Origin of the sequence: Ralstonia mojiangensis (assembly GCF_023955645.1) — a bacterium.
Classification (GTDB): Bacteria; Pseudomonadota; Gammaproteobacteria; order Burkholderiales; family Burkholderiaceae; genus Ralstonia; species Ralstonia mojiangensis.
The window spans coordinates 170,652-285,994 of sequence record NZ_JAMXHU010000004.1; the positions used below are offsets into that span (position 1 = coordinate 170,652).

Consider the following 115,343-nt stretch of genomic DNA (forward strand, 5'->3'; position numbering starts at 1 on the left):
CTGCACCGAACCCTCGAACTCAGCGCGATCGCCCGCTGAAGACCCTATACGGAGACCCAATGACTTACGAAAATGCCCGCTTCTGGCATCCGATGATGCATCCCGCTGCCATGAAACAGCGCAAGCCGCTGCGTATTGTTCGCGGCGACGGATGCTATGTCTACGACGATGCTGGTAACAAGTTCGTTGACGGCGTAGGTGGTCTGTGGAACGTGAACGTCGGCCACAATCGTCCCGAAGTCAAAGCCGCTATCGTGAAGCAGCTGGACGAACTGGAGTACTTCCAACTGTTTGATGGCGTCTCCAACCCGCCAGCAGAGCAACTCTCCGCGCGACTGGTTGACTTGCTTGAACCGGAAGGGATGAAGCGCGTCGTCTTCAGCTCCAACGGTTCCGACGCGACGGAAACTGCGCTCAAGCTCGCGCGCCAGTACTGGAAATTGCTTGGGCAGAAAGACCGCACGAAGTTCATCTCTCTCAAGGAGGGCTATCACGGCAGCCATTTCCTGAGTGCCTCGGTGAATGGCAACACCGTCTTCCGCCGCAACTATGAGCCGCTGATGCCGGGTTGCTTCCAGGTACAGAACCCCTGGGTCTATCGCAACCCCTATACCCACGACCCGGAAGCACTATCGGATCTGTGTGCCGGCATGCTCGAGCGCGAGATCGAATTCCAGGGCCCGGACACGGTGGCTGCATTCATTGCTGAGCCCGTGCAAGGCGCTGGCGGCGTCATCGTCCCTCCCGCGAGTTTCTGGCCGAAGGTACGCGCGATTTGCGACAAGTACGGCGTGCTGCTGATCGCCGATGAGGTGGTCACCGGATTCGGCCGTACAGGAAGTCTGTTTGGCGCACGTGCGTGGGGCGTCAAGCCGGACTTCATGTGCTTTGCCAAGGGCCTTTCGTCTGGCTACGTACCGCTCGGTGCCACGGCATTCAACGGCCGTGTGGCAGATGCGTTTGAATCCAACCAGGACTTCACCGGCCAATTGATGCACGGCTACACCTATGCAGGCCACCCTGTCGGCTGCGCTGCCGCACTCGCAAGCCTCGACATTGTGGTGGGTGAAGATCTTCCGGGTAATGCCGGCAAGCAAGGAGCGCATCTGCTTGAAGCGCTGCAGCCTTTCGTTGATCGCTTCGAGTCGATTGGTGAAGTTCGCGGCAAAGGCCTGATGCTGGCGATCGACTTGGTCAACGACAAGGCAACCCGCGAGCCGATCAGCCCGATGTCTGGCTACGCCTATAGCGTCGCGGAAGCCGCGCGCCGCAATGGAGCCATCGTGCGGCCGGTGGGTACCAAGATCATTCTGTCGCCGCCTCTCGTGATTCAACGCCCGGAAGTCGATCGAATCGTTGCTGCACTGGATGCAGCTTTCAAGGAAGTGCCTTTCGTTCGATAAACCCGACGCACGCCTCTCATCTTTCGAACAACGACATGAGCCACTACCTGAAGCATTTCATTGATGGCGCAGAGGCGGAGGCTGCCGACGGCGGCCGTATGCCCCTCTTGAACCCGGTCGACGAGCGCGAATATGCAACGGCCGCTCGCGGCACAGCGGAAGACATCGACCGTGCCGTGGCCGCCGCGCATGTACAGCTCACCACGGGCGAATGGAGCAAGCTCAGCGGGGCGCAACGGGCACGCCTGCTGAGCCAATTGGCAGACTTCGTGGAGCGCGATACCGATCTGCTGGCCGACATGGACGCCAACGCTATCGGACGCTCTCCCATGGAGCCTCGCATGATGGATGTGCCCAACGCCGTTGCAAACTTGCGTGCGGCGGCCGGCTGGGCGAATCAGCTCGAAGGTCGCACCATCCCGACCTCCGGGTACATGGGCGTTCCCACGCTCTCGTATACGGTGCGCGAGCCGATCGGGGTGGTCGGAGCCATCGTGCCTTGGAACTCGCCTCTGATGATCACCTGCTGGAAGCTTGCCGCGCTGCTTGCCGCAGGTTGCACCGTTGTCGTCAAGCCCGCGGAGGAAACGCCGCAGTCAGCACTGCATCTCGCGGCGCTTTGCAAGGAAGCGGGCTTTCCGGACGGTGTTGTCAATGTGGTCACGGGCTATGGCGAAACCGTGGGCCGCGCCTTATGCGAACACCCCGACGTCGCCAAGATCAGCTTTACCGGCAGCCCGGAGGCTGGACGTGCGATTCAACGCAGTGCAGGCCCTCTATTCAAGCGCGTGGCGCTGGAACTGGGGGGCAAGAGCCCGCAGATCGTGTTCGACGACGCATCCTTCGAAGAAGCGTTGCGTGGCTGTGCGCTTGGCCTGTTCGTCAATCAGGGCCAGGTCTGCGCGGCAGGCTCGCGCATCCTTGTTCAGCGTGGAATCGCGCAGCGCTTCGCATCGGCGTTGGCGGAAGCAGCTTCCATGGTCAACGTCGGCAATCCGCGCCAGCCGGGCGTGCAGATGGGCCCTGTCGCCAAGAAGCAGCAGTTCGAGCGCGTCAACCGGTACATCCAGCGCGGCCTTGAAGAAGGCGCCGAACTTCTGGCGGGTGGCGTCTCGTCACCGGATCAAGGGTGGTTCGTCAAACCCACGATTTTTGCCAACGCAACCAACTCCATGGCCATCGCCCGCGAAGAAATTTTCGGGCCAGTCGGCACGGTCATCCCGTTTGACACGGAAGAGGAAGCGATTGCGCTGGCCAACGATTCGGAATATGGCCTGGCCGCAACCATCTGGACACAAGACCTCACACGGGCCCATCGGGTCGCAGCCAAAGTCAAAGTGGGTGCCGTTGGCGTGAATTGCTGGAGCCCACTGGACGCAAACCTGCCATGGGGCGGCCTGAAGTCAAGCGGAATTGGGCGTGAAGGCGGCCTTGCTGGCGCCCAGGCCTACACCGAAGAGAAGGTCGTCACCGTTCTTCTCCCCTCCTGACTTGAACAACGCGGAGCAACTAGGCACGCGTTGGAGGAATACGCTTGAATAGGTACGGCAGGCGCCAAATGCGCTTGTGGTTGCCTGCCAGCCCCCCTACAGCAACACGTGAATACGGATAGCCATGGCGGCGCTTCGGCGCGGTGATGGCTACCATCCGCCCCATCAGCGCTTCGTCCTCATTTCAGTTGTGTCACTCGTACCGAAACAGCAGGCGCGAATCCCTGCCAGCCAGCAAGCCGCCGTGCCCCATGTTTGGAGCTGCACTGGTGCCGCGCAAATCAACACGAATTGGCCCGTCGAGCAACAAGGCAAGACCTTCGCGTTGCAGGCCGAAGAGTCACGAATCTCACATTTGGAGAGAAAGGCACAAATCCCTTATTTAGGGATTTGCCAGGCTATAAAAGGCCACCCTATTGCACCAATAAATTTATTCAATCCCATATTGCAGGAATTTAGGTACTAACACCTACGGTGCAGAACAGTGGGCGCCGCTTAGAATTCTTCACAGGATCAGGCCTGCACGACGGCGAACAGCCAAGAGGTCGAATCTTCTTCCATACAACAGCCTCCGCCATGCCGCGACCGCGTACATGGCGGGATGGCCAGGGCTCCTACAACCACTTAGTCACCCCTCTTCGCCATGAGTAGAACTTCAGACGGCCTCAGCATCGCGCGCGGATGCGCTGCCACCCAGGGCTTGAGCTCTTCAGCAGTGCTTGAAAGGACGCGACTACCGGATGACGAATACGACGTAGTCGTTGTCGGTGCTGGATTTGCAGGTCTCACCGCGGCTCGCGAGTTGGGGGCAAGAGGATTGCGGGTGGCAATCGTCGAAGCGAGGGATCGCATCGGCGGCCGTACCTTCGTCACGGAGCAAAACGGTCAGAAATACGAAATCGGCGGGACGTGGGTGCATTGGGGACAGCCGTACATTTGGAATGAACTCCATCGATACGGCCTAGCCATCACCGAATCGCTGAGCGGCACGGCTGACACCATGAGCGTACTGGGCGAAGGTGGCCTGACCACGGATACCTCGGAAGCGATCGGCAAGGAACTCGAAGAAGTCCTGACCGCCTACTGCGACATCGATGGGGCACAGTGCCGAGTGGCTTTCGCAAACCCACATGCGGCGTCGCCCGAGCTTCTCGCAAACTCCGATGAACTCAGCCTGGCAGATCGTTTTGCGTCCATCCCTTCTGAGGGCCGTCAGCGCGATCTTCTGCTGTCGTTCTTGACCATGAACGCAGCCACAGATCCTGCCAAAGGCGGGTTCCATGACCAGCTGCGTTGGTGGGCACTCGGTGAGTATTCAGCCGATTCTTTGTTGAAGCGGTTGGGCCGTTACAAGATCGCGGAAGGCACCTCCGCACTGGCCATGGCAATGCTCGAAGATTCGAATGCAGACCTGGCACTGGGCCAGCCTGTCTCCCAAATCCGTGTGATCGATGGCACGGTGCACGTCCAAACAAGGACGCTGGATGTCAAATGCAAATGCGTTGTTGTCGCCGTGCCCCTGAACGTGCTCAGTGATATTGATTTTGGGACTCAATTGTCTGAGGCCCGTTCCGCCGCACATGAGGAGCGGCATGTCTGTGCCGGCACAAAATTCATTGCTCGCGTGGACCGCAGTGTCGGAGCTTGGGTAGGCTTCGCCCCATTTCCGAATCCGTTGACGATGGTGGTGGCGGATCGCGAAGTGGACGGCAAGTCGGTGCTCGTGGGTTTTGGTCCGGACGATAGCATCAAGCTCGATGACATCGAACTGATCGAGGCCGAACTGCGAAAGTTTCTACCGGGGATCAGCGTCGAGGAAGTATTTGCCCACGACTGGACCCGCGATCCATACGCCAAGGGAGGATGGACGTGGTTCTCCCCTGGCCAGACCTCCAAGGTGCTCCCCACGCTGCAAACGCCGGCGCCCCCTCTCTTCTTTGCAAATACTGACTGGGCAAGCGGCTGGCGCGGATTTATCGACGGCGCGATTGAAGAAGGGATTCGAGCGGGGCGCAACGTCCTCTCGTTTTTGCGCTCGACCAAATGAAGGTTTGATCGAGCCAGCTCATCGTGGCCGCCTCCGCGCCGCATCCAACTCTCACATAAAGGAATAGCAATGAATCTGAACGAAGCCATCGAGAAAATGCAGGCCTTGTGCCGAAGTGGAGACGCACAGGCTTTTTACCGCGAGATGTTTGCGGATGATGCAGCTGTCTCAGGAGAGGGAGCGCCGGGCATTACAACAGGCTCGGAATTGCTGCCCGCGCTGACGGAAATGCTGAAAACCACACCACACCTATCGATCCGTGCAGTGCGGACAACCGACCTCGGTGATGGAGCGGCCATTACATGGCTGGAGTGGACGTCGCCGACCGCGGACGGCACGCCCGGGGAAACGATCGCATTCCGGTCACTAACGGTTTGGCGCAAGCGCGGCGCGAGTTGGGTCATCGCGGCAGACATGTACGGGTCCGGCGCATTCGCCGCCTCCTGAGCGGACAGTCGCTCAGGACGGAAAGCAGAGGAAGAGCCCATGCCGGAATCATCTACCCAACCAAACGAGCACACGAGTCTCAAGCGAGACACGATCGGCTGGTTCACCATCTTCTTGATGGTCATCACGACCAATGGTCCCTTGACGTCTATGGGAGGGGGTGTCCCGGCCAGCATTACGTTTGGCAACGGCATCGGATTGCCCGGCTCATATCTCATAGTCTGTGCCGCCTATCTGCTCTTTGCAGTCGGCTTTTGTGCGATGAGCCCCTATGTGAAGAACGGCGGCGCGTTCTACGCGTACATCACCAAGGGCCTCGGTACGATTCCAGGCGTAGGGGGAGCGTGCATTGCAGTCTTGTCGTACGTCACCATGCTCCTGGCGTGTTACGCGATGCTTGGGCACTTTATGAGCGTGGCGCTTTCCTCTTTTGGAATCTCGATACCGTGGTGGGGCTGCGCCGGCGCCGCTGCCATCGCAGCCCATCTGTTGTGTGTGCGCGGTATCGAGTTCACCGGCCGACTATTGCTCCTCCTTATGCTCTCCGAGGTGGGCTCGATTCTCCTGGCTGACCTGCTCGAACTATTGCGAGCCGCGCGTGACCATCACCCCTTGTCGCTTCTACCGTTCGCACCGCAGTCCATCTTCACACAGGGATTTGGACCGTCATTGATCTTCGTGGTCGCATCGTTCATGGGCTTCGAGACGGCAGCAATCTATTCTCAAGAAGCTCGCGAAGCACAGCGCTCAGTGCCACGCGCCATGTATTTCTCCATCGTCTTTATTGGCGCCCTCTACGCGGCGTCGATTTGGCTCATGCTGAACCACTTCGGTATGGCGGACGCGGTTGCCGTGGCATCCAACGATCCTGGAGGCATGTGGCTCTCGATGTTTTCGGTGCTCGCCGGACATACCGCAGCCCAGATCGGCTCCCTGTTGGTGATGACCAGTCTGTTCGCGGCCGTTCTGAGCTTCACGAATGTAGTGGCACGGTACTGGCACGCTTTGGCGACTCGCGGTCTTGTCTGGCACGCTTTGTCGCGCACCCATCTGCGGCATCAATCTCCACACATCGCTTCAGCGGTAACGATGTGCATATCGGTGAGCTTGATCTTGCTGTGCGCAAAGGCAGGGCTGAATCCGATGCTTCAGGTATTGCCTTGGGCCAGCGTTCCTTCAGCCGTTGGTGTACTCGCCTGCCAAACACTGGCCGCGGTCGCTGTGGTGGCGTTTTTCCGGCGCAATCGGACAGATGTCTCACCTTGGCGTTCGCTGGTTGCTCCAGCCGTCAGTGCGGCCGTTCTGCTGTTTCTCCTCTGGGAAATGATCGCCCATGTCGAGCTCCTCTCTGGGTTGTCGGCTGTACTGAGTTACGGCATGGCGATGAGCGTGTTACTGGCGGGCGTCATCGCATCGTTCTATGCGGCCGACCTTCGCCGCCGCTCGCCAAAGCGGTACGCCGAGCTGTCTGAATTGGTACATCTGCCCTGACTTTGCGGATGCGGTTGGCGCGCGTTACGCATCAGACGCAACCTTCAAGAATTGTGTTTCGTCCACCAAGGCCCCTGTATTCCCTCATCTGTGAATGACGACAATGACGAACCCCCTGAAGGACTTCATCGAAAGCGATCGCACAGAAGCTCGGGCCGGTGGCCGCATGACCTAAACGTAAGAGAAGGTCGTCGTCGTTCTACTTCCAACCTCAATTGAATAACTTGGAGCACCTAGGCATGCGTTGGCGGAATACGCTTGAACGGTACGGCAGTGTTTCGATGCTGTTCCACTGGATCACGGCGGCGGCGTTCATCACCGCCTACGTGGTGGTCTACTACGTCATCTGGTTCGTCGACCCACAGACAAGCATCAAGCCACCGCTGTTTGGAACCATGCCCAACGCAGACCGCGTCGTTCCGATTCTCAACATCCATTGGGTGTTGGGTTTCACGATCGGCTTCCTGACGCTGCCGCGGCTCTTGTGGCGGCTCAGTGGTGGTGTTCCCGGACATGTTTCCCAATCGCACCTCGAGAACCGCGCCGCCGACGTTGCGCACTGGGCACTGTATGCCCTGCTCCTGCTCATGCCCATCTCGGGCTACATGACGACTTATGACGCGACAGACTTCGGTGTTTTTGTGATCCCTGCCTGCCGGAACACCGCATTCGCCGCATGGATACGTGGAGTCTTTGACCTCTCGGTCACTGGACTGGAAGACGTTATGTGGGCCGTCCACAGCTTTCTCGGAAAGTGGGTGGCGTGGGTGCTCGTGGTCCTGCATATCGGAGCCGCGCTGGTGCACCACTTCGTGCGCAAGGACGGCGTACTGCGCCGGATGCTGCCCTCCCAGCACGTGCCTCCGCAACCTAATCCGGATCGCTCCTAACTCACGCCCGCACAGCAATTCGACGAGATCTCAACGGATGCCGATCTCGGATACCGCCTCCGAATTGACTGGCCTAGATTGAGACAACACCGCTTCTCTCCTGCATATCCCAAAGTTCGCGACCGGGGGGCCAATGCAGCCTCCCGTGTCTCCAAGGCAAACCACAAACCCAGCGTCACTGGAGAAGACATGACCAAGAAGGAAATGCGTCAGACGCCCCTCGCCCGAGCAGCCATCACCGTCACCCTGGCCGCGGCCCTCATCACGGGAGGGCCCCAGGCTCTCGCTGCAGATCTGGCGCAGCTCGACAAGCTCACGCCATCAGGAGCTGAGAAGCAAGGCAACAAAGAGGGGACCATCCCTGCGTGGCAAGGCGCCGAGCCGCCGCTGCCAGGATGGGAGTGGGGGAAATTCCGGGGTGCTTACTGGAAGCACAAGGACGACAAGCCCGTGCTGACGATCGATGCATCAAACGTCGACAAGTACGCTGACAAACTCTCCGCCGGCCAGGTGGCGATGATCAAGCAGCACAAGGACTATCGCATGGATGTCTACCCGTCGCACCGCACCTGCGGCGTGCCGGACTTCGTGGCCAGCAACACGCGAAAGAACGTCGGCACCGCTAAACTCAATGACGACGGCTGGAGTCTCAAAGAGGCTACCGTTCCAGGTTACCCCTTCCCGATTCCCGCCACGGGCGTCGAAGCCATGTGGAACGCCAAGATGCGCTACCGCGGCGTGGGGCTCGACTACAAGGGCACCATCACCGCTGTCTCACCGCGCCGGGGCAGTAACGAGTGGATCAAGGCGGAGTCCGAGCAGACTCTATTCATTCCTTGGGGCGCGAAGGGTTCGCATGCACTGTCTTCCTACCCTCCAGTCGAGTTCTACGTCTACTTCGCCTATGTTTCTCCGACGGCATTGGCGGGGCAAGCGCTGGCCATTACCCAGTATTTGAATCAGGCCGAGAACGAGACGTTCTACTACTTTCCCGGTCAGCGCCGCGTGCGCCGCATGCCCACGTACTCGCACGATTCGCCTCAGATCGGCATGGAGAATCAGTACACGCTGGACGAACCCAACGTCTTCAACGGCGCACTGGACCGATTCGACTGGAAGCTGATCGGCAAGAAGGAGATCTACGTTCCGTACAACGCATTCGGCGCGTTTGACTTCGAAGCCAAGTTCGAAGATGTGGCCCGCAACGACTTCATTGCGCAAAACCACCGCCACTACGAGCTCCATCGCGTTTGGGTGATCGAAGCGACGGTCAAGGCCGGCATGCGGCATACCGCGCCGCGCCGCGTCATCTACCTGGACGAAGACAGCTGGGCGCCGGTGCTGATGGATGACTTCGACGGCCAAAACAAGCTGGCAAAGATGCGCGAAGGCTTCCTGATCCCGGTTTATGAGACCGGTACGTGCGACGTCATGGCGATGGTGCAGAACAATCTCACCGAAGGCCGCTACGTTTTCGACACCCACACCGTTGGCGTTGGCAAGGACATCCGCTGGTTCACAGAGCCGACCGGCCCGCGCATGCGTTCGAGCTTCTACACCGCAGACAACCTGCGCGCCATCAGCGAACGCTGATCCGGTGACACAAAACTAGAACGAGCCTGAGGAGGAAAAAACGATGTCCGGTGCCCACGTATTCAGAATGCGTTCCATCGCTGCGGCAACCTGCGGGTTGCTTGCCATGGGGAGCGCACAAGCAGAGAAGTTCGAATTTAGCGGCGGGAGCGGCAGCTTCGACTCCACAATCACAGTGGGCACCGGCATTCGTGCGAAGAGCCCGGCATGCAACCTGATCTCTGCCGGCGCGACCGGCGCCGGCGCGCCCACCGGATGTCTTTCGCCAACATCGAGTCTAGGCGATCAGGGCGACCTGAACTACGCCAAGGGCGATCCATTCACGACGTACATCAAGGGCAGTCACGAGCTTCTGTTGAAGTTCCCGAGCGACATCACGTTCCTTGGCCGCGTCAACTGGATCAGAGACTTCACCGCAACCAACACCACCGGCTACCTGGCGACAAACGCCCCCACCGGCTTGACGAACGGGCTCGCACCTGATGCCAGCTCGGACCTCCGCTTCAAGGCGCGGTTGCTGGACTTGTGGGTTAGCAAGTCATTTCAGATCGGCGATGAAACAGCTCGCGTGCGTGTAGGTAATCAGGTGATCAGTTGGGGGGAAAGCCTGTTCTTACCAGGTGGTATCAACAGCACCAACGCCATTGACGTCATGCGGTTGTCCCAGCCTGGAACACAACTCAAGGAAGTGTTTCTTCCCGCGCCTATCGCAAGCTTTGCTACTGGCCTCGGGCATGGCTTTAATCTGGAAACCTATGTCCAGAGCAACTGGAACGGCAGCTACATGCCGCCATCGGGCAGCTATTGGTCGAACGCTAACGGCATGGGCCGGGGGCATGACACCTACGGCCTGATTGAAGCCAAACCGAAGAACAGCGGACAGTGGGGCACCGCCCTTCGTTGGCAGCCGGAGGGCACCCAGCTCAATCTCGGGGCGTATGTCATGAACTACAACGACAAGAACCCGAACTTCAGCACCAATGCCGGCGGCTCGGGACGCTCCGGCTGGGCGTACCCCGAAAATCGACGCCTGTACGGGCTTAGCGCCAACATGCCGGTGGGCGACTGGGCGGTCGGCACCGAACTATCGTTCCGACCCAGGGACGCCGTCGCACTCAACCCGGCGGTCGATGGCTGCGCATCGCAGAACGGCAACTGCTGGGCTGACGAGCAAAAATACCAGTGGCACCTGACGGGCATCTATAGTCTGACGCCCAGCAACTCAGGCGCCATCCTGAAAGCGTTGGGGGCTGACACGGCCACCCTCATGCTGGAATCGGTCGTCGTTCGTTACCCGCATCTGAAGCAGTTCTACGGTGGCAGCCCGGTTGCCGCGGGGGCTTGGGGATGGGGGCAGGAATTCAACCCCAACGGCACACCCACACCGATGGGAAGCAAAACATCTTGGGGTTTCAACCTGGACTTCAGCTGGGTCTACGACGGCACGCTGATCCCGGGTTGGCAGGTGATCCCGGAAATCTACTACTTCCAGGCTGTTAGTGGGCGCACGCCCAACGGCTCGGGCCAGCTCATGGCCGGTGCAAAGTCCGCCAACCTCATCATCACGTTCGTGCAAAACCCGGCGAAGTGGCAAGCGGCAATCAATTACGCCGCCTTCTGGGGCGGGAAAACGGTGTTCGATCAACCGTATCGCGACCGCAACTTCATCGGTCTCACGTTGTCGCGCAACTTCTAATGTAGTCGCAGCGCGAGTGCATACGGCTCGCGCACTCAGTGCATTACCTCACGCCGCCAACAGGATCACGTTGGTGGCGTTGGCTCTCACCACTTAGCGCTTCGCCATGTCAGACTCTTCTGCCGCTGTATCGGGCATCCCGCGCATCGTCCGGTACTTTGAAGGCTTTGCCTTTTCCAACCGTCGGGCCATTCTTGCGGTCCTCGCCCTCTTCACGTGCGTCATGGCGTGGTTTGCCATGCAGCTCCAGATGGATGCCGGTTTCGACAAGCAGATGCCGGTCGGCCATGAGTACATCCAGACCTTCCAGACGTACCGTGAGGATGTCCTGGGCGCCAATCGGCTGAACATCGTCGTCAAGGCTCGCCACGGCAGCATCTGGAACGCCGCAGCGCTCAAGCGTCTTTACGATGTCACGCAGGCTGTTGTCTTCCTGCCGAACATAGAGCGCCTGGGTGTTCAATCGCTCTGGACGCCCAACAGCTTCGTCAACGAAATCACGGAAGAGGGATTTCGCGCAGACCCGCTCATCGACAGCACCATCACACCGGACCAGCTCGACGCGCAAACCATCGCAAACATCCGCCGCGCCACCTCGCAAGGCGGATTCGTTGGGACGCTGGTCTCGCGCGATGAATCCAGCGCAATGATCACCGCCGAGTTGATCGAGTACGACGCTCAGGGCGCCAAGCTGAACTACGTCGACTACAACCACCTTCTCGAACAGCGCATCCGGTCGAAATTTGAAGACGCGGACTTCGAGATTCAGATCATCGGCTTTGCAAAGCAAATCGGCGACATTGCCGACGGTGCGCAATCGGTGCTGAAATTCTGTGCCATCGCCCTGCTGCTCACGGCGGCGGCCGTGTATTGGTACTGCCGCTCGGTGCGCTTCACGCTGCTGCCGGTCGTCTGCTCACTGACTTCCCTCGTCTGGCAGTTCGGCACATTGCGCCTGCTCGGCTTCGGCTTGGATCCACTTGCCGTACTCGTCCCATTCTTGGTATTCGCGATCGGCGTTTCGCACGGGGTGCAACAGATCAATTACATCGTGCGCAGAATCTCGCACGGGCACTCCACGTACGATGCCTGCCGCGACAGCTTCACCGGACTGCTCATCCCCGGCACGCTGGCGTTGGTCACCGCCTTCGTCTCGTTCATTACGTTGCTGTTGATCCCGATTCCGATGGTGCGCGAGCTGGCCATCGCAGCTTCGCTCGGTGTGGCCTACAAGATCATCACGAACCTGGTCATGCTGCCGGTTGCAGCTTCATTCTTTCATGTCGGCAAGGCTTACGCAGACCGCGCTCTGGTACAGCGTGAAAAGCGCTCCGGCTGGTTGCGCACGCTGGCGAAGGTTGCCGAGCCTCGTAACGCGCTGGTTGTGCTGGCGCTGACCGCAGCAGTCTTCGGCACCGCCGTCTGGCAGAGCCGCGACCGCGTGGTCGGCACGTTGCAGCCGGGCGCACCGGAACTGCGAGCCGATGCGCGCTTCAATCGAGACGCTGTTGCCATCTCGAAGAACTTTGACACCGGCCTTGACTGGCTGACCGTCATCTTTGAAGCACCGCCTGAGAGTTGCGGAAACGTCAACATCGGTCTCTATCAGGATCGCTTCACATGGGCCATGCAGCCGGTCCCAGGCATTCTGTCGGTGTCGTCCTACTCCGGCCAATTACGGCTGTACAACGAGGGCTACAACGAAGGCAACCCAAAGATGGCCGTCGTTCCGATCGACCCGGCCAACTACGCCGCGCTGTCGACCGAAATCGCGCGCGTGCGCGGCACAATGCGCAAAGACTGCAGCATGACGGCGGTCAACCTGTTCCTGACCGACCACAAGGCCACGACGATCCAAGGCGTCATCAGCGCCGTCAAAGCGTTCCGAAGTCAGAACCCGGTGCCCGGCATCAATATCCGTCTCGCAGCTGGCAATGCTGGTGTGCTTGCCGCAATCGACGACGAGGTGGAGCGCAGCGAGCTGCCGATGATGCTGTACGTCTACGCGGCCATCGTGATCCTGGTGTTCCTTGTCTACCGTGACCTGCGCGCCGTGATTGCGTGCTGCCTGCCGCTGACGGTCGGCACGTTCATCGGTTATTGGTTCATGAAAGAGCTCCAGATTGGGTTGACGGTTGCGACGTTGCCGGTGATGGTGCTGGCGGTTGGTATCGGCGTTGACTACGCCTTCTACATCTACAACCGGTTGCTGCTGCACACGGCCGACGGACAACCAATCGTCAAGGCCATCGAACACGCCATCCTGGAAGTCGGCACCGCCACCATCTTCACGGCGATCACCCTTGCTATCGGTGTGGCGACCTGGTCGTTCTCCCAGCTCAAGTTCCAGGCCGACATGGGCAAGCTGCTCGCCTTCATGTTCATGGTGAACATGGTCATGGCCATGACCGCACTTCCTGCCATCGTCGTCTGGCTTGAAAAGCTCTTTCCGCGCCGCCGGCCTGTGCGAGCGACCGGACTCCAACATCATTAAGCCCGAACATGAAAACTCAACGAATCGTTCTGGCCTCAGCGATGCAGCTCCTGCTATGCATCTCCGCCGCGTCCCACGCAGCATCCAACACGGGCGACGCAGAGCCGAAACCAATTGCTGCAGCAGCAGTTCTTGCGCAACACGCAACGCAGGCGACGATGCTGTCGAGCACGCGCGCCGGCAAGCGCATCGTTGCGGTAGGAGACCACGGCGTCATCCTGCTCTCCGACGATGACGGGAAGACACATCGTCAGGCAAGGCAAGTGCCGATGGATGTCACGTTGACATCGGTGTCCTTCGCCGACGAACAGCACGGATGGGCCGTCGGGCACTGGGGCGTCGTACTGCAGACCAGCGATGGTGGTGAAACGTGGCACGTCCAGCGTACTGACACACACGTCGATCGTCCCCTGTTCGCCGTGCATTTCTTCGATAAGGACAATGGTGTCGCAGTCGGCTTGTGGTCGCTCGTACTGGTGACTGCGGATGGTGGTGACCATTGGAAAACAGTCGATCTGCCTCCGCCGGAAGGAAGTCAGCGTGCTGACCTGAATCTGCTTGGTCTCTTCGCAGACGGTCGCGGCCGCGTCTTTGCCGCTGCGGAGCGAGGAATGGTGATGCGATCCGATGACCGCGGCGTGCACTGGAGCTACCTCCATACTGAGTACAAAGGCTCTTTCTGGACGGGATCAGCGGCGCCCGATGGCACGCTGCTAGTGGCGGGCCTGCGCGGCTCACTGTATCGGAGCGTCGACGATGGGCTTTCCTGGCAACGCATCGACACGCACAGCCAGTCGTCCGTCACAGCGGTGGGGGTGTCTGGAACCGAAGTCTTTGCTGTTGGATTGGATGGTCTGACCCTTAGAAGCTCGGATACTGGTGCGTCATTCAAGGCAGAAATTCGTGCCGATCACCTGCCTTTGACTGCCATGGTGCTCAATTCGGCGAAGCAAACCATCTTGTACTCCAAGCAAGGCGTCGTCGCATCGGACACCGCACCGACACCCGGAAAATGAGGCAATGGGCATGGGAGGCACGCAGCCAGCGGCGAGACTTCTGATCGATCTGGACGCCATCATCGCGAACTGGCGCCACCTGTCCGAGATCGCTTCGCCCGCGCGATGTGGCGCCGTCGTCAAGGCCGACGCATATGGTCTGGGTGCCACGCACGTCGTTCGCGCCCTGCTACGCGCCGGTTGTCGCGAGTTTTTTGTGGCCTTGGTCGACGAAGGCGTCCAACTCTGGGATGCGCTGAAAAGTGAGTGGCCGGCCAATGCTCGTATTCATGTGCTCCACGGTCCGCTCCCGGGTGCCGAGGCAACGTGTCTTTCCCACGGCCTGACGCCGGTACTCAATAGTCTGGACCAAATAGAACGTTGGACGCGGTTGGCTGCGTACCATCAACGCCGGCTTTCTGCAGCCATCCAAGTCGATACCGGCATGGCCCGATTAGGGTTGTCTCCCGCGGATCTCGACCGCCTTCAAGCACGCCCCTCGAGGCTGGACGGCATAACCACGACCTTTCTGATGACTCACTTGGCGAGCGCGGAGGAAGCCGACAACCCGATGAATGTCCTGCAGCTGGAACGATTCAACGCAGCGCGCAAGCGGTTCTCGCAAGCACTCGCGTGCTTGGCAAACTCTTCAGGCATCTTCCTGGGGTCCGCGTTCCATTTCGATGTGGTACGCCCCGGCGCCGCGCTTTATGGGGTCGCACCGACTGTCGGACAGGCGAATCCCATGCGGCCTGTCGTTCGGATCAAGGCAAGCCTGATCCAATGCCGCGATGTCGCACGGGGCGAGGGCGTGGGCTACAACCACACGTGGTCCGCGCCCTGCCCTTCACGCATCGCGACCGTATCGGTCGGTTACGCCGACGGCTATCTGCGCAGCGCAAGCAACAGAGCGAAGCTTCGGCTGAATGGTGAAGATGTTCCCGTCGTGGGTCGTGTCTCAATGGACACCGTGACTGTCGACGTATCGGCAATCAATCCGGAGTACCTTGTGCCAGGCGCATTGTTTGACGTCATCGATGACGTGCAAGACATCAACGCCCTGGCGCTGCAGGCAGAAACCAATGCCTATGAAATCCTGACCAGTCTGGGTTCGCGCTACCGGCGAGAGTACGTTGGCGGCCAGAGGATCTATCCATAGCAAGCGATGGCTGTTCCGGGCAACCAACGTCCGAACACACACCGCTTGCCCTGGTGGTGTCTCGATCAGGCTTCGAAACGGAAGGTGCCCTCGGCAACGAGTTGAGCCAACGGCAGACGTCCGTTGGGTGCTTCCAGCGATTGCAACTCTGCAGGCAATACCGATTTGTCCGCACGCTTGCCGATGGCAACGACAGCCTCAATTGCGTACCCCTCCGGCACCTGCACGGCCTGGCGCAGTTGGTCGGCGTCGAAGCCCGCCATACCGTGCGCAGCCCAACCCAGAAGCGTTGCCTGAAAAGCGAGGCTTGCCCACGCAGCGCCCGCATCGAAGGAGTGCCACGGATTCAGTTCGGATTCCGTGCTGCCTGGAAACACCGCCTCCTTGGCAGACATAATCACCACCAACGCGGCGGCACGCTGCGCCCAGCTTTGGTTGAATTCCACCAGCGTGTCGAAGACGGGTTTCCAGCCTGGCGTTTCTCGGCGTACATAGACGAAGCGCCATGGTTGGGCGTTGTAGGAAGACGGGGCCCACCGTGCTGCCTCCAGCAGCGTCATGAGCACGTCTTCGGCAATGCTCTCCCCCGTGAATGCGCGTGGAGACCAGCGCTCGGTAAACAACGGATCGATTGGATATTCAGATTGGCGCATATCGGTCATGACGATAACTGTTGAATGGGTCGCTAAATGGATCAAACGGGGAATCATGGTACGGCGATCAAATACGCATCGTTATCCCGAATCGGCATCGGCTCGTCTTCCAGGCGATATGCGGGCGTTGCCCAGTGTCTGGATGGGCCAGCTGCAGAACGTTCGCTTGCATTCTTGCCGTTGCCGGGCAAAATACCGGCCAGACAGTCCTGTTCGCTTCCTGATCACCTGACAACGCTAGAGATTCCATGTCGAGCCTGACAAAAATGCTCTCCATTCTTGATGTCTTCTCGTCGTCGGAAATGTCGATGACTGCAGAGGCCATCGCCGAACACATGGGCTTCTCGCGCACGACGTGTTATCGGTATGTTCGCGAACTGGCCACCGTCGGGCTGCTGGTGAGCCACAACGGGGTCTATTCGCTCGGGCCACGGATCATCCATCTCGACTACAACATGCGGCAGTCGGACCCGATGCTCAAAGCTGCGGTGCCGATCGTGCAGAAGCTCGTGGAAGTGACCGGAGGCAATGGGGTGATCTCAACGCTCTACGACGAGCAGATCATCAATGTGCTGCACGAAACCGGTGTCGAAGACCTGCACCTGGGTTTCAGCCGGGGGCGCATCATGCCGCTGTTCCAAGGCGCCTCTTCAAAGGTGATCGTGGCCGCCATGTCGCGTGCCCGACTCAAACGGTTGCACGAACGGCACCAGGCTTCACTGGGCGACTTTGCCGACTGGACGGCCTTCTGGCGCCACTGCCAACTCATCGTCGAAACCGGCTACTGGATTTCACGCGGCGAACTGGATGCCGGTTTCGTCGGCATTGCCGCCCCGATCCGTGGCGAGACCGGCGGCGAGATCAACAGCAGCATCTCACTGATCTTCCGCGAAGAGCACTTCGCGCTGTTCGATCAGACTGCGGTCGGCCGGATTCTGGTCGAGGCGGCCAACCGGATCAGCGTGGCCATCTAACGCTGTTGAACGTGCCTTGGATCAAAGCCCGCCCATGCACAGATATTTGGTGTGCACGTAGTCTTCAATGCCATATCGCGACCCCTCCCTGCCCATGCCGGACTGTTTGACGCCGCCAAACGGCGCAACGGCAGTGCTGAGGATGCCGGTATTGATGCCCACCATGCCATACGCCATCCGCTCGGCCACGTGCCATACGCGGCGCAGGTCGTTGGCATAGAAATAGGCGGCCAGCCCATACTCGGTGTCGTTGGCTAGCGCGACCGCCTCCGCTTCGGTTTCGAAGCGAAACAGCGACGCCACGGGGCCAAAAATCTCCTCGCGCGCGATGGCCATGGACGGCGTTACGTCACGCAATACGGTGGGCTCGTAGAACGTACCGCCCAGAGCGTGACGTCGCCCGCCGGTGACGAGCCCTGCCCCCCGTTCGAGCGCATCGGCAACGAGCTCCTCGACCTTGTCGAGCGCGGGGCGATCAATGAGTGGGCCCTGATGCACGTCGGGCTCCAGTCCTTGACCGACGCGCAGCTCCGCCACTGCCGCCGCCAGCTTCTCCGCAAACGCATCGTAGACGCCACTTTGCACCAGGAAGCGATTCGTACAAACACAGGTCTGCCCGGTATTGCGGAACTTTGAGGCGATGGCGCCCTGCACGGCCGCATCGATATCCGCGTCATCGAAAACGATGAACGGTGCATTGCCACCGAGTTCCATTGACAACTTCTTGAGCGTGGGGGCGCATTGCGCAGCAAGCGTGCGGCCCACTTCCGTCGAGCCGGTAAACGACAACTTGCGCACGGCGGGGTCGGCGGTCAGCTCGCCCCCGATCTGCGCGGCGCTGCCGGTCACTACATTGATCACCCCCGGGGGAATGCCGGCGCGCTCCGCCAGTTCTGCCAAAGCAAGCGCAGACAGCGGGGTCTGGGAAGCGGGCTTGACGATCACCGTGCAGCCCGCCGCCAACGCTGGCGCTACCTTGCGGGTGATCATGGCCGACGGAAAGTTCCAGGGCGTAATCGCAGCGCACACCCCGACGGGCTCTTTCAGAACCACAATGCGCTTGTCGCTCCACGGCGAAGGCACCACGTCGCCGTACAGGCGTTTTCCTTCCTCCGCAAACCACTCGATATACGACGCGGCATAGGCAATTTCTCCACGCGCCTCCGCCAGCGGCTTGCCCTGCTCCATCGTCATGATGACGGCCAGGTCCTCCTGATGCGCCAGCAGAAGCTCAAACCAACGGCGCAGATAGCGGCTACGAACTTCGGCGGTCTGTTCTCGCCAGACCTCGAAGGCGGCTTGCGCAGCGCGAATGGCGCGGCGCGTCTCTGCTGTTCCAGCGCGTGGCACGGTGGCAAGCAGGCGGCCATCCGCCGGGTTCGTTACATCAATCGTGGCTGCGTCGTCCGCGTCCAGCCATTGGCCGCCGATGTAGCACTGCGCACGCAGCAGCCCTTTATCTGTCAGGTTCATCGTCTTGCTTCAGTTCAGTTGCGTGATGAGCTTGGTCACGAGATAGCCATCGAACGTTTCCGTTCCGCCCTCGCTGCCGAAGCCGCTGTCTTTGATTCCGCCGAACGGAATCTCCGCCGGCGCCATGCCAAAGTGGTTGATGTTCACCATACCGGCTTCCAGTTCCCGGCTGATGCGATGCGCATTGCGAGTCGACGTGGTGAATGCGTACGAAGCCAGACCAAAGGGCAACCGGTTGGCCTCCGCGAGCGCCGCATCCAGGTCGTCAAACGGAAGAATGCCGACGAGCGGGCCAAAAGGCTCTTCATTCATGAGGCGTGCTTCTGACGTGGGTGCCAGCACGATGGTCGGTTCGAAGTAGCAGCCATCGCCCGACAAGGCGCGGCCGCCAACTGCGATCTCCGCACCATTGGCCGCGGCGTCTTGGACGAGCGCATCGATCGTGGCGACTCGGCGCTCATTTGCCAGAGGCCCCATCATCGTGCCGGCATCGAGCCCGTAGCCGACACGAATGCCTTTGACCGCCGCCACAAAGCGATCGACGAACTGCACATAGGCGCCCCGCTGGACGAAGAACCGCGTGGGAGAGACGCAAACCTGGCCGGCATTCCGAAATTTGTAGGCAGCCAGCATGGCGGCAGCACGATCGATGTCGGCATCGTCGCAGACGATCACCGGTGCATGGCCACCCAGCTCCATGGTCATGCGCTTCATCTGCGCTGCGGCAAGCGATGCAAGGTGTTTCCCCACCGGGACGGAACCGGTGAATGAAACCTTGCGCACCAGCGGTGACGCGATCAACTGCGCGGAGACTTCACTCGGTACGCCCCAGACAATGTTGAGGCACCCCGGTGGCAACCCTGCATCGTGGAATGCCTGCGCAAGTGCCACGATGGCACTCGGGGACTCTTCGGGTCCCTTCAGCACCAGCGTGCAGCCGCTGGCCAACGCGGCGGCCACCTTGTGTAGGGCCTGGCTGAACGGAAAATTCCACGGTGAGAACGCGGCGCAAACGCCGATCGGCTCACGCAACACCGTCTGCTGCACGTCCGGTGATCGAGCAGGAACCACACGTCCATAAATACGCCGCCCCTCCTCCGCGTGCCACTCCAGGTATTCGGCCGACGAGACGACCTCGCCAACTGCTTCGTGCAGCGGCTTCCCCTGATCGATCGTGATGTTGCGGCCGATCTCGCTCGCGCGCGCGCGGATCAATCCCGCCGCCCTGCGCAAGATATCGGAGCGCACCAGCGGCGATTCCCGCCGCCACACCAGAAAGGCGCGATGAGCGGCCGCAATCGCTTGATCGATTTCGCCTGGTCCTGCCAGCGGCAACGCACCAACAACACGTCCTGTGCCCGGATCATGTACCTCGCGGCTGGCCAGGGTTCCAGTACCGAGAAACTCGCCGTCGATATACAAGAAAAGCGGTGGATAGGGTTGCCCCTGGGGCGTCGCAGCCGAATCTGCTAAGGCTTGAGAGTTCAAAACAATGGCTCCAGTGTGGCGATGCTGCGGCACCCGCTTGCGGGGAAGGCCGTCCTTGGAGAACGCAGGTAAATGTTGAAGCTACTGGTCCTCATGCGGTGCGTAACCGATCTCTTGCTTGAAGATCTGGTTCTGCTGCTGCACAAGAAGGTGACGGACTTTGCCACGAAAGACCTTGAACGCCTCATCGGCCATCAGTGCCGCGCGGCGTTCGGTGCGCTGCGCCAACGATTCGAAGGGCCACAAGTAGATCAGTTGGTTCAATGGGCCGATCTCAGTGGTGTAGCAACCCAGCATCCGCCCAAGAATCCGCTCCTGGGGGGCGCGGCCAAATTCTGCGTACAGACGCAGATACTCTGCGGTGCCACCTGGCACCAGCGTGTAGATACGCTGCTCAACAAACATTGGCTGGCTCCTCAACCGCAATCGGTTCGGTTGTCTTCGGTGCGAACTCCTGAAAGCGGCTCGCCATCTGTTCCAACCCGAGTACATCCGTCTGGCCGGCGACGTACCGGTCTGGGCGCACTAGGACAATGGGCGCCGGGTACCGCTCAAACCAATCGGCCAACGCGTTGTCAACGTCTTCGACGCTGTCGGTGTCATAAACGCTTTTCAGGCGTGCCTGACGCGAGTGCCCGCTGCGGGACCGGTTCACCTGCACGAATCGCACACCCAGGTCTGCCCAGTACGCGCGGTCTTCGCGGCTCATGAATGCTTGGGGGTCACAACGCCATCCAATGATGCAGAACCCCGTTCCCAACACATCGTCAAGCTTGCGCCGGACGCCATCCATCGTCTCGACATCGGGCTGCACGATCATCTTTCCGACGGCGGTCGACGGCTCCGGCATCACCACGCCCTGCGTATAGCTGGGCATCGGTTTGAAGCGCATCTGCAACACATAGTTGCGCAGCCCTGGAGCGAACCGCGCAAGGCTGAAGAAACTGTCGCGCAACAAAGCGACCGAACGGCGTGTCGGCATCAGCATGGCGCCAAACAAGTCCGCTAGATCAATCATGGCCTTCGCGTGCGCGCGCCGCTCGGTGTCGTAGCTGTCGAGCACACGCGGATGCAGCTTGCCCTTCATCACACCCGCAAGCTTCCAGGCAAGATTGCCGACATCGCGAAAACCTGCGTTGAGCCCCTGCCCGATCCAGGGCGGTGTCAGATGCGCCGCGTCACCAATAAGCGCGACACGACCCACAGTGAACCGGTCCGCCACACGCGAGTGGTGCGTATACGTGCGCGCACGCACAATCTCCACATCGTCCGCGTTACTGACGTATGGGGCGATCAGGCGCCGGATCGATTCCGGACGGATAATCTCGTCTTCATTCTCGTGCGGGTAGACCAGGAACTCCCAGCGGCGATAGTTGAACGGCAGATAGACACATACGTTCGGCCGACGCGGATCACAATTCAGTGCCGTACAAGGTTGCTCCAGATTCGCGTTCTTCACATCGACAACGAGCCACTTCATAGGGTGCGTCGAACCCTGAAGCTTCACACCGAGCATCTCGCGAACCGCGCTGCGGCCGCCGTCTGCGGCAACGACATATTCGGCGTCAAGGACATAGCTGCTGCCGTCTCCACGGCGGATATCCAGCTCCACACCGTCCGAATACTGACGCAGTGACACTGCTTCTTCGGAAGTACGCAGCGAGACGTGCGGATATCGCATCAGCCCATCGCGCAGCGTTTTTTCCGCCAGCTGCTGCATGAAGATGTTGCGACGCCACCAGCCAAATTCGCGCACCGACGGACGGATATCTGCGAAGCACTTTCCGTTGGCCTTGAACATGCGCAGCGGCACGTTTTGGATCATGTCGCGACACAACTCATTCGCCAGACCCATTGTCTGGAAAAGCCGAAGAGCTTCGTCGTCCATACCAACGGCGCGTGGAAACTCAACGATGTGGGGCGCCTTCTCCACGACTACCGTCTGAATACCATACAGGCCGAGCATGTTGGCCATCGCAACGCCGTTCGGTCCTCCACCGACGATGGCCACGGACGTTCGCTCTATGGACAGCTTATTCATGATTCAAACACCATTACGCCAAGCCGCGTCATCAAGGCGGTCAAGCCACGTTCGTAGCGCACCGTTGAAAGCGTCCAACTGATCATCGTGCACGTAGTGGCTCGCCCCTGGGATGTTCATGGCACAGATATTGGGATTCACCAATGCCATCTCGCCAGCCACCTCTTCCGACAGGAAATCCGAGTTACCGCCACGAAGCAGCAACGTAGGCACCTCCAACGTGGTCACATAAGGCCAAAGGTCGACTAGCTGCTTTGGTGTCGCGGAAAGCCTTGCGTTGGCAATGCCGGCGGCATCGTGCCTCCATACGATCCGGCCGACCGGCTCTTCGCGTAATGAATGCGTCAACCGGGAGTCAAGTGCTGCTTCGGAGATGTTGGGGCGCTGCTGCCTCCAGAACGCACGTGCTTCAGCCCACGATGCAAATGCATTGGGCGTTGCCGCAAGTTCGCGCTTGATGCGGTCCGATCCGCCCGACTGAAAAGATGCTCCGGGGCCCATGTCTTCGATCACAAGTCCGGCCAACTGCTCTTGCGCCGTCCCCGCGTAGACAAACGCGTTGGTCCCACCCATTGAATGCCCGACGAGTACGAAGCGCTTGAGTTGGAGCGCGCGGACGAGCACCTCGAGGTCGCGGACGTACGACTGGGTGAAGTAATCCCCGTTTGGGTCCCAATCGCTCAGGCCCCGGCCACGCTGATCAAGGGCAATCACGCGGTACCGGTCAGTGAGCGCAGCAGCCACAGGCTCCCACGTGTGTGCGTAGCTGCGTAAGCCATGCAGCATCACCACGGGCGGGGCATCCGCATCGCCCCAACCGACGTAGCGCAATCGCAGGCCGTCGCTGCGAATCCAGCCTTGTTGTACGGAGTTCGCGTCCATCGGTTGCTCGGATCGCTCTTGGGTCAGACCAACCCGTCCTGGCCCTTGATCTCGCTGGCCTTCAGGCCGCCGAGGCGAGCATGCAGGCGGCCGCGCGTTGCGAAAGCAAAGATGACCAGCACTTCATCGGCATTCGGGGCGTCCGGAAACAGGCACGTCACAGTGTCGTAGTGCGAGCGCACGTACAGCGCATCCTTGTGTGCAAGCGGTACGTCGATCGTCGTGTTGATCGGTCCGCGCTTTCCGCTGGAGGGCACCCACGACTTGCCGCCGCCTAGCGCTTCGCGGATCGGCTCGGCAAAGATGGACGTCAGGAACGCATTGCCGTGTTCGTACTCGCCGGAGGATCCAACGAGACAGGCCTTGCCATAGCTTTCGATCTTGCCCTCACCGATGAGCTCCTTGATACGGCGCGCGAACTCGACGCCAAGCGCAGACGAAGGCTTCACCAGATCGTCGAGGTTGCTGCTGAAGCGACCGGCGTACGGGTTATGCAAAGCAGCGGCAATGACAATCTTGCGCAACGGCGCGCCATCGGCGAGTTCACCGGTTTCGTTCGCCAGTGAATCCTCAATCTGGGTGTACCACTTGCGGATGTGATAGGTCTCAAAGTTCGCGGCTTTGCTCATGGCAGTCGATAAGTCAGGGCAGTGGAAGAAATCAGGGATGAACGAGCAGCATGCCTGCCGCTCATTCGAACAACGGTTCGAGTTGGGTCGGATCGCTCGGCGCGTGGTACATGTGCAGCACACGCTTGCCCTCCTCGTCATCGGTCACGATCTCGCAGAAGAACTCCAGGCGGTTGCCATCCGGATCCGTGAAGTACACGCCGATGCCAACCTTGTGATCGGTGATCTTGACGATGGGTACATTGCGGCGGATCAGCATTCCGTACAGGCGGCGCAGTTCAACAAGGCCGCCCTCTATCTCCAGCCCATAGTGCTGGAGGCCGATGGTGCCGATCTCCGCATCCGACTCGGCACGAATCAGCGCGATGTCGTGGTGCTTCTTCCCAAACGACATGAACACCCACTGCTGCCCGCGAGCGGTCTCCTTCATGCCGAGCACTTCCGCATACCAATGACTCGAAAGCACGGGATCGCGCACGAACAACGACAAATGGGTGCGTTGCACGCGAGGTGTACACAGCGGCAGCCCCTTGGTGTTTGCCTGCTCGGCACGCTGCTGCATCTCCGAAGGACTCATTGATCGGCTCCTTGGCTGTCGTCAATGCGTGGACTGGGCATGCGCCACCAGCGGCGCTTCAAACGGCGTCCACGCCACTGCGGTGATCTCGCTGAACTCGCGCCACTCCTTGATCCAGCGGCGGCCGCCGTCTGTCGAGCGATACAGATGCCCATACTTGGTACCGGCATACACCACGTCCGGCTGTGCCGGATGCACGCCGAGCGCCCAGAAGGTCGAGTTGGGTGGCGTGGCCAGATCCATCTCAGCCCATTCGTAACCGCGATCGGCCGAGCGATAGATGCGTGTGCGGCTGCCTGGCGTACCGTCGCCGATGGCCATCAGCAGATCGCCATCGGGCTTCGCAATCTGCGTGACCGTGCGGGTGTAATAGAGACCGTCAAAGCGCTCGCGCGACAGCTTGCCGTCCCACGTCTGCCCATCGTCTTCACTCACGTAGACCGCGTTGACGGTCAAGATAAGTGTGGTCTTGGGCTTGTCGCCCGTGGCGGGCAGAACAACGATGGCGTGGATATCGCTGTTGCGGATCGCCGATCCCGGGCCATCGATTCGCGTCCAGCTATCACCCGCATCTCGGCTGCGCCATGCGCCGCCCTCTTCAATGCCGAACCACACGTTGCGGGAGTCTTCCGGATCCACGCATATCGTGAGCAAGCGCGGCCGGTTCACACCCGAGCAGAACTCGGGGATGTCCGGCGGCAGCTTCGTCCACGTCTGGCCCGCATCGGTGGACTTGAAGATCGCTGCACGTGATGGCGCACCCGTCCCGGCATAGAGAACCGATGCATCCTTCGGGTCGATTGCGATCGACCAGACTGTCTGACCGTTGAGGATGCTGTCCGGCCGATGCCAGTGCGCGCCACCGTCGTCACTGATGCAGAGTCCGGCATCTGCGCCAGCGTAAATGCGTGCAGGATTGGTCTGGTCCACGGCCAGGGCACGTACGATGCCGTCAAATTCGATCGCCTCTTCCAGGCCCAGGCGATGCCAGGTCTTGCCATCATCGTTGGAGCGCAGGATGCCCTGCCCAGCGGTCGCTACCAGTACTGTTGCCGTCATGGCGGATGCCTCCATGTCAGAGGAAGATGCCGCGGGTCAGGCCGCCGTCGCAGCCAATGGATTCGCCCGTGATGGACGCCGACTTTGGCGATGCCAGGAAGGCAACGATCCACCCCATCTCTTCGGGTTGCAGCACGCGGCGGATGGGCGTGACCTTGACGTAGTTCGCTTCTACCTCATCGGCCGTCAGGCCCTGCTTCTGGGCTTCCTTCTCGTACAGCTCATGGATGTGCGGCGTTTCGACCACGCCAGGATGGATGGTGTTGACGGTGATGCCATCCGGGCCGAGCTGATCGGACAGCGTTTTCGTCATATGCACGATGGCGACGTTGCGCATACCGGAGAGTTGCTTGCTGCCACGCCCGGTCAGGCCGCCGATGTTGATGATCCGACCGAAGCGGTTACGGCGCATATAAGGTGCGACCGCCTTTGCGCAGCGCAGATAGCCGACGACCTTGATATCAATGTCCTGCAGCAGACCGTCCGGGTCTGCGTTTTCCAACTCCGCGCGCACCAAACCGCCTGGGTGGGCCGCGCCGTTGAGCAGGATGTCGAGCCTGCCGAAGCGTTCGACCGTCTGCGCCATCGCTGCTTCAATCGACGCCATGTTGGTGGTGTCGATCGTCAGCGGCAGGATCTGGCCTGCAGCGCCGCCCAATGGTGCGAGCTGGGCGCGGAGTTCTTCTGCGGCAGTGGCCAGATGTTCCATGCGACGCGCCGCAATGGTGACGTTGACACCTTCACGCGCCAGTTCAAGGGCGACTGCCTTGCCGATGCCCATGCTGCCGCCCGTGATGAAGGCGACCTTTCCTGAGAGTTCCAGATCCATAGCGAAGAAGTTGAAGTGACAAAGATGAGCGGATGCAGATGGGCGTTCAGGGCAGACACATTTCAATCACGAGCGGCCCGGTGGTATGCGCCAATGCCCGCGTTAGCGCCGCGGCTAGCTCCTGGGTCGTACGCACACGCTCGCACGGGACGCCGTAGCCTTGCGACAGTGCAGGCCAGTCGATCGGCGGGTCATCGAGCAGCGTCAGCCGACTGGAGTTGGGCGCGTCGAGTGGCAAGCCGCTACGCGCGAGTTCGGTCTGAAGAATCCCGTAGCGCTTGTTGGACGCAATCAGCATCACGATCGGCAAACGCTCGCGGGCCATGGTCCATAGCGACTGGATTGTGTATTGCGCGCTGCCATCCGATTGCAGTGCGAATACACGCCGCTGCGGGCATGCCACAGCAGCCCCGAGGGCAACGGGCAAGCCTTGCCCGATTGCGCCGCCGGTGTTGGTCAGGATCGTATGGCGCCGTGCCCGCGCAGAGGCCGTGACGAATGGGTAGCCACAGGTGCCACCTTCTACCGAAACAATGGCGTCATCCGGCAAGGCGTTGGAGAGCAGACGCCCCACGGCCTGTGGCGTGAGTGCGCCGTCTTCTACGTTCCAGACTTCCCGGGCAACGCCGGCAACATCAGTAGGAGCCTCAAGGCGGTCGGCCAACGCTTCGAGCGCCAGATCGGCGGCTTGGCCGGGCGTGGCGAGGGTCACAATGTCTTCCGGCAGTGCCAGTTCGCTGGGAATCCCCTCATAGCCAAAGTACGTGACGGGTGCGAGCGCTCCTGCCAGCACGACCTTCCGCCTTGCAAGCGCTTCGCGCGCCGGCTCCGGGAAGTACGGCAGACGATCAATATCCGGCAGGCCGCCGCCTCGTTCAGTGCGGGCAGGGAATGTCTCGCTAAAGCAAGTCGCTCCCGTTGCCGCCTGGATGCGTGCGGCGGCGCGTTGCCCTCGGGCAGACAGCGCACGATCACCCATCAGCAGAACGACCGCCGTTTTCGATTGCATCAATCGAAGCACCTCGTCGACACGTGTGCCGTCGAAGGAAGGCTCCGCGATTTGCGTAGCCATCTTGGGCAGATCGCCACGCATCGGTACCGACTGCAGGTCTACAGGCAGTACCAATGTGGCCACACCGCGCGACGGTCCCATCGTCGCGGCAATGGCGTCGCTCGTGTCGCGCGCCAAATCGTCTTCGGTCGCCACACTACGAAACCACACGGATACAGGCCGCGCCAGCGATTCGATGTCGGAGGTCAGCGGTGCGTCGTACTTCAAATGCGCGCGCGTGTGATCGCCAATGATGTTGAGGATCGGCGTACGCGCCCGGCGTGCGTTGTGCAGGTTTGCAATGCCATTGGCGTGCCCCGGACCCAGATGCAACAATGTCATTGCGGGCTTGCCCGTCATGCGTCCGTAGCCGTCCGCCGCGCCGGTGCACACACCCTCGAACAGCCCGAGGATCGGACGTACGCCCGACACCATGTCCAGCGCACCAACAAACGGCATTTCTGTCGTGCCCGGGTTCGCGAAGCAGACGGTGACACCGGCATCGCGGGCGGTCTTGAGCACAACACAGGCGCCCGTTTCCTGGGCAGAAGTGAGATTTGGGATTTCCATTCAGGAGCACACCTGACGTGACTTGATGCAATTCACTGTAATCCCGTATTTAGGGATTTGTCAAACATAACTGTTGACTCGGATCAGGGCCGACTGAGTGCAACCTGGCGCAAACCGGCCCCAGTCAACGAGAACTGGCGGCAAATCAACGGGGCTCGGGGTATACCCTAAGATGTTGATCGAATCCCGAATTACGGGAAATAAGGATTCAGATCAGCGCGGCTTCGCGGTCGGGATTTTCGTTAGGTGGCATGACTGGCGGACATCGCGGCAGTTCGCGCGGGCACCAGACGAATCAGCAGCAGCATCCCCAGCAGCAGCAGACCCGCCACTACCGTGAGGGCGACATATGGCGTGCCATAGCGGCTCGTGAGCGTACCCATCAACGCCGAGCCAAACGCGCCACCGAGCGACCCGAGCGCGCTGATCATGGCGATGCCGGCAGGCGCACTGCGTCTGTCAAGTTGCGCGGTCGGAATCGTCCAGAACAGGATGGGCACTGAGAACATTGCAAGCTGGGCGATGCTGACCAGCACGACCGTCGCACGGACGTCACCCACCACCATCCGCAGCAGCACCAGGCACAGCGCGGTGGCAAAGAAGCAACCGGCCAGATGCCAGCGGCGCTCCAGGTAGCGATCAGAGCTGTATGCAATCAGCACGTTGCCCACCATGGTGAACACGGAGATCAAGCCAGCCAGCAAGCCGATGGTGGCAATGCTGGAGACGCCGGCAGCCTTCAGGATGGAGGGTGTCCAGAACGTGACGGTGCTCAGACCCAGATGGACGCTGAAGTAGACGACAGTCAATCCGAGAACGCGCCGATCAAACAGGATCGAAAGCAAAGTGCCGTGGCCCGCAAACTCCATGGCCTTGTCTTGCGTGGCCTGCAGATCGCGCGTGAGCATCTCCCGTTCGGCATTGGAGAGCCAGGTCACGCCCTCGGGGCGATCGCTCAACAGGAATGGCGCGAGCAACCCGAGCACAATTGCCGGCAGCCCCTCGAGCAAGAACAGCCACTGCCATCCATGAAGGCCCCAGCTGCCTTGCATCTGGCTCATGATCCAGCCCGATAGCGGACCGCCTGTGATACCAGCGATCGGCACGGCGAGCAGAAGAATGCTGTTGACGCGTGCACGCACCGTATCTGGGAACCAGTACGAGAGGTACAGCATCAAGCCTGGAAAGAATCCAGCCTCTGCCGCACCCAACAAGAAGCGCACCAAGTAAAGCGACGCCGCACCGCTCACGAACATCTGCGCGACCGTACACAAACCCCAGAGCACCATGATCCGCAGCAGTGTCCGCTTGGCGCCAATGCGTGCGAGCAACAGATTGCTCGGCAACTCGAATGCGGCATAGCTCACGTAGAACACGCCCGTCGCGACACCAAAAACCGTCTCGCTCAACCCGAGATCCGATAGGAACTGCAGCTTTGCGAAGCTGATGTTGACCCGATCGATGAAGTTCAGGACGTAGCAAAGAAACAGGAACGGCAGGATGCGAAACGCGATCTTTTGATAGAGCCGCGAGGACCGAGACGAGGACATTGACATACCTCTTGGTGAGGGCTGGATAACGACGCGATCCGTGCCGCGTACACACCGGGTGGCGCAAGTCAGCGAATCTCGGAGTACCCATCTGTCAACATCGTCGATGGAAATGGCCGCACTCCGGCGCATGAACGAGCCACCGGACAGAGGCACCCAAGCTCCTTTGTGGCCGGCAGCCGGCCGCTTGATCCTGAGTCAGATTCTAGGCTGCCACAAAGGAATTTCGCGCTCAGTGATTTCCCTTAAATCCCACAATACGGCATTTACACGACTTTCAAACTGCGTACACCATTCAACCAATTTGATCCGCATTCCATATTAAGAACCTTAGTTCCGGGGCGGCCACAGCACACTCTCGACCCAACCACGATTTCATCGCCGCCGCAGATGCCACCAAAGCTTCGGTCGATACCCTTCCGCCATCGCGCTCCACCAATCAGCCATGCCAGATTTGATCTGCTGCCCCGCGCGCGACTGCTCCGGATGAGGGCGAGGGCGAGTTCCGGCAGTAAGGGCTGTTCTGGCGAAATGCGGCGGAGGGTGGCTTCTTGCTCCCTTTTGGATACTCGGGTGCCAACGAACGATCAGAGTGCGATATGGAGGCATTTTGCCAATCGAGCTTCCCCGCGAAGGCTTGTCATGCCTGACCTCGACAGACTATTGCTAAATTTCGCACGGGCCACGGAGCCAAATTGAGGGGACCCGACAGACTTGCCACCTTTTTTTGGCGTCTCAATCCTTTAGAAATCAATGGGTTAGAAATCCCCTTCCCGACAGACTTAATTTTTTCGGATCGGGAGGGCTCCAAGGAGAAAGAAACCGTCACTGGAACTCGTAGTTCGCAGCATGGAGGTAGCCGGTCTCGCGCGCTTTTCTACGAGTTTTCCGAATAGGCGTGCTTGGCAAGCGCGGCAATCATGGGCGAGTGCTCGTAGTCTGCCCAGGAGAACCGTATGCTCAGAGCCATCGACGGCGGTGGTGGCGTCCCGACGCCGCCCCAACCCATCCAACCGCCGCCGCCCCCCAGTGCGCGCGATGTGTCCGATGCCGAGACGGCCCTGAAGAATGCGCTCCAGGGCAAGGCACCCGACGATACGGCGGCGCTGAAGGCTGCCATTGAGAAAATTCAGCAGACGCAGCCCTCAGTCAGCAGAGATGCGCTTGCGCGGGCCGCCATCCTGCTGCAGGCCGCGCACAACAAGTCGGCACCGGCGACGCCGCAACCCAAGGTCGACTCGCTCAAGCAGGCCGCCAGCCAGGTCGGCCTCACGCACGTGTTCGACAACACGACGCTGGACAGCGCCACGCAGTCGCTGTCCGACAAACCGCTGGCAACTGACCAGGCCCCGCCCATGCAAGCCGTGACACTGCAAGACGCACGGGCCGCCATTCAGGCGGGGCTGGACGGCGGCATGACAGAGGCCGAAGCCGTCAACGCGGCGCGTGCCCAGCTTGGCGGCAGCGAACAAAACGAGACAGTCCTGAGCGAAGCCGCCCTGACCATCGCAGCCGAAAAAGCCGTGGCAGACGGCAAGGTCCCGGCCGATGCCGACCCCATCCAGAATGCTGCCAAGCAGGACGTCTGGCTCGGCATTTTCTCCAAACCCACCATCGACAACGTGGTGAAGGCGCTGCACGTCGAGCTCAAGCCGGCCGCCAACCTGGACGACACCGTCAAGGCCACCCAGACCGCCTTCGAGACCTGGCAGAAGGACAAGGCCGCCAATGCCGACGCGGCCACGCTGGCGCGCGACAAGCAGGCCTATCACACCGCCCTTTCCGATGAACTGAACGCCGCTGCCGGCCAGCCCGACAGCCAGTGGCGTGCCGATCCACTCCAGACCGATCGGCGCTTGCTTGCCGAGCGCCTGGTCGCGCAACGCAACAGCGCCGCAAGTGGCACGCAAGGTCCTCCTCCCACCGCCAGCGTGCTGAACGACCTGCACGCCGCTGAGATCGTCGACGCCGCGCAGGCCGCGCGTGCATCGGGCGGTGCCGACGGCAACCTCAAGGCAGCGCAGGCGCTTACCCAGCAGTTGCGCGGCGTGGCCAACACCGACCCGCTTTACGCGAGCGTCATGGACGACGCACGCACGCAAGACATCCAGTCTGGCGCGCTGCAGGACATCACCCACGCCAGCGGCAAGAACCCGCACGACACGCTGGTGGCAGAAGGCAACGCGCTATCGCGCTACAAGGACACGGTGCTGTACAAGGACCTTGTCAACTCGGCGCTGAACGCCGGCATCACGCACGACAACATTACAAAGGTGGGCACGCCAGGTGAGCTGCGCGACATCGCGGCGCTGCTCGAAGACGTGCAGCGTGCCTCGCCAGAACTGGCGCAAGCGCTCTACACCCAAAACCTGCAAGGCAAGATCGACAGCAAGATCAAAGCGGGCGACCCCGAGGTCTACGCGCCCTCCATGCAAACGCTGGACAAGCGCGACGATTACTACGGCCCCATCAGCCGCATCGTCAACGCGCTGGGCGGTCCGAAGAGCGACGGCGCAGCCCATGTCATGGGCAGCCTGCGGTCCTTCCTCTACAACGCGCAGGCCGATCAGGATCGCTACAAGGAAAACGGCTACACACCGCCCAGCACACCGTTCGACACGCTGGGCCTGGCCAAGGCCAACAATGCATCGATGGCGCCGTACCAGACCATCATCGATGAAGACCCGAACGGTGCGCTGTCGAAAACGCTGCAGAAGCACACCGGCCTGAAGCCATCGCCGCCAACGGTGCCGGTCGGGCCGGACGATGCGGCCCATCTGTCCAAGGCCCAGGCGGCGCTGAACAAGGCACTGGGCAGCGGCACGGCCGATGCGGCCGGTCTGCAGAAGGCGCTCGATGCCGCGCGTAACGACAAAGCAAATGCCGACATCAGCAACCAGACATGGGCCCAGGCCGCGGTGCTGGCACGTGCCCAGGCGGTGACCGTTGCACGGCAACAGGACAACACCGGCGACAAGACAGGGGACAAGGCCGGGCAGCCCCAAACCCCCAGCGACCCCATCGACCAGGCCACCAAGGACGTCGACGGCGATCAGCTTTTTACCGAACAGGACCTGCAGGACGGCGTGAACGCCCTGCGCACGGGCAACGTGGCGGCAACGCCGGATGCCAAAACGCCCGACACGCAGCGCGACGGCGCCCAGCCCGACACCACCGCCCATCTGGGCCAACTGGTGGCCAGCGGCATGACGATGCCCGAGGCCATTGCAGCCACGCGAGCCTGGCTCGGCGGCAACGAACAAAACGAGGCGATGCTGACGCAATCCGCACTGACGGTGGCTGCGCAGCAACATCTGGAGGACTACTACCAAGACCCGACAAAGGACCCCGTCGATGCCGGGGCCCAGGACCTGGCCAAGCTAAACGTGCTGGACCCGGACGTGCTGCGCGTGACGGCTGGCATCATGAAGCAGGACATTCAGCCCGACCAGAAGGCACTGGACGGCGCGGTCACGCAGGCCCGCACCGACTACGCGGCATGGCAGGACGCCAAGGCCAAATCTGACAAAGCGCCCGACAACGCGGACCTCAAAGCCGCTGCCGCGCGCGCCCTGCAGTCGTATCACAACGACCTCGATCAGGCGCTGAACGTAGCCGCCGGCCACAAACCCGAAGATGGCGATTGGCAGCTCAACCCCGACAACGTCGATACCCTGTGGAAAGCGCAGAACGCCGTCACCATGTCCGGCATCGCGCCCGAAATGGAGGCGGCGCGCGGCACCGGCAAGGACTCGCCCGAGTTCAAGCAGCTGCTGACGAGCTTCCAGCAATGGCAGACGGGGCTGGGCGCGCAACAGGTGCTGCACATCGCCGCGCATGCCCTGCAAGCCAACGGCGGCCCGGGCAAGGGCGACGCGGCGGCGGCCAAACGGCTCACGGGCCTGCTCGCCGGCATGCAGTCCGGTGACCCGCTGTTCGACCAGGTCATGGGCGACGCGAGCATCTCCGGCTTGCAGCAGCGCGCGCTGCAATCCATCCTCGACCATGCGCCCATGATGTGCACCGCCGCCAACGACGGCAAGGATTCACCCCAGGGCCGGCTCAGCGCCATGGGCACGTCGCTCGATGTCTACAAGGGCACGATCTTCTACGCGCAACTGCTGGACGACACGATCCAGGCGCCGCAAACGCAGTCACTGTTTCAGCAGAGCGGCGCCCAGGTATTCGGCAAGGGCAAGAAAGACCAGGCCAACGCCGCGGCCGATCAGATGAACGGCGTCGCGCCGGACCTGGCCGCTGCGCTGTACCACAGCCAGTTCCAGGGCAAGCTGGACGTGACTGACCTGAAAGCCATGTCGCGCATTTACGCGGCCGCGGGCGGCGCACGGAACCAGGACATGACCGACCTGCGCAAGCAGATCGAGGGCCTGATGCTCAAGCCCCTCGACAACGGCGGCCTGGGCACCGAATCGGTGGATTCGCGGCTGAACACGACGTACTTCGTCGGCGGCGATGGCATGGCCGTGGTCACCGGGCAGGATTTCGGGCTGAAGGATGTGAAGGACGACAACGTCCCGATGCAGCTCACGCAGGACATCCTCGGCGACAACATCGGCGACGACGTCAGCAAGGAGATCCGGCGCGAGACCGGCTTCAAAGATTCCCCCAAGCCGCCGACGCCGGCCAACGCCGACCCGAACGCGAGCCCGCCGCTGAAGAACGACCTGCACTGGTCACCCGACACCGCAGGCGTGAGCTCGGGCACCACCGCTGGTGTCACGGCCAGCGGCAACACCGTCGGGCTCCCTTGGCAGGACGGCATGCACACCGTCACCAGCCAGGCCCAGGTGTACAACGCCGTCGGTCAGGCATATGGGCTGGACCCGACGTACACGGCACGCTCACTGGACGAGCAGCAAGCCATGGCCGACGGCCAGTTCGCTGAATACAGCGGCAACGAAGTCGTCTACGACCACAAGGGCCACAAGACCACGCTGGCCCAGGTGGCCAGCCAGCTCATGCACGGCGAAGGCGTGAACACGCCAAGCGGCGCCACGCCCGTGGCACTCACCTCGCTGTCGATGCAGTGGTGGGACAACCGCGAGGGCAAGGGCGACGCCAAGCGCCTGGCCATCATGGAGGGCATCGGCACCGACGGGCGCTATATCGACGTGGGCCCGGCCGATACCACCGTGCGCAACGGCTATGGCGACTGGCAATCGCACAGCGGGCTGGACCGCGGCCTGCTGATCGCCCAGCCGCACTGGGTGGTCGATGCCAACGGCAATCTGATGACCGACGACGGTTACTGGAAAACCTACAAGCCCGACGACCACTGGTACAACTGGGAACACCTGAAGACCGATCTGGAGATCGGCCTGACGGTGGCGGCAGGCATCATCACCACGGTCGTGCAACCGGAGACCGCTGCGCTGTGGGCCGTGGTGCTGTCGAACCTGGCGGATGCGTACTTTGCGGTGACGGCCGTGGCAGGGGCGGCACACTCGATCAATGCGCTCTCCACCGCCAAGGGGCGCGACGACCCGTGGAACTGGGTGGGCCTGGGTGCCAACGTGCTGGGCGGTGCAGCCGGCGTAGGCGGGCTCGTGAATCGCACGGCCGTGGCCGCAGCGCGCGTGGGCGCCTACAACGCCGACTTCATGGAGGCGATCAACGCCGTGCGCATCACGCGCGGCGCCAGCGCGGAAGATGCCGCGCGCATCAGCCTGCTCAATGACAATCGCTGGGCCTTGCGCCCGTTCCAGAACAACCTCACCAACGCCGTGCTCAGCCACGCGCTGTATGGGTCGCCCGCGGCAACCGCCAACGCGGCGCAACGGCTAAATGCCGTGTTCGGCGTCACGCGCAATCCGGGCGTCGTCGCAGACCTCACGCAGGGCACGCTGCGCTTGCAGCGGCTGAATGAGGCCATCCCGCTACTCAACCGGGCGGACGTGCTCGCCAGGTTGCCCGCACGCCTGCGTCGGCTGGCCGGGCTGCGGTTCCTGGGCGGCGGCGCCCTCGCCTATCGACTGATGGGTACCGGCGCGCTCAACACCAACCTCGCGGCGATGCTGCACCAGGGGCAGTCGCTCGCGACATCCAACGGCCAGGCCACGGGCGAAGACTGGGTGCAGTTCTTCACCTCGGCGGGACTCATGGGTGCCGGCATGGGCGTGGCGCGCCAGCATGGCGCATCGCAGCGGCAGGCCTACGAGGCGGCGGCGGCCAACCTGGCTGCTTCCGGCATGCGCATGCCGGGCGTGGCGCCCGACCCGGGCAGCACGCCGGTACAACGCGTGGTGCCCGAGCTTGGGCCGCGTGGCGCCGAATCGGCGCTCGAATCGCAGCAGGCGCTGCTTGCCAGGGTGCAGACAGACGGTGCACAGGGTGCGTTGAACAATAACCAGGTGTACCGCCTGTACTCCCGCACGGGCGGCGTCACCGGCCCGGAAGACACCATGCCGGGCGAATTCTATTTCCCCCGCCTGATCGCACTGGCAGAGCAACGCCCCGAAGGGGCCTACGCCATGTCGCAAGACGGCGCCTACATTGACAGCACGATGCCGACGGACGGCCGTGCGCGCACCACGTTCTATCACTTCATGCGCGAAGACGGCCGGGTCGACCCGGACGCCGTCACCGAACGCGTCTACGTCAATGCAAAGACGCAGCATGTGCTTGACGTGCTCGATTTTTTGGTGCGCGGCGTGGTCGACCAGCCCGGCCGCTTTCCGGGCATCTATGCGGCCAAGGCGTCCGGCCCCGACGCCGCCGGCCCGCGCGCCGACAACATCGTCGTGTATGCCACCGATCGCGCGGCCGTCGACCGCGTGGTGGAAGCCCTGCGGCATTACCAGCAGCAGCATCCGGAGCACTTCCACGACACGGTGCCGTCGATGACCGAGGCGCAGCTGCGCGGCGTGTCCACCGCAGCGGAACCGACCCCCGCGATGGTCGACCGGTTGCTCAGCGCCATCGACAGGTTTGCCGCCGGCAACACGCAATTTGGCGCCACCGACATCGGCCGCACGCCCAGCCCGGAACAGAGCTTTGGCGGCATCCGCGCCTACGCGATCTCCTTGGCCCAGCACGACACCGTGCTGGCGCAGCAGGCCGCGGCACAATACGGCGTGCCGTTCGATTACAGCGCCGCGCTGCAGAAGGCCACCAGCCGGCGCTTTGCCGAGATCGGCATCGACCCCGCCAACCCTGCGCGCAACCTCGGCGGCCCCGTGTCACGCCCGGCCGGCTCGCCCGATTACAGCGGCACCGGCACGCAATACGGCCCACACGACGGCACATACCAGACCACGCCGGCTGACCGCGTGACGATGTCGTTTGGCGGCGCACCGCTGCCGCCCAGCGCCCACGCATTGATTGGCGCCTCCGACACGCTCGCGCGCCAATTGCGCCTGCTGCACGACGCCGGCTGGACGGTGCGCCTCGGACACAGCAACCGCGGCTCTGCGGTGGATACCGAGCGCAAGACCATCACGCTTGACGCCAACGCGCCCGACGCCGGCGCGCTGGTCTACACGCTGAGCCATGAGGCCGACCACGCTGTGAAGGCCGAACTCGATCTGCAGGGCCTGCAACACCACAGCGAGGGCAGCTTCGTGCAGACCTTGCTCGCCGGCGAGGCCAGCGCGCAGGGCAACGCGTTCAACGTCCGCGACGAGGTGCTGGCCGCAACCGGTGTAGACATCGGCGCCCGCGCGCAGATGCCGCAGCCCCTGGAACAGGCCTACGCGCAGTGGGATGCGAACAACCCCGAGGCCTACCTGCGCCTGGCGCAGACCATGGCGAGCATGCGCACGTCCGTCGCGCCAGACCAGACCTACGTGCAGTACTACGCCTCGCACTGGAACGGCGGGGCGCCCGGCACACCGCACATGCCGGCGCCGGCGACAGCGTCGGGCGCCCAAAAAGCGGCGCAGGCCGCCGAATGGCTCGATGTGAAAGACTTGCGGTCATTGCGGCACGTGCCCGGCGCCGAGGTGCCCAGGCTGAGCGATCTGGCCAACAAGGCAGGCAGCAACACCGTCCTGATCGCGCTCAAGGGCACCAGCCAGCCGGACGGCACGCCCGTCATCATTGCGACCACGCAACTGCGCGACGACGGCACCTTCGCGCCGCCCCAGGCCGTACGTGGCAGCAACGTCCCCAAGATCGTCAAGCGCGCCGTGCGTGGCGACAACTCAGCCATGCACACCGCACGCAAGGGCGTCGATTTCTACATCAGCCCCGTGTCGTACGAGCGGTTGCAGGCGTTTGGCGGGCCATCGCGCATCAATGGCGATGACGGTTCGCACGTGCTCTCACCTGCGGCCGACAAGATCGACACCGAGGTGGTCGACCACATCCAGCAGCTTGGTGGGGCGAAGCGCTACAAGAGCGTGCAAGAGGCGACCAGCGCCGCGAAGGACGACAACATCATCTACGTCATCGACAAGAAAGGCGGTGCCCCGAAGGGCCATGCCAAGCGCGGTACCGACGGCACTTGGACATACCACGTGGATGCACCGATGGACGGCGCCACCGTGCCCGAACGCAGCCTCGAAGCCGCCTTTGCCAAGCAGCAGACGCGCGGCGCACGCACACTGCGCAGCGCGCCGCGTGGCGTGCGGTTCGTCGTCAGCTCGGTGCAGCCCGAGACGGTGAAGGAACTGGGCGGCTTCCTTGAACCGCGCACGCTGTGGAAGCGAGCCGAATACGGCATGCCGGCCTTCAAGCCGGGCGAAATTGCACAGGCCACCACCACACTGAACCGACAGGCCAACGGCGGCTTCCTGCGCGGGCGCGCTGCGCAGCTTCTGCAATGGCGGCAGCGCACGCTGGAGGAGCCCGTCACCACCGGCACACCGCTGGAAGCCTCCGCTCTGGGCTACGCCAACGCGCGCATGCTGCCCGACACCGACGCCCATGCGCTCGACTACAGCGGACCGAACATCGTCCACCTGCGCGACCTGGTGAAGCAAGGCTGGCTCGAAGCCGGCACGCACTACATCTACGTCTACAAGACAGCCGACAACGCGGGCGAGCTGGGCGCCCATACGCCCACCGGCCGTCTGGAGCCTGATGGCAACGCCCTCACGTGGTATGGCGCCTGGAACAAGGCTGCCGCGCAGCAGAACGGCACCCCGGCCAAGGAACTGGCCGTCGGTCACGACAGCTTTGGCGCGGATACCCACTTCCTGCTCACGCGTCTGCCGCCCGATCAATTCGAGGCATGGCAGCGCAGCGGCACCGGCCTGGATATTGGCGTGTACCAGCCGGTGCTCTCCAGCACCACCACGGTGGCGCTGCCGCCCGATGCGCCCAAGCTGGGCAACCTCACCCGCCCGCTGGACGAGGTCGAGCTGCTGGCCGGAAAGAAGGACGATCCCTATGCCAGCAATGTCGAATTCAAATCGGTCAAGGACCACGCGCCCGAGGTCGTGATGGCCGATGCGCAGCTCTGGCGCAAGATCAAGCTCAAGCTGCGCGTGGCACGCGACGTGGCCGCCAACACCGTGTCGCGCCGCGTGCCCTTCGCGGGCAAACGCATCGCACAGCGGTACTCGGCAGCGGCCACAGGTGACCGGCACATGGTCAACACGTTCCTGCGTTCGGAATTTCCGCTCCAGGCACGGCTAGCGCCGATGGGCCGGGCATATCGCCTGCGCGACGACCCCGCCAAGGCGCTCGCGTTCATCAAAAAAACGGGCGGCGCCATGCCGGTGATCTCCCTCGTGGTCGACCCGTATTCGCTGCGCGCCGCTGTCGGCAAGCGCCAGGACCCGAGCTTCGTGCGCGCCGCCAAGCAGATCGATGAAAGTAACGCCACCATCGACCATAGGAATGCGCAGATCAAATCCGGCAAGGGCGCCGATACGAAGAAGCTGTTCCTCGACGATCTGCACCAGTCGCATCTCGACAAGTGGCTCGACCTGTCGGTGACGACCGGCGTGGTCATCCGCTTCGAATTTGCGCCGTCGCGGCCACACATCGGCCCCAACGACCACTTCACCGCGCGCACCAACGACGCGTACGACAACCACGTACGGCTGTTCTCGATGCTCGAGAAGTGGGGCGCCACCCACCCCGATGCATCGGCGCCGCATGTCATGGTGAGCTTCCATGGATGGGATACGGTGCTCGAGCCCGTGCCGGGCGGCGGCAACGCCAAGCTCGTCGAACAGGTGCTGGAGCGCCCCACGCTGCCCTGGGTGCATATGGGCCTGTCGTATGCCACCAATGGCACCGACGCCATCGCCAACGAACGGCTGAACACCGCTGTGGCCGACATGGTGCTGCGTTTCGAGCAAGACGGCGCGCCCACCCAAGGCCGGCTGCATGGCGACGATGCCCTCACGCGTGTGTTCGAGCGGCCGTCCAAGAGCCAGTACGACGCCCAGAACCAGGTACTGCTGGCCGAGATCGCGCGTCTGGGCAAGCAGAAGTACAACCTGTCGGACAGCGACGTCAACGCGATCATCGACCGCGTTTTCAATGGCAACACGAGCGCGCTCGTCAATCGCGCCCGCGCCACCGAGATCGACTTTGCCAAACCGCTGTGGGAAGCCAAGCGGCGCCTGGGCCCGACAGAAAAACGTGCCAACCAGTTTGCCGACCAATGGACAACTGAGATGGGCGTGGCTGCACGCCCTGCGGGCACCAAGGCGCTGCCGGCATCGGCCAGCAACCCGGCCACTCCCCTGGACCCCTGGAAGGACATGGTGAAAGCAGACGCCCTGTCGGTGGACAACTCTGGCGAGCTACAGAGCGCAGGGCGTGTGGAAACCACGCAGACCGCGCAAAAGGGGCTGGCCGCGCCCAGACAGGCCTCGGCGGAGCTCAATGCGCTTGGCGTGGCGGGCGCCAAGCCCGAGGGTGGCGCGAGCGTGCGAGAAAAGGCGATCGTTGGAGCCTCTGTGGTAGGGGGCATGGGCGCGGTACTGATCGGCATACCGGGCACCGGCGCCGATACGATTTCGCTCGCCAGCAACCCCTCCATGCTGCTGCTGCGGGTCGGCCGCTCGGCGCAGGTGCTGCATCAGGCGACGATGGCGACGATCGAGCGGGCAGACCCGCGCGTCTTCAGTGAGGCCACGCAGACGATGGTCGACCGGCTGGTCAAGGCCTTGCCAAACCACAAGGAAAAGACGGAGCCGGACGACCTGGCAAAGATTGAGGACCGCCTGCGCACCTTCGTTGCCGAAGCCAACTGGAGCGTGCACAACATCTACCAGCGCCTGGGCAATCGGGAAATCACGCGCACGCAATCCAGTGAGGCCACGCAAGCCGTGTCAGCCGATCTGGTCAAACAGATCCAGGCCATCTTCAGCGGCACCGGCCTGCAGCAGGTGCATCTGGGCCACCCGCGCACCAAGCTTGGCTATTGGGGCCGGCAGATCGCCATCGGGGGTTACAGCATGGGCCTCGCCTCGTATGCGCATGCGATGGCGACCAAGGCGTGGACGCTAGCGCACGATTCGGCCATTTGGTACGTACTGCCTACGGGCGGCACAGTGGCGTCGATCGCGTATACCACCGGCGTGCTGCTCGGACGCGGGCGCAACATCGACATCGAGCAGCGCAGCCGCACGGTGCGCGGGCTCGATATCTCGGCAGATACGCTCGCCGCCACCGGCGGCATGCTGCTCGGCGCCGCGCAGATGGTGGGGGGCGACTACGTCAAGGGCGTGCCGATGGTACTGTCGTCGGGCGCGCTCGGCCTCTCACGCTTCAGCTCGCACTTTCCGAATGCGTCGGCGTTTGTCAGCAAGCACAAGATCGCCATCGCGCTGGTGCCACTGTCGGGGTTTGCATTCAACCTGATCAAGCCGCTGTTCATGCAGGACGACAAGAACAAGCGCCCGCCCGGCACATCGGCTGTTACGCCGTCGCCTAGCGCATCACCGAGTGCATCGGCATCGCCTTCGGGGTCACCGTCGCCATCGGTCTCGCCGTCCGCGTCGCTCTCGCCGTCAACCTCGCCTTCGACATCGACCAGCCCGACTGCGCCGTCAACCAGCCAGCCTCCCAGCACACCGGCCACCCCGCAACCCACGCCCACGCATTCCGAATACGTGGTGCAGTCGGGCGATACGCTCAACGGCATTGCAGACCGGTATCGCACGCCGCTGTTGCACGAGGCACACGTCTCCGATGCGCAGCGCCAGGCCATGTCGGATGAGCAGCAGGTCGAGGCAGCCTTGGCGCAGTTGCTGCAGATCAACCCACAGTTCGCACATCGCAATGTCGGACTGATCCACCCGGACGAGCCTATCGTGATCGTGCCGTAAGCCGCGTTGCCGAGTCGGGTTCCCACCGCCCGCAAGGCGACGCGGCCGCCCTATGCCGTCGAGCCGAGATCATCGACGGCATGCGCGCCTGCCAGCCGCAATGCTGCATGGCGCGTTCAGGTGCTGGCCACGAAGCGAGCCACATCGGAAAGCACAGGCCCCAGAAACTGCAGCGGCGAAGCCAGCGCGGCCACAAGCGTTTTATGGTCCAGCCGTGGATAAACCTTGAGCTCCACCGGGTGGCGATACTCCGTCAGACGTTCGGCGAGTGACAGCGTATTTCGCCGGACATCCACGTAGGCATCGTGCTCCCCCGTGAGCAGCAATGCAGGAGGCAACCATCCCTGGCTGACGTGGAACAGCGGCTGGCTATCGGCTGTTTCGTTCGGATGGTTGAACACCGGCTTCACATCAGCCGCCTGAATCGGGAGGAAGTTGTAGGGACCGGCCATGCCGATCCAGCCCGACAGCGTTTCGATGTGCAGACCCTGCGCCGCCAGCCAGCGGCTATCGGTTGCCAACATTGCAGCGTTGTAGGCGCCCGCGCTGTGCCCCGCGACGAACAGGCGCGCGCCGGCATGGCCCTGCCGATCCAGCCACCGCCGCGCGAAAGCCGTGGCGGCTGCGCAGTCCAGCAGGAAGTCTGGGTAGCGCACCTCCGGATACAGCCGGTAATCGGCAACCATCGCAAGCGCCCCAGCCGCAGCCAATGCTTCACCTACGAATGCGTAATCCTTGCGGTCGCCGTCGCGCCAAGACCCGCCATAGAAGAACACAACCGCACGAGGCGGCCCTTCCATCGGGCGGACAGGTCGATAAACGTCCAGCCTTTGGCGTGAGTGTGGGCCGTAGGCCAGACCCAGCGCTGGCAAGCTTGCGTCGGACTTGGACACCGCATTCAGGACATCCAGGGCGGAACACCCGGCAAGGTTCGCCAAGGCGGCTGCCATCCATGCTCGGCGCGTCACACCAGGCATCGACGACCTCCATGCGACACCGAAGCCGAGCGAACACACGGATAGCGGCCAACGCCGCACATGCGTGCTGGGATACGGATCAATTGAAGGCGCATACACGTTCAAGGTGAAGAGAATGGGCTCGACCATATACGCGGGCATGCTCGCGCTGGATGCACTGTCCAGCATGGATCCGCAAAGAGACGACCCATCGGGGCTCCGATCGATGTGCCCTGCGCGGCGATCGACTTCGCTTGCCCCACGGACGTATCCGCGCCATGGCCCTGTGATCCGTACGGAGACATTCTTATTCCGCGCGATATCGACGAAAATAGCGAACGTGCCGGGACGCGCGCCCCCTACGATCGCCCCGGCATTCGATCATTGAACGTGGAGAACGCCATGCGCGACATCATTGACGGTTTCCTGCGCTTTCAGCGCGACATCTATCCGCAACGGATAGAGCTTTTCAAACAACTTGCGACATCACAGAACCCCAAGGCCCTGTTCGTGACCTGCTCGGACAGCCGCGTCGTTCCGGAGCTGCTCACACAACGTGAACCCGGTGAACTGTTTGTCATCCGCAACGCGGGCAACATCGTGCCGTCGTACGGTCCTGAACCGGGCGGCGTGTCTGCAACGGTTGAATATGCGGTGGCTGTGCTGGGCGTGCAGGACATCGTCATCTGCGGCCACTCCGACTGCGGCGCAATGGGCGCGATCTCCCGTTGCACCTGCCTTGACCATCTGCCCGCCGTGGCCAACTGGCTGCGCCACTCCGACTCCGCCAAGGTCATCAACGCCGCGCATACATTCGACTCGCCTCGCGCCAAGCTGGACGGCCTGGTTCGCGAAAACGTGATCGCACAGCTGGCTAACCTGCGCACGCACCCGTCGGTGGCACTGGCGCTGGAACAGGGCCGCATGAATCTGCACGGCTGGGTGTATGACATCGAAACGGGCAGCATCGACGCGCTGGATGGCGCAACGCGCCGCTTTGTGGCGCTGGCAGAATCCCCCACCACGGTAGCGGTTACGTCGCGCAACCTGCGGCAGGCCTGACGAAGATGACCGGAAGCCTTCGGGCACCGGTCGCTACCCGGCAATGCGCTGCGGGCGCGACGCCCGCCGATGGAAATCATTCTGCGGAGCGCCGGGTAGCGGGATGTCTCTCTCGCCCCAACAAGCAACCCAACGCCGCTTCCAGATGAGCAAAGCGAAACGGATAGCCAGCCTCCATGGCCCGCCTGGGCTGCAAGTGTTGGCTGCCCAGCAGCAACACTGACATTTCACTCAGCGCCATCCGCAATGTCCACGCGGGAACAGACAAGAACATTGGCCGGCGCAGCGTAGCAGCCAGCGTGCGGGCAAAGTCCGCGTTGCTGACAAGATGCGGCGCACATGCATTGAAGGCGCCCTGGCAATCCGCGCGGTGCAAGAGGAAGTCGATCAGGCCCACCGCATCGTCCAGATGGATCCACGGCATCCATTGCCGGCCACTGCCGAGACGTCCGCCCAGTCCCATGCTGAATGGCAGACACAGCCTGGGCAACATGCCACCGTCACTTGCAAGCACGGGCGCCGTGCGCAGTAACACGACGCGCATGCCTAACCTTTCTGCGCGGCGGGCTTCGTCTTCCCACGCGACGCAGAGTTGACTGCCAAAGTCGCGCTCGCCAGGGCGGCTGTCTTCATCCAGCGGCTCCTGCCCTCGATCTCCATACCAGCCGGCGGCGGATCCGGAAACAAGCACGCGAGGGCGCTGCTCACAATGGCCCAGCCAATCCACGAGTTCCCGCGTCAGGTCGACGCGGCTGCGCCATAGAACCTTTCGCCGCTGCCCCGTCCATGGGCGATCGGCAATCGGCGCGCCCGCCAGGTTGATGACCGCATCAAAGGGCGCCGCAGCATCCAGCTCTCGCAGCGTTGCGACACCGTGCGCACCGGTGCACAACCGAGATACGCGCTCAGGCGTGCGGCTCCAGACCACCAGATCGTGCCCTTGCGCGTGCCACTGGCGGCAAAGCGCTCGCCCGATCAATCCGGTGCCGCCAGTCAACAAGATGCGCAAGCCAGGTTGACCTCCTGATTGTGGTTGAGCGCTGCGCGCCGTCGCATCCGTCATAACGCCTCCAGCCGCGCGCGCACTTCAGCGGCACGCGCGCGCAGGGCATCGCGCTCGTCGGTGTCCATCTTGGCGAGCTGCCGATACACCATCGCCAAGCGCGGGTTGCGGCCGAACACCTCGATGTGGCGCGCGAAAAAATCCCAGTACAACGCGTTATAAGGGCACGCGCGCTCTCCGACCCGCTGCTTGCTGTCGTAGTGGCAGCCCTTGCAGTAATCGCTCATGCGCGACAGGTAAGCAGCACTGCTGACATACGGCTTGGTGGCGATGCGCCCACCGTCCGCCCACTGGCTCATGCCGACCGTATTCGGCAGCTCCACCCATTCGAAAGCGTCGATATACACGCCCAGGTACCAGCGATGGACCTCGGCGGGTGACAGCCCTGCAAGCAGCGCAAAGTTGCCGATCACCATGAGCCGTTGAATGTGATGCGCGTGGGCGGTTTTCAACGACTGGCCGATCGCCAGTTGCAGGCAGCGCATCTGGGTCTTTCCGCTCCAGAACCACGATGGCAGCGGCGCATCATGGTTCAGCACGTTGCACGACGCGTATCCGGGCATCTGCGCCCAATAGATGCCGCGTACATATTCCCTCCAGCCCAGTATCTGACGAACGACCCCCTCCACAGCAGACAACGGGGCCGTGCCATGCCGATACGCTGCCTCTGCACGCTCGATCACCTCGCGCGGATTCAGCATCTTCACGTTGAGGGAAAAAGACAGCAGCGAGTGGAACAACCGCTGGTGGTTGCTGCTCATGGCGTCTTCAAAATCGCCAAAATGCGGCAGCGCCCGTTCAATAAATGCATCCAGGCAAGCCAGCGCTTCCGTGCGGTTCACGGGCCACCGAAACTCGCCGGCCTGCGGGTCGCCAAACGACTTCACTCCGCTGCGCTCCACCGTGCGCCACAACGCCCGGTGGTCATGCACGGGGCGCGCGTCGGCAGGTTCTGGGGGCGTGCCGCGCCACGGCTTGCGATTGTCATGGTCGAAATTCCATTGCCCGCTTTCCGGCGCACCTGTGTCGTCCAGCAGCACGTTAAAGCGGCGGCGCATCTCGCGATAGAACCGCTCCATCAGCCACTGCTTGCGGCCCGCAAACATGGCGGCCAGATCGTGCCTGCCCGTGAGGAAATGTTCGGTGTCGACTTCGCACGTAGATAACGACTGCGCTTCGGCCCATTCGCGCAACTGTGCATCCACGCGCCACTCATCTGGGGATTGCCACTCCACCCGCTCGGCGCCGTAGTGTCCGGCCAGTGCGGCAAGATTCCCAGTCAGGGACTGGCGGTTGCTTTCATCGTCAATCGCCACATAGCGCACGCGGTGGCCGCGCGATCGCAAACCGTGTGCGAAATCGCGCATGGCCGCAAAGATGGCGAGAATCTTTTGCGCGTGGTGCAGCACGTAGTCAGTCTCTTGCCGCACCTCCATCAGCACGTAGACCACATCATCGTCCACCTGCGCAAACCAGGAATGCTGCGGATTGAGCTGATCGCCCAGCACCAGCCGCAGCGTCTTGGCACGCTGGTTCATGTTATTACTCTCGGAACATGGCGCCACGTGCGTCTGGTGCTCGCCCTTGGTGTGGTGCATGCGCCCTCGCGGCTACTGAGTCGGATCCTGCCGCTCATGGGACACGGAAATCAGCGCGGACGTATCAATGCCGAGCGCACGCGCACGCGCAACAATCGCCTCACGCTGTGCGGGGTCCAGATGCTTGTCTCGTGTCAGCACCCAGCAGTAACTGCGGTCCGGCCCGACAACCAGGGCCCAGCGATAGCCTGGATCGAGCGCGGCCACGTGATAGCCGCCGTAGAACGGGCCGAAGAATGACACCTTCAGCGAACCGGTATCGTGCTCGCCTATGAACAGCGCTTTGCCCACGGCCTCGCGCCATTCGCCCTTGGCAGGATCAAAGCCACGGTTGACCACGCGAACGCTGCCATCGGGTTGGAGCTGGTACGTGGCTGACACATCGGTCAGGCCCCGCTCAAACGAATGATCGAGCCTGGCCTGCTCGTACCAACGTCCCTGATAGCGTTGAAGATCGAACGGTGTGACGGCCGTAATGCCTTCGGGCGGGCTCGTTGGCGCACAGCCCGCCAGAAACGCCCCAGCGAGCAACGGTGCCAGCCAGCGCAGGCGCGCTCGCACCACAGATGATGCTGCACCTCGCAGAACAACGCCGATTCGCTCGAACATGCCCGGGCCACGCAGCCCTGCGCGCTTCGCGAATTGAAATGCAGTTGTCAACGCATCTGCCATCCGAGTTCCCTCATAGTGATTGCCGCCCCTTGCGACATGAAACGCTGCACAACGCAGTGCGTCAACGGAATGCAGCAGAACAAGCGCCCCCTTTCCGCCAATGAACATGGTTTGAGTTGGCATATCCGCTTACGCCCTCAAGCCTGGTGTTGCCCTGCGGTGTGAGCATGAGCAGGTTTTGCATCAAGAAAACTTCGTGCCACCGTTTCCGCGTCGCGCGCTCCGTCAGTAGACTTTGAAAGCGTTCTGTTCCCTGCTTAACCAACATGTACGCACGCCCTTGCGATATGCCTGCCCAATGCGTTCACGCCATCCGAGCCCTAGTCCTTCTTCTGTGTTCCGCCATGAGCGTTGGAGCCTGGGCCAATTGCCGCGACACAGTGCCTGCGCCGCAACTCTCCGGTAAGGGTGCGTTGTGCCTCTTCGGGTTCTGCCTCTACGATGCGCAGCTATGGAGCGCTGAACTCCCACCCAGCTATGACGCGCCCTTTGCATTGGAGGTGACGTATCGGCGTGCGATCGAACGGAGCCGGCTTGTCGAAACCGCCATCGACGAAATCCGCAGGCTGCAGGCGCCCGTCCCATCTGACGACACCCTCGTGCAATGGCAGCGCGCAATGACCCCCGCTTTCCCCGACGTCAGACCGGGCGACACCTTGTGCGGCGTGTATCTGCCCGGACGCGGTGCACGCTTCTATGCCAATGGGCAACTGACGACCGAGGTGGACGATCCGGCCTTCGCGCGCGCCTTCTTCGATATCTGGCTGGCACCGGGCACGCGTGCCCCGTCCCTGCGTCGTCATCTCCTGGGCAAGTCACGTTGATGCGCGTACGGCTAGTTGGCATCTCCCGGCGACTGGAAGCCCGGTTGGCCGATCTGGCCTGGGACTTGCGGCACACGCCGGAAACGCGAAATGTCATAACCCATCTCGTCGAAACGGCTCAATGCTGCGCGATAGTCGGCATCACTCATGTTGGGGTCGCGCGAGAACACCCAGCCGAGGCTTTTGTCTGGATAGCCGAGCAGGGTCACCCGGTATTCCGGATCGACATACAGCGTCAGTTGCGACACGTAGATCGGCCAGAACAAACGCACGCGCCACTCCCCACCACCGCTGCCTTCCACCACCGAATCAACGAACTGCATGCGTTTGAAGGCGGCATCGAAACTGCCCGGCCGGTAGACATAGGCATCGTCAATACGGCCGTCGGGCCGCAGGGACCATTCGGCATAGCTGCCGACATTGCCGCGCTCTCCAAAGTACGGAATGTTGGCGATGACATACCAGCGCCCCATGTAGCGCGGCAGATCAACCGGTACCGTCTTCAGCGGCACTGCTGCCCGCGGGTTGGGATTCGGCGGTGGGCCGGAGCAGGCAACGCTGGCAAATGCCAGCGCGACCACCGCCACACAACGTGCCCAACCTGACAGGGTGAGCCAACGGTGGCCTTTTCGATGCGTTCTCATCGCGCTCTCCTCTATGCATTAGCCGGGCAAGCCGGCTGGTTTGTCTGCGTGCTGAGTGCCGCGCGCGATGCCGCGTGGCTCGGCATCGTTTTTGTCGCCGCACTGCTCGCGCTTCACCTGCAGCAAGCCCGCCGGCCGTACCAGGAATTGCGGCTGGTGCTGTGGGTCGTGGTGCTCGCGGCGCCGTGGGAAACGCTCCTGATACGCACCGGGCTCATCGCTTATCCGCATGGGGCCGTTTGGGCCGGTTTCGTGCCGCCCTGGTTGCTGGCGCTGTGGGTACTGTTCGCGATCCAAGTGAATGTCCTCTTTCGTTGGCTGCGCGGCAGGAGGCGGCTGGCGATGGCGCTGGGGGCCATTGCCGGACCGCTGTCGTTTCGTGCGGGAGCGGCACTCGGGGCGGCACACATTCCTGACATGCTCGTCACGCTGGGCGTGTTGGCTGTCGGTTGGGCGATATGGATGCCGCTACTGGTATGGATGGGCGAGCGCAACGACGGAACGGGCGCACCGCCCTGAGTGCCGCAGCGGCTATCCCCTAGCGCTTGACGAACCGGTAATGCGCCACGCCCCACTCGTTGCCGCCGGCATAGCCAAACAAGCTCGACACCGCCAGGTAGAAAATGCGCCACCGCTGAAACCACACGGCGGCCTGGCGCTCGCCATAGGTCTGCGCGAACACCGGCATCAAACGGCCGCGGGCAGCGTCAAGGTTGGCCAGCCAATGGTCTGCCGTGCGCGCGTAGTGCATGCCGCTGACCCACCAGTGACGCGCCACACGCAGGTCGCCCTGGAACTCCAGCAGCAACGCCTCTGATGGCATCGTGCCGCCAGTGAAGAAGTACTTCGACATCCAGTCGGTGCCGTCCTGCACCTGAAAGTGATACGCCAGCGTGCGATGCGCAAAGATGTGCACGAACAGCACCGCATCCGGGCGCATCCAGCGCGCGATCTTGCTCAGCAACAGGCCGTAGTTTTTCATGTGCTCGAACATTTCGATCGATACCACACGGTCAAAGCGGCCGCCCTCCGGCATCTCTGCAAACTCGAAATCGACGATGTTTCCCGTGTGCACGCTGAGGTTTGTCAGGCCGCGCTCGGCTGCCCGGGCCTCGATCCAGCTGCGCTGACCGCGCGAGTTCGACAACGCCACGATGCGCGCGTTGGGATAGCGCTTGGCCATCCACAGCGACAGCGATCCCCAGCCGCAGCCCAGGTCCAGAATGCACTGGCCGTCGGCCAGGCCGGCGCGTTCGGCATAGCAGGCGAACATGGCCTCTTCTGCCTCGGCCAGCGTTTCGTTGCCGGTCGGATACAAGGCGCAGGAGTATTTCAACTGCGGCCCCAGATGAGCCTCGAAAAAGGCGGGCGGCAATTCGTAGTGCTGCGTGTTGGCCGCGTCTGTGTCGATGGCGATGGGGCTGCCGTGCAGCTCGTCCAGCAATGCATTGAAACGCCGCGACCGCTGTTCGCCGTCGTTCAAGCCTTCGTCTCGCAGGCGTTGACGCACAAGGGCGCGCATGCCGGCACGCACCAGCGCATCCGGCAACCATCCGCGCTCGCAGCATTGGATGAGCCAGCCGTCGCTGGCGTCGGCCGCGGCCTGCGGCGGTAGGGTCGGCGTGGACAGCGCAGTCATGTGGGGCTCCTTGGTCTGTATGTCTGTACATCAGTGGCGCGGCGGCCAGGGGATCAGCACGCTTGTTGTGCGGGCGTATTCGGCATAGTCGTCGCGCGTGGCATGCATATGGGCTTCGAGCATGGGAACGCCCGAGACCTTCACGAGCAGCCACGCCATGGCCACCGGCGGCAGCAGCGTGAGCCATGCCCAGGGCGAGCCGATCGCCAGGGGCACATAGGCCAGCCAGTGCACGCATTCAAAGAAATAGTTTGGGTGCCGCGAATAACGCCACAGCCCCACCTGGCACGTCTTGCCCCGGTTGACCGGGTCTGCCGCAAAGCGGCGCAATTGCCCGTCTGCCACGGCCTCGCCGGCCACCGCCACCAACCACAGCGCCACCGCAACCGCCATGGCGAAAGCGCTGGGAGAATCCGGCCGGTAGCTCGGCACGGCAAACGCGATCGACAGCAACATCGATACGGCCGCCTGCAACTGGAAGAAGCCAAACATGTTTCGCGATGCGGCCGGGCCCCACTCCTCGCGCAACTTGCGGTAGCGCGCGTCTTCCGGCTTGCCGGCGTTGCGGCGCCACAGGTGCCAGCCAAGGCGCGCACCCCACGCCGCTCCGCCGGTCCCGACGAGCAAGCGCGCCGGCAATGAACCGGTGCTCAGCGCCGCGTAGAGCAATGCCACCATGCCCAGCGAGAACGCCCAGATCGGATCGACCATGCCAGCGTTTCCGCTGCGCAGCTGCCACGCCCAAACGGCGCTGAACACCGCCACCAGAAACACCAGCGCAACGAGTGCGACGCCCACCACAGGCATGGTCACCCCCGCTCCAGCAGAAACTGCGACACGCCGATCCGGCCCTCGTCAAAGCCGGCCTCGCAATAGGCGAAGTACAGGCGCCAGATGCGGATGAACGGCTCGTCGAATCCGAGTGCGCGCACAGCATCGAGCCGGGCTTCGAAACGCTGGCTCCAGCGGCGCAGTGTCTCTGCGTAGTCGCGGCCGAAGTCAAGGCGCTCGACCACACGAAAGCCGTGCTGTTCGGCCAGCCGGATGAAGCGCTCGCGGCTGGGCAGCATGCCGCCCGGGAAGATGAACTGCTGGATGAAATCGGTGCCGGCGCGGTAGCGCTCGAAATGCGCCTCGTCGATGGTGATGCTCTGCACCAGGGCGCGCCCCCCATGGCGCAGGCATCGCACTAGCATCTGAAAGTAAGTCGACCAGTAAGCCTCGCCCACCGCCTCGAACATCTCGATGGAAGCGATGGCGTCGTATGCTCCGTCCAGATCCCGGTAGTCGCGCAACTCAACGTGGGCCCGGGCTTCGCCGGCCAAGCGGTCGGCCGCGTAGCGGCGCTGTTCTTCCGAGAGCGTGATGCCGTGCACATGCGCACCGCGGGCGCAAGCCATCTCCATCAGGCCGCCCCACCCGCAACCGATTTCCAGCACTTCCATACCGGGCTCGACCCTGAGCAGATCGCACACACGCCGGTACTTGGCAGCCTGCGCATCCGCCAACCCCTGACGCAGATTGCCATTGAACCAGGCAGACGAATACGCCAGGCCTTCGTCCAGCCACAGCCGATAGAAATCGTTGCCGAGGTCGTAATGCAAGTGGATATTGCGACGGCTGCCTTTGCGACTGTTCCTGCGCAGCAGGTGGCGCAAACGAAGGACGGAACGCGCCAGCGCATTCCCGAAGATCGCCTGGTCCAGCGTGGCCGCATTGACGATGGCCAGTCGCAGCAGGTTGGGCAGGTTGCCCGTGTCGATCCATCCATCGCGATACGCCTCGGCAAAACCCACATCGCCGCTGCGCAGGATGCGCCCGCAGGCGCGCCAGTCGGTGATGCGCAGATCGGCCACCAGCGGCGACGCGGCATCGCCGATCTGCATATCGCCGTCGGGCGTGACAAGGTGAAGGCGGCCGTGCCGCAGCCGCCCGGCCAGCGCCACGAACAGCCGGCCGGCCGCAGGAACATGAGGCGGCACCCAGGCCAGGGAGCGCAAGGCTGTCATCGGGAATTCTCCGGAGAAGTTCTGTTGTGGGCATGACGGCCAAAGAACGGCACGCCCTTGACCCACAAGCGCAGGGCTTGCCAATGGATGCGGCCGATGACCTGCAGCGCAAGTAACGGCTGCCGCAGCAGCGCGCGGCGCAAGTGAGCGGCATCAAACGGCTGCAGTCGTCCGCCGATGGCGGTATGCAGCAACAGGCCGTCTTGGTCGTGATAATCGATGCGCACCAGCGCCGTTGCCGCCGTCTCGGTAAAGCGGAACCGATAACCGCCCTCGACCCTGCAGAAGGGCGAGACATGCAACTGCTTGCGGCACGTCAGCACGGTCTGTGCGCCGATGGCCCCGCCGTCCTGCGCGCACAGCAGGTAGCTATGGTGCTGCCCGAAGGTGTTGTTCACCTCGGCCAATACCGCGCGCAGCGTGCCGCCCGCATCGTGGCAATACCAGAACGAGACGGGGTTGAACATCCAGCCGGCAATGCGCGGAAAGGTCTGCAACCAGACCTCGCCATCGGCAGGCAAACCCGCGCTGCTCAGCACGCCACGTATCCAGGCGAGCAGATCCGTGCCGTCTCTCGGGCCATAGTCACGCACGCGCAAAGACAGCGGCCGCAAGCAGTCCACGCCAAACCACGCGCCCGTCAGCCGCCCAAGCGCCGAGAGCTTCACGCGCACGGCAAACACCGGGTAGACAAAGCGATGAGCCACCGGCCGCAGGCGGCGGTGCATGACCTGACCGACAAGAAGCTGCGCGTCGCAGTTCATGGCGCCACCTTTGCCCAGGCTGGGGCGCAGCCGAAATCCGCCACCACGCGCAGTGCAGACTTCAGTCCGTCTTCATGGAAGCCGTAGCCGGTCCAGGCACCTGCAAACCAGGTGTGGCCACGACCTTGCAACTCCGGCAAGCGCGCCTGCGCGTCAATGGCGGGCTGATCGAAGACCGGGTGCTCATATTCGAAGCGCTGATACTCCAGCTCGGGCGCGGGCGGGTCGGACGGATTCAAGGTCACGACCACCGGCGTCGACACCGGCAGCGGTTGCAGTTGGTTCAGCAGATAGCTGACGCACGGCGCCGCGCCGGTCGTGCCCGTGCGTGAGGCATCGAGATAGTTCCATGCGGACCACACGCGCCGCCGACGCGGCAGCAGACGCGTATCTCGGTGCAGGAAGGCGGTGTTGGGCTGATAGCGGAATGCACTCAGCACGGCGCGCTCGTCGTCCGTGGCATCGTCGAGCAGACGCAGGGTCTGGGGCGCGTGCGTGGCGAGCACCACGGAGTCAAAGCGCTCGCTGCCTGAATCGGTCCGCACGTCGACATGGTCTGCTGCACGGCGGATGCCTCGCACGGGCGTGCCGACGCGCACGTCTGCCAGCCCGCGCGCAATCGCGTGGACATAGCTGCGTGCCCCGCCTTTGACAGTGCGCCAGCGCGGCCGGTTGAAGACCTGCAGCAGGCCGTGGTTCAGGCAAAACCGCAGAAAGGTTTCTGCCGGAAATGCCAGGATGTCCCGGCTGGGCGTGGACCAGATTGCCGCCGCCATCGGCAACAGGTAATGCGCACAGAACGGCTCGCCATAGCGGCCGGCGGCAAGCAACGCGCCCAGGCTATGGCGCTCGTTGCGTGCCACCGCCAAGTTGGCGTGCGCTTGCCGGTTGAAGCGCAGGATGTCGCCCAACATCGACAGGAACCGTGCCGACACCAGATTGCGGGGCTGCGCAAAGACGGTGCTCAGGCTGGTGCCGGCCCATTCCAGCGCCCCGCCGTCAACCGACACGCTGAAGGACATGTCGCTTTCGCAATGGGCGACGCCAAGCTCGTCAAACAGCGCGATGAGGTTGGGATACGTGCGCGCGTTGAAGACCAGAAAACCGGTGTCGACGCCGAACACCTGGCCGGCCTCCTCGATGTCGACCGTATTCGTATGTCCGCCAAGCCGTGGCGCGGCCTCAAACAGCGTCACGGCGTGCCGCTTCGCAAGAAAATGCGCGGCCGCCAACCCCGAGATGCCGGAGCCGACCACGGCAATGCGCTTTACCGGAAACTGAAGAATCTTCAAGGCGATGTCTCTTTGGGTGACTGGACACTCATCCGCCGTGGCGGCCGGGCAGCAGCGCAAGAAACTCGCGCCGCAAACTGGGATCGGTCAGAAACACGCCGCGCATCACGCTGCTCACCATGCGCGACCCGTCGTCCTTCGTACCGCGCCAGTGCATGCAGTAGTGTTCTGCCTCCAGCACGACCGCCAAGCCGTCGGGCGCCATGCGGTCCTCCAGCAAATCGGCAATCTGCTTGATGGCTTCTTCCTGAATCTGGGGACGGCTCATGACCCAGTCGACCAGCCGTGCGTACTTGGACAGCCCAATCAATTGGGAGTCTTTGTGCGGCATGACACCGACCCACGCGCGCCCCATCACCGGGCACAGGTGGTGCGAGCAGGCGCTGCGCACCCGCAACGGCCCGACCACCATCAGCTCGTTAAGCCGTTCCGCATTCGGAAACGCCGTCACTTCCGGCGCTTCGACGTAGCGCCCGGCAAACACCTCGCGCACGAACATCTTGGCCACACGGCGAGCCGTCTCCCGGCTGTTGTGGTCTTGCTCGACATCGATGACCAGCGCGCGCAGCACCGCCTGCAAGCGCTCCTCGACCTCGGCCTGGAGCAGATCGAGCTCGCCATCGCGCAGGTAGGCGGCGATGTTGTCATTGGCGTGAAAGCGGTGGCCGGCGCTCATCAACCGCTCCCGAATCCGGACAGAAAGCGGCACGCTGCCAGCCGCCCCGGCAAACCCGGGCGGATCCAAAGTCAGTTTCATTGAAGTTGCCTCCGAAAAGTCGGCGGTGCTCCCACCGCCCATGCCGCCTCAGGCGAGCTGACAGCGAGATGGATGGGGCGCGTTCGCTACCTATACGCAGCTAACTCGCAGGTGGATTCAGCGTCTCGGCCCGAATGGCGAATTCCATCGCGTCTTCGAGCATCAACCGCGCGCGGTTGGCGACGTCCCCAAGATGGCGGTGCAGTTGTTCATCGAGCGCCGACCGCACCGCGCAGCCGTCGCTGAAACGCTCGAACGCGTCGAGCTGGCGGATCAACCCGACAAGATGCCGTGGGCACTCGCAGGCAATCGTCTGAGATGCGTTGGCGAAGATTTCCAGCTGGCGATCCGAAAACCGACGCGCATTGCGCCGCAACGGTTCGAGCTTTCCGTAGACCGCGTCGACGCGCACGAGCTGCGCCAGTTCTTGCAGGACCTGGTCGAGTTCACTGTGCGCGTTGGGCTCCCGGTACAGCCGCACGCCGGCCGCGCGCAGCATGTCGGTGGCGCGAACCGTGCCGAAGCTGTAGATCACGCCCACTGCGCTGGCACCGGACCGGCGCGTTGCCGCCAATAGGGCTTCCGCCGTCTCCGGATGCAGGGATGCGGCCTCCACGATCAGTGCGTCTGCATGCGGAAGCTGCTCAAGGGGGGTCTCACCGTCGAGTGCAGGCAGCGCGATGACAGGCTCGATCCCCAGCGATGCAAGCGTGGTCTTTCTGCGCCGGACGCGCTCCGCCAGCAACGCACCACAGACCGCAAGCGAAATTGCCTCGGTGGATGGCACTGGCGCCGGCGTTTCGGAAGCCTGAGAGGTTTCCAGCAACTGCTGGAGTTCTGTGCTGTCGGCATGCGCAATGGCGCCAATCGCATGACCCTGGTTGACAAGCGAGCGCAGCAACGCGAGGCGCTTGACGTCTTCGCTCGAATACAACCGCTGGCCCGACTCCGATTTAGTGGGCGAAATCACGCCATAGCGCTGCTCCCAAACACGGAGCGTGGATACAGGCATCTTCGCCATGCGGGCGGCTGTTCCGCTTCGGTACATCGGGGCTGCGTTGTCTTCGTGTGGCACGTGCGTCTCCATGCAAGAGCTGCTTTGCTGACATGAAACGCTGTGCCGCCAACATCGTCAATGAAATGAAGCGCAAAACGCGCTCCCCGCACCTCCATGAGTCGGAATTGAGTTGCTATTCCCAGAAAAGCCGCCAAGTTGCTAGGCCACCACATCGGCACACCAAAACTGTGCTCCCGCCGAACCGTTGCGGCGGGAGCCGTCCTCACGGCTGCTATTACGAAGCGCGTGCCGTCAACCACTGGTTCGGTTGCAGCGGCGCGCCGACAATCCGCATCTCTCCAAGGCTGCCGAAGAACCCATTGCCCATGTTGCCGCCGTATTGCGCGCAGCCGATCGCCATCTGCTGCGTGCTCGCCACGTAGCGGATGCCGTCCATCCCGCTGTTGTTGCGCAGGATGGGAGCGCCTTCCACAAACATCGTCGTGCTGCCCTTCCCGTCATTGACGATGGCAACGTGCAGCCACTGCCCTGCCGAGACACCGCCCGACCAGCACGCTAGGTTCTCGGTGTTGTCGGTCGGGATGACCTCCCACTGGAACTCCATCAGGTTGGAAAATGCAAACATCGCCATCGTGTCGCCCTGGTCGACATCGCCCGGCCACGACACGCCGGAGGCTGCGCTGCGTGCGCCAAGCCGGTAAAGAATGCCCATCCAGGCGTTGTTCTGCGCGGTCCAGGCCGAATCGATTTTGACGAACGCCTCGATGGTGTAGCCGTTGGCAAACGTTTGTACGTTCAGCGGCGAAGTGGAGTCGGTCGTGAAATACGAAGACCTCGTCTGGTTGGCGTTCTTGAACTGCAGGCTGCCCGGCGCAGAAGACAGCGGATGATGATCCTTCGACCAGACCAGATCGCCCGGCTGGCCGCCCATCCACGTGTTGAGCGAGATGGGGTTCGCGCCCGCCGTGGCATCGCCCGGAACGGATGCGTCCTTAATCTGGAAGCCCGGCTGATACGGAGACAGCGCCTCGCCTTCGGCAGCGGCCGTGTTGTAGAAGCGCCAGTGCGCCAGCGTGTTGGGCACTACCGGGTAGTCGTTCGGGCCGGACGCCGGCTTGCCCGCATCCTGCGGCGGGTTGTGATAGTTCGCGAGGATCAGCCCCTTGGCGACGTCGGTCAGGCTGCTCGACACGGAGCCTGCCGCCGCCTTGAAGGTGGGATTGAAACCAGCAAAGCGCTTGGCAAAATCGATGTCGATCGAGAAGTTCTGGTTATCCGCCGTCAGCCATGCCGTATCGAACTGATTCAGGCTCGCTTCCGGCTTGACCGGCACCCATGGCGAGAATGAACTGGCGATGATCTTGTTGTTCGTCAGATCGAATTCGTACAAGCGCATCAGGCCATTGCCGCCCATATACGCCATCTGATAATCGACGACCATGAAGATGACGTCGTTGCCAGCGGCGTTCTTCTTCGTCATCTTGCACGAGCCGTGATAGTGACCCGACACGGCCATGAAAATCTGGTCGTTGTTCTTGATCAGCTTGTCCCACAGGTAATTCGAATACGCCGTATCGGCCGCCGTAACAGCGTCAGGGCCAATGCCGGCAAGCTGGTGGCAAATCAGGATGACCGGAATGCCGGGGTTCTTTGCAATGACCGAATTGGCCCACGCAATCGCGTCGTCGGAAGCGCGCCACGACATCGACAGCACCAGGAACTGATTCCCTTCCGCTTTGAACACGTGGTACTCGTGAAAGCCGGAGCCGTGGCGCCCGCCAAAGGTTGGCTGCTGTTGGGCGCGCGCGGTCGGGAACACCTTCAGGAAAGGCTCCACCAAGCCTTGCCGGTGGCTGCCGCCGTCTTGGTATCCGTCTGTGTTGTCAAAGCCAGAGACGCCAACGCCCCAGTCCGGCCCCCATTGCATCGACGAGCCGATGGCGCCAACGTCGTGGTTGCCCGCGCAAATCGAATAGTTGCAGTTGGCCTTTTCCAGCACCTGCATTGCCTGGCTGGCCAGTTCCCATTCTTTGGTCACCGTGCCATTGCTGAGTTGGCTATTGCTCAGCAGATCGGTATTCGCACTCCACGGCGCCGAACCTTCAGAAGTGTAATACCAGGACTGATCGACAATATCGCCAAGGTGCGTGGTAAATGCCAGTTTCAGCGCTTTTGCATTTTGAGCAATCCATTGCGTTTGGGCCTTGAATGGATTGTCGAATTGCGGATTGATGGTCGGGTAATTCTTTTGATACAACTCGCCCATTTTTGCGGATGCATAGCGCGGATAAAATTGCGTATCCGGCAAGGCTGCCAGCGTAAATGACGACACCAGCTTTGGTGTCGTCGTTCCGGTGCCCGGATCGCCCGCACTTGGCGGGGTGCCCGTTGAACCCGTTGAGGCGTCCGGCGAATCGCCGCCACCGCACCCGCTCAGCACACCCGACAGGCCGACCGCCGTCGAAGCCAGCATCATGCGCAGCAATTGCCTGCGCTTCAACTCAGGAACAGCGGCCAAATCATCCAGCGTCAACTGCTGTTGACCCACCCGACTTTTCATTGACATGGTTCTCTCCGTTACGTTTTAGGCTACCCAGAAGGCAAAGCGATTGCCGTCGCAATTCGCAGGGTTGGTCCAACGCTCGAAGGGAAATGAAAGTGATGCTTGAAAAGCCGCAATTCTCATCGACACAGATCAACCGCACTGAGCATCCCGAGACGGAACATTCTCAACAAAGCTCAGCTAGCGAATGCGTTCGATGCTGTTTTTATTGCCAGCAATTCATGAAATGAATCGGTCGCATCGATTGGCAACCGCATGGTAGGAATGGCGTGTGACAGTGGCATTTCTTTAAGCCATGCATATTCAATCGCGATGGGGCGCATCGCAATTCAGTGCCTAGGAACCAACGCCTATTTGAAACCGGTGCATGACGGCCCAATGCAGCATCGCCATGCGCTGGGCGGGCCGCTGGATCCGTGGCGGGTGACAAACGGGCGATGGTCCGCCGGCCCGGCACATCGCCGTCGCCCCCCCTGCGGACTCCACTGGTGGGGACCGGGAAAACCCGCCCTTGACCTCTAATATATCAATCAATAAATTCTGATATATCAAAAGACGTGCCCGGATTCAGCAGCCTCTTGCCGGGTCGACACGTCTGACAAAACTAGACGAGGAGACCCAATGACAGCGCCCTTCCGTAACCGGCGGCGGCAGGCATCTCACGCCCGCGCCCCGCACAATCCCTCGCGGCGTGCCTTTCTGAGTTACGGCGGTGCCGTCGTCGGCGGGGCGGTGTTAAGCGCCTGTGGCGGCGGCTCCGACAACGCAGCAGCACCCGTGGCCACAACGCCCACGGCACCCGTGCAGGCAGACCCAATCTGGGGTGCGAACGGTCTGGCCACCGCCATCATCTCCTCGCTGAAGGGCGTGGCACAGAGCGCGTTCCCGGCAGTTGATTTCCAGGTGGAAGCGTTTGGTGCGCAGCCGTGCAGCGTTGTCGCACAGACGAGCCCCTACACCGATCCGACCAAATCGCCGGTCAGCTCAGGCGCGGGCGCAACGCAGGCGCCTGGCGCATTCGACTCGCGCCCCGCTTTCCTGGCAGCCATTGCGGCATGCAACGCAGCCGGTGGCGGGCGCGTGGTCGTGCCTTCGGGCACGTGGTATTGCGCCGGTCCGATCGTGCTGCAGAGCAACGTCAACTTTCACCTGAGCGCCAACTGCACGATCTACTTCAGCGCCAATCCGGCGGACTTCGCCAAGGATGGCCCGATCGATTGCGGCGCCAACGGCAAGCTCTACTACAGCCGTTGGCAGGCCGACGATTGCCTGAATTTCGGCTCGCCCATCTACGCACGCAACGCCAGCAACATTGCGCTGACGGGCGAAGGGGCGACTTCGGTGCTCAACGGCCAGGCCATGACACCGTTTGCCGGCACGGGCAACACCAGCACGTGCTGGTGGACCTTCAAGGGCACCAACGGCGCCTATGGCTGCGCCAGCTCGAGCACGCCGTCGCAGGCTTACAGCAACCCGAACAACGTCGACTTGCAGACCGCGGTGCCGGGTATTCCGAGCGCGCTGTATACGCTGCTCACCAATCCGGCAACGCCATGGCAGCAAGACCAGAACTACCTGCCCGCGCTGTCCGAAGCCGGTGTGCCGGTTGAGAAGCGCATCTTCGGACTCGGTCATTACCTGCGTCCATGCATGGTGGAGTTCATCGGCTGTACCAACGTGCTGATGGAGAACTACCGTACGGTCAACACGCCGTTCTGGCAGCACCATCCGGTGCACTGCACGAACGTGGTCATCCGTGGCGTGACGGTCGACAGCATCGGCCCCAACAACGACGGCTTCGACCCCGACGCCTGCAGCAACGTGCTGTGCGAAAACGTCACGTTCAACACGGGCGACGACTGCATCGCCATCAAGTCGGGCAAGAACCTCGACACCGGTTATGGCCCGGCGCAAGACCACGTCATCCAGAACTGCACGATGAACAGCGGCCACGGCGGCATCACGCTGGGCAGCGAAATGGGCGGCGGCGTGCAGAACATCTATGCGCGCAACCTGGCGATGCTGAACCAGTTCTGGGCAACGAACTCGCTGAACATCGCCATCCGCATCAAGACGAACATGAACCGTGGCGGGTTCGTGAAGAATTTCTATGTCACCAACGTCAGCCTGCCCAACGGCGTGAACCTCACCGGTGCCGGCTACGGCAGCAAGATGCTGGCAGGCAGCCCGATCAACAGCACGGTGCCACTGGGCGTGGTGACAGCGGCCGCAGCAAACCCGTCCGCTTCGCAAGGCGGCCTGATCACGTTCGACTGCGATTACCAGCCTGCAGCCGATGCCATTCGTACGCGGCCGGCCCTGGTACAGAACGTGAACATCTCCAACGTGACTGCGGGCAACGTCACCACCGGCGGCCTGACAGGCTCGTGCTTCCAGGCCATCGTTGCGCAGGGCCCCGTGGCGTTCGACTACAACGGCGCGCTGCCTGTGCCCACCGTTCCGCCCATCACCGGCGTGACGATCTCGAACTGCAACTTCGGCACGCCCACGGCGGCCGGCCCCGCAAGCGCCACAACGCCGGGGCCGATCTACGCCTACAACGTGCACGACATCACGCTGCAGAACGTCGTGATCGGTGGACAGACCTTCAACACCACCGTGACCGACGCCCGCTGAGCAACCCGCCTCCTTCGCGCTCGGCTGGTTCGGCTGGCCAGCGCTTTTTTATTCCGACCCTGCTGCCCATACATCCATCATGAAACGCCTTACCGCAATCGCTCGTACCTCCCTGCTGTTCGCCGCATTGCTGGCCGCCTTCGCAAGCGGCGCTGCGCAAGCGCGCACTTTCCGTGTTGCCGACGTCCACGGCGACACTTACCCCACCAACATGGCCGTCAAGTTCATGGGAGAAGAAATCAAGAAGGCCACCGACGGCAAAGACTCCGTCAAGGTGTTCGGCAACAGCGCGCTGGGCTCGGAGAAAGACACCATCGACCAAGTGCGCATCGGTGCAATCGACATGGTGCGTGCCAATGGCGCTGCGTTCAACGAGATCGTTCCGGAATCGGTCATCCCCTCGCTGCCCTTCCTGTTCCGCGACATCGACCATTTCCGCAAGGTGATGTACGGCCCGGTCGGCCAGAAGATTCTGGATTCGTTTGCCGCCAAGGGCTTCGTCGCCCTGACGTTCTATGAGAGCGGCGCGCGTTCGATCTACGCCAAGAAGGCCATCCACACGCCGGCCGACATGAAGGGCGTGAAGATCCGCGTGCAGCCGTCGGACCTGATGGTCGACGAGATCAAGGCCATGGGCGGCACACCCACGCCGATGCCGTTCAGCGAGGTCTACACCGGCCTGAAGACGGGCCTGGTGGATGCGGCGGAAAACAACATCCCGTCGTATGAAGAAACCAAGCACTTTGAAGTCGCGCAGATCTACTCCGAAACGCAGCATGCGATGACGCCGGAAGTGCTCGTCTTCTCCAAGAAAATCTGGGACACGCTGACGCCGCAGGAGCAAGCCGCAATCCGCAAGGCTGCTGCCGACTCCGTGCCGTACTACGTCAAGCTCTGGACCGCGCGCGAGCAGGCGGCCACGGCAACCGTGACCAAGGGCAACGCCACGATCGTGCCGGCTTCGCAGGTTGACCGTGCCGCCTTCGTCAAGGCCATGCAGCCGCTCTGGACAAAGTACGAAACCACGCCGCAGATGAAGGACATCGTCAACGCAATCGTGGCCACCAAGTAAGCCTGCATCACCGCTCAAGCGCGGGGCCGGCGCCTTTCCCGCGGGCCCTGCGCCGGGCAGGCCCCGATGTACGCCGTTGGTACACCGGCCCCGCCTGCCCACCTCCGATACCGCGTTCCCCTCCAGGTTCAGCATGCAATCGATGTCTTTACTCAAACGCATCAACGATGCGTTTGCGCTCCTGCTCACGCTTGTGGCGGCGTCATGCCTGGCCACGCTGACCGTGCTTGTCTTCTACGGCGTGATCATGCGCTACGTCTTCAACAACGCGCCAGATTTTGTTGAACCCATCGCCCTGCTCATGGTGGTGGCCATTGCCATGTTCGGGGCCGCGCTCAAGGTGCGCGAAGGCGGCCATATCGGCATGGACTCCTTTGTCGAACGCCTGCCCGCCGGGGGCAAGCGCGCCGCGCACGTGCTGCAGAAGCTCTGTCTGATTGCCTTTGCCGCGGTGATCTTCATCGGCTGCTTGGAGATGGCCGAAACCACGTTCGATGACCGCATTCCCATCCTCGGACTGCCGGAAGCCGTGCGCTATTGGATTCCTATCGTGGCGAGTGTCGCCATCGCCCTGTTCGCTCTCGAACGCCTGATTGGGCTGTTCGCGCAAGACGCAAGTTAAGTCACCATGGATCTCGCCATTCTCTCCGTCAGTTTTCTGGCGTTTCTTCTGCTGGGCGTGCCGGTTTCGTTCGCGCTCGGCCTGTCATGCGTGCTGACTTATCTGCACGAAGGCCTGCCGGCGGCCACCGCCATGCAGTCGATGATCTCGGGCATGAATGCGTTCTCGTTCCTGGCCGTGCCCTTCTTCATCCTGTCGGGCGAGCTGATGCTGCACGGTGGCATTGCAGACCGCATCCTGCGCTTCGCGCAATCCCTGGTGGGGCACTTCCGCGGTGGCCTCGGCATGGCCAACGTGGTGGCCTGCACGCTGTTCGGCGGTGTCTCGGGCTCGCCCACCGCCGACACGTCGGCCATGGGTGGCGTGGTAATTCCGCTGATGAAGCGCGAAGGCTACAGCGCGGCCTACGCCGTGAACGTGACCACGCATGCCTCGCTGGCCGGCGCGCTCATGCCGACTTCCACCAACATGATCATCTACGCCTTTGCGGCGCAGGGCATCGTGGGCTCGCTCAACGGCCAGCAGGTGAGCGGCGTGTCGATTGGCGACCTGCTGTTCTCGGGGCTGCTGCCGGTGCTGTGGGTCATGGGCTTCGTGCTGATCGCCGCCTACTGGCAAGCCAAGCGCTACGGTTTCCCGCGCCGCGCCGACGGCTCGACCGAGCTGCCGCCCTTCCCCGGCTGGTTTGCCGTGGCACGTGCCTTTGTGGGCGCAGTACCGGGCCTGATGGTGATCGCACTGATCCTGGTGTGCGTGGCCATGGGCATTGCCACCGCCACCGAAGCCGCCGCCATCGCAGTCGCCTATTCGCTGTGCCTGACGGTGCTCGTCTATCGCTCCATGACGTGGACCAAGTTTCGCCGCGCGCTGGCCCACGCCGCCAAGACCACGGGCGTGGTGCTACTGCTGATTGCCGTGTCGAACATGCTGCGCTTCCAGATGGCCTACCTGGAGATTCCGGACGCCATCGAGCAGATGCTCACGCAGACCAGCGCCGCACCGTGGCTGATGCTGCTCTACATCAACATCCTGCAGGTGTTCCTGGGCACGTTCGTCGACATGGCGGCGCACATCCTGATCACCACGCCGTTGTTCCTGCCCATGGCCATGCATTGCGGCGTCGGCCCCGTGCAGTTCGGGATCATGCTGCTGCTCAACTGCTCGCTGGGTCTGGTGCACCCGCCCATCGGCTCGGTGCAGTTTGTCGGCTGCGCCATCGGCGAAGTCTCCATCGGCGAGACCACCAAGATCGCCTGGCCCTACTACCTCGCCATCTTCACTGCCATCAACGTGGTGACTTACATGCCGTTCTTCTCGACCTGGCTGCCGAGCGTGATCAACGGGCACCCGGTGTATTGAGCCCCCAAGCGAATAACCAACATGCAGCCACGGCTGCGACATCAAGGAAGGAGTCATCATGAAGAGCCAAGTAGCAATCGCGGCAGCGATCGCGCTCACAGGGGGCATCGCCGGATCAGCGACCGCGCAGAGCAGCGTCACGCTGTACGGCAACATCGACGTGTCGATCGGGTATCAGAGCAACCAGACATCGGTCGGATCCACCTCGAACGGCCATTCGGTCGTCAAGCAGAACAGCGGCATCTGGTCGGGCAGCCGCTTCGGCTTCAAGGGCAACGAAGACCTGGGCGGCGGCAACAGCGCGCAGTTCGTGCTTGAAGAAGGCTTTAACGGCGACACGGGCTCGCAATCGGTCTCGGGGCTGATGTTCAATCGCCAGGCCTTCGTGGGTCTGGCCAACCGCGAGCTGGGCACCGTCACGCTGGGCCGCCAGTACACGGCGTACTTCTCGATCCTGGCCCCGTACAGCCCGATCAACTGGCTGACCGGCTTCTACGGTGCACACCCGGGCGATATCGACTCGCTCGACACCAACTACCGCGTCAACAACTCCGTGGTCTACATGTCGCCTACGCTAGGCGGCGTGACCTTCAGCGGCTCCTACGGCATGGGCGAAACGCCAGGCAGCGTGGGCAACGGTTCCACCTGGAGCTTTGCCGCACGTTATGCCAATGGCCCGGTCGGCGTGGGCGCCGGCTTCATGCGCGTGAACAACTCGGCAGTGGGCGGCGGTGCCTGGGGCGCGAATTCGTCGCTGTCCAACGGCGGCAGCGAACCGGCCGTCTCGGCCATCAACGCCGGCTATCAACTGGCGGCGGCGCAACAGCGCTTTGCCGTGCTGGGTTCGTACACCTTCTCGCCCGCATGGGACGTATCGGTGTCGTACTCCAACGTGCAGTACATCCCGGGCGTGAACTCCAAGTTCGCCAGCGAGGCGATCTTCAATACCGGCGGCGCCGTGCTGCACTACAAGGCCACCCCGACGCTTGACTTGGCAGCCGGCTATTCGTACACGCGCGCCACCAAGGCCAACGGCATTGCGGACGCGGCTACGTATCACCAGTTCAACCTGTCGCAGTACTACAGCTTCTCGAAACGCACGGGCCTGTACGTTCTGGAGGCGTATCAGAAGGCCAAGGGCAAGACGATCTCGCCCACGGGCAGCATCATCGATGCCACGGCGTCCATCGGCGATGGTCAGAACGGTGCGCCGTCGGCCACCGGGTCGCAGCTGACCGTGGCCGTCGGCATGATTCACCGGTTCTGACCGGTTTGATCACCGGGCACGGCGTGCCGTTTAGGCGCTGTGCCCGGGGTTCACCTCAGTTCAAGTGCGCGGAGTTTGCCGCTATCATGGTGCCCGCGCTGCCCTTGGTCTCTGACCGCATCGACACCTCAGGCTGCGCCGTTGCGATCCCTTCCACTTCCCCCCGAACTCGTTGCGAGCTGTATGACTTCGCGCCCTTTCCCCTCGCCCGCTGAGGACGAGGCCACCATGACCGCCGCCCGACGCGTGTATCTGAAACTGCGTGAGCGGATTGTCGAGATGGAACTGCTGCCCGGAACGCGCATCGTCGAGAAGGATCTCGCAGAAGAATTCGGTACCAGCCGCACCCCCGTTCACGAGGCCGTCCAGCGGTTGGCAGAGGAAGGACTGATCGACGTCCAGGCCCGCGTCGGGACGTTCGTGTCGCGCATTCCGCTCAACACGCTGGAAGAAGCCATGCTCGTGCGCGGCGCGCTGGAAGTCGCCATCATCGAGAAGGCAGCCGAGCGCATGACGCCCGAAGGCATCCAGAAGCTGAACGTCGTGCTGGAGCGGCAGGCGCAATGCGTGCGCGAGAGCAACCGGCGCGGCTTCTTCCGCACCGACGAAGCCTTTCACGCCACGCTGGCCGAGCTGTCGGGCTACCCCGGCGTCTGGCAGATCATCCTGGAAGTCAAAACGCAGATCGATCGCTACCGGCTGCTGACCCTCCCGCTGGAGGGCCGCATGACCGAGGTCCTGGCCGAGCACCGCGCGGTGATCGACGCCCTTGCGTCCAACAATCCGAAACGCGCCGTGCGCGCCATGCGTGAGCACCTGGATCACGTGCTGCCGGTGCTGGAAATTACGCGCCGACTGCGCCCCGAATACTTCACCGTCTAACAGGTTCGAGCACTTGGCCGCTTCCGCTCGGGGCGGTCTCTTGATCTCAGCCGTGTTGTAGCAACAACTTCGGCATGCGTCGTGTGTTCGCCCCTGATCCCGGTGTTAATCCTCCATTCACATGCGCAGTGGATCATGTCGGGCCGACTTGCTCTCTCCCATGCAACGCCACTCCATGCCAAATTCCACCTCTGTGAAACCTTTGCCGAGCACCGTGCATGGTGCCGTCTTGGTGCTAAGCCTCGCACTTACGTTGCCAGCGTTGGCGCAAACGAACGCCCTGCGTGTGGCTTCCGATGTAAAGGACATCCGCATCAAGACGCTGAACGTGCTGCCCAAGGCCAATGGCAGCAAGAGCGACCGAGCTGACTGCCCACAGGCCGTCATGAAGCCGGCGTCGGCCGCAGCTAAGCAAGTGGCGGCACAAGGCTGGGCGGTCATGGCCGATGTGCCGCTTGGCTCGGCATCTTCCGGCACGTATCGCGCCATCAGTTTTGCGGGCCGTCTGGAGGCCGGTACCAGCGCGACCTGCAGCATCACGCAAGGCAACGTGGCCGTGTTCGACAACGACAAGCTCGTCGCGCTGGCCTACGGTAAATCCGCAGAAGACACCGCCATCGGCACCCTCACCGCGCTCGAAGGCGGCACCGTACGCGTGTGGGACGGCGACATGGTCACTTCTCCGGTTGGTGACTTGCGTGTCGACGCTGATGGCACGGTGCACCTGAGCAAAATTGCCGACGAAGATGCCGTCTGCCACGGCCGCGCCAAAGTACCGACCATCTACGGCATGGCAATCGACAAGGCCCGCAAGGCACTCGCCGCCAAGGGCTGGAAGCCTGTACGAGGCGGCCCCAACGGAGAGCCCCGCCAGAGCGCCCTAGTCAAGCAGGGTCTAGTAGAAACCGAGAACTGTGCCGGCACGGGCCTCGCCTACTGCGACTTCAGCTACACCGGCCCTGCCGGCAAGCTGACCGTGACCACCGCCGGGGAGGACGACCCGCCGCACGTTGTCGACTACGAGGTCAAATGCCGTTGATTGGCTGAAAGGTATCTCCAGGCGTCACTCCGTTACATGTTGTTACACTTTTGGTTGCCGGGTCTGTCGATTGCGCCCACTCTTCATTCGACGTGCAAGTAGAGGCGCGAACATCATGCGTCGCCTCCAACCCAACGCACCCAAGGAGAAACACCATGCGATTCATGATTCTGCGACTGGCCGACAAAGACACCGAAGCCTCCGTCATGCCGAGCGAAGAACTGCTCACCACCATGGGCAAGTACATGGAAGACTTGGCCAAGGCAGGCGTGCTGCTGGGCGGCGAAGGGCTGCACCCCAGTTCGCGCGGCGCACGCGTGGAATTCAAGGGCGGCAAGCCGACGGTGATCGATGGCCCGTTTGCTGAGGCGAAGGAGCTGATCGCCGGCTACACCATGTTGCAAGTCAAGTCCGAAGAAGAAGCACTTGAGTGGGTCAAGCGCTGGCCGGCACTGGATGCCGGCGGCAACGTGCGCCTGGAAATCCGGCGCGTGTTTGAAGCGGAAGATTTTGGTGCGGAGTTCACACCCGAAGCCCGCGAGCGCGAAGAACGCCTGCGCGCAGAACTGGCGGCCAAGCAGCAATAAGCGGCGCCGTCATGGCCGGTTCGACGCCCGATGCGCTCGCCGTCCATCGCACCATCGATGCGGTGTGGCGCATCGAATCGGCCAGGATCATTGCCGGGCTTGCCCGCCTGCTGCGCAACGTGGGGCTGGCCGAAGAGCTGGCGCAGGATGCGCTGGTCGCGGCGCTGGAGCAATGGCCCGCATCGGGTATCCCCGACAACCCGGCCGCGTGGCTCACGGCCACCGCCAAACACCGGGCCATTGACCGGCTGCGCCATCACACGCTGGCGGAGCAAAAGCATGCGCTGTTGGCCATCGAACTGGAAATCGAACAGGAGCTTGCCCAGGCCGATGCCGAAACAGCGCGCGATGCGGTCATTGGCGACGATCTGCTGCGGCTGGTCTTCATCTCGTGCCATCCGGTGCTGCCGCACGAAGGCCGCGTGGCGCTAACGCTGCGACTGCTTGGCGGGCTGACCACGGACGAGATCGCCCGCGCCTTTCTGGTGCCGGAGCCGACGGTGGCGCAGCGCATCGTGCGCGCGAAGAAGACGCTTGCCGCCGCACGCGTGCCGTTCGAGCTGCCCGAGCCGGATGCGTTGCCCGAGCGGCTGTCGGCCGTGCTACAGGTGATCTATCTCGTCTTCAACGAAGGCTATGCCGCCACCACCGGTGACGACTGGACGCGCCCCACGCTATGTGAAGAGGCGCAGCGCCTGGGCCGCATCCTGGCAGGGCTCATGCCGGGCGAGCCGGAAGTGCATGGCCTGCTCGCGCTGATGGAGTTGCAGGCCTCGCGCCTGCGTGCACGCGTGGGCCCGGGCGGCCGGCCCATCCTACTGATGGAGCAGGACCGCAGCCGTTGGGATTACCTGCTTATCCAGCGTGGCTTTGCGGCGTTGGCACAAGCTGAAGCGTGCGGGCGCGGGCTTGGCCCTTATGGGCTGCAGGCGGCCATTGCGGCATGTCATGCCAGTGCGCGCACCGCCGAGCAAACCGACTGGGCGCGCATTGCCGCGCTATACGACGCACTGGCGCAGCTCACGCCATCGCCCATCGTCGAACTGAACCGCGCCGTGGCGGTAGCCATGGCGTATGGCCCGCAGGCAGGGCTTGAGATTGTCGATACGCTGCTGGCCGAACCCGCGCTGCGCAGCTATCACCTGTTGCCCAGCGTGCGCGCCGATTTCCTTGCGCGCCTCAACCGCCCGGCGGAGGCCCGCGCGGAGTACGAACGCGCAGCAGCGCTTGCACACAATCGGCAAGAACGCGCGCTCTTGCTGGAACGCGCAGCCAACTGCGCCGCACCGGAGTAGTCCCCGCGCGGCACGCCGCTTGCTACCCAGATTGGCTTGTCGATAACGCGACAGCGGCGGAACCTTGATTGCGCCACGGTCGTCCATCCTGCGTGAACCGATCTTCGTCTTCCCTTCTCAGCATTCAGGCGCTGCGCGGCTTTGCCGCGCTGTATGTGGTGGTGTACCACTCCGGGCTCGCCCTGGCCCATGCCGACATCCCTGCCCTGGCGTGGCTGACCACGCATGTGATCAAGCGCGGGCATGTGGGCGTGGATGTGTTCTTCGTCATCAGCGGCTTCATCATTGCGTGGGTCGCCATTCTTGGCCCAAAGGGGCCTGAGCCGGCCGGCGAATTTCTCGTCAAGCGTGCGTTCCGGCTTGTGCCGCCTTATTGGTTGATGTCGGTGCTGCACTCCACGTGGCTCAACCCGGTGTCTGCGGGCGTGCTGCTCACCTCGCTTGCGTTTGCGCCGCAGGCCAATGTGGATGCGCCGTACTTCGGATATCCGGCGCTGTATGTGGGCTGGTCGCTCAACTACGAAGTGTTCTTCTATGCGTTGTGTGCGATCGGGCTGGCGCTGTTCGGGCGGCGGGCGCTGGGGCTGGTGGCCCTGGCGCTGTTCACGACGACGATCATCGTGCCGTTCTGGCACAGCGGCGTCGTACAGCGCAACCCGGAAGCACTGTACGACTGGGCAACACCGCTGCAGGCCATGGCAGCCAATCCGCTTGTGCTGGAGTTCCTGCTGGGCGCGGGGCTGGCGTGGCTGTATGCGGCGCATCGGCATCGCCTAACGCCGGTCTTTGCGCGGATGCTGATGGCGGTAGGCGTGGCAACGTTCGTGATGTCGGTCGTTGGCCCCGTACCCAAGTTCGATCTGCTTGCCCGCGGGCTGCCAGCAGGCGCGTTGTTGATCGGCATGGTGGCCATGGAGCACTGCGGCGAGCTTCGCGTGCCGCGCGTCGCAGTCTGGCTGGGTGAGCTGTCGTACGCGCTCTACCTCGTGCACCCCAGCGTGATCGAAGCCACGCACCGCCTGGTGGACAGGCTGGCGCCAGAGTGGATCGGCACGCAACTGATGCTGTTTGCCGTCAACCTTGCGTTGACGCTGGTATTGGCAATGCTCCTGCATCGTTATGTCGAATTGCCGTCCATCGCTCTGGGCCGCCGCGCCGTCGACTGGATGCGCAACCGTCGACACAGCTCGCGTACGCACCTGGGTCAACAAGAATCTTGAGCAACGACGCCTCTGCACCACCTGCACCACGTAACGCGATACCGATGCCGCTACCTGCTCACCTCAAGCTGTCACGCTGAACATCAACGCCTGGATCTTGCCGTCGACCGGGCCGGCGCCAAACTGCGCCGTCAATGCATCGGTACATACGTCGGTGGCGTCGGCCAGCGCATCGGGGCCGAATGCCTCCAGCTCGCCGCGCACCGGCGTGCCCTGGCAGTACGCAATAGCGACCGCGCGCGCCGTGTCTGCCCGGCTGCGCGCTGGGACAACGTCGTACATGAACTCTGCGGTAAAGCCGCCCGCGCGCGCGTCGGCTTGAATCGGCACCGGATCGTAATGACCATGCGGCGTACGCGCCAGAAACATCGGCGGATTCTCGGGAAAGCGTTTCGCCAGCGCTTTCGTCACCACATTTGCAAAGTCGTTGTCTTCAATCCGGCCCCACACGCTCAGGAGCAGCTTGCCGCCCGGGGTCAGCACCCGCCGTGCCTCAGCAAAGGCCCTGGCTCGGTCGGGGAAGAACATCGCGCCAAACTGGCAGATGACCAAATCGAAAGAGCCGTCGGCAAACGGCAGTTGTTGGGCGTCGGCCTGCTGCCATGTCACGGGCCGATCTGTGCCCACGGCAGCCCCGCGATCGAGCATCGGCAGGTTGAGGTCGGTCGCGACAATCTCCGTGGTTGCAGGCAGCGCACGCGCCAGTGCGCGCGTCACGGCTCCGGTACCTGCGGCAACTTCCAGTACGCGCTGCGGCTGACATGACGCCGCCCGTGCGGCCATGTCCACCGCATACGGCTCGAAGATCAACGGGACCAGCAGCGTGTCATACAGCTCGGGAATGGAGCCAGAGAAGACCTGGTCGGTGCCATGCGCAGCCATCGTTCACCACCTTTGCCCGACGGAGGGTCAGGCATGAATCGTTATAGCCCGGAACCGCGCAGCGGGCACTCCGCCAAGTCGACTAGATGACATGCCTGCCAAGGCACGAAGGGATCGGCAAGGCGCCGGATTACCCCCGCTTTCTGATGGCCGCGGCTGCCTGACGCGGCATGCGGCCCAACGCCGGCTTGAGCACCGGTGCGTGGTCGCCGAGGAAGTCCCACAGCCGATTGGCGACCGGCCCGTGCGGCTGATCCCGCCGCCGCGCAACCGCCAGCTCCTGCACCATGCCAGGAAAATGCCGTCCCGCAATCGACAGCAATGTCCCTTCGCGCAATTCCGCATCGATCAGGAAACGCGGCAGATGCCCCCACGCCATTCCGTGGAGGATCAGCTCTTTCTTCATCAACTGATCTGGCACGGCGCACTGCGGCGCCCCTTCGATGACGTAGTGGGATTGCTCCGGCGGGTTTCGTGCCGAGTCGTTGATGACGCACTGCATGAAGCGCTGCATCTGCTGCGGCGTAATGGATGACGTAATGGGGAACGGCAGAAAATCCGGCGCCACCACGGGCACCATGGCGATCTTGCCCAGGTCGATCCACTCCATGCGCACGTCGCCCTTTGGCACGCGATGGACGATCAGGTCGGTGTCGTCTTCAAGCAAGCGCTCCCACGGTCCGGTGACGGCTTCAAACTGCAATTGCAGGCGCGTCTGCGGGCACTGGCCGAAGAACTCGCTGAGCAATGCCAGCACGGGCTGCAGCGGGCACAAGTCACCCAGCACCACACGCAATTCGGCTTCTTCGCCCATCGCCAGCTGCTTTGCGTGGGTTCGCAGTTCATCGCTCTCGCGCAGCACAGACTGCACCTTGCGATGAAACGACCGCCCCGCTTCCGTCAAGCGCACGCGATAGCCGCTGCGGTCCAGCAGGCTCAAACCCACCTGCCCCTCCAGCTTGGCGACCGCCGCAAACACCGAAGGGTGCGAGCGATGCAACCGGTCAGCGGCCGCTTGAAAACTACCGCCAGTCACCACCGCATCGAAGCACTGCAGTTCGTGGAGCGTGAAGTTCTGCATTGTCGGCAAAACCTACAAAGTTCGTCAGAACTTCATAGTATCCACGAATCTCATCGGCTTCTAGGATGACGACATCCCAACCGTTTCAACCGTCTTTCTCAGGAGCCCATCATGACCATCCGCAACGACCTTTCCTTCATCACCACCGGTGACGGCACGCGCATCGCCTATCGCTTCGACGGCGCGGCGGACAAGCCCGTGCTGCTGCTGTCCAACTCCATCGGCACCGACCTGCACATGTGGGACGTGACCGTGCCACGCCTGGCCGAGCACTTTCACGTGCTGCGCTACGACGCGCGTGGCCATGGCGCCTCGGGCGCCCCCGCTGGGGCCTACTCGATGGACCGGCTTGGGCGTGACGTTGTGGAGCTGCTTGATGCGCTGGGCATCCAACGCGTGCATATGCTGGGGTTGTCGCTGGGCGGCATCGTCGCGCAATGGCTGGCGATCCACGTGCCGGAGCGCATCGACCGGCTGATTCTTTCCAACACCGCTGCGCACATCGGCCCGACGCAGTATTTCGATCAGGCCATCGCCGAGCTGAACCGGGCACCCGACATGCACGCGACGACCGAAACGTTCCTGCGCAACTGGTTTCCGGCGCGCATGCTCGAAGCCAACGACCCGGCCGTTGAGCCATTCCGCCGCACGCTGCTGGCAACGCCGCGCGAGGGCATCATCGGCGGCTGGACGGCGGTGCGCGATTCCGACCTGCGCCGCACGATCACGCTGATCACGCATCCGACGCTCGTCATTGCCGGCCAGCACGACACCGTGACGTCCGCCCGCCACGGCGAGGAAATTGCCGCCGCCATTCCAGGAGCGCAACTGCACCTGCTGGACACCGTGCACCTCGCCAACGTGGAGCTGCCGGACGCATTTATGGACGCCGTGCTGGACTTCCTGGCCGTGCACGAAACGGCTTGATGCATCGACGCGGCATCGACACGCGGCAACCCAGCCGGTTAACATGGCGGCCATCCAACCGATGTGCCGCCAGCCATGTCCCGCGTCAAGAACGAAGACGAATTCGAGCTGCGCCGAGAAAGCGTGCTCGACACCGCCGCCGAAGCCTTTGCGGCCGACAGCTACCCGAGCGTGTCGATGAACCAGCTTGCCGCTGCATGCGGCGGCTCCAAATCGCGCCTGTATCACTACTACGAAGGCAAGGAAGCCATCCTGTTCGACCTGCTGGACCGTTACACGCGCCGGCTGGCCGATCTGGTTGAACGCGCCGAGAGCGACGCGCGGCACGCCAAACTTTCGGCGCGTGCCACGCTGCATCTGCTGGTCCGTACGTTCCTGGCCGAATACGCCACGTCGCGCACCCGGCATGTGGCTTTGCTCAATGACGTGAAATACCTGGCGCCGGAGCAGCGCGACATCGTGCTCGCGCGCGAGCGGGACGTGGTGGCGGCCGTGGGCCGGCAACTTGGCGCGGCTTACCCGGACAAGGTGGATGAAGCCAACCGCACGCCCATCACGATGATGCTGTTCGGCATGATGAACTGGACGTTCACCTGGCTCAAACCTGACGGGCCACTCTCGTATGAGGGCTATGCGGAAATGGTGATCGACATGCTGGAAGACGGGCTGAGCGGCTCAGGCGCCAGAAAAGGTTGACGTTCAACGCTCGTCATAGCTGACCACCACGCGCTGCGTGAGTGGCCGCGCCTGGCAGGTCAGCACAAACCCTTGCTGGATTTCCCAGTCTTCCAGCGTGAAGTTCTTGTCCATCTCTACACGGCCTTCCAGCACCTTGGCACGGCACGTACAGCACACGCCGCCCTTGCACGCATAGGGCAAATCGAGCCCCGCGTTCAACGCGCTGTCGAGCACCTTGGCGTCGCCCGCCATGGGCACTTCGTGCGATTTCCCGTCGAGCACCACCGTGAGCGCCACATCACCCGCCACTGCGGCATGCCTGCGCGGCTTGGCCGCTGCCGTCGCATCGCCCACCGGAACGCCAAAGCGCTCGGCATGCACACGCTCGCGCGGTACCCCGCGCTCGAGCAGCGCCGCTTCCACCGCATCGATCATCGTCGACGGGCCACAGATAAAGGCGGCATCAATATCGTCGGGCGGGATCAGCGTGTCCAGAAAAGCGCGCGCCTTCGCGACGTCGAGCCGCCCGTTGAACAGCGCGATCTCTTGCGCCTGGCGCGACAACACGTGATACAGCGCGAAGCGATCGAGGTAGCGGTCTTTCAGGTCTTCGAGCGCCTCGCCAAAGATGATGCTGTCGACGCTGCGATTGCCGTAGACCAACGTGAAACGGCTCTGCGGCTCTGCCGCCAGCGTCGTCTTGATGAGCGAGAGGATGGGCGTGATGCCGCTGCCGGCTGCAAAGGCAACGTAGTGGCGCGCGCTTTCGGCCGCCAGCGGTACGTAGAAGCGGCCGTCCGGCGGCAGCACATCGAGCGTCTGGCCGACGCGAATGCGGTCGTGCAGGTGGTTGGAGAAGACCCCGGCATCGACACGCTTGACCGCCACACGCAGTTCGCCGTGCGCGTCATAGTCCTGTACGGCGCAGCAGATGGAATACGAGCGCCGTAGTTCTTCCTGTCCGGGCAGTTGGCCGGGCGGCACACGCAGCGTCAGAAACTGGCCTTGCGTAAAGCGATATGCATCCCGCAGATCGTCCGGCACGTCAAAGCGCACGGAAATCGTATCGGCCGTTTCGCCGCGCACTTCGGCAACGCGCAAAGGGTGGAATTGCGGAGTCATGGCGGTCGGGCTCGGCGGGGCTTAGTAGGGCTTGAAATAGTCGAACGGCTCGCGACAGGCGCGGCAGCGGTACAGCGCCTTGCAAGCTGTCGAACCGAAGGCGGAAATGAGCACCGTATCGTGCGATCCGCATTGCGGGCAGGCAATGTGCTCGGCCTGCGCGGGGCGCGTGAGACGAATTGGGCGGGCGCCATCCACTTCGGCCACATGTGCCGGCGGCGCGATACCAAAGTCGCGCAGCTTGCGGCGCCCTTCAGCGGTAATCCAATCCGTCGTCCATGCCGGCGACAGCACCGAGTGCACGCGATACGCACCCACGTCTGCCGCCTGCAACGCGCGGCTCACATCATCGGCAATCTGCTCCATGGCCGGGCAGCCGGAATACGTGGGCGTGATCGTTGCCACCAGTGTGCCGGCCTCGTCGAGCTGCACATCGCGCAGGATGCCAAGCTCGGCGAGCGTGACCACGGGAATCTCCGGATCGGTCACGGCCTCCAGCGCGATACGCGCGCGGTCCACCCGCTCGCTTACCACGATGCCCCCGGAAACTGGCGCGCCAATCCCTGCATCTCGGCCAGCAGATAGCCCATATGCTCGGAATGCACGCCGTGCTTGCCGGTGCTGACATAGGGACCGGGCTCAGGCCAGCGCAGCGTGGCCTCGTCCAGCGCGTCACGCACGGTGGCTTCCCATGCGTCTCGCAGGTCTGCCGGACGCACGCCGATGCCAGCCTCGGCCACGGCAGCTTCAACATCGTCCGCTGCGAAGTATTCGTTGGTGTACGGCATCAGCCAATCGAGCGCAGCCTGAACACGCGCATGCGATTCGTCAGTGCCGTCACCGAAGCGCACGAGCCAGTCGCGCGTATGGGCGAGGTGGTAACGCATCTCCTTCACCGATTTGGCGGCAATGGCAGCCAGTTCGGTATCGGTCGAACGCGTCAACGCTTCCCATAGCGGCACCATCAATGCGGCGTACAGGAAATGGCGGACGACGGTGACGGCGTAGTCGCGTGCGGCTGCGGAGGTCGCCACCATCGGCCCTGCATGCGGCAGCTCGAGCAGCGTGTAATTTCGGAAAGCGGGCTCGGCGCGCCAATAGGCGTAGTCGTCTTCCGTGCGCGGCGTACCGGTGAGCGTGCCTTCGATCTGCCCCGCGTGCGTGTAGAGCAACCGCGCCTGGCCGATCAGGTCAAGACTCAGGTTGGACAGCGCGATGTCTTCTTCCAGCACGGGGCCATGGCCCGTCCATTCCGCGTTGCGCTGGCCGAGGATGAGCGCGTTGTCGGCCAGGCGAAGGATGTATTGCAGATGCGCGTCGAAAGTCATGACCGCGGCTCACATGTGATTGACTTCATCGGGCAGCCGATAGAACGTCGGGTGCCGATAGATCTTGTCGGCCATCGGGTCGAAGAGCATCGGCTTGTCGTCAGGTTCGCTGGCGGTGATGGCGGCCGATGGCACCACCCAGATCGAGACGCCTTCCTGCCGGCGCGTGTAGACGTCGCGCGCCATCTGCAGCGCCTGCTTGGCGTCCACCGCGTGCAGGCTGCCGCAGTGCTTGTGCTCCAGGCCCTGCTTGCTGCGGATGAACACTTCCCACAGGGGCCATTCGTGTTGATGCATGTTGGGCTCCTTCCCGTTCAGGCAGCTTGTTGGTTGGCGGTAGCGCGTTCGGCCTGCTTGCGCGCATAGGCGAGCGCTGCTTCGCGCACCCATTCGCCCTCTTCGTGTGCGCGCTTGCGCGTGGCGAGGCGCTCGCGGTTGCACGGGCCGTGGCCGTCCAGCACGCGCTTGAACTCGGACCAATCGAGCGGCGAGAAATCGTAATGGCCGCGCGCTTCGTTCCATGTGAGGCCCGGGTCGGGCAGCGTCACGCCGAGCACGCGCGCCTGCTCGACGGTGGCATCGACAAAGCGCTGCCGCAGATCGTCGTTCGAGATGCGCTTGATGCCCCAGGCCATGGTCTGCGCGCTGTTGGGCGACGCGGTATCGGGCGGCCCAAACATCATCAGCACCGGGAACCACCAGCGGTTGACGGATTCCTGCACCATGTCGCGCTGCGCCCGCGTGCCGCCCATCATCGTCAGTAACGACTCATAGCCCTGACGCTGGTGAAACGATTCTTCCTTGCAGATGCGGATCATGGCGCGCGCATATGGCCCATACGAACAGCGGCACAGCGGCACCTGATTCATGATCGCCGCGCCATCGACGAGCCAGCCGATCACGCCCACGTCTGCCCAGGAGAGCGTCGGGTAATTGAAGATCGACGAATACTTTGCGCGACCTTCGTGCAGCGCGTCGATCATCTCGTCGCGCGAGCTGCCGAGTGTTTCTGCGGCGGAATAGAGATAGAGGCCGTGGCCCGCTTCGTCCTGCACCTTGGCAAGGAGGATGGCCTTGCGCTTGAGCGACGGCGCGCGGCTGATCCAGTTGCCCTCGGGCAGCATGCCCACCACCTCGGAATGCGCGTGCTGCGAAATCTGCCGCAGCAGCGTCTTACGGTACGGCGCGGGCATCCAGTCTTGCGGCTCGATTTTTTGGTCTGCGCCGATGCGGGCGTCAAACCGCGCCTGCAAATCGGCTTCGCCTTGGGAGGCGGCGGCCAGTTCCCGCTCCGCGGGCAGACCGCCAGGCTGGTCGAGGCTTTGGGTGTACATGCGATCCTCCGGCCGCTTGCGTGGCATGTGCACGGGACGTCATGCGCACCGTGTTTTGGATGGATCGATTATAAACCGTCCGACCGGTCGGTCAATAACGGATTTCACCACATGCCTCTTGCGAGACATGCGGTGTGCTCCCTTCCTCGGGTCCTTTCTCGGTGGCTCAGATTGGCGCTGCCGACGATGCTTCGTCCTGCGCCGCTCCGTGCGCGCGCGTGCGCACGAACACGCCCGCCAGCACCGAGCCGAGCACCGCTGCAACCGCGCCCAGCAGGAACGCGAGGTGATAGCCGCCATTCAGCGCGGTCGTGGCATCGGCCCCTGCCGCAGCCAGACCTTCGGTGCGCCCGGCAGCCAGACTTGCCAGGATGGCGAGGCCCAATGCGCCGCCCATCATGAACGAGGTGTTGACCACGCCCGACGCCAAGCCCGATTCATCCGGCGCCACATCGCTCATGGCGGCCAGCAGCACCGGGTTGAATGCCACACCGGCGCCCAAGCCCAGCAATAGCATGCCGGGCAGCACGTCCAGCACAAAGCTGCCGCCCGCAGGCGCGCGCGCAAACAGCACCAGCCCAATGCCTGCCACCAGCAAACCCACCGAGAGCGGCGCGCGAATGCCGAAGCGCATCACCAGCTTGGCTGACAAACCCAGCGAGAACACCGCCATGATGATGTTGGCCGGCAGGAAGGCCAGCCCCACCTGCATGGCGCTGTAGTCGAGCACGCGCTGCATGTACAGCGCCGAGATGAAGAACCACGCGAACATCGCCGCCGCCCACAACACGCCCACCACGTTGGCCGTAGCGACGTTGCGCAGAGCAAACATGTGCAGCGGCATCAACGGATGCGACACGCGAGATTCAATGATCAGGAACGCGATCATCAGCGCAATGGCCATGCCCAGCTGCGTTAGCGTTTGCGTGGAGGTCCAACCGGCTTCATTGCCATGCACGACGGCGTACACCGCGAGCATCAGCGACGCGGTCACGGCAATCGCGCCTGCCACGTCCAGCTTCGTGCGATCGGCCAACGGCTTGCCCGCAGGCAACAACGCCACGCAGGCGGCGTACACGGCCACGCCAATCGGCAGGTTGACCAGGAAGATCCAGTGCCAGCTCAGCGTGCTCGTCAGCAAGCCACCGAGCAACACACCGATGCTGCCGCCGCCCGCACACACAAAGCCGTAGATGCCCATTGCCTTGGCGCGATCTGCCGGCGAGGTGAACAGGTTCATGATGAGCGACAGCGACACCGCCGACACCACCGCACCGCCCAGCCCCTGCACGGCGCGCGCCGTGATCAGCAGCCCTTGCGAATTCGCCAGCCCGCACGCAGCCGAAGCGAGCGTGAACAGCGTCAGCCCCAGCAGGAACAGCTTGCGATGTCCGAACAGGTCACCCAGCCGGCCACCCAGCAACAGGCAGCCGCCAAAGGTCAGCATGTAGGCGTTGACGACCCACACGAGCGAGGTTTCAGTAAAGCCCAGGTCTGCCTGGATGGACGGCAGCGCAACGTTCACGATGGTCGTATCCAGCACGATCATCAGCACGCCCAGACAGAGCACGATGAGGGCAAGCCAGCGCTTGCGTTCGTCGATGCCATGCGTCATGGAGTCACTCCTATGATTGGCCGCCGCGCCTGAATGTTGCTCAGGATTGCGCAGCCGATTTGAGGTTGGCGAGACCGGCTTCAAAGTCCTTGCCGATCATCGCGTCCATACTGAAAAACAGACCCATCACCTTGGAGATGAATGGGCTCGGGCCATACATGGCCCAGGTCACGTGCGTCACATCGCCGGCAGGCTTGAGCGTGAATTCCGCCGTGTTGCGCGCTTCGAACGGTTTCAAAAAATCCAACTGAATCTGTATGCGGCTGGGCGACGTTGAATCGACGATCTCCATGCGCCCCGCCCCAACTTCCCGCGAGCCATCCCACGCATAGTTCGCGCCCTTGCCATTGGCGGGACCGCCATAGGTGCGCTTCATCGCGGGGTCACGCTTTTCCCACGGAGACCAGGCCGTCCAGCGGTGGAAATCGTTGATCAGGGCGAACACCTTTTCAGGCGGCGCCTTGATGTCGATCTCGCGTTGCACGCGGAAGGTATCCGGACGCGTGGCCGCAAAACCCAGCATAGCGACGATCGCGACGACGATGACGATCGCAATGATCTTCAGCATGAAGAGCGCTCCAACAGATGGGGGCAGAGGTGAAGGACGCCTTTGCGCATGCCGTGCAAAGGGTCGCGGCCAGAACAGCCGGTCGTCACCCAGGGGGTGGTTTCGTTGATATTGGTAAGGCCCCGGTGATCGCGCAGTCTAGCACCGGACCATCGCCCTGCACCAAGGCGGGCACCCTACGATTTTGCGTAGAACGGCCACCACTCGGCGGCCGTTTGCATGCGCCTTGCCATTACATCGGCTTGGGCGCAATCACCATCCACGTGATGCCAAAGCGGTCGGTCACCATGCCGAACGCGTTGGCGAAAAACGTTTCGGACATCGGCATCGTGACTTGGCCGCCATCACCGAGTGCCTTGAATGTGCGCTCGGCCGCGGCGTTGTCGGGCACGCTGACTGACAACCCGAAACCCTTGAAATCCGTCTTGCCACCGGCCATGCCATCAGAGGCAAGGATCTGGGTTTCGCCCACGCGGAAGGCGGCGTGCATCACCTTGTCGAGCGGGGGCGCCATGCCGCCGCATTGCTCGCTGGTGGGCTGCGCATCCTTGGGCGCATCCTTGTAGTGCATCACCACATCGACCTTGGCACCAAGCGTCTTCTTGTAGAACTCCAGCGCTTCTTCACAACGACCTTCGAAGAACAGATACGGTTGAACTTGCATCACAACTCCTTGGGGTGGACTTGGGGGACTGCAAAGCCGCGCATTGCGCCACGCGGTCGGGGGAAACCTCGCTCAGCCGCACGCCGGCTCAGGCACCGGCATCGGCATCGGCATCGGCACTGAGGCATGCTCGTGTACGACTTGCCAATGGCCATCGTGCTTGCGGAAACACACGGTGGCGCGCGTCTGCGCATCGTGCTTCGCTCCGTCGCGATAGCGCGCACGCAGGCGATTCACGCTGAAGCAATAGGCCAGATCGCCACTCACCTCAAGGTGCAGCTCGGTGAATTGGAAATCGGCTTGCCCCTCGAGTGCGTCGAACCAGCCTTGCCAGTTGCGACGGTATGCATCGACGCCCTTTACGAACAGCGGCGGCATCACATCGAAGACCACCACATCGTGTGCGTAATGACGCATGACGGCGTCGACATCCTTGGCGCGGATGGCGGCAGCCCACTCGTCAATCAACGTACGTAGTTGGGCCTCGTCGCCCGCTGCGGTGGTGGTAATCGTCATGTTGACCTCCAAAGAATCTGTCGCACTAAAGGCTTGGAAATTTGCGTAACAGCGCCTAGGGTTGAATTGTGAACACTGTCCACAAACGATAGCAGACATAATGGACGGTGTCCACATAGAACTTGCGGAGTTGCACTGCATGACCCAGGAACCGCCCCGACCGCCCGTGCGCACCACGTATCGCCATGGCGACTTGCGACGCGCGCTGCTCGACGCCGGCATTGAACTGGCGCGCGCCGGCGGGCCCGACGCCATTGTGCTGCGCGAAGCCACGCGCCGCGCGGGCGTGGTGCCGAATGCCGCCTACCGGCACTTCGCGGGGCGACAGGACTTGCTGCAGGCCGTCCGGGCAGAGGCATTGGCCGCGTTGGCTCGGGCCATGGAAGCGGAGCTGGATGCCATCGACCCGACGTGGCCCGAAGATGCGCGCGCACGCGCGTCGCTACGCGCCATCGGCGTGGGTTATCTGCGGTTTGCGCAGACGGAGACCGGCCTCTTCCGCACAGCCTTTGCAGTGCCCGATGAAGTGGAAAACGATGCGGACCCAGCCAAGGCGGGCAATAGCGGCCTGAACCCGTTCCAGTTGCTGAGCCTGGCGCTGGACCGGATGACCGCTGCCGGCGTGCTGCCGCCCGAACGCCGCCCGGGCGCCGAATACCTCGCATGGTCGGCGGTGCATGGGCTGGCCCTGCTCATCATCGATGGGCCGTTGCGCGGGCGCCCGCCCGAGCAGACCGGCGCCATTGCATTGCGTGTGGTGGAAATGGTGGAAAACGGGTTGTAGAGACTGCTGGACCGCGGGTCGATGGAATATTGCTCGCACCCGAAGTGTTTACCATCAGCACAGGCCACACACCGGAGAACCACCATGCAGATGCGACCAGGCAGATGGATCAGCGCCGTCGCGCTCGTGCTGAGCGCATGCGCGGCGCTTTCGCCGATCCAGACGGCGCAAAAGATGATCGGCCAGCCCGAAAGTGCCGTACGCGAGACGTTTGACGCGCCCACCGAGACGTACCAGTTGGCAAATGGCACGCACCGCTGGATCTATTCCAAGCAGCCGATGGGGCATGAAGTCTATGCCGCAGACTTTGACGCGAGTGGCAAGCTCACCAACTTCCGGCAGATGCTGACTGAAAAGGAAATCTACGAAGCGCGGCCCGGCGTCTGGACCAAGCATGATGTGGCGGAGCGCTTTGGCATGCCGCGCGAGCCAACGCAGTACTACCCGCTGATGAAGCGGGAGGCGTGGTCATACCGGATGTACGTCCTCGGGTATCAGCAGGCGCATTTCAACGCCCTCTTCGACGACAACGGCGTGCTTGATCGCACCATGATCGTCGTCGACCCGCTTGGCGGCGATCACCATAGCCGCAAGTGATACAGATGCCCGGCGGCGCATCGCACGCCGCCAGGGCCTGACTGCTTAGCCCAGCGCAGAAGCAATGGCCTGCGCGAGTTCGTTCGCTTCAAACTTGGCGACGTAGCCGTTGGCGCCGACGCGACGCACGTGGTCTTCGTTGGCCGAGCCCGACAGCGAGGAGTGAATCACCACCGGAATCGACTGGAATGCCGGCTCGGTTTTGATCTTGCGTGTGAGCGTGAACCCGTCCATCTCGGGCATTTCCAGATCGGTCAGCACCAGCGCGATCTTGTCGCGCACAGTTTTGCCTTCGCGGGCCGCATCGCGTGCGATGTTCTGCAGGGTGTCCCACGCTTCCTGGCCGCTCTTGGTCATCACGTACGGTGTGCCCATCGCTTCCAGACCGTTGGCGATGAGCGAGCGCGCGAGGCCCGAGTCATCCGCCACCAGCAGCTTGGCGCCCGGGGGCAGCTTGATCGGACGCTCGTCATTGTCGGGCGCCAGATCGGTACGGCGGGTCGGGAACACATCCACCAGAATCTGTTCGACGTCGATCACCTGTGCCAGACGCGAGTTGTCGGCGTTGCCGTCCAGGCGCGCCAGGCTGGTGATGTTGCTGCTGCCCACGCTCGCCTCGGCCGGGAAGATCTGGCTCCACTCCAGGCGCACGATCTCGTCCACTTCTTCCACCGCAAAGCCTTGGGTGGAGCGCGCATATTCGGTAATCAGCAGGATGTTGGCATTGCCGTTTTTGGTGCCGATCACGCTGGCGAGGTCAATCACGGGAATGATCTGGCCGCGCACATTGACCGCGCCCAGGATATGGGCGCCGGCATCCGCCACATGCGTCACAGGCGGCATGACCATGATCTCGCGCACCTTGAACACGTTAATGCCGAACATCTCGCGCTGGTTGGAGCGCGCAGATTCGCCCAGGCGAAACAACAACAGTTCAAAGCGGTTGTTGTTCGTCAAATTGGTCCGTTCATCGACTTCGTGCTGCGACATTGTCTTCCCCCGTTCAAGCACACGTTATGTGGCGGTAAACGGCACGGCATTTGGCAACTTGAAGGGTTTCGCGAATGTGAAGGCCATGCCCTTCCAGCGTGGGGAAACAAAAGCCTAGGCAACCTTTACGTGGGCGACCAGGAAATCCAGAAACGCTCGCACGCGCGCCGGCAGATGTGCCCCTTGACCGACATAGACGGCGTGGATGTCTTCGGTCTCGCCCGGGTTGTAATCCTCCAGCACGGGGACGAGACGGCCCGCATCCAGATCGGCGCGCACCTGAAACTCGGCCAGGCGGGCCAAACCCAGCCCGGCGACCACCACGGCGCGCAGCGCCTCGCCATCGCTGATCTGCGTGTTGCCGTGTGGGGTGAATTCGGTGCGGCGACCCCGCTTGATAAAGGGCCACGCGTTGGCGGCCCGCACATAGCTGAACGCCAGGCAGTTGTGGTTTGCCAAATCGGCCGGCGTGCGCGGTGTGCCGGCGCGGGCCAGATAGGCGGGCGATGCCACCACCATCAAGCGCGTCTGCCCGAGCTTGCGCGCCACCAGCCGGGAACTCTTCAGCGGGCCGCTACGCAGCGCAACATCGGTGCGGTCTTCCAGCAGGTCGACCACGCGATCCGTAAGCGCAACGTCGAGCGACACTTCCGGATGGCACGCCAGAAACGCCGGCACGATCGGCAGCAGCAGATGCGTGCCGACCGGCACATTGGAATTGATGCGCAAGCGCCCTGAAGGCTGCGCCCCGGCGGAAGCCTCACGCTCGGCCTCGTCCAGATCGGCCAGTACCGCCACGCTGCGTTCATAGAACGCCATGCCCTCGGGCGTGAGCTGAAAGCGCCGCGTGGAACGGTTCACCAGTCTCGCGCCCAGTCGGGCTTCCAGCCGTGCCACCAGTTTGCTCACCGCCGACGGCGTCATCCGGCAGGCGCGCGCCGCCGCGGAGAAACCGCCCTCTTCCACCGCCCGCACAAAGACTTCCATCTCGCCAAAGCGATTGACATCGAGCCGCGACATTGTGATTTCAATTCATAGATGTTGTGCTTACAGGCAGTCTATCGCACAGATCCGAGCGTTCTCATACTGGGGGTCATTGCTGATTCGTGGTTCAACCCAACACCAACATGACTGCACAGGACAAAGTCGCGCTCGTCGTGGGCGCACAGGGCGTGATCGGACGCAACTTGATCAAGCACCTCGCCACATTGGACGACTGGCGCATCGTGGGCTTGTCACGCCGCGGCGGAGAATCGACCGAGCGCATCCAGCACATCGCCGTCGACCTGCTCGACACGGCCGACACGCACACCAAGCTCGGCGCGCTCGGCAACGTCACTCACATCTTCTACGCCGCCTATCAGGACCGCCCGACCTGGGCCGAACTGGTGCCGCCCAATCTCGCCATGCTGACCAACGTGGTCAACGCGATGGAAGCCGCATCGCCCCACCTCGCGCACATCAGCCTGATGCAGGGCTACAAGGTCTACGGTGGTCACCTCGGGCCGTTCAAAACCCCGGCGCGCGAAACGGATGCGCATTTCATGCCACCCGAATTCATGTTCGACCAGCAGACCTTTCTGGAAGCGCGCCAACGGGGCAAGGCGTGGACATGGTCGGCAATCCGCCCGTCGGTGGTTGGCGGCTTTGCGCTGGGCAATCCAATGAACCTTGCCGTGGCCATCGCCATGTACGCGTCGATATCGAAAGAACTGGGCCTGCCGCTGCGCTTTCCCGGCAAACCCGGCGCATATGACCACCTGCTGGAGATGACCGATGCCGGCCTGCTTGCCCGCGCCACCGTGTGGGCCGCCACCGACCCGCGCTGCGCCAACCAGGCCTTCAACATCAACAACGGAGACCTGTTCCGCTGGAGCGAAATGTGGCCCAAGATCGCCAGTTACTTTGCGTTGGAAGTCGCCCCGCCACTGCCCTTGTCGCTCGACACGGTCATGGCCGACAAGGCGCCGCTCTGGCAAAGCATGATCGCCAAACATGATTTGGCGAACACGCCCTACCGCGATGTGTCTTCGTGGCGCTTTGCCGACTTCGTCTTCTCGTGGGACTACGACATGTTCGGTGACGGCTCCAAGGCACGCCGCTTTGGTTTTCACGAATACGTGGAGACGGAAGCGATGTTCATGCGCATCTTCGACGACTTGCGCCTGCGCAGAATCATTCCGGGGTAGAGCATCCGGATGCCTGCGCCGCAGCGGCGCACTGGCCGATCCGGCTAGGGGGATGTCCCGACTCGGGTTTCCTCAGGAAGGGTCGATATAGTGAAGGCGGGGCGGTAGCTCATGGGTCGAGCGGCGGCGGTTTACCGGCGCAGGCAGGCAGGTTCAAATCCTGTACGCCCCACCATCTGATGATTTATTGAGGAACAACAAAACTCAAGAATCGCGGCATTACCAAGCTTTGCGGGCGATTTTCGCCTGCTGTCGTCCATTGCCATTCGTTGGCAGCGCGACAATTCTGGGGGCAACATTGGGGGCAACTTTGGTCCCCCAAAATGAGTTGCCCCCAGATGTCACTAACTGATATCGCAATTCGAAGCGCCAGGCCCACCGACAAGCTGCAACGCCCGTTCGATGGCAACGGCCTCTACCTCGAAGTGTCGCCCTCTGGCGGCAAGTGGCGGCATCTCAAATATCGGATCGGCGAGAAAGGAAAGCGCAACAAGTTCACCTGACTGGTGGGCAAGAAGCTCGCTGGCCAGGTCATTGTTCACGTCGACCAGACCGGCGAGTCAGACGCCAACTTTCTCTCTCGCTTGGCGAAAGAGTTCGACGCCATTGCGACCGTCAAAAACGGCACGCTGCTTTTCATCCCCGCCAGCGAGCCGGCCAGCGGTTCGCGCCTGCTGCTGCCAACCGTCGACATCACGCGCGCGTCGGGCGATGCGCATACATTCAGCGTTGCCGATCGGAGCAGGAGACGGCGCAGGCCGCCCCGAACCCCGACAACGTGAAGGTGCTGCGACACACGTACGCTTCAAAGTCCAACGCCGAGCGTGCAGCGCGGGCCGAGTGGCAGAAGATTCAACGTGGGGTGGCCACGTTCAACATCACGCTGGCGCGTGGGCGGGCTGAGTTGTTTCCGTCGCTACATGCAAAGGTGAGCGGGTGGAAGCTGCAGATCGACAGCACGGGTTGGTCGATGGAACGCGTCGTTCACAACGTGAATGACAGCGGGTTCACTACCTCGGTGGAGTTCGATATCCAGCCGAACAAACTCGAAGACCAAGGAAGTGTTGCGAGAAGGTAAACGCTTTGGGTTTCCTTCTTTCTCGTTGTGCTCGCTCGCAGCCAACGCTCGACATCAGAACTAAAAATCTTTCACGGGGCGGCGGATCAGAAGTTTCCTAGTCTGCTGCTTGTGGCGGCTGTGATGTGCCCACACCGCTCTCACTGCATCGCCCATCGCACAGCAAACTCACCACCAAGCGCGAGGGTCGTGAAATGAAAGCAGCCCATATGAAAGTCGTTGTTGCCGTTATGGTCGTAGCCCTTCTTGGCGTCGGAGGCCAAGCACTGGCCGAGAAGAATAAGAAGAGAGGCCCCATCAACAAGTCTGCTACCTACACGCTCATCTTGTTGAATAACACCGGTTCAGACATCACCATGACGAAGACGGCGAGCCAATGCATGCACGATGCCGGTCCTGCTTCTTACACCGTCAGGAACGGTGTACCGGGGTACTTCAATATCACCGACAGTAACGCTTTCGGATCCGACTGTACGAACGCTTGGAAGAACGTCATGTGGAGCCTCAGCTCTGGTGGCACGCTGCAATGGCGCCATGAGATCGAAGCAGGTTCGTGGCAGACACAAGTTCAAGGGAACGTGAAGTCCGCGGAGTGCGACGGCCAAAATTGCCTTGCACCGGCCTATGTCGGAAACGACCACACGACGCCAGTGGCCATCACGTTCTAATTGGAAAGCTGCAGCGCGAGCAGCACCGACGCACGGCAATGCTCGCGCTCTCGCGCTTGACCACGTAACCTACGTTCGCCCACGCATGATGAGGAGTTATCGCAATCCCAAGTGCCAGAACCACTGACAAGCCGTAACGTCTGTCCGACGAGAAAGTGAATCGCCAGTCGATTGGCGTCTTCCTTCAGCGCTCAGTCTGAGAAGTGCGCTGCATAACGCAGTCATCCAACGCTTACATCCTGAACACCGACGCAAGCCGGTACCACCCCGCCACCGAGATGTCATGGCCGTTGTGCGTCGACGCTTGGATGAAAAATGCCTCCGGGTACGACCGCGCAGATATCGAAGCCCATCTCGTTGTCGTCCGTCTCTTCTGCGCCTTCGAGCGCCCAGCTCGCCCAATCCTTCAATCGTCGGCATGTACTTGCACGGGCGTCGACGGACTGGTGAAAGTAGCTTTGCAACATCAACTCCGTCAGGTGGAATGAAATCGAATTGACCTGCTTGTCGCCTTGCGGGCCTTCCACGATCCACCACGCGTGTACATCTATTCCGTCCAGTTCATCCCCTTCAAGCCGCAAGACGGCGCGACGGGGCAGCGTCTCTGTGAGCGCATCTTGGAGTTCACGTAGACAAGTCCTTTCGACTTCGTTGATCCGCTCGCGCATAAGGCCTCCGTATTCCCGCGTGCCCACATTGACGGACCGCCATTCGAAGGTAGCTGCTGTGTAACTCCATGCGTTGACGGCGCACAACGAACCGGCGTTTAGAGCGCCAATCGGCGGCCCTCACGTCAATGGCGGCTGTGATGCGCCCCGATGGAGCGAAAAATCGTGTTCCCGGTCTTCACGGCCTACGCGGATGGCGTCTCTCTCGTCGACGAAGAATGCGTTGGGCACGGTGAGCGCCAAGTCGTAGCCTGTGTCTGCGCACGGCTCCGAGCCACGGAACTCCAACTGGACGCACAGCCATTCGCCCACCCGCCGGCGAATCTCTTCCCGTCTCGGATGATTCAATCGGCAGTACGCCTTCGCCTCGGCCAAGCTGAAATGCACTGCCAACGTACATTCCTGCCGATTGCCACGGAGTGTCGACATCGTCCACCTCGCTGCGACGTCGTAGCCGCCGCAATTGGTACGAGCAGAGCTGACGAGCGCGCCTCTGGGTAGCGCATCGGACACAGAGGACTCCAGTTCCCAAAGGGTGGCGGCGACCACCTCCTCCGGTTGATGTTCAAGCATGACGTTTCCCCGTTTTAGCCTATTGGATGGCTCTTTCTAATAGGCTTCACGGTACGCCAATGCTGGCCTTCGCTGGCTGATACAGATCAACTTCTGAACTGCCCCGAGGCTGCCGACCGACCCTTTTTCCCACCATTGAAGACATGGTAAACCGGCGCCGCGGGCCGCGAAGCTAACTGCACCGCACCCACCGATCACCAGACCGGGCATGCCGGCTGCTTCCGCCACGGGAGCGCAACGGAGGCCACGCATGCATCACGCATTACGAGTGACAAAGCGAACAGCAGCGGGTTGGCTGTTCTTCCTGGTATCGACGACTGGCAGCGCGCTTTCGCTCGCACAGCCCGTTGCCCCGCATCCGGCATCGCCAGACGCCGCACCAGCGGCTCAACCTAAGACGGCAAAACACTCCTTGTCACGGTATCCGGACACCATGCCGGCATCTGCGCCAAAATCGTCTGACCCACTGGCTACGGACACGCCCGTAGGATCGCGCGAGCCTGGCGGCAGCCATGATCCTTCGGGCACCAATGCCGCAGCAGGCCCCGGCGGCCCGGCCGACATGCGCGGCGAGCCCGTGCGCAAGCAGCCATTGCGTTAACGCTGGCGCAGGCGTCAGATAGGGGCACCCAATGAGAGCGAGCGATGACCAGCGCGGCAGACCTGATCGTGACAACGCCCAGCGGCCTGTACTGCCCGGCAGGCGACTTCTACATTGACCCATGGCGCCCGGTTGACCGTGCCGTCATCACGCACGCTCACAGTGACCATGCCCGCGTCGGGCACCAGCATTACCTGGCTGCCGCTCCGGGGGCGGGCGTGCTGCGCGCGCGGCTGGGGGCCGACATCCCCCTGCAGACGCTGCCGTACGGTGAATCCATCGTCCATCACGGGGTCCGGTTGAGCTTTCATCCGGCAGGGCATGTACTGGGGTCTGCGCAGGTGCGGCTGGAATATGGCGGTGACGTGTGGGTCGTGTCCGGCGACTACAAGGTCGAGGCGGACAGCACCTGCACACCGTTCGAGCCCGTGCGCTGCAATACCTTCATCACCGAATCCACTTTCGGACTGCCGATCTACCACTGGCGCCCGCAGACCGAGATCTTTGCGCAACTCAACGCTTGGTGGCGCGGCAATGCCGAGGCGGGCCGCGCAAGCGTTGTGTTCTGCTACGCGTTCGGCAAGGCACAGCGCATTCTCTCGGGGCTCGATACCGGCATTGGGCCGATTGTTTCGCACGGCGCCATGCTGCAGTTAGACGCCGCCTATCGGCACGCGGGCGTTGCGCTCCAACCCACGCAAGTTGTGACCGACGTGCCGCGTGCAGACTTGCGACGCGCGCTCGTGCTGGCCCCGCCATCCGCACAACGCACGCCGTGGATGCGCCGTTTTGGCGACTATGCCGATGCGTTTGCCAGCGGCTGGATGCTGCTTCGCGGGGCGCGTCGGCGGCGCGGCGTCGATCGCGGCATCGTGCTGTCAGATCATGCCGACTGGCCCGGCTTGCTACAGGCCATTGACGCCACAGGTGCCACGCGGGTCTATGTCACGCACGGGCAAGTGGCCCCGATGGTGCGCTGGCTGTGCGAGCGTGGCCTGGATGCGCGCGCCTTCGCCACCGAATATGGCGACGACGGCGAAGAAGGCGATGCAGCCGAAGCACGCGACACGTCCGCGCCAGTGGATCCGCCCGCGCCATGAGAGCCTTTGCCGATCTGTACGCGCAGCTCGACGCCACCACGTCGAGCAACGGCAAGCTGGCCGCACTGGTGGCATATCTGCGCACCGCGCCCGATGCCGACGCCGCCTGGGCGGTCTACTTCCTCGCTGGCGGCAAGCCCCGCCAGTTGGTGCCCGTGCGCGTGCTCGCCAGCTTTGCGCAGACCACATCCGGCTTGCCGGATTGGCTGTTTGAGGAGTGCTACCAAGCCGTGGGCGACTTGGCTGAGACCATCGCCCTCGTCCTGCCCGATGCGGATCACGCAGACGACGCCACCCTGGCCGAGTGGATGGAAACGCGTTTGCTGCCATTGCGCGGTCAGCCGCCCGAGCTGGTACTGCCTCGCCTTGCGGAACTGTGCCGGGGCCTTCCGCTGCAAGCGCGGCTGGTGTTGATGAAGTTGATGACCGGGGCGTTTCGTGTGGGGGTGTCAAAACTGCTGGTCACGCGCGCGCTGGCCGAAGTGGGCGGCACCGACCCCAAGCACGTCGCGCAACGGCTGATGGGCTATACCGACATCGGCCAGGCACCCACGCCCGAGCGCTATCGCGCGCTGCTGGCCGATGCCAGTGTCGACGGCCACGCGCTCGATACCGGGCACCCATATCCTTTCTTCCTTGCGCATCCGCTGCAGGCCGAAGTGGACGCTTTCGACACCGTGCTCGGCGCGCCTGCTGAATGGCAAATCGAATGGAAGTGGGATGGCATCCGCGCGCAACTCGTGCGCCGGGCCGACAGCGCATGGCTGTGGTCGCGCGGCGAGGAACTCATCACCGATCGCTTTCCCGAGCTGTCCGCCATGGCGGAGGTCTTGCCCTCCGGTACCGTGCTCGATGGCGAGATCGTGGTGTGGCAAGCGGGCCGCGTCCAGCCGTTTGCGCTGCTTCAGCAACGCATCGGCCGCAAAACGCTGAACGCGCGCGTGCTGCGAGAGGCGCCAGCCGTGCTGCTGGTGTATGACCTGCTCGAATGGCAAGGGCAGGATTTGCGCGAGCGCACGCAAAGCGAACGGCGCGCGCAACTCGAACGTGTGATTGCCGAATGCATCCATCCGGCGCTGGAGCTGTCTCCGTTGCTTCAAGGCGACGACTGGCAGCATCTTGCGCAGCAGCGTGAAGCCTCCCGCGAGCTTGGCGTGGAGGGGCTGATGCTCAAGCGGCGCGACGCGCGCTACGGCGTCGGCCGTACCAAGGATGTGGGCGTGTGGTGGAAATGGAAGATCGATCCGTTCTCGGTCGATGCCGTCCTGATCTATGCGCAGCGTGGCCACGGCCGGCGCGCGAGCCTGTACACCGACTACACCTTCGCCGTATGGGATGCACCGCCCGACGTGCCGGAGCGCAAGCTGGTGCCCTTTGCCAAGGCGTACTCCGGCCTGAGCGACGCAGAGATCCGCCAGGTCGACGCGTTGATCCGCAAGACCACGGTGGAGAGCTTCGGCCCAGTGCGCAGCGTAGCGCCCACGCTGGTGTTCGAACTCGGCTTTGAAGGCATTGCACGCAGCGCGCGCCACAAGAGCGGCATCGCTGTGCGGTTTCCGCGCATGCTGCGCTGGCGCCATGACAAGCCCGTTGCCGAAGCTGATACCTTGCAGACGCTGGAAAGCCTGCTGCCGCCGTCATGAACGAACCCGCAATGCCCGATCTTGATGCATGGTTTGCCGCTCGCGGCTGGGAGCCAATGCCGTTCCAGCGCGCCGTGTGGTCGGCCATGGCGCGCGGCGAATCAGGCCTGCTGCACGCCACCACGGGTGCGGGGAAAACCTATGCCGTCTGGCTCGGTGCGCTGCAACGGTTGGCGCAAGTGCGCGGGCGCAGCGGCGCGCCGCCGTTGTCGGTGCTGTGGCTTACACCCATGCGTGCGCTGGCGGCCGACACCACACGCGCATTGACCGACGCCGCACAGGCATTGGCGCCGCACTGGACCCTCGGGCAGCGCACCGGCGACACCGGCAGTGCCGAGCGTGCCGCGCAATCGCGCCGTTTGCCCACCGCCCTGGTGACAACGCCCGAGAGCCTGTCGTTGCTGCTCGCGCGCGCCGATGCGCGTGAAGCCCTGGGCTCTGTGCGGGTGGTCGTCGTCGATGAATGGCACGAACTGGTGGGCAACAAACGCGGCGTGCAGGTGCAGTTGGCGCTGGCGCGGCTGCGCACGTGGTCACCGGGGCTAGTCGTGTGGGGCCTCTCAGCCACGCTGGGCAACCTGGCGGAAGCCATGGACGCGCTGGGCGATGCGACGACGCCCGCCGCCGGCACGCTGGTGCAAGGCCATCTGCCCAAGCGCATGGAGATCGATACGCTGCTGCCCGACGGTGTAGGCCGGTTTCCATGGGCCGGGCACCTGGGTATGGCGATGCTGCCCCACGTGCTGGAAGAGCTGGAAAGTGCCACCACCGCGCTGGTGTTTCTCAACACGCGTTCGCAAGCGGAGCTGTGGTACCAGGCCGTCATCAATGCGCGGCCGGAATGGGCGGGGCTGATTGCGTTGCATCACGGCTCACTGGACCGCTCAACGCGCGACTGGGTCGAGACCGGGCTCAAGCAAGGCATGCTCAAAGCGGTGTTCTGCACGTCGAGCCTGGATTTGGGCGTCGATTTTCTGCCGGTGGAACGCGTGCTGCAGATCGGCTCGCCCAAGGGCGTGGCGCGGCTGTTGCAGCGTGCTGGGCGATCGGGCCACGCGCCGGGCCGGCCCTCTCGCGTAACGGTGGTGCCCACGCATAGCCTTGAACTCGTGGAAGGCGCGGCCGCACGCGCAGCCGCCGTGTCGGGCCACGTGGAAGCCCGCACCTCGCCGCACAAGCCGCTCGATGTGCTGGTCCAGCATCTGGTGACGGTGGCGCTGGGCGGCGGCTTCGTGCCCAACGCGCTTCTGGAAGAAGTGCGCCGCGCCTGGGCCTACCGAGACTTGCGCGACGACGAGTGGCAATGGGCGCTCGACTTCGTGCGACAAGGCGGCCACTCGCTCACCGCATATCCCGACTACCACCGCGTCACGCCAGATGAACACGGCATCTGGCGCGTGCCCGATGCACGGCTCGCACGGCGCCACCGCATGAGCATCGGCACCATCGTCAGCGATGCAACGATGACTGTGCGCTGGTGGCGCGCATCCGGCGGCGGTGCGCTGGGCTCGATTGAGGAAGGGTTCATTGCCAGGCTTCGCCCCGGCGACAACTTTCTGTTTGCGGGCCGCCTGCTGGAGCTGGTGCGCGTGCAGGACATGACGGCCTATGTGCGGCGTGCCACCGGCAAACGCGCTGCCGTGCCACGCTGGAACGGCGGTCGCATGCCACTTTCTACCGAGCTGGCGCACGCGGTGGTCGCGCAGCTCGATGCAGCGGCGCATGCGCGTTTCGACAGCCCCGAAATGGAAGCCGCACGCCCGCTGCTGGAGCTGCAGGCGCGCTGGTCTGCACTGCCAACCACGGCAACGCTGGTGGCCGAAACCCTGCACTCCCGCGAGGGCTGGCATCTGTTTCTCTACCCGTTTGCCGGGCGGCATGCGCACTTGGGGCTGGCAAGCTTGCTAGGCTGGCGCGCAGCCAATCGCACACCGGCCACGTTCTCCCTGGCGTTCAACGACTACGGCCTCGAACTCCTGTCGGCCACGCCCATCGACTGGCCCGCGCTGCTTGCCAGCGGCGAACTCTTCTCCACCCACACGCTCATGCAGGATGTGCTGGCCAGCCTCAACGCCGGAGAACTGGCGCAACGCCGCTTTCGGGAGATCGCACGCGTATCGGGGCTGGTGTTCCAGGGCTACCCCGGCGCACACAAGAGCGCGCGCCAGTTGCAGGCGTCGTCCGGCTTGTTCTATGAAGTGTTCCGGCGCCACGACCCCGGCAACCTGCTGCTCTCGCAAGCAGAAACGGAAGTGCTGCGCCAGGAGCTGGACCTGGACCGCATTGAATCCGCCCTCATCCGCATGCGTGGTTTGCGGCTTGAACTGCGCGCGCTGACCCGGCCTTCGCCGTTCGGCTTTCCGTTGACGGTGGAGCGTTTTCGCGAGCAGCTCTCGACCGAGAAACTCGCCGATCGGATCGCCCGCATGCTGGCCGAAGCCGAGCGCGCGGCAGGCCCCGAGCCGACCGATCCGGATGCCGCAACACGGCCGGTGATCGATGCAGACGTGCAGGCCGCCTTGCGCCTGACTGAATCGCCCGACACGGCGGGCAAGTCCAGCCGCCGCACCCGCCGGCCACGCACGACATCGAAGCCGCTGCCACTGCTATGACCGCACTCCAAGACCTCGTCATCCACTGCGCGGGCGAGACCGTATGGCTGCTGCCCGAACGCGCGCTCTGGTGGCCCGCGCAACGCATGCTGATGGTGGCCGATGCGCACTTCGGCAAGGCGGCGACGTTCCGCGCGCGCGGCGTTCCGGTGCCTGCAGGAAGCACCGTCCAGGCCGTTGCCCGGTTGGATGCCATGCTGGAGCGGCTGCCCGCCGCACATATCGCGTGGCTGGGCGACCTGCTGCACGCACGCGAGGCGCACGCGGCCATCGACGCGCTCGTCGCCTGGCGCACACGACACGCAGAGGTAGCCTGCACACTGGTCCGCGGCAACCACGACCGCCATGCGGGCGACCCGCCTGCGGCCCTGCGATTCAACGTGGTGGAAGAACCGTGGGCAATCGGCCCCTTCGCGCTATGCCATGAGCCGCAGGTGGTGCCCGATCGCTACGTCATCGCGGGCCACGTGCACCCAGGCATCGTCATCAGCGGACGCGGGAAAGACCGGCTCCGGCTGCCGTGCTTCCGCTTCGGGCAAAGCGGAGCGCTGCTACCCGCGTTCGGCGAGTTCACAGGGTTGTGGACCGCACCCGTTGCGCCGGGCGAAGCGCTCTATGGAGTGATTGACGACCGCGTCTGGCCGCTTCAGCCGTAGGCCCAGCGCTTAGAGCACCGAACTCAAGGCCGCTCATGCGTGAGCAGCAAGCGGGCCTGTTCCATGCCGTCGCGAATGGCTTCGCCTTCGGTATGCCAGCCGCGCCACGTCTGGGATATTTCCCGGATTTGGAACTGGCGCTCACCGTTTGCGACAGAGATGCGCGGCACCCAGACGCCTTGTGCGTCTTGCTCCGCGCTGACAGCAACGGTATGGCCGGCACATTCGAACCGCACCTCGCCTTCGTGCCTTGCATCGCTCGCCATCATCGTCTTCCGTTCAAGAAAGGGGGCGGCGGGTTGAGTCCTGAATACATCGACGCGAGAGGTTGCGCGCCCGCTTCGAACACCCCGGCGGGCAAGCCGCGGGCGAGGGAATACATGGCAATCACGGCAAGAGTGAGCGCCGCGATCGCAAGCAGTTCTTGCATATGCATGAGCGTCTCCATGCCTGTTCGAGCTTGAAACAGCCAGTGCCTGGCGTAGACGCAATGTCCAGGCCCGAGCGGCGCAGCATCCGGGCCTGGGTGCGGTCGTTACGTGGACGTTACGCCTTCGTTTCACCAAGCTCCGCGCCGGTCGTCGGATCGACAGCCGGATCCGACGCCAGGCGCGTCTTCATGGCTTCAAGCGCTTCCAGCTCGGTGTCGGTCAGGTTGACCGATGCGTTGCCGTCCCCGCCGTCGACGGGCACGGGCGGGTCCGAGACCAGCTCGAGGCCCGTGCCGCTATTCCACGGCGCCTGAACGATGGGGCCACCGCGCGACATCTTGAAATATGCGTCGCTGAACTCAGGCACCGGCGCCCGCTTGCCCGGGGGAAAGTTGCCGTTGATGGCATACAGCGCTTTCTCGAACGACTTCTGGTGCGACACTTCGCGCGTCATGAGAAAGCCCAGTGCGTCGCGCACACCGGGGTCATCGCTCACGTTGATCAACCGTTCATAGATGATCTTGGCGCGTGCTTCGGCCGCAATGTTCGAGCGCAAGTCCGCCGTCGGCTCGCCCAGCGAATCGATATAGGCCGCCGTCCACGGAACGCCCGCCGAGTTCGTCAACGACGGGCCGCCGCCATAAAGCACCTGCGTCACATGGCTGTCGTTACCGGCGCCATTGAGCTTGCGATACAGCTCCGCCTGCTCATCCACCGCTTCGGCCAATTCACCCTTGGCGCCGCGATTGAGCATGGCGACGATGGTGCCGATGATCTCCAGGTGACTCAGCTCCTCCGTCGCGATGTCGTAGAGCATGTCCTTGCGGCCTGCATCTTCTTCGGCGACGGCTTGCGTGAAGTAGCGCATGGCGGCAGCAAGCTCGCCTTGCGGGCCACCGAACTGCTCCAGCAGCAGGTTGGCCAAGCCGGGATTGGTTTCGCTGACCCGAACGGTGTACTGCAATCGCTTGTTGTGCATGAACATGGGGGTTCTCCGGGAATGGGTGAGCGCCTTCATGGCGCCACCCTCCTCCGCAACACCCGTTCCATCGCACGCCGCACGCCTGGCCTGCGAGCGATCGGGTACGAGCGTTGCGGAGGGGCCCTGCGCCATCTATTCCGGAGATTCCATGGACGACAGTCTCGCGCTTGAAAACGACACCTCCTCTGCATCGCGATGCGTCGTTGCCCACGCGCGCGAAGCGTTGGAAGGCCGGCGACGTGGCTGGCGCACGTTCATCCCGTTTGTCGGTCCGGCCGTGGTGGTTTCGGTGGCGTATACCGACCCGGGCAACATCGCCACCGGCATTGAAGCCGGTGCGCGATACGGATATCAGTTGCTCTGGGTCGTGCTCGCATCCAGCCTGGTGGCGATGCTGTTCCAGATGCTCTCAGCACGGGTGGGCATTGTGACGGGCCAGAATCTCGCGCAGCTCTGTCGCACGCATCTGCCCGCGCCGGCCGGGCTTGGCATGTGGCTGATCGCCGAGCTTGCGGCCATGGCGACCGACCTTGCGGAGTTCGTGGGTGCCGCCGTGGGCATCGCGCTCCTGACAGGCATGCCGTTGCTGCACGCCATGGTTGTCGCCGGTGTGCCGACCTATCTGCTGCTGACGCTGCAGGCGCGCGGGTTCCGCCATATCGAGCTGATGATCGGCGCGCTGGTGGCCGTGATCGGTATCTCTTACATCGTCCAAGTGTGGATCTTGCCCGTTTCGTGGGCGGCCGCGCTCCGGCAAACCCTGGTGCCCACAGCGCTGCCGCCCGACGCGTTCATGTTGGCGGCGGGGATTGTCGGGGCCACGGTGATGCCTCACGCGCTCTTTCTGCACTCGGGGCTGGTCAATGCGCGTGTGCGCCCGCGCAGCGCATCGGAGACGTCGCAACTGCTTCGGTATTCCAACCGCGAGGTCGTGGCCGCGCTGGCCGCTGCCGGCTGCATCAACCTGGCCATGGTGATGGTGTCAGCGGGCGCGTTTCACGGCACACATGCGGAGGTGGCCGGCATTGAGGACGCCTACGTCACGTTGGCGCCGCTGTTCGGGGCATCGGCCGGGCTGGTGTTTCTGGTCGGGCTGATCGCCTCGGGGTTGTCCAGTTCAGTGGTCGGCACACTGGCGGGGCAGATGGTGCTGCAGGGTTTCCTGCGTGTGCGTTTGCCGGTCTGGATACGCCGGCTGATCACCATGGTGCCTGCGTTCATCGTCATCGGGGCGGGTATGGATGTCACACGCGCCCTTGTGCTCAGCCAGGTCATTCTGAGCATGGTGGTGCCGTTTCCCATGGCGGCACTGATCTGGTTGGCGCGCCGGCCCGATTTGATGGGACAGCACGCCGCAAGTCAGTGCCTGATTGTGCTGGCCACGGCGGGGGCCGTGCTGGTGGCCGGGTTGAACGGTGCACTTCTCGTCCATCTCGTCGCGTAGCAATGTGCGACGGCGGTCATTGCGGGGGCATTACGCATGCGCCGCCGCTGCAATGAAATCCGACAGCGATACGTGGCCGCGCACAATGTCACCCGACTTGTCGAAACCCTCGTCCAGGCTTACGGCCGTCATCCGTGTATAGGCGCGGGCAGCTTCATCGGAGAAACCGAGCCCCTTGTAGATGGCCTCCCAGCGGTCTCGCGGCACAACTTCAACCGCTACCTCGCGACCGAGCGTGCGTGACATCGCCTGCGCAACATCCCGCGGTGTGTAGCGCTGCGGGCCTTCGACGTAGCGCACACCCACGTCGTCAAGCGGTGTCAGAAGCCGCGCCGCTGCCGCCTCGCCAAGGTCGACCGGTGCCACCATCGGCATGGGCATGTCGGCGGGATACATGCTCGGCAGCTTGCCTGTTTGCGCAACCGTCTCCAGCAAGCCGGCCCAGTTGGTCATGTAGTAGGCGCCACGATTGATTGCGGCCGGGATTGGCTGGCGACGCAAGCCCTCCTCCAACTCCCACAGCGTGGTCAGGTCGCCGATGCCCTGCCCGGGCCGCGCGCCATAGGTTGACGCCGCCACCACTTTCTCCAGCCCTGAATCCTCCAGCGCGGCGAGGATGTTGGCGATCGTCCGGCGCTCCGTCGCGTCGGTGTCGCCGGAAACATCCGCAGGTGGGTTGAGCAGAAATGCGCGCCGCCCGCGCCGGAATGCCGCCCTTAGCGAATCGACGTCCTCCACGTCGGCCATCGCAACCGATGCGCCTTTGTCGCGCCAGCGCCCTGCGCGCTCCGGCCGCCGGGTCAGGATCGTCACGTCTTCTCCGCTTGCCAGCAGCGTTTCTGCAACTGCGGCCCCTACATGTCCGGTTGCACCCATCACTACATACATCGCGCCTCCTCCTTGATGTCTGGGCTGCGCACCTGTGCAGCCGAGCGCCATCCGCAATCGTTGATTGACTCACGATGGCCTGGAAGCGTTGATAGCAGCGTTTGTGCCCGTAGATGGATGCGGCGCAGCAGATCAGCCGGCCCAGGCGCGACAGTGTTCGAGATACTGGCGTTCGTGCAACCCAAGCAGGTCGACGATCGAAGACCAGAGCCAGAACGGCGCATTGATGGATCGGCCGTGACGCGCCTTCAACTCGCGGTGCCACGCCATCGCGACATCCCGCGGCATCTGGCTGCCATGTGCAAGGCCGACGATATTCCCCAGGTAGGCGGCCAACACCGTGGCGTCCTTGTGCTCCAGCTTGTCGACAGACAACTTCAGATCTTGCGGTTGCAACTCACGCATGAAAAAGCTGCTGCCCAGCATGCGCCCCCATGCCATTCGGTTTCCGAGGTCGGGAGAGAGACGCCGCGCGCCCGTGACCACGCGCTCGCCGTGGATCCGGGGCATCTCGCCCGCAGAGGCACTGGGTGCAGCGGCCTTCCCCGCTTCCTTGATGTCAATCAGCCGGTACCGCGGCCCGCGATCCTGGTCGACCGCAAGCAAGACGGCATAGCGCCGCTGCCCGAGTGAGCTGCACCCTTTGACCCAGTACGCCGCGTCCACAATGCGGACAGAGGCTTCGCCGGGCATTTCGTAAAGACATGCCACCAGGGCAACCACCCCGTGCTGGCTCACGAGTTGTTTCAGTTCGCGCCGTTCTTCTCGTGAGAGGGGCCAGAAATGACGCCCCAGAGGAATGGAGGGGGACGCGCCATCGAGCCGCTCCTGGGCCAGTTGCTTCCAGGTGCGCGCAGTCGCCGCCTTCATGGCTGTGCGCACGGATGCGGGGCGCGGCGGCAGGTGCACCGCAGCATCCGGATCGATGCCGTGCAAGTAGCCCGACATCAGCGCTTCCACCATTCGTGCGGTCACGATGCCTGGGAGGTCCGAACCGCGAGCGGCCGTCGCCAGCGACACGCCAAGCCGAATCAGGTCGTGCGCAGGATTGCCAAGCACCGTCTGATCCAGATCCCGGATTTGTATGCGCGTGGCGCCGGAGGCGTCGCCAATAGGGCCGAGATTACCCACATGGCAATCGCCGCAAATCCAGATAACGGGTCCCTCCGGGAAAGTGTGCGGCTGCACCTCGCTCAGCCACTCGTAAAACTTCACGGTGCTGCCGCGAACGTACGCATGGGTCGAGCGCGTCATCTTGGATTGACGCAGCCGGGCGAGCACGGGCGCGCGATTTTCGGGGCTCACCACGTTCCGCGACGATTTTGGTTGGGCCATGCTTGTGCCGACTTGGAGTGTCTCAACGGGTTGATAAACGACCAAACCGCATGCAATAAGCGCTCCCTGGCCCTCGAACAGGCTAGATAACGCCTCCACGGTGCTGAACCTTTGCTATGCTTGCTCGAAGCGCGCTGCACAGCGCTGCTTCCATTGAATGGTCAACTTTACTCAACCATCTATTCTCACTATGGCCACCAAAACCAAGACCGCTGCCAAGACCGCTGCAAAGAAGGCCTCGCCGGCTAAGAAGGCCGCTCCGGCTAAGAAGCCTGCCGCAACGACGCCGACCCTCAAGCCTTTGAAGGACACGTTCACCAAGGCGAGCCTGGTGAGCCATCTGGCTGAACAAGCTGCCGTCGACGCCAAGGCGGTGAAGGCGGTGCTGCTCCATCTGGAGAACACCATCGTGGCTTCGCTGCACAAGAAGGGCGCCGGTGAATTCACGCTGCCGGGCCTCTTCAAGGTGACGTCGGTCAAGGTGCCGGCAACCAAGCGCCGCTTCGGCAAGAACCCCTTTACCGGCGTAGACCAGTGGTTCGAAGCCAAACCGGCAACCGTGCGTGTCAAGGTCCGTGCCCTGAAGAAGGTCAAGGACGCAGCGGTCAACAGCTGATAGCCGCCGCAAAGAAAAAGGGAGCCTCGGCTCCCTTTTTTGCGTGCCTGCTGGTCAAAAGAATCGGCAGTGATATCCATGTCACATTGCCGACTGATGGACCGCTGGAATTCTTAGCGCGCCTTGCCCCGCGCCTTTCCGCCACTGCGAGCAGCCTCGTGGCCACCGGCGGCCCCATCCCCGCTCATGCGTTCCAGCCAGGAAAGCGCATCGACATACGACAAAAATTGCCGCAGATAATCGGGGGAGACCTCGCGCATCAATAGCAGTGACCGATGCACAAGGCTGCTCGAATTCAGCGGACCGGCGTTCACCGGCACCTTGTCCAAGGCGTCGCGCAGCTGTTTCTCGGCGCTGACGCGGGACCACGTGTCCCGCACGTCTTCAAGAATCCTCAGCTCCGGCAATGCTTGCAGGTGACGTGCAGAACCACCTTCTGCAACGCTGCCGACATTCGTGCGTTCACGGCTGCCAATGTCACGCAGCAGTTCGGCCAACGCGCTGCCGGAAGGTGCGTCTGCGTCGGTCGCATCGGACGTCGCCGGCGCGCGGTCAACGTCTTCTGCATAAGCCGCGATCAGCGTGCCCAGCCGCGCTTCGAGCATGCGCCGCGCCTCGCCGGTTTGATTGGCTGTGCGTCGATGCAGCGCTTCAATAAAGCAAAAGCGCACGCGGTTCAGCCGATCTGCGCCGGTTGCGCGCCAACTGTCGAGCGTGGCCTGCGTAGACAATTCAATGTGGCTCACGGCGTCCACCGTTGGAAGCGGCCTGCCTTGGAACCGGCGCGATCTCCACACGCCGGTTCTTCGCACGGCCGACGTCGTCCGCGTTGGAACTCACTGGCTGCTGCGAGCCAAACGCTGCCGCAAACACACTGGACGCGGGAATACCTTCGTCAATCAGGGCACGCGTGACGGTCAAGGCGCGCTTGGCGGACAGCTCCCAGTTATCGGCGAACAGGCGGTTGCCGGCACGCACCTGCTGGTCGTCAGAAAACCCACTCACCATCAGGATCTCTTCACGCGATGTGAGATACGCGGCCAGCGGCCCCGCCAGGCTCTTCATCAGCGCACGGCCCTCGGGTTGCAACTGATCGGAATTGATCGCGAACAGCACATTGCCATTGATGCCGATACGCCCGTTGACGAGCGTCACACGCCCGGCCGCCAGCGGGCCAGCAAGCGCCTGTTCCAGCGTCTTGCGGCGCTGGGCTTCGGCCTCGCGCTGCTTGACCTCGCTTTCCAGCTTGGACGACAGCTCCAGTTGCACGCCGATCACACCCACCAGAATCAGCACGAACGCGCCCAGCAACACCGACATCAGGTCGCCAAACGCGGCCCAGACTGGCGCTGTGTCGTCGATGCCACCGTCAATCTCGTCGCTCATGCCGCGTCAGCCCCGGCCAGTGCGCGCTGGTCACCCAGCCGTTGCAGGTCTTCCAGGATCTGCTTTTGGGACAGCATGCTCAGGTCGATCACCTCGCGCGCCTGCGCCACGTAGTAGGCAAGCTGTTCGTCGCTGCGCGTGAGTGACTTGTCGAGCGCGGTTTCAATGCGCTGCAGCTGGGCTGCAAGCTTGTCGTTCGACTCGCCAAACAGCTGCACGGCCACACCAAACGCCTCGCCCAGGCTCGCCACCTCGACTGCGCTGCCGGTTACCTGGGCGGCCACCGCGCGGAGCTTGCCGGTCTCGGCTTCCACCCGGTCGGTGAATCGCACGCCCACGCGCTCGAGCAGATCCGCCGACGTTGCCACCAGCGCATCTACCGCCGTGCGCTGCTCGGTCGATGCATGGTTGACGGCGTCGAGCAGCGTTTCGAGCGTACCCAGCAGGCGCGCACGCTCGTCCAGCATGGCGGTATCTCGCACCATGCTGTCGGACAGCTTCTGGCGCAGCTCGGCCACCACTTCGGCCGCAGCCTTGGGCGCTTCCGATGCGGCCTGCACCAGGCGAGAAATCTCGCTGATCGTGTTGTTGGCGTGCGCCTGCGTTTGCGCAGAGATGTCGCGCGCGGTTTGCGCCAGCGCATCGCAAATCTGTTGCTGACGGCTCGCGGTATCGGTGCCTGTTTTCTCCCACGCGTCGCTCAGCTTGGCGGCCATCGTGCCGAGTGCATCGGTCCAGGCGGCCAGACGTTGCGCGTCGCGCGCTTCCAGGGCGGCTTGCAGCGTGGCATGCGACTGGCGCGACGCATCCTGCTGCGAAGCGATATCGCGCGCCGTCTGCGCCAGCGCATTGCAGATGTCTTGCTGACGATTTGCCGTATCGGCGCCCGCTTTCTCCCACGCCTGGCTCAGCTTCTCGCCTGTGGCGCTAAGCGCCTCGGTCCAGGCAGCCAGACGTTGCGTGTCTCGCGCTTCCAGCGCAGCTTGCAGTGCGGTATGCGACTGGCGCGACGCGTCTTGCAACGACACGGCGTGTTGCTCGAACGTGGCGGCAGCGGCCTCCAGCGCGCGCTGATTCTGGGCGGCCAGTTCGGCGTGGCCCTGTTCTTGGCGGGCAAGCGCATCTGCCCAAGCGGAGGACAAGCCGCCTGCCGTGGCGTCCAGGCGGTCGGTGACGCCATCGAGCAACCGCGCCGAGCGTTGCTCGAACGTTTCAGCAAACCGGTCGAGCGAGGTGCCGACTTGGCCAACCAGGGCTTCGCTGGAACGTTGATGCGCCGACAAGGCGTTGTTCCAGATGCCGGAGACCGTCTCGGCCGTGGCTTCAAAACGGGTCGACAGGCCGTCGAGCTGACGCTGCACCGCGTGGGTTACCGACTCCTGCAGCGCAGCCGATTCACGCGCGAGCCCAGCCATCGTCGTTTCCACCACAGGCTGCAGCGCGGCGCTGGCAACGCGTGCGCTTTCCGCTGCGCTGTCCTTCAACGACTGGCCCACCGAAGAAGCAAGCTGGCTGTAGGCGGCTTCCGTCTTGTCGAGAAATGCCTGCTGGGCGGCGATCTGCCGCTCGCTGCTGGCCGCGCCCTGCTGCTCCAGCGACGTCATCATCGCCTGCAGGCGGTCAACCAGCGCGGGCATCACATCGGATTGCCGCTGCAGAAGCTTGAACGTCTCTTCACGCTGATGTGCGTGCGAATAGATGCGCAGCGTGGTCGCGATCTTTGCGTCGAGCGCCTGGACTGCCTGCAACCGCTCGCGCCGGCACAGCGCCGAGAGCAAGCCCAGCATGGCGGACGTCGCCACACCGGCAATCGAGGTCCCGAACGAGAATCCCAACCCCTTGATCGGGGCAGCAAGCGATGCACGGATCGCCTGCAAGTCCGTCGCGCTCTCCAGCGCCGCGCCTGTGCCTTTGAGCGTCACCACCATGCCAAGCAGTGTGCCCAGCATGCCGAGCAGCACCAGCAGGCCCACCAGATACGGCGTCAATGCGGGCGCGGGCAGCGCAACGCGTTCGCCTTCCACACGCAGGCGCACGGCATTGCGCAGGCTCGGGTGCAGTTGGTCCAGCCAGGTGGCCAGATTGGGCGGCGCCTCGGACAGCCCCGCCACGGCCTGCGTGACCGTGCCCGTGGCGTGGCGATAGCGGCGCAGCTCCAGGGCACCGGCCACATAGGCGGCACCAATCACGAGCGTGACAGCCAGCGCCAGCAGATTTCCGCCAACGAGGTAACCGCCGGCAATCCACCCCAAGGCCGCCAGCCCGACAGAGAAAACGATGAGATTCAGGTGAAGTCTGGACATGAATGGTGTCTGTCCCGCTTAGCGGGGGCCAAGGGCTGCAAGCAACCCGTCGACCGGTTGAAAACGAACATCGAGCTCGGCCAGGAGCACGCTCTGCATATCCTTGCGGAACGCATCCAGCCAGGCGCGGGATGAGGATTGGGTGGCCTGACCCTCTGCGGGCAACTGGGCCTGCCGCTGCTGCTCGGCCGCGCGCAACCGCTCGAAGTACGGCCCAAGCATCGACGGAATGGTCCCCAGCAACGAACGTTCGCGGCCTGCGAGCGCCTGCTCCATGCTGGCGTCCAATACCGCAAGTCGCGCGAGGTCGGGCGTCCTGGCAGCCAGCAGGCGTCGCAGGCGGCCACGCAGGTCGCCAATTTCCAGCTCCATCGTCTGCTGCATCAGCACGTAACGCTGCCGAAAATCGGCATAGTCGACCACCACCGGCGCCGAGGGGCTCTGGATCGGCGCGCGTGGGCCCGTCTTGGCTTCAGGCGCACAGCTGGACGCGATGGATTTCGCCAACGCTGCCCGAACACGGCCCCCGATCGTCTCGGCGTCCGGACCGGCCGCCCGCGTGCTGGAGGCAATGGCGGGCGGCGCCGCGCTCAATGCCGACGAAAGCGTGATGGCATCCGTCCAGCTGAGCCATTGGCTCAACTGATCTGAAAGGGGCTGCGCGGATGCGGAAACGTCGACGTCCGTCAGGCGAGCAAGAATGCGGATCAGCGCAGGGCCGCTGAGCGCCCTGCGTTGCTGGACGTGCGCCATGCTACGAGTGCCGAAAAAAGGCTGGAGTTTACACTGCCTGCCGGGTCGGACCGGCGTCTTCGAGTGGCAAAAGAATCACTTCCCAAGAAGAATCAAGGCGATCAATCGGCTCGCCGGCGATACAAGGCCGCATCCTCCAGCGCATTTGTGCGATCCGGCCGACGGCGGTATTGTGTCGCCCACTACCGCACCCTCCCCCGCACTCCTCCCATATCCCCGTGACCGATCACCCCACCCTTACCTGGACCGACGACCGCCCTGAAGCCAGCAGCGACGCCGTCCATACCGCCCTCTGGCGCTCCGAGGCCGGCAATCCGCCGCCCAAGCGCGTGGTCATTGCGGACGATCGCACCACTGCCGATGCCGCCTACCGGCTCGCCTGCGAAGGCACGGCACTGCTCTGGCAGGGCGATTTCCAGAACGCGCGCCAACTGCTGCAGGCCATGTCCCGCCGCACAGACCGCAAGGCGCGCAAGGAAGCGGCCTCGCCCATCGATGCGTTCAACCTGCACCGGCAGGCGCAATCGCAGCGTGCCCGGACGCTCGGCATGCTGCTGGTTCCGCTGGATGCGGATTACGCCATCCCGCTGCGCCGGGCGCCCGACATGCGCGACGCCTGCACGGAGGCCTACGGCACGAGCAGCGCCGATTCCGTCGTCTCACTGCGTGAGCTGCTGGGCCTGATCGGCGCGCATGAGTGGCGCAAGAAAGGGGTCGAGATTCCCGCGCTCGGCGGTGAGCGCATTCACCCGCACTACGGCGTGTTCTCGCCGGTGCGTGGCGAATACATCGATCTGGTGGCAAAGGCGCCGTTGCCTTCAAAGGCGCTGGCGTTCGATATCGGCACGGGCACGGGTGTGCTCGCGGCGGTGCTGGCCAAACGCGGCGTGAAACGCGTCATCGGCACGGATCAGGACCCGCGTGCCCTGGCCTGCGCCCGTGAGAACGTGGCGCGCCTCGGGCTGCAAACCCAGGTCGACATTGTTGAGGCCGATCTGTTTCCCGAAGGGCGTGCGCCGCTGATCGTGTGCAACCCGCCGTGGCTGCCGGCGCGGCCCAGTTCGCCCATCGAGCGCGCCGTCTACGACCCGGACAGTCGCATGCTGCGCGGCTTCCTGGATGGCCTCGCCGCACACCTGGAGCCCAAGGGCGAAGGTTGGTTGATCCTGTCGGACTTTGCCGAGCATCTTGGCCTACGCACGCGCGATGCCCTGCTGGCGATGATCGACGCAGCCGGCCTGCAGGTCGTCGGCCGCGAAGACATCAAGCCGAAGCACCCGAAGGCGAGCGATGAAAACGACCCGCTCTATCGGGCCCGCGTTGCCGAGGTGACGTCGTTGTGGCGCCTGAAGACCCGCCAGTAAACCAGTGAATCAGCGCGCCATCGTCGCCAGGTAGTCGAGCGCGCCCTGCCCCGCAGCGGCGCCGCTGGCAAAACACGCTGTCAGCAGATAGCCGCCTGTGGGCGCTTCCCAGTCGAGCATCTCGCCGGCGCAGAACACGCCCGGCAGACGCTCGATCATCAGCTTCACATCCAGCGCTTCAAACGCGACGCCACCTGCGGTGCTGATCGCCTCGTCAATGGGGCGGGTGCGCGTGAGCCGTAACGGCAGCGCCTTGATGGCTTTGGCCAACTGGGCAAGATCGGCAAACGCGTCCTTGCTCAGGCACTCGCGCAGCAAGCCGAGCTTCACGCCCGTGATGTTCAGCTTGCTTTGCAGATGGCTCGACATTGAACGCGCGCCGCGCGGGCGCATCAGTTCATCCGTCACACGTTGAGCACTCCAGCCTGGCGCAAGATCAAGCCAGATCGTCGCACTGCCCTCTGCGGCCAGCGCATCGCGAATGGGCGCCGACAACGCATAGACCAGGCTGCCTTCAATGCCGGTCTGCGTGACAACGAACTCGCCCTGGCGGAATTGCAGCGCACCGCCAGCGCCCGACGGCAAACCGATGGCGACCGACTTGACTGGCTGACCCGAAAAGCGCTCCTGGAAATGCGCGCTCCAATCAGCATCGAACCCGCAGTTGGCGGGCTGCAATGGCTGCACCTGCACGCCGCGCGCCTCCAGCAACGGCACCCAGGCGCCGTCGGAGCCCAGGCGCGGCCAACTGCCGCCGCCCATGGCGAGCACCACGGCATCGGCTTGCACCAGCCGCTCAACATCGGTGGTTTCAAAGCGCAGCACCTGCGCGTGGTCTGACGGTTCTGCCCAGCCTACCCAGCGATGCCGCATGTGCAGCTGCACGCCCGCCTCGCGCAGCCGGTGCAGCCATGCGCGCAGCAAGGGCGCGGCCTTCATCTCGGTCGGAAACACACGGCCCGAGCTGCCGACAAACGTATCGATGCCAAGCCCATGAATCCACGCGCGCAGCGCATCCGGGCTGAAGCGGTCAATGAGCGGCGCCAGCGCATCGCGCCGCGTGCGATAGCGACCGAGAAACGCGTCGATCGGCTCGGAATGCGTGATGTTCATCCCCCCGATGCCCGCCAGCAGGAATTTGCGTCCGGCCGACGGCATGGCATCGAACACCTCCACACGCACGCCGTTGCGCGACAGGACTTCAGCGGCCATGAGCCCGGCAGGGCCGGCGCCGATGACGGCAACGAGAGGGGCGTTGGATGTTTCAGACATGCGGGGAGGAACGGATCGAATCGCGCGGGGCAGACAAGCGGGGCGCTATTGTCACATCCCCACTGGGCCCGGGCAAACGCGGTCGCGCATGACGTGGCTTGGGGTGCGCTTGCCGTCGCCCACCGCGCTTTTCGGTAAACTGGCGCCCTCTTTCCGTTTTTCTCCGCGCCGCCGCACCGATCCCATTCCGTGCGACATGTCGCCCAGGCTGTCCTGACGATGTCCAACAAGACCCACGAAATCCGCCCCAACCAGTCGATCGAGCTGCTCAAGGAACTGCACATCCTGACGCGCGACGGCAAGATGAACCAGGACAGCCGCCGCAAGCTCAAGCAGGTCTATCACCTGTTCCAGTTCATCGAGCCGCTGATGGCCGACGTGCAACAAGCCAAGGGGCACGTCACGCTGGTCGACCACGGCGCAGGCAAGTCGTACCTCGGCTTCATCCTGTACGACCTGTTCTGCAAAGAGCAACCGGGCGACGGCACCTCGCACATTTACGGCATTGAGACGCGCGAAGAGCTGGTCGCCAAGTCGACCGAGCTTGCCGCACGGCTGGGCTTCAAGGGGATGTCGTTCCTGAACCTGTCGGTGGCGGAGTCGATCACGTCTGACCGGCTGCCGGCCACCATCGACATCGTGACCGCACTGCATGCGTGCAATACCGCCACGGACGATGCAATCCGCTTTGCGCTCGAAAAGCATGCGCAGTACATCGTGCTCGTGCCGTGTTGCCAGGCGGAGGTGGCCGGCGTGCTGCGCAAGAACAAGGGCAAGTCGCTTGGCAATGCGCTCACGGAAATCTGGCGCCACCCGTTGCACACGCGCGAATTCGGCAGCCAGGTCACCAACGTGCTGCGCTGCCTGCAGCTTGAAGCGCACGGCTATCAGGTCAGCGTGACGGAACTCGTCGGTTGGGAACACTCGATGAAGAACGAGCTGATCATTGCGCAGTACAAAGACCTGCCGCGCCGCCGCCCCACCGAGCGGCTGAACGAGGTGATCAGCACGCTGGGGCTGGAAGAACTGCACGAGCGGTTCTTTGCGCCGGCTGGCTCCTGAAGAGGTGGGACGCCGCGGTTATGCAGGGCGTCTGCCTTCGTGCTGCACCCGCTTGTCTTCGTACATGGCGACATCGGCTTCGCGCAGCGTTTCTTCCAGGCGCCCGCCTTCGTGGCAAGTGGCACAGCCCATGGAAAAGCCGAGCACCGCGCCCGAATAGAACTGGTTGTTGAGTTCGACCAGCTTGCGCAGGCTTTCCACTAGCGCCGCACCAGCCTGTGCGTCGGCGCCAGGCAGCAGCACAGCAAACTCATCGCCGCCAATGCGCGCGGCGTGTGCCGGTTTGTCGATGGCCTTGCTGAGCACTTCGCCGGCGCGGCGCAGTAGCGCGTCGCCTGCGGCGTGGCCAAGCTGGTCGTTCACGCTCTTCAAGTCGTTCAGGTCGATCATGATGACCGTGACGGGGAACGGGCCCTTGCGCTCCAGCCGGTTGATCTCGTCTACGTAGAACGAGCGGTTCTTCAGCTTGGTCAGCACGTCGTGCTTGCCGAGATATTCGAGATACGACTCGGCCTTCTTGCGCGCGGTGATATCGGTCAGCGCCAGCAGCACCATGTCCCAATCCTTCTCCCGGCCCGGGAACACCGAGAACTGCAGGTGGATGTTCAGCGGGTTGCCATCGAGCCCGTAATTGACGACCTCGCGCTGCTGGAAAAGCTTGCCGTCCCACAGGTCGATCAACTGCTCGCGAAAGTGGGAGCGCATGTCGTCGCGAAAGATCTCCGGCAAGCGGCCAAGCAAGTCGTTGCGGTTGCGCGCCTTGAACATCTCCAGCGTGAAGCCGTTGACGTCAAGCACCTGGATCTCCTGCATGCAGCGCTCGACAAACTCGGGATGCACGTCGGTAAAGGTGCGGAAATCGGAGATGCCCTGCATGCGCACTTCGTCCAGCAGCATCTTGATGGTGCTGAAGTTTTCCACCCACAGCGACACCGGCGCGTGCTCGAACACGCCGCGCGCATAGAGTTGGCTGGCCGCGGCACGGCGGCGGGCGTCTTCGAGTTCGGTGACGTTGTCTACGGCCACCAGCACGCGGTCCCATGGCTGATCGTGGTCAGGCAGAACAACGCCCTTGAGCAGGATGTCGAGACGGCGGCCGTCGAGCGTGTAGTTGACGCTGCGGCTCTCGAACGATGGCTCGCCAGACCAGAGCTGAACGAGTTCGCCCACGTGGGCCTCGAGCATGTCGTCGCGCAGGATGTCTGCCAGGCGTGCAGTCAGGGTTTCGGCATCCGGGGCGGCGTACATGGACAACGTGCGCCGGTTCACGCGCAGCACCTTGATGCAGGCGGAACACGCCGCCACGCGTGATACGTCCTCTTCCAGAAAGCGCTGCAGGTCGGTCACGCCGGCCGCCCGCCATTGGGCAAAGAGGCGGTGCAGATCGCTGTAGTCCTCCAGCCACAATGACGTGGGGGTGACATCGAAGAAGTCGATCAGGTTGACACCCACAGCCGCCGGGCTGCTGACGCTATCGGACGCGGATTGCATGAATCGCTCTACGGGAACAAAAACACTTCGCAAACGTTGCGAGCGTACCGGTTTTGTGTAAGACCGCGCACAGCGCCTCGCTCATCCGGAAGGATTACCCCCATGCAGGCGATGCGCGGTCAGCTGCTGCAGCGCAATACCTCGTCGAATGCCCGGAAAGTTCCCCAGCGGGATTTTCCGTCGCCGCGCCGTATTTAGTTTTGCTTTATCTGGCGTTGTAAAAATAGCCGCTTCGATTTTTAAGATATTTTCACGAAGCGGGATACGAATTTCATTTTTTCAACGCGCTTTGCAGAAGTCGCCCATTACCCGGGAAGTCGCCCGCAGCTTTGCGGATGCGCATACCAAAAACTGCAAATTCCGCGGCATATTCGCTCGCACGTGATTTAAAAAACTTCGTCTCGATTCGCAGGCCGTTTCCTCCAGAATCCGTGCATCCCGTGCGCGGCTGTGATTTGCACCGCGCAAGAAGCGGGTAATTCCTTGTCCCGATTCTGCGGCCTGCCCCCCATTTTCCTTTGAGCCCTGGGCCGCCGATTCGTTTCCACCTCAGGAGAAATGCAATGCGGGATTCGACAACCCACCGTCGTACGGCCACGACAGACATCGGGCACCAGTACAACGCCCGGACACGTCGTTCGTTCAAGCTGGCACTCGTGGCTCAGGCTACGGCCGCGCTGATTCTGGCCGCCTGCGGCGGCGGCGGAGATGACGCGCTCACGCCAGCCGGCGGCAAGCTGGACGCAAACGGCTCGCAGCAGCAGGGCAATACCAATACGGGCAACACCAACGCGCCGGCGCCCGCCGTGGATGCAACGGTGCCGCCGGTGGAACTGCCGGACTACATCAGGCCCGTCAACTACAAGCTGTGGTTCCGCCCGAGCGCAGACCTGAACAGCTTCTCGGGCCGGGCCGATGTGGAGATCAAGGTCACCAAGCAGACCGGCGCCGTGACACTGGCCGTGCGTGACCTGAAGCTCGACGCCTCGCGCCTGACGCTCACGCCCACCTCGGGCAACGGCGCATCGCGCGTGCTGGTACCGATTCCGCAATCGCAAGGCGCCTTCTATGACCTGCGCGACCCGACTGGAGACATCAAGCCCGGCAACTACGTGCTGCACATGGAATGGACGGGCACGATCAACTTCACGAAGGCCGAGGGCATCTTCAAGCTGGGCCTGCAGGCCGCAACGGGTGAGAGCTCTGACGCCATCGTCACGCAGGGCGAATCGAACTTCGCGCGCGAATGGTTCCCGAGCTGGGATGAGCCGGCCTTCCGCAACACCTTCGAAGTGACGGCGGAAATTCCGGGCGACTGGAAGGCCGTGGCCAACGGCCGGCAGACCGGTGCGACCAAACTGCCGGATGGCTATCAGCAGGTGTCGTTTGCCAAGACACCGTCGATGCCGGCATACCTGCTGTTCTTTGGCGGCGGCAAGTTCGACATCCTGGAAGACCAGTTCACCAACCCGCTCGATGGCAGCAGCATGCGCCTGCGCTGGTGGGTGCCGCCTGGCGAGGCGCACTCGGCAGTGGCCGGCATGCAGTTCACGAAGGAAGCGCTGAACCACTACTACAACTACTTCCAGATCCCGCTGCCGTTCGACAAGATGGACACCATCGTCGCCAACGACAGCTACGACAACAAGAACGCCGGCTTTGGCGGCATGGAGAACTGGGGCGCCATCTTCGAGTTTGCCGACCAGGTGCTGGTGCCGCCCGATGGCGCACCGACGACGATCCACTCGATGGGCAAGGCGCGCTCGTTCGTCGTGGTGTCGCATGAACTGGCACACCAATGGTTTGGCGACCTCGTCACGCTCGACTGGTGGGACGACATCTGGTTGAACGAATCCTTCGCCAACTGGTTCGAGAACGTCACCAAGATAGCACTGCACCCGGAGTTCCAAGGCAACACGTGGGCCGACTATGCGGCCGTCAAGCAGCGCGTTTATACGCTCGACCTGCAGCCGACCTCGGTACCGGTGCAGCACAACTTGAGTGATGCCGGCTCGATGGACTTCCTCGACCGCTTTGCCTACAACAAGGGCGGCCACGTTCTGCAGATGCTGGAGAACTACGTCGGCAAGGATGCCATGCGCAAGGGGCTGCAGAGCTACCTGAACAAGTACAAGTTCGGGAATGGCACGCCGCCGCGCCTGTGGGCCGAGCTTGAAGCCGCAAGCGGCAAGCCTGTCGGCAAGGTAGGCGACAGCTTTGTGCGCCAGACCGGCGTGCCGCTCGTCAGCATCGACGCGCAGTGCAACCCGGCCACCAACCAGAACGTGCTGACGATCACGCAGAAGGCGTTCCCGAACAAGAACGTCTATTCCGGCTATCAATGGAATATTCCGCTCACGATCGCCTACGGCGATGGGCTGGCGCAGACGCAGACGGTGGTGCTGGATCAGCAGACCGCACAGGTCACGCTGCCGACCTGCTCGGCCGTGCTGGCGAACCCGACGGGCCTGGACTACTACGTGACCAACTACAGCCCGACGCTGTGGAGCGCGCTGCTGGCGCAGGCCGGTTCCATCACCAACAAGGCGACGACGACCAACATCGCCGGCGATGCGACGCAACTGTACAACGCGCAGATCATCGACAAGGCGCTGTATGACCAGATCGTCGGCATCCAGAACATGCAGCCGGCCGTCGCAACGCTGCGTGCACAGGCTGTGACGCCGACAGGCTCGCTGCGTCCGCAAGCGGTGCAGCTGCAGCAGATGCAGAACATGGATCGCCCGATCCACAAGTTCCGCTACGAAGGTCTCATGAAGCATCTGACCGACATCAAGCGGTAAGCACCAAAGCAAGCGGGCCGCTTCCCGTGTGTCTTGGGAAGCAGCCCGCTGCAACGTTGGCTCCTGATTTCCGGCGGACATGGTCCGCCGTTTTTCATGCACGCATCACACGACCTTCAACCCGTGCGATGCAGGAAGGTGGCCTGAATCACATCGGTCATCCAGATGGCGCTGTCACCGGTCTGGCCGTGCTCCAGCACCTTGACGGCGCTTTCGAACAGCACGCTGGCCAGCGCATCGGAAGCGACAATCTCGATACGCACGCGCGGCACAAACTCCGTCAGGTCTTCCTTGATGGAATGCGCGCCAGCCTGCGAAGCCGTTGGCGGATAGGCATTCACTTCGGCCACCGTCATACCGGGAAAGCCCGAGCAACTGCGCAGCGCTTCATGCATGCGTTCCAGCAGTTGCGGGCGCACTACGATGCGGATTTCCTTCATGCCTTCGACTCCTCATCAAACCATTTGTACAGCGTGGGCAGCATCACCAGCGTGAGCAGCGTGCAGGTCAACAGACCGCCGATCACCACGATGGCCAGCGGCCGTTGCACCTCTGAACCCGGCCCCGTGGCAAACAGGAACGGGATCAAGCCCAGCATGGCCACCGTGGCCGTCATCATCACGGGGCGGAAGCGCATGCGCGAGCCCAGTCGCACCGATTCCTCCACCGACATGCCCTGCTCGCGCAGACTGCGGATCGTGCTGACCAGCACCACGCCGTTGAGCACCGCGATGCCCCATAGCGCCACAAAGCCCACCGATGCCGGCACCGATAGATACTCCCCGGTGACGAACAGGCCGATGATCCCGCCCACCGAGGCAAACGGCAGCACCAGAATGATTAGCGTGGCGTAGCGCACCGAGTTGAACAGCAGGAAGAGCAGGAAGAAGATGGCGGCCACCGTAATCGGCACGATCACCTTCAGGTGGCCCATGGCGCGTTCCATGTTCTGGAACTGACCGCCCCACTCGAGGTAATAGCCCTCGGGCAGCTTGACCTTCTGCGCGACGGCCGCCTGCAGCTCGGCCACGAAACCGCCCAAGTCGCGGTCGCGCACATTCACGCCCACCACCACGCGGCGCTTGCCCAGCTCACGGCTGATCTGCGCGGGGCCGTCGGTCACATCAATGCGGGCGATGCTTTCCATCGGCACCTGTGCGCCATTGGGGGCGGCCACGATCAGGTTGCGGATGGCTTCAACGCTGCCGCGATATGCGTCCGGCAGACGCACCACCGCGCTGAAGCGGCGCTCGCCTTCAAAGATTTCCGTGGCTTCCTTGCCGCCGATGGCGGTCTCGATCACGTTGTGCACGTCGGCCGCGTTCAGGCCGTGACGCGCGATGGCCTGGCGGTCGATCGCGATCTGCAGATACTGCCGGCCGGTAATGCGCTCGACACGCATGTCCTGCGCACCCTGGATGCCCTGCGCCACCTTGGCAATCGCCTCGGCCTTTTCGCGCAGCGTGTTCAGGTCGTCGCCGAACACCTTGATGGCCACGTCGGAACGCACGCCGGTCACCATCTCGTCCACGCGGTCGGAGATCGGCTGCGCCATCACGATCTGCACGCCGGGCAACACCTGCAGCGCCTTGCGCATCGCCTCGGCAATGTCGTCCTGATTCCAGCCCTTGGGCCATTCGTCGCGCGGCTTGAGTGAGACGATGGGCGTCGACTCGTTCTGCCCCTGCGGGTCGGCCGGAGACTCACCTCGGCCCACGCCAGACACCGCCGACTTCACGCCCGGCACCTGCATCACCAGGCGCAT

The 115,343-nt window shown here is 63.2% G+C and carries 97 protein-coding genes and 1 tRNA gene (1 of these 98 only partly in view); 45 read left to right on the forward strand and 53 right to left on the reverse strand.

Annotated elements, in window-relative coordinates; genetic code table 11:
* Positions 1–59 precede the first annotated feature (59 nt).
* The 11 genes from NG898_RS17390 to alr all read left to right on the forward strand — a co-directional run bounded on the left by NG898_RS17390 (position 60) and on the right by alr (position 15,705).
* The gene (locus tag NG898_RS17390; protein WP_252693614.1) at positions 60–1,403 is read left to right on the forward strand and encodes an aspartate aminotransferase family protein; all 1,344 of its coding nucleotides are present in this window, start codon (positions 60–62) and stop codon (positions 1,401–1,403) included.
* Positions 1,404–1,438: 35 nt separating this feature from the next.
* Positions 1,439–2,893 carry an aldehyde dehydrogenase family protein gene (locus tag NG898_RS17395; protein WP_252693615.1) on the forward strand — a complete coding sequence of 485 codons (1,455 nt, stop codon included), beginning with the start codon at positions 1,439–1,441 and terminating at the stop codon, positions 2,891–2,893.
* Between the two features lie 643 nt (positions 2,894–3,536).
* The gene (locus NG898_RS17400) at positions 3,537–4,940 is read left to right on the forward strand and encodes a flavin monoamine oxidase family protein (protein ID WP_252693616.1); all 1,404 of its coding nucleotides are present in this window, start codon (positions 3,537–3,539) and stop codon (positions 4,938–4,940) included.
* A 69-nt stretch (positions 4,941–5,009) separates the two neighbouring features.
* Positions 5,010–5,387, forward strand: a complete 378-nt coding sequence (locus NG898_RS17405; RefSeq protein ID WP_252693617.1) for a YybH family protein — start codon at positions 5,010–5,012, stop codon at positions 5,385–5,387.
* Between the two features lie 39 nt (positions 5,388–5,426).
* Entirely contained in the window at positions 5,427–6,878 is a 1,452-nt protein-coding gene (locus NG898_RS17410) for an APC family permease (protein WP_252693618.1), read from the forward strand.
* A gap of 239 nt (positions 6,879–7,117) precedes the next feature.
* A complete protein-coding gene (locus NG898_RS17415) occupies positions 7,118–7,768 on the forward strand; it encodes a cytochrome b (protein ID WP_252693619.1) in 651 nt (216 codons plus the stop codon).
* Positions 7,769–7,957: 189 nt separating this feature from the next.
* On the forward strand, positions 7,958–9,361 hold the full coding sequence (locus tag NG898_RS17420) for a DUF1329 domain-containing protein (RefSeq protein ID WP_252693620.1): 1,404 nt from the start codon (positions 7,958–7,960) through the stop codon (positions 9,359–9,361).
* A gap of 43 nt (positions 9,362–9,404) precedes the next feature.
* A complete protein-coding gene (locus NG898_RS17425) occupies positions 9,405–11,057 on the forward strand; it encodes a DUF1302 domain-containing protein (RefSeq protein WP_313904457.1) in 1,653 nt (550 codons plus the stop codon).
* 106 nt (positions 11,058–11,163) lie between these two features.
* Positions 11,164–13,551, forward strand: coding sequence for an efflux RND transporter permease subunit (locus tag NG898_RS17430; RefSeq protein ID WP_252693621.1), 2,388 nt, complete (start codon positions 11,164–11,166; stop codon positions 13,549–13,551).
* An 8-nt stretch (positions 13,552–13,559) separates the two neighbouring features.
* Positions 13,560–14,567 (forward strand): YCF48-related protein, encoded by a 1,008-nt coding sequence (locus tag NG898_RS17435; RefSeq protein ID WP_252693622.1) that lies wholly within the window; start codon positions 13,560–13,562, stop codon positions 14,565–14,567.
* A 10-nt stretch (positions 14,568–14,577) separates the two neighbouring features.
* Entirely contained in the window at positions 14,578–15,705 is a 1,128-nt protein-coding gene (gene alr, locus NG898_RS17440; RefSeq protein ID WP_252693623.1) for an alanine racemase, read from the forward strand.
* A 65-nt stretch (positions 15,706–15,770) separates the two neighbouring features.
* Here the strand turns inward: alr and NG898_RS17445 are convergent, their stop codons facing one another.
* Positions 15,771–16,367: a nitroreductase family protein gene (locus NG898_RS17445; RefSeq protein ID WP_252693624.1), complete on the reverse strand. Its 597-nt coding sequence runs from the start codon at positions 16,365–16,367 to the stop codon at positions 15,771–15,773.
* 239 nt (positions 16,368–16,606) lie between these two features.
* Here NG898_RS17445 and NG898_RS17450 point away from each other — a divergent pair, with 239 nt between their 5' ends.
* Entirely contained in the window at positions 16,607–17,332 is a 726-nt protein-coding gene (locus tag NG898_RS17450; protein WP_252693625.1) for an IclR family transcriptional regulator, read from the forward strand.
* A gap of 21 nt (positions 17,333–17,353) precedes the next feature.
* Here NG898_RS17450 and NG898_RS17455 read toward each other — a convergent pair whose 3' ends face one another.
* From NG898_RS17455 to NG898_RS17505, 11 genes are all read right to left on the reverse strand, one after another.
* Complete coding sequence (locus tag NG898_RS17455) at positions 17,354–18,805, reverse strand: NAD-dependent succinate-semialdehyde dehydrogenase (protein ID WP_252693626.1); 1,452 nt, start codon at positions 18,803–18,805, stop codon at positions 17,354–17,356.
* A gap of 9 nt (positions 18,806–18,814) precedes the next feature.
* Positions 18,815–20,293: an NAD-dependent succinate-semialdehyde dehydrogenase gene (locus tag NG898_RS17460; RefSeq protein ID WP_392398045.1), complete on the reverse strand. Its 1,479-nt coding sequence runs from the start codon at positions 20,291–20,293 to the stop codon at positions 18,815–18,817.
* A gap of 81 nt (positions 20,294–20,374) precedes the next feature.
* Positions 20,375–20,698 (reverse strand): NIPSNAP family protein, encoded by a 324-nt coding sequence (locus NG898_RS17465; RefSeq protein ID WP_252693627.1) that lies wholly within the window; start codon positions 20,696–20,698, stop codon positions 20,375–20,377.
* Positions 20,688–22,334, reverse strand: coding sequence for a bifunctional 3-(3-hydroxy-phenyl)propionate/3-hydroxycinnamic acid hydroxylase (locus NG898_RS17470; protein ID WP_252693628.1), 1,647 nt, complete (start codon positions 22,332–22,334; stop codon positions 20,688–20,690). The genes NG898_RS17465 and NG898_RS17470 overlap by 11 nt, the downstream gene beginning before the upstream one ends.
* A 3-nt stretch (positions 22,335–22,337) precedes the next feature.
* Positions 22,338–23,216, reverse strand: coding sequence for an alpha/beta fold hydrolase (locus tag NG898_RS17475; protein WP_252693629.1), 879 nt, complete (start codon positions 23,214–23,216; stop codon positions 22,338–22,340).
* 23 nt (positions 23,217–23,239) lie between these two features.
* The gene (locus NG898_RS17480; protein WP_252693630.1) at positions 23,240–23,845 is read right to left on the reverse strand and encodes an amino acid synthesis family protein; all 606 of its coding nucleotides are present in this window, start codon (positions 23,843–23,845) and stop codon (positions 23,240–23,242) included.
* A 61-nt stretch (positions 23,846–23,906) separates the two neighbouring features.
* Positions 23,907–24,422, reverse strand: a complete 516-nt coding sequence (locus tag NG898_RS17485; protein WP_252693631.1) for a VOC family protein — start codon at positions 24,420–24,422, stop codon at positions 23,907–23,909.
* A gap of 21 nt (positions 24,423–24,443) precedes the next feature.
* Entirely contained in the window at positions 24,444–25,481 is a 1,038-nt protein-coding gene (locus NG898_RS17490; RefSeq protein ID WP_252693632.1) for a WD40/YVTN/BNR-like repeat-containing protein, read from the reverse strand.
* Positions 25,482–25,497: 16 nt separating this feature from the next.
* Entirely contained in the window at positions 25,498–26,310 is an 813-nt protein-coding gene (locus NG898_RS17495; RefSeq protein WP_252693633.1) for an SDR family NAD(P)-dependent oxidoreductase, read from the reverse strand.
* 46 nt (positions 26,311–26,356) lie between these two features.
* Positions 26,357–27,931, reverse strand: a complete 1,575-nt coding sequence (locus NG898_RS17500) for an acetolactate synthase large subunit (RefSeq protein WP_252693634.1) — start codon at positions 27,929–27,931, stop codon at positions 26,357–26,359.
* A 242-nt stretch (positions 27,932–28,173) separates the two neighbouring features.
* Entirely contained in the window at positions 28,174–29,481 is a 1,308-nt protein-coding gene (locus NG898_RS17505) for an MFS transporter (protein ID WP_252693635.1), read from the reverse strand.
* Between the two features lie 956 nt (positions 29,482–30,437).
* Here NG898_RS17505 and NG898_RS17510 point away from each other — a divergent pair.
* Entirely contained in the window at positions 30,438–41,732 is an 11,295-nt protein-coding gene (locus tag NG898_RS17510; protein ID WP_252693636.1) for an LWXIA domain-containing protein, read from the forward strand.
* Between the two features lie 116 nt (positions 41,733–41,848).
* On the opposite strand, the gene NG898_RS17515 is transcribed toward NG898_RS17510, so the two are convergent.
* On the reverse strand, positions 41,849–42,709 hold the full coding sequence (locus NG898_RS17515; RefSeq protein ID WP_252693637.1) for an alpha/beta hydrolase: 861 nt from the start codon (positions 42,707–42,709) through the stop codon (positions 41,849–41,851).
* A 381-nt stretch (positions 42,710–43,090) separates the two neighbouring features.
* Between NG898_RS17515 and NG898_RS17520 the strand changes: the two genes are divergently transcribed.
* On the forward strand, positions 43,091–43,750 hold the full coding sequence (locus tag NG898_RS17520; RefSeq protein WP_252693638.1) for a carbonic anhydrase: 660 nt from the start codon (positions 43,091–43,093) through the stop codon (positions 43,748–43,750).
* 76 nt (positions 43,751–43,826) lie between these two features.
* Here the strand turns inward: NG898_RS17520 and NG898_RS17525 are convergent, their stop codons facing one another.
* The 3 genes from NG898_RS17525 to NG898_RS17535 all read right to left on the reverse strand — a co-directional run bounded on the left by NG898_RS17525 (position 43,827) and on the right by NG898_RS17535 (position 47,020).
* Positions 43,827–44,759 carry a TIGR01777 family oxidoreductase gene (locus NG898_RS17525; protein ID WP_252693639.1) on the reverse strand — a complete coding sequence of 311 codons (933 nt, stop codon included), beginning with the start codon at positions 44,757–44,759 and terminating at the stop codon, positions 43,827–43,829.
* Between the two features lie 50 nt (positions 44,760–44,809).
* Entirely contained in the window at positions 44,810–46,351 is a 1,542-nt protein-coding gene (locus NG898_RS17530) for a cryptochrome/photolyase family protein (RefSeq protein WP_252693640.1), read from the reverse strand.
* 72 nt (positions 46,352–46,423) lie between these two features.
* Entirely contained in the window at positions 46,424–47,020 is a 597-nt protein-coding gene (locus NG898_RS17535) for a lipocalin family protein (RefSeq protein ID WP_392398044.1), read from the reverse strand.
* Between the two features lie 407 nt (positions 47,021–47,427).
* Here NG898_RS17535 and NG898_RS17540 point away from each other — a divergent pair, with 407 nt between their 5' ends.
* Positions 47,428–47,907 carry a chalcone isomerase family protein gene (locus NG898_RS17540; protein WP_252693642.1) on the forward strand — a complete coding sequence of 160 codons (480 nt, stop codon included), beginning with the start codon at positions 47,428–47,430 and terminating at the stop codon, positions 47,905–47,907.
* Positions 47,908–47,918: 11 nt separating this feature from the next.
* Here NG898_RS17540 and NG898_RS17545 read toward each other — a convergent pair whose 3' ends face one another.
* Complete coding sequence (locus NG898_RS17545; protein WP_252693643.1) at positions 47,919–48,551, reverse strand: lipocalin family protein; 633 nt, start codon at positions 48,549–48,551, stop codon at positions 47,919–47,921.
* Here NG898_RS17545 and NG898_RS17550 point away from each other — a divergent pair.
* Positions 48,540–49,070 carry a DUF2878 domain-containing protein gene (locus NG898_RS17550; protein ID WP_252693644.1) on the forward strand — a complete coding sequence of 177 codons (531 nt, stop codon included), beginning with the start codon at positions 48,540–48,542 and terminating at the stop codon, positions 49,068–49,070. The genes NG898_RS17545 and NG898_RS17550 overlap by 12 nt on opposite strands.
* Positions 49,071–49,089: 19 nt before the next feature.
* On the opposite strand, the gene NG898_RS17555 is transcribed toward NG898_RS17550, so the two are convergent.
* The 8 genes from NG898_RS17555 to NG898_RS17590 form a co-directional block, all read right to left on the reverse strand.
* Entirely contained in the window at positions 49,090–50,190 is a 1,101-nt protein-coding gene (locus NG898_RS17555) for an SAM-dependent methyltransferase (protein WP_252693645.1), read from the reverse strand.
* Positions 50,191–50,220: 30 nt separating this feature from the next.
* On the reverse strand, positions 50,221–50,997 hold the full coding sequence (locus NG898_RS17560) for a DUF1295 domain-containing protein (RefSeq protein WP_252694160.1): 777 nt from the start codon (positions 50,995–50,997) through the stop codon (positions 50,221–50,223).
* Positions 50,998–50,999: 2 nt separating this feature from the next.
* Positions 51,000–52,199, reverse strand: coding sequence for an SAM-dependent methyltransferase (locus tag NG898_RS17565; RefSeq protein ID WP_252693646.1), 1,200 nt, complete (start codon positions 52,197–52,199; stop codon positions 51,000–51,002).
* Complete coding sequence (locus NG898_RS17570; protein WP_252693647.1) at positions 52,196–52,963, reverse strand: DUF1365 domain-containing protein; 768 nt, start codon at positions 52,961–52,963, stop codon at positions 52,196–52,198. The genes NG898_RS17565 and NG898_RS17570 overlap by 4 nt, the downstream gene beginning before the upstream one ends.
* Positions 52,960–54,255 (reverse strand): NAD(P)/FAD-dependent oxidoreductase, encoded by a 1,296-nt coding sequence (locus tag NG898_RS17575; protein ID WP_252693648.1) that lies wholly within the window; start codon positions 54,253–54,255, stop codon positions 52,960–52,962. The genes NG898_RS17570 and NG898_RS17575 overlap by 4 nt, the downstream gene beginning before the upstream one ends.
* Before the next feature lie 28 nt (positions 54,256–54,283).
* Positions 54,284–55,012, reverse strand: a complete 729-nt coding sequence (gene folE / locus NG898_RS17580; protein ID WP_252693649.1) for a GTP cyclohydrolase I — start codon at positions 55,010–55,012, stop codon at positions 54,284–54,286.
* Between the two features lie 100 nt (positions 55,013–55,112).
* A complete protein-coding gene (locus NG898_RS17585) occupies positions 55,113–56,099 on the reverse strand; it encodes a MerR family transcriptional regulator (RefSeq protein WP_252693650.1) in 987 nt (328 codons plus the stop codon).
* Positions 56,100–56,304: 205 nt separating this feature from the next.
* Complete coding sequence (locus NG898_RS17590) at positions 56,305–58,596, reverse strand: LamG-like jellyroll fold domain-containing protein (RefSeq protein WP_252693651.1); 2,292 nt, start codon at positions 58,594–58,596, stop codon at positions 56,305–56,307.
* 618 nt (positions 58,597–59,214) lie between these two features.
* Here NG898_RS17590 and NG898_RS17595 point away from each other — a divergent pair.
* The 10 genes from NG898_RS17595 to NG898_RS17640 all read left to right on the forward strand — a co-directional run bounded on the left by NG898_RS17595 (position 59,215) and on the right by NG898_RS17640 (position 70,573).
* A complete protein-coding gene (locus NG898_RS17595) occupies positions 59,215–61,230 on the forward strand; it encodes a glycoside hydrolase family 28 protein (RefSeq protein ID WP_252693652.1) in 2,016 nt (671 codons plus the stop codon).
* 79 nt (positions 61,231–61,309) lie between these two features.
* On the forward strand, positions 61,310–62,302 hold the full coding sequence (locus NG898_RS17600) for a TRAP transporter substrate-binding protein (protein WP_252693653.1): 993 nt from the start codon (positions 61,310–61,312) through the stop codon (positions 62,300–62,302).
* 142 nt (positions 62,303–62,444) lie between these two features.
* Positions 62,445–62,924 (forward strand): TRAP transporter small permease, encoded by a 480-nt coding sequence (locus NG898_RS17605; protein WP_420803703.1) that lies wholly within the window; start codon positions 62,445–62,447, stop codon positions 62,922–62,924.
* A 6-nt stretch (positions 62,925–62,930) separates the two neighbouring features.
* Positions 62,931–64,283: a TRAP transporter large permease gene (locus NG898_RS17610; RefSeq protein ID WP_252693655.1), complete on the forward strand. Its 1,353-nt coding sequence runs from the start codon at positions 62,931–62,933 to the stop codon at positions 64,281–64,283.
* Between the two features lie 58 nt (positions 64,284–64,341).
* Positions 64,342–65,550: a porin gene (locus NG898_RS17615; RefSeq protein WP_252693656.1), complete on the forward strand. Its 1,209-nt coding sequence runs from the start codon at positions 64,342–64,344 to the stop codon at positions 65,548–65,550.
* 228 nt (positions 65,551–65,778) lie between these two features.
* Positions 65,779–66,432 (forward strand): GntR family transcriptional regulator, encoded by a 654-nt coding sequence (locus NG898_RS17620; protein WP_092971221.1) that lies wholly within the window; start codon positions 65,779–65,781, stop codon positions 66,430–66,432.
* A 175-nt stretch (positions 66,433–66,607) separates the two neighbouring features.
* A complete protein-coding gene (locus NG898_RS17625; RefSeq protein ID WP_252693657.1) occupies positions 66,608–67,471 on the forward strand; it encodes a hypothetical protein in 864 nt (287 codons plus the stop codon).
* Between the two features lie 155 nt (positions 67,472–67,626).
* The gene (locus NG898_RS17630; RefSeq protein ID WP_252693658.1) at positions 67,627–68,058 is read left to right on the forward strand and encodes a YciI family protein; all 432 of its coding nucleotides are present in this window, start codon (positions 67,627–67,629) and stop codon (positions 68,056–68,058) included.
* Between the two features lie 11 nt (positions 68,059–68,069).
* Positions 68,070–69,353, forward strand: a complete 1,284-nt coding sequence (locus NG898_RS17635) for an RNA polymerase sigma factor (RefSeq protein WP_252693659.1) — start codon at positions 68,070–68,072, stop codon at positions 69,351–69,353.
* A 92-nt stretch (positions 69,354–69,445) separates the two neighbouring features.
* Positions 69,446–70,573 (forward strand): acyltransferase family protein, encoded by a 1,128-nt coding sequence (locus NG898_RS17640; RefSeq protein ID WP_252693660.1) that lies wholly within the window; start codon positions 69,446–69,448, stop codon positions 70,571–70,573.
* A 63-nt stretch (positions 70,574–70,636) separates the two neighbouring features.
* Here NG898_RS17640 and NG898_RS17645 read toward each other — a convergent pair whose 3' ends face one another.
* Both NG898_RS17645 and NG898_RS17650 read right to left on the reverse strand, forming a co-directional pair.
* Positions 70,637–71,455, reverse strand: coding sequence for a class I SAM-dependent methyltransferase (locus NG898_RS17645; protein WP_252693661.1), 819 nt, complete (start codon positions 71,453–71,455; stop codon positions 70,637–70,639).
* Positions 71,456–71,585: 130 nt separating this feature from the next.
* The gene (locus NG898_RS17650) at positions 71,586–72,536 is read right to left on the reverse strand and encodes a LysR family transcriptional regulator (RefSeq protein ID WP_252693662.1); all 951 of its coding nucleotides are present in this window, start codon (positions 72,534–72,536) and stop codon (positions 71,586–71,588) included.
* 111 nt (positions 72,537–72,647) lie between these two features.
* Here NG898_RS17650 and pcaD point away from each other — a divergent pair, with 111 nt between their 5' ends.
* Both pcaD and NG898_RS17660 read left to right on the forward strand, forming a co-directional pair.
* Positions 72,648–73,463, forward strand: a complete 816-nt coding sequence (gene pcaD / locus NG898_RS17655; RefSeq protein WP_252693663.1) for a 3-oxoadipate enol-lactonase — start codon at positions 72,648–72,650, stop codon at positions 73,461–73,463.
* A gap of 75 nt (positions 73,464–73,538) precedes the next feature.
* Complete coding sequence (locus NG898_RS17660) at positions 73,539–74,159, forward strand: TetR/AcrR family transcriptional regulator (RefSeq protein ID WP_252693664.1); 621 nt, start codon at positions 73,539–73,541, stop codon at positions 74,157–74,159.
* Positions 74,160–74,162: 3 nt separating this feature from the next.
* Here NG898_RS17660 and paaE read toward each other — a convergent pair whose 3' ends face one another.
* The 9 genes from paaE to NG898_RS17705 form a co-directional block, all read right to left on the reverse strand.
* Positions 74,163–75,263 (reverse strand): 1,2-phenylacetyl-CoA epoxidase subunit PaaE, encoded by a 1,101-nt coding sequence (gene paaE, locus NG898_RS17665; protein ID WP_252693665.1) that lies wholly within the window; start codon positions 75,261–75,263, stop codon positions 74,163–74,165.
* Between the two features lie 21 nt (positions 75,264–75,284).
* Complete coding sequence (gene paaD / locus NG898_RS17670; protein ID WP_252693666.1) at positions 75,285–75,797, reverse strand: 1,2-phenylacetyl-CoA epoxidase subunit PaaD; 513 nt, start codon at positions 75,795–75,797, stop codon at positions 75,285–75,287.
* A complete protein-coding gene (gene paaC / locus NG898_RS17675) occupies positions 75,791–76,591 on the reverse strand; it encodes a 1,2-phenylacetyl-CoA epoxidase subunit PaaC (protein WP_252693667.1) in 801 nt (266 codons plus the stop codon). The genes paaD and paaC overlap by 7 nt, the downstream gene beginning before the upstream one ends.
* A 9-nt stretch (positions 76,592–76,600) precedes the next feature.
* Positions 76,601–76,888: a 1,2-phenylacetyl-CoA epoxidase subunit PaaB gene (gene paaB, locus NG898_RS17680; RefSeq protein ID WP_004635034.1), complete on the reverse strand. Its 288-nt coding sequence runs from the start codon at positions 76,886–76,888 to the stop codon at positions 76,601–76,603.
* A 17-nt stretch (positions 76,889–76,905) separates the two neighbouring features.
* On the reverse strand, positions 76,906–77,925 hold the full coding sequence (gene paaA / locus NG898_RS17685) for a 1,2-phenylacetyl-CoA epoxidase subunit PaaA (RefSeq protein WP_252693668.1): 1,020 nt from the start codon (positions 77,923–77,925) through the stop codon (positions 76,906–76,908).
* A 166-nt stretch (positions 77,926–78,091) separates the two neighbouring features.
* A complete protein-coding gene (locus NG898_RS17690) occupies positions 78,092–79,540 on the reverse strand; it encodes a DHA2 family efflux MFS transporter permease subunit (RefSeq protein ID WP_252693669.1) in 1,449 nt (482 codons plus the stop codon).
* Positions 79,541–79,580: 40 nt separating this feature from the next.
* Positions 79,581–80,108, reverse strand: a complete 528-nt coding sequence (locus NG898_RS17695) for an SRPBCC family protein (protein ID WP_252693670.1) — start codon at positions 80,106–80,108, stop codon at positions 79,581–79,583.
* A gap of 232 nt (positions 80,109–80,340) precedes the next feature.
* The gene (locus NG898_RS17700; protein ID WP_252693671.1) at positions 80,341–80,772 is read right to left on the reverse strand and encodes a VOC family protein; all 432 of its coding nucleotides are present in this window, start codon (positions 80,770–80,772) and stop codon (positions 80,341–80,343) included.
* 72 nt (positions 80,773–80,844) lie between these two features.
* Complete coding sequence (locus NG898_RS17705; protein WP_252693672.1) at positions 80,845–81,288, reverse strand: YybH family protein; 444 nt, start codon at positions 81,286–81,288, stop codon at positions 80,845–80,847.
* 139 nt (positions 81,289–81,427) lie between these two features.
* Here NG898_RS17705 and NG898_RS17710 point away from each other — a divergent pair, with 139 nt between their 5' ends.
* Complete coding sequence (locus NG898_RS17710; protein ID WP_252693673.1) at positions 81,428–82,072, forward strand: TetR/AcrR family transcriptional regulator; 645 nt, start codon at positions 81,428–81,430, stop codon at positions 82,070–82,072.
* Between the two features lie 84 nt (positions 82,073–82,156).
* Positions 82,157–82,669, forward strand: a complete 513-nt coding sequence (locus tag NG898_RS17715; RefSeq protein WP_252693674.1) for a hypothetical protein — start codon at positions 82,157–82,159, stop codon at positions 82,667–82,669.
* A gap of 45 nt (positions 82,670–82,714) precedes the next feature.
* On the opposite strand, the gene NG898_RS17720 is transcribed toward NG898_RS17715, so the two are convergent.
* Entirely contained in the window at positions 82,715–83,659 is a 945-nt protein-coding gene (locus NG898_RS17720) for a chemotaxis protein (RefSeq protein WP_092971204.1), read from the reverse strand.
* A 114-nt stretch (positions 83,660–83,773) separates the two neighbouring features.
* Positions 83,774–84,679 carry a LysR family transcriptional regulator gene (locus tag NG898_RS17725; protein ID WP_252693675.1) on the reverse strand — a complete coding sequence of 302 codons (906 nt, stop codon included), beginning with the start codon at positions 84,677–84,679 and terminating at the stop codon, positions 83,774–83,776.
* Positions 84,680–84,786: 107 nt separating this feature from the next.
* Here NG898_RS17725 and NG898_RS17730 point away from each other — a divergent pair, with 107 nt between their 5' ends.
* The 6 genes from NG898_RS17730 (at position 84,787) to NG898_RS17755 (ending at position 87,594) form a co-directional block, all read left to right on the forward strand.
* A complete protein-coding gene (locus tag NG898_RS17730; RefSeq protein ID WP_252693676.1) occupies positions 84,787–85,848 on the forward strand; it encodes an SDR family oxidoreductase in 1,062 nt (353 codons plus the stop codon).
* Between the two features lie 98 nt (positions 85,849–85,946).
* A tRNA-OTHER gene (locus tag NG898_RS17735) sits at positions 85,947–86,023 on the forward strand.
* 163 nt (positions 86,024–86,186) lie between these two features.
* Positions 86,187–86,351: an Arm DNA-binding domain-containing protein gene (locus NG898_RS26210; protein WP_338001143.1), complete on the forward strand. Its 165-nt coding sequence runs from the start codon at positions 86,187–86,189 to the stop codon at positions 86,349–86,351.
* Positions 86,352–86,354: 3 nt separating this feature from the next.
* Positions 86,355–86,630 carry a hypothetical protein gene (locus NG898_RS17745; RefSeq protein ID WP_252693677.1) on the forward strand — a complete coding sequence of 92 codons (276 nt, stop codon included), beginning with the start codon at positions 86,355–86,357 and terminating at the stop codon, positions 86,628–86,630.
* Positions 86,627–86,926: a hypothetical protein gene (locus NG898_RS17750; RefSeq protein ID WP_252693678.1), complete on the forward strand. Its 300-nt coding sequence runs from the start codon at positions 86,627–86,629 to the stop codon at positions 86,924–86,926. Before NG898_RS17745 ends, NG898_RS17750 begins: the two co-directional genes overlap by 4 nt.
* A gap of 125 nt (positions 86,927–87,051) precedes the next feature.
* A complete protein-coding gene (locus NG898_RS17755; RefSeq protein WP_252693679.1) occupies positions 87,052–87,594 on the forward strand; it encodes a hypothetical protein in 543 nt (180 codons plus the stop codon).
* 281 nt (positions 87,595–87,875) lie between these two features.
* Here NG898_RS17755 and NG898_RS17760 read toward each other — a convergent pair whose 3' ends face one another.
* A complete protein-coding gene (locus NG898_RS17760) occupies positions 87,876–88,262 on the reverse strand; it encodes a hypothetical protein (protein ID WP_252693680.1) in 387 nt (128 codons plus the stop codon).
* Positions 88,263–88,382: 120 nt separating this feature from the next.
* Positions 88,383–88,835, reverse strand: a complete 453-nt coding sequence (locus NG898_RS17765) for a hypothetical protein (RefSeq protein ID WP_252693681.1) — start codon at positions 88,833–88,835, stop codon at positions 88,383–88,385.
* A gap of 645 nt (positions 88,836–89,480) precedes the next feature.
* Between NG898_RS17765 and NG898_RS17770 the strand changes: the two genes are divergently transcribed.
* From NG898_RS17770 to pdeM, 4 genes are read left to right on the forward strand one after another with little or no spacing between them, the layout of a single operon-like run.
* Entirely contained in the window at positions 89,481–90,536 is a 1,056-nt protein-coding gene (locus NG898_RS17770; RefSeq protein WP_252693682.1) for a ligase-associated DNA damage response exonuclease, read from the forward strand.
* The gene (locus tag NG898_RS17775) at positions 90,533–92,179 is read left to right on the forward strand and encodes an ATP-dependent DNA ligase (protein WP_252693683.1); all 1,647 of its coding nucleotides are present in this window, start codon (positions 90,533–90,535) and stop codon (positions 92,177–92,179) included. The genes NG898_RS17770 and NG898_RS17775 overlap by 4 nt, the downstream gene beginning before the upstream one ends.
* Positions 92,176–94,791, forward strand: a complete 2,616-nt coding sequence (locus tag NG898_RS17780; protein ID WP_252693684.1) for a ligase-associated DNA damage response DEXH box helicase — start codon at positions 92,176–92,178, stop codon at positions 94,789–94,791. Before NG898_RS17775 ends, NG898_RS17780 begins: the two co-directional genes overlap by 4 nt.
* Complete coding sequence (gene pdeM, locus NG898_RS17785) at positions 94,788–95,447, forward strand: ligase-associated DNA damage response endonuclease PdeM (RefSeq protein ID WP_252693685.1); 660 nt, start codon at positions 94,788–94,790, stop codon at positions 95,445–95,447. Before NG898_RS17780 ends, pdeM begins: the two co-directional genes overlap by 4 nt.
* 23 nt (positions 95,448–95,470) lie before the next feature.
* Here pdeM and NG898_RS17790 read toward each other — a convergent pair whose 3' ends face one another.
* The 3 genes from NG898_RS17790 to NG898_RS17800 form a co-directional block, all read right to left on the reverse strand.
* Positions 95,471–95,713, reverse strand: coding sequence for a DUF6566 family protein (locus tag NG898_RS17790; RefSeq protein WP_252693686.1), 243 nt, complete (start codon positions 95,711–95,713; stop codon positions 95,471–95,473).
* Positions 95,713–95,883: a hypothetical protein gene (locus NG898_RS17795; RefSeq protein ID WP_252693687.1), complete on the reverse strand. Its 171-nt coding sequence runs from the start codon at positions 95,881–95,883 to the stop codon at positions 95,713–95,715. Before NG898_RS17795 ends, NG898_RS17790 begins: the two co-directional genes overlap by 1 nt.
* 110 nt (positions 95,884–95,993) lie before the next feature.
* Positions 95,994–96,863 (reverse strand): manganese catalase family protein, encoded by an 870-nt coding sequence (locus NG898_RS17800; protein ID WP_252693688.1) that lies wholly within the window; start codon positions 96,861–96,863, stop codon positions 95,994–95,996.
* Between the two features lie 145 nt (positions 96,864–97,008).
* On the opposite strand from NG898_RS17800, the gene NG898_RS17805 reads away from it, so the two are divergent.
* Positions 97,009–98,304 (forward strand): Nramp family divalent metal transporter, encoded by a 1,296-nt coding sequence (locus tag NG898_RS17805; protein ID WP_252693689.1) that lies wholly within the window; start codon positions 97,009–97,011, stop codon positions 98,302–98,304.
* A 30-nt stretch (positions 98,305–98,334) separates the two neighbouring features.
* On the opposite strand, the gene NG898_RS17810 is transcribed toward NG898_RS17805, so the two are convergent.
* Entirely contained in the window at positions 98,335–99,243 is a 909-nt protein-coding gene (locus tag NG898_RS17810) for an NmrA family NAD(P)-binding protein (protein WP_313903620.1), read from the reverse strand.
* Between the two features lie 81 nt (positions 99,244–99,324).
* Complete coding sequence (locus NG898_RS17815) at positions 99,325–100,527, reverse strand: DUF2252 family protein (RefSeq protein ID WP_252693691.1); 1,203 nt, start codon at positions 100,525–100,527, stop codon at positions 99,325–99,327.
* A 190-nt stretch (positions 100,528–100,717) separates the two neighbouring features.
* Here NG898_RS17815 and NG898_RS17820 point away from each other — a divergent pair, with 190 nt between their 5' ends.
* Positions 100,718–101,143 (forward strand): HU family DNA-binding protein, encoded by a 426-nt coding sequence (locus tag NG898_RS17820; protein WP_004631552.1) that lies wholly within the window; start codon positions 100,718–100,720, stop codon positions 101,141–101,143.
* Between the two features lie 113 nt (positions 101,144–101,256).
* Here NG898_RS17820 and NG898_RS17825 read toward each other — a convergent pair whose 3' ends face one another.
* The 4 genes from NG898_RS17825 to NG898_RS17840 are packed head-to-tail and all read right to left on the reverse strand — an operon-like array spanning position 101,257 to position 105,585.
* Positions 101,257–101,898, reverse strand: a complete 642-nt coding sequence (locus tag NG898_RS17825; RefSeq protein WP_420803704.1) for a DUF2894 domain-containing protein — start codon at positions 101,896–101,898, stop codon at positions 101,257–101,259.
* Complete coding sequence (locus NG898_RS17830) at positions 101,876–102,529, reverse strand: OmpA family protein (protein ID WP_092971188.1); 654 nt, start codon at positions 102,527–102,529, stop codon at positions 101,876–101,878. The genes NG898_RS17825 and NG898_RS17830 overlap by 23 nt, the downstream gene beginning before the upstream one ends.
* On the reverse strand, positions 102,526–104,832 hold the full coding sequence (locus NG898_RS17835; RefSeq protein ID WP_252693693.1) for a DUF802 domain-containing protein: 2,307 nt from the start codon (positions 104,830–104,832) through the stop codon (positions 102,526–102,528). The genes NG898_RS17830 and NG898_RS17835 overlap by 4 nt, the downstream gene beginning before the upstream one ends.
* 18 nt (positions 104,833–104,850) lie before the next feature.
* Entirely contained in the window at positions 104,851–105,585 is a 735-nt protein-coding gene (locus NG898_RS17840) for a DUF3348 domain-containing protein (protein ID WP_252693694.1), read from the reverse strand.
* 218 nt (positions 105,586–105,803) lie between these two features.
* Here NG898_RS17840 and NG898_RS17845 point away from each other — a divergent pair, with 218 nt between their 5' ends.
* Positions 105,804–106,949: a methyltransferase gene (locus NG898_RS17845; RefSeq protein ID WP_252693695.1), complete on the forward strand. Its 1,146-nt coding sequence runs from the start codon at positions 105,804–105,806 to the stop codon at positions 106,947–106,949.
* A gap of 9 nt (positions 106,950–106,958) precedes the next feature.
* Here NG898_RS17845 and NG898_RS17850 read toward each other — a convergent pair whose 3' ends face one another.
* Positions 106,959–108,221 (reverse strand): TIGR03862 family flavoprotein, encoded by a 1,263-nt coding sequence (locus NG898_RS17850; protein WP_252693696.1) that lies wholly within the window; start codon positions 108,219–108,221, stop codon positions 106,959–106,961.
* A gap of 219 nt (positions 108,222–108,440) precedes the next feature.
* On the opposite strand from NG898_RS17850, the gene NG898_RS17855 reads away from it, so the two are divergent.
* Positions 108,441–109,283: a class I SAM-dependent methyltransferase gene (locus NG898_RS17855; RefSeq protein WP_252693697.1), complete on the forward strand. Its 843-nt coding sequence runs from the start codon at positions 108,441–108,443 to the stop codon at positions 109,281–109,283.
* Positions 109,284–109,301: 18 nt separating this feature from the next.
* On the opposite strand, the gene NG898_RS17860 is transcribed toward NG898_RS17855, so the two are convergent.
* Complete coding sequence (locus NG898_RS17860) at positions 109,302–110,774, reverse strand: sensor domain-containing diguanylate cyclase (protein ID WP_252693698.1); 1,473 nt, start codon at positions 110,772–110,774, stop codon at positions 109,302–109,304.
* A 563-nt stretch (positions 110,775–111,337) separates the two neighbouring features.
* Between NG898_RS17860 and NG898_RS17865 the strand changes: the two genes are divergently transcribed.
* Positions 111,338–113,578 carry a M1 family metallopeptidase gene (locus NG898_RS17865; RefSeq protein ID WP_252693699.1) on the forward strand — a complete coding sequence of 747 codons (2,241 nt, stop codon included), beginning with the start codon at positions 111,338–111,340 and terminating at the stop codon, positions 113,576–113,578.
* Between the two features lie 116 nt (positions 113,579–113,694).
* On the opposite strand, the gene NG898_RS17870 is transcribed toward NG898_RS17865, so the two are convergent.
* Together NG898_RS17870 and NG898_RS17875 are read right to left on the reverse strand one after the other, a co-directional pair.
* On the reverse strand, positions 113,695–114,018 hold the full coding sequence (locus tag NG898_RS17870) for a P-II family nitrogen regulator (protein WP_252693700.1): 324 nt from the start codon (positions 114,016–114,018) through the stop codon (positions 113,695–113,697).
* Positions 114,015–115,343, reverse strand: the 3' portion of a protein-coding gene (locus NG898_RS17875; protein WP_252693701.1) for an efflux RND transporter permease subunit. The gene runs 1,821 nt beyond the window's last position; the window shows 1,329 of its 3,150 coding nt (coding positions 1,822–3,150); its start codon lies beyond the right edge, outside the window — the gene reads right to left on this strand; its stop codon occupies positions 114,015–114,017. Before NG898_RS17875 ends, NG898_RS17870 begins: the two co-directional genes overlap by 4 nt.

Bases quoted from the DNA above. Each gene is read 5' to 3' on its own strand.
- NG898_RS17520 (WP_252693638.1), top strand. From the start codon at position 43,091: ATGCGCGACATCATTGACGGTTTCCTGCGCTTTCAGCGCGACATCTAT.
- alr (WP_252693623.1), top strand. From the start codon at position 14,578: ATGGGAGGCACGCAGCCAGCGGCGAGACTTCTGATCGATCTGGACGCC.
- NG898_RS17720 (WP_092971204.1), bottom strand. From the start codon at position 83,659: ATGTCGCAGCACGAAGTCGATGAACGGACCAATTTGACGAACAACAAC.
- NG898_RS17500 (WP_252693634.1), bottom strand. From the start codon at position 27,931: ATGGAAATCCCAAATCTCACTTCTGCCCAGGAAACGGGCGCCTGTGTT.
- NG898_RS17570 (WP_252693647.1), bottom strand. From the start codon at position 52,963: ATGAACTGCGACGCGCAGCTTCTTGTCGGTCAGGTCATGCACCGCCGC.
- NG898_RS17620 (WP_092971221.1), top strand. From the start codon at position 65,779: ATGACCGCCGCCCGACGCGTGTATCTGAAACTGCGTGAGCGGATTGTC.
- NG898_RS17540 (WP_252693642.1), top strand. From the start codon at position 47,428: ATGAGCGTTGGAGCCTGGGCCAATTGCCGCGACACAGTGCCTGCGCCG.
- paaC (WP_252693667.1), bottom strand. From the start codon at position 76,591: ATGACTTTCGACGCGCATCTGCAATACATCCTTCGCCTGGCCGACAAC.
- NG898_RS17560 (WP_252694160.1), bottom strand. From the start codon at position 50,997: ATGCCTGTGGTGGGCGTCGCACTCGTTGCGCTGGTGTTTCTGGTGGCG.
- NG898_RS17765 (WP_252693681.1), bottom strand. From the start codon at position 88,835: ATGCTTGAACATCAACCGGAGGAGGTGGTCGCCGCCACCCTTTGGGAA.
- pdeM (WP_252693685.1), top strand. From the start codon at position 94,788: ATGACCGCACTCCAAGACCTCGTCATCCACTGCGCGGGCGAGACCGTA.
- NG898_RS17545 (WP_252693643.1), bottom strand. From the start codon at position 48,551: ATGAGAACGCATCGAAAAGGCCACCGTTGGCTCACCCTGTCAGGTTGG.
- NG898_RS17790 (WP_252693686.1), bottom strand. From the start codon at position 95,713: ATGGCGAGCGATGCAAGGCACGAAGGCGAGGTGCGGTTCGAATGTGCC.
- NG898_RS17805 (WP_252693689.1), top strand. From the start codon at position 97,009: ATGGACGACAGTCTCGCGCTTGAAAACGACACCTCCTCTGCATCGCGA.
- NG898_RS17700 (WP_252693671.1), bottom strand. From the start codon at position 80,772: ATGCAAGTTCAACCGTATCTGTTCTTCGAAGGTCGTTGTGAAGAAGCG.
- NG898_RS17850 (WP_252693696.1), bottom strand. From the start codon at position 108,221: ATGTCTGAAACATCCAACGCCCCTCTCGTTGCCGTCATCGGCGCCGGC.
- NG898_RS17485 (WP_252693631.1), bottom strand. From the start codon at position 24,422: ATGAGTCCTTCGGAGATGCAGCAGCGTGCCGAGCAGGCAAACACCAAG.
- NG898_RS17450 (WP_252693625.1), top strand. From the start codon at position 16,607: ATGTCGAGCCTGACAAAAATGCTCTCCATTCTTGATGTCTTCTCGTCG.
- paaA (WP_252693668.1), bottom strand. From the start codon at position 77,925: ATGTACACCCAAAGCCTCGACCAGCCTGGCGGTCTGCCCGCGGAGCGG.
- NG898_RS17725 (WP_252693675.1), bottom strand. From the start codon at position 84,679: ATGTCGCGGCTCGATGTCAATCGCTTTGGCGAGATGGAAGTCTTTGTG.
- NG898_RS17530 (WP_252693640.1), bottom strand. From the start codon at position 46,351: ATGAACCAGCGTGCCAAGACGCTGCGGCTGGTGCTGGGCGATCAGCTC.
- NG898_RS17400 (WP_252693616.1), top strand. From the start codon at position 3,537: ATGAGTAGAACTTCAGACGGCCTCAGCATCGCGCGCGGATGCGCTGCC.
- NG898_RS17430 (WP_252693621.1), top strand. From the start codon at position 11,164: ATGTCAGACTCTTCTGCCGCTGTATCGGGCATCCCGCGCATCGTCCGG.
- NG898_RS17625 (WP_252693657.1), top strand. From the start codon at position 66,608: ATGCCAAATTCCACCTCTGTGAAACCTTTGCCGAGCACCGTGCATGGT.
- NG898_RS17565 (WP_252693646.1), bottom strand. From the start codon at position 52,199: ATGACAGCCTTGCGCTCCCTGGCCTGGGTGCCGCCTCATGTTCCTGCG.
- NG898_RS17490 (WP_252693632.1), bottom strand. From the start codon at position 25,481: ATGACGGCAACAGTACTGGTAGCGACCGCTGGGCAGGGCATCCTGCGC.
- NG898_RS17435 (WP_252693622.1), top strand. From the start codon at position 13,560: ATGAAAACTCAACGAATCGTTCTGGCCTCAGCGATGCAGCTCCTGCTA.
- NG898_RS17860 (WP_252693698.1), bottom strand. From the start codon at position 110,774: ATGCAATCCGCGTCCGATAGCGTCAGCAGCCCGGCGGCTGTGGGTGTC.
- NG898_RS17795 (WP_252693687.1), bottom strand. From the start codon at position 95,883: ATGCATATGCAAGAACTGCTTGCGATCGCGGCGCTCACTCTTGCCGTG.
- NG898_RS17495 (WP_252693633.1), bottom strand. From the start codon at position 26,310: ATGGATCTGGAACTCTCAGGAAAGGTCGCCTTCATCACGGGCGGCAGC.
- NG898_RS26210 (WP_338001143.1), top strand. From the start codon at position 86,187: ATGTCACTAACTGATATCGCAATTCGAAGCGCCAGGCCCACCGACAAG.
- NG898_RS17425 (WP_313904457.1), top strand. From the start codon at position 9,405: ATGTCCGGTGCCCACGTATTCAGAATGCGTTCCATCGCTGCGGCAACC.
- NG898_RS17705 (WP_252693672.1), bottom strand. From the start codon at position 81,288: ATGACGATTACCACCACCGCAGCGGGCGACGAGGCCCAACTACGTACG.
- NG898_RS17445 (WP_252693624.1), bottom strand. From the start codon at position 16,367: ATGACCGATATGCGCCAATCTGAATATCCAATCGATCCGTTGTTTACC.
- NG898_RS17595 (WP_252693652.1), top strand. From the start codon at position 59,215: ATGACAGCGCCCTTCCGTAACCGGCGGCGGCAGGCATCTCACGCCCGC.
- NG898_RS17865 (WP_252693699.1), top strand. From the start codon at position 111,338: ATGCGGGATTCGACAACCCACCGTCGTACGGCCACGACAGACATCGGG.
- NG898_RS17645 (WP_252693661.1), bottom strand. From the start codon at position 71,455: ATGGCTGCGCATGGCACCGACCAGGTCTTCTCTGGCTCCATTCCCGAG.
- NG898_RS17610 (WP_252693655.1), top strand. From the start codon at position 62,931: ATGGATCTCGCCATTCTCTCCGTCAGTTTTCTGGCGTTTCTTCTGCTG.
- NG898_RS17505 (WP_252693635.1), bottom strand. From the start codon at position 29,481: ATGTCCTCGTCTCGGTCCTCGCGGCTCTATCAAAAGATCGCGTTTCGC.
- NG898_RS17710 (WP_252693673.1), top strand. From the start codon at position 81,428: ATGACCCAGGAACCGCCCCGACCGCCCGTGCGCACCACGTATCGCCAT.
- NG898_RS17630 (WP_252693658.1), top strand. From the start codon at position 67,627: ATGCGATTCATGATTCTGCGACTGGCCGACAAAGACACCGAAGCCTCC.
- NG898_RS17770 (WP_252693682.1), top strand. From the start codon at position 89,481: ATGACCAGCGCGGCAGACCTGATCGTGACAACGCCCAGCGGCCTGTAC.
- NG898_RS17535 (WP_392398044.1), bottom strand. From the start codon at position 47,020: ATGTTCGAGCGAATCGGCGTTGTTCTGCGAGGTGCAGCATCATCTGTG.
- paaB (WP_004635034.1), bottom strand. From the start codon at position 76,888: ATGCATCAACACGAATGGCCCCTGTGGGAAGTGTTCATCCGCAGCAAG.
- pcaD (WP_252693663.1), top strand. From the start codon at position 72,648: ATGACCATCCGCAACGACCTTTCCTTCATCACCACCGGTGACGGCACG.
- NG898_RS17605 (WP_420803703.1), top strand. From the start codon at position 62,445: ATGTCTTTACTCAAACGCATCAACGATGCGTTTGCGCTCCTGCTCACG.
- NG898_RS17555 (WP_252693645.1), bottom strand. From the start codon at position 50,190: ATGACTGCGCTGTCCACGCCGACCCTACCGCCGCAGGCCGCGGCCGAC.
- NG898_RS17480 (WP_252693630.1), bottom strand. From the start codon at position 23,845: ATGAGCAAAGCCGCGAACTTTGAGACCTATCACATCCGCAAGTGGTAC.
- NG898_RS17600 (WP_252693653.1), top strand. From the start codon at position 61,310: ATGAAACGCCTTACCGCAATCGCTCGTACCTCCCTGCTGTTCGCCGCA.
- NG898_RS17780 (WP_252693684.1), top strand. From the start codon at position 92,176: ATGAACGAACCCGCAATGCCCGATCTTGATGCATGGTTTGCCGCTCGC.
- NG898_RS17550 (WP_252693644.1), top strand. From the start codon at position 48,540: ATGCGTTCTCATCGCGCTCTCCTCTATGCATTAGCCGGGCAAGCCGGC.
- NG898_RS17390 (WP_252693614.1), top strand. From the start codon at position 60: ATGACTTACGAAAATGCCCGCTTCTGGCATCCGATGATGCATCCCGCT.
- NG898_RS17800 (WP_252693688.1), bottom strand. From the start codon at position 96,863: ATGTTCATGCACAACAAGCGATTGCAGTACACCGTTCGGGTCAGCGAA.
- NG898_RS17835 (WP_252693693.1), bottom strand. From the start codon at position 104,832: ATGTCCAGACTTCACCTGAATCTCATCGTTTTCTCTGTCGGGCTGGCG.
- NG898_RS17585 (WP_252693650.1), bottom strand. From the start codon at position 56,099: ATGGAGACGCACGTGCCACACGAAGACAACGCAGCCCCGATGTACCGA.
- NG898_RS17405 (WP_252693617.1), top strand. From the start codon at position 5,010: ATGAATCTGAACGAAGCCATCGAGAAAATGCAGGCCTTGTGCCGAAGT.
- NG898_RS17420 (WP_252693620.1), top strand. From the start codon at position 7,958: ATGACCAAGAAGGAAATGCGTCAGACGCCCCTCGCCCGAGCAGCCATC.
- NG898_RS17815 (WP_252693691.1), bottom strand. From the start codon at position 100,527: ATGGCCCAACCAAAATCGTCGCGGAACGTGGTGAGCCCCGAAAATCGC.
- NG898_RS17635 (WP_252693659.1), top strand. From the start codon at position 68,070: ATGGCCGGTTCGACGCCCGATGCGCTCGCCGTCCATCGCACCATCGAT.
- NG898_RS17830 (WP_092971188.1), bottom strand. From the start codon at position 102,529: ATGAGCGACGAGATTGACGGTGGCATCGACGACACAGCGCCAGTCTGG.
- NG898_RS17870 (WP_252693700.1), bottom strand. From the start codon at position 114,018: ATGAAGGAAATCCGCATCGTAGTGCGCCCGCAACTGCTGGAACGCATG.
- NG898_RS17395 (WP_252693615.1), top strand. From the start codon at position 1,439: ATGAGCCACTACCTGAAGCATTTCATTGATGGCGCAGAGGCGGAGGCT.
- NG898_RS17855 (WP_252693697.1), top strand. From the start codon at position 108,441: ATGTCCAACAAGACCCACGAAATCCGCCCCAACCAGTCGATCGAGCTG.
- NG898_RS17810 (WP_313903620.1), bottom strand. From the start codon at position 99,243: ATGGCGCTCGGCTGCACAGGTGCGCAGCCCAGACATCAAGGAGGAGGC.
- NG898_RS17455 (WP_252693626.1), bottom strand. From the start codon at position 18,805: ATGAACCTGACAGATAAAGGGCTGCTGCGTGCGCAGTGCTACATCGGC.
- NG898_RS17650 (WP_252693662.1), bottom strand. From the start codon at position 72,536: ATGCAGAACTTCACGCTCCACGAACTGCAGTGCTTCGATGCGGTGGTG.
- NG898_RS17695 (WP_252693670.1), bottom strand. From the start codon at position 80,108: ATGCTGAAGATCATTGCGATCGTCATCGTCGTCGCGATCGTCGCTATG.
- NG898_RS17615 (WP_252693656.1), top strand. From the start codon at position 64,342: ATGAAGAGCCAAGTAGCAATCGCGGCAGCGATCGCGCTCACAGGGGGC.
- NG898_RS17465 (WP_252693627.1), bottom strand. From the start codon at position 20,698: ATGTTTGTTGAGCAGCGTATCTACACGCTGGTGCCAGGTGGCACCGCA.
- NG898_RS17475 (WP_252693629.1), bottom strand. From the start codon at position 23,216: ATGGACGCGAACTCCGTACAACAAGGCTGGATTCGCAGCGACGGCCTG.
- NG898_RS17775 (WP_252693683.1), top strand. From the start codon at position 90,533: ATGAGAGCCTTTGCCGATCTGTACGCGCAGCTCGACGCCACCACGTCG.
- folE (WP_252693649.1), bottom strand. From the start codon at position 55,012: ATGAAACTGACTTTGGATCCGCCCGGGTTTGCCGGGGCGGCTGGCAGC.
- NG898_RS17715 (WP_252693674.1), top strand. From the start codon at position 82,157: ATGCAGATGCGACCAGGCAGATGGATCAGCGCCGTCGCGCTCGTGCTG.
- NG898_RS17660 (WP_252693664.1), top strand. From the start codon at position 73,539: ATGTCCCGCGTCAAGAACGAAGACGAATTCGAGCTGCGCCGAGAAAGC.
- NG898_RS17690 (WP_252693669.1), bottom strand. From the start codon at position 79,540: ATGACGCATGGCATCGACGAACGCAAGCGCTGGCTTGCCCTCATCGTG.
- NG898_RS17515 (WP_252693637.1), bottom strand. From the start codon at position 42,709: ATGCCTGGTGTGACGCGCCGAGCATGGATGGCAGCCGCCTTGGCGAAC.
- NG898_RS17470 (WP_252693628.1), bottom strand. From the start codon at position 22,334: ATGAATAAGCTGTCCATAGAGCGAACGTCCGTGGCCATCGTCGGTGGA.
- NG898_RS17730 (WP_252693676.1), top strand. From the start codon at position 84,787: ATGACTGCACAGGACAAAGTCGCGCTCGTCGTGGGCGCACAGGGCGTG.
- NG898_RS17760 (WP_252693680.1), bottom strand. From the start codon at position 88,262: ATGCGCGAGCGGATCAACGAAGTCGAAAGGACTTGTCTACGTGAACTC.
- NG898_RS17410 (WP_252693618.1), top strand. From the start codon at position 5,427: ATGCCGGAATCATCTACCCAACCAAACGAGCACACGAGTCTCAAGCGA.
- NG898_RS17415 (WP_252693619.1), top strand. From the start codon at position 7,118: ATGCGTTGGCGGAATACGCTTGAACGGTACGGCAGTGTTTCGATGCTG.
- NG898_RS17820 (WP_004631552.1), top strand. From the start codon at position 100,718: ATGGCCACCAAAACCAAGACCGCTGCCAAGACCGCTGCAAAGAAGGCC.
- NG898_RS17590 (WP_252693651.1), bottom strand. From the start codon at position 58,596: ATGTCAATGAAAAGTCGGGTGGGTCAACAGCAGTTGACGCTGGATGAT.
- paaE (WP_252693665.1), bottom strand. From the start codon at position 75,263: ATGACTCCGCAATTCCACCCTTTGCGCGTTGCCGAAGTGCGCGGCGAA.
- NG898_RS17510 (WP_252693636.1), top strand. From the start codon at position 30,438: ATGCTCAGAGCCATCGACGGCGGTGGTGGCGTCCCGACGCCGCCCCAA.
- NG898_RS17840 (WP_252693694.1), bottom strand. From the start codon at position 105,585: ATGGCGCACGTCCAGCAACGCAGGGCGCTCAGCGGCCCTGCGCTGATC.